Origin of the sequence: Clostridium sp. YIM B02551, assembly GCF_022324735.1 — a bacterium.
Taxonomy (GTDB): Bacteria; Bacillota; Clostridia; order Clostridiales; family Clostridiaceae; genus Clostridium_T; species Clostridium_T paridis.
Map to the genome: position 1 here is coordinate 1 of NZ_JAKGTF010000016.1, position 87,511 is coordinate 87,511.

General features: G+C 30.6%; 82 protein-coding genes and 1 other annotated feature. Of the genes, 61 read left to right on the forward strand and 21 right to left on the reverse strand.

Annotated features, from left to right (window positions below; translation table 11 throughout):
• The first annotated feature begins 273 nt into the window (after nt 1-273).
• Both L1S47_RS17405 and L1S47_RS17410 read left to right on the forward strand, forming a co-directional pair.
• On the forward strand, nt 274-2,757 hold the full coding sequence (locus tag L1S47_RS17405; RefSeq protein ID WP_238885323.1) for an FtsX-like permease family protein: 2,484 nt from the start codon (nt 274-276) through the stop codon (nt 2,755-2,757).
• Nucleotides 2,758-2,769: 12 nt separating this feature from the next.
• Complete coding sequence (locus tag L1S47_RS17410; RefSeq protein WP_238885325.1) at nt 2,770-3,459, forward strand: ABC transporter ATP-binding protein; 690 nt, start codon at nt 2,770-2,772, stop codon at nt 3,457-3,459.
• A 17-nt stretch (nt 3,460-3,476) separates the two neighbouring features.
• Here the strand turns inward: L1S47_RS17410 and L1S47_RS17415 are convergent, their stop codons facing one another.
• Together L1S47_RS17415 and L1S47_RS17420 are read right to left on the reverse strand one after the other, a co-directional pair.
• Nucleotides 3,477-4,388 carry a cation diffusion facilitator family transporter gene (locus L1S47_RS17415; protein ID WP_238885327.1) on the reverse strand — a complete coding sequence of 304 codons (912 nt, stop codon included), beginning with the start codon at nt 4,386-4,388 and terminating at the stop codon, nt 3,477-3,479.
• Between the two features lie 211 nt (nt 4,389-4,599).
• Nucleotides 4,600-5,265, reverse strand: coding sequence for a hypothetical protein (locus L1S47_RS17420; protein WP_238885339.1), 666 nt, complete (start codon nt 5,263-5,265; stop codon nt 4,600-4,602).
• 207 nt (nt 5,266-5,472) lie between these two features.
• Between L1S47_RS17420 and lepB the strand changes: the two genes are divergently transcribed.
• The 6 genes from lepB to L1S47_RS17450 all read left to right on the forward strand — a co-directional run bounded on the left by lepB (nt 5,473) and on the right by L1S47_RS17450 (nt 11,551).
• Nucleotides 5,473-6,036 (forward strand): signal peptidase I, encoded by a 564-nt coding sequence (gene lepB / locus L1S47_RS17425; RefSeq protein ID WP_238885341.1) that lies wholly within the window; start codon nt 5,473-5,475, stop codon nt 6,034-6,036.
• A gap of 161 nt (nt 6,037-6,197) precedes the next feature.
• Nucleotides 6,198-7,052 carry a hypothetical protein gene (locus tag L1S47_RS17430; RefSeq protein ID WP_238885343.1) on the forward strand — a complete coding sequence of 285 codons (855 nt, stop codon included), beginning with the start codon at nt 6,198-6,200 and terminating at the stop codon, nt 7,050-7,052.
• 184 nt (nt 7,053-7,236) lie between these two features.
• A complete protein-coding gene (locus L1S47_RS17435) occupies nt 7,237-7,668 on the forward strand; it encodes a VOC family protein (RefSeq protein ID WP_238885348.1) in 432 nt (143 codons plus the stop codon).
• A gap of 103 nt (nt 7,669-7,771) precedes the next feature.
• A complete protein-coding gene (locus L1S47_RS17440) occupies nt 7,772-7,951 on the forward strand; it encodes a YjfB family protein (RefSeq protein WP_238885350.1) in 180 nt (59 codons plus the stop codon).
• Between the two features lie 347 nt (nt 7,952-8,298).
• Nucleotides 8,299-10,692, forward strand: coding sequence for a diguanylate cyclase (locus L1S47_RS17445; protein ID WP_238885352.1), 2,394 nt, complete (start codon nt 8,299-8,301; stop codon nt 10,690-10,692).
• A 112-nt stretch (nt 10,693-10,804) separates the two neighbouring features.
• On the forward strand, nt 10,805-11,551 hold the full coding sequence (locus L1S47_RS17450; RefSeq protein WP_238885354.1) for a MerR family transcriptional regulator: 747 nt from the start codon (nt 10,805-10,807) through the stop codon (nt 11,549-11,551).
• A 48-nt stretch (nt 11,552-11,599) separates the two neighbouring features.
• On the opposite strand, the gene L1S47_RS17455 is transcribed toward L1S47_RS17450, so the two are convergent.
• A complete protein-coding gene (locus L1S47_RS17455; protein WP_238885356.1) occupies nt 11,600-12,856 on the reverse strand; it encodes a cytochrome P450 in 1,257 nt (418 codons plus the stop codon).
• A gap of 173 nt (nt 12,857-13,029) precedes the next feature.
• Complete coding sequence (asd, locus tag L1S47_RS17460) at nt 13,030-14,106, reverse strand: aspartate-semialdehyde dehydrogenase (protein WP_238885359.1); 1,077 nt, start codon at nt 14,104-14,106, stop codon at nt 13,030-13,032.
• 210 nt (nt 14,107-14,316) lie between these two features.
• Here asd and L1S47_RS17465 point away from each other — a divergent pair, with 210 nt between their 5' ends.
• A complete protein-coding gene (locus tag L1S47_RS17465; RefSeq protein ID WP_238885361.1) occupies nt 14,317-15,198 on the forward strand; it encodes a LysR family transcriptional regulator in 882 nt (293 codons plus the stop codon).
• Nucleotides 15,199-15,221: 23 nt separating this feature from the next.
• Nucleotides 15,222-15,770 carry a phosphohydrolase gene (locus L1S47_RS17470; protein WP_238885363.1) on the forward strand — a complete coding sequence of 183 codons (549 nt, stop codon included), beginning with the start codon at nt 15,222-15,224 and terminating at the stop codon, nt 15,768-15,770.
• 35 nt (nt 15,771-15,805) lie between these two features.
• Here L1S47_RS17470 and L1S47_RS17475 read toward each other — a convergent pair whose 3' ends face one another.
• Together L1S47_RS17475 and L1S47_RS17480 are read right to left on the reverse strand one after the other, a co-directional pair.
• Entirely contained in the window at nt 15,806-16,210 is a 405-nt protein-coding gene (locus L1S47_RS17475) for a VOC family protein (RefSeq protein WP_238885365.1), read from the reverse strand.
• An 89-nt stretch (nt 16,211-16,299) separates the two neighbouring features.
• Nucleotides 16,300-17,505, reverse strand: coding sequence for a glycoside hydrolase family 18 protein (locus tag L1S47_RS17480; protein ID WP_238885367.1), 1,206 nt, complete (start codon nt 17,503-17,505; stop codon nt 16,300-16,302).
• 135 nt (nt 17,506-17,640) lie between these two features.
• Here L1S47_RS17480 and L1S47_RS17485 point away from each other — a divergent pair, with 135 nt between their 5' ends.
• Nucleotides 17,641-18,609: a DUF523 and DUF1722 domain-containing protein gene (locus L1S47_RS17485; protein WP_238885369.1), complete on the forward strand. Its 969-nt coding sequence runs from the start codon at nt 17,641-17,643 to the stop codon at nt 18,607-18,609.
• 386 nt (nt 18,610-18,995) lie between these two features.
• Nucleotides 18,996-23,075 carry a fibronectin type III domain-containing protein gene (locus L1S47_RS17490; RefSeq protein ID WP_238885371.1) on the forward strand — a complete coding sequence of 1,360 codons (4,080 nt, stop codon included), beginning with the start codon at nt 18,996-18,998 and terminating at the stop codon, nt 23,073-23,075.
• Nucleotides 23,076-23,129: 54 nt separating this feature from the next.
• Here L1S47_RS17490 and L1S47_RS17495 read toward each other — a convergent pair whose 3' ends face one another.
• Nucleotides 23,130-23,813 carry a YjjG family noncanonical pyrimidine nucleotidase gene (locus tag L1S47_RS17495; protein ID WP_238885373.1) on the reverse strand — a complete coding sequence of 228 codons (684 nt, stop codon included), beginning with the start codon at nt 23,811-23,813 and terminating at the stop codon, nt 23,130-23,132.
• Between the two features lie 115 nt (nt 23,814-23,928).
• On the opposite strand from L1S47_RS17495, the gene L1S47_RS17500 reads away from it, so the two are divergent.
• The gene (locus tag L1S47_RS17500; RefSeq protein WP_238885375.1) at nt 23,929-24,609 is read left to right on the forward strand and encodes a Crp/Fnr family transcriptional regulator; all 681 of its coding nucleotides are present in this window, start codon (nt 23,929-23,931) and stop codon (nt 24,607-24,609) included.
• Between the two features lie 80 nt (nt 24,610-24,689).
• On the opposite strand, the gene L1S47_RS17505 is transcribed toward L1S47_RS17500, so the two are convergent.
• Nucleotides 24,690-25,082 (reverse strand): (deoxy)nucleoside triphosphate pyrophosphohydrolase, encoded by a 393-nt coding sequence (locus L1S47_RS17505; protein ID WP_238885377.1) that lies wholly within the window; start codon nt 25,080-25,082, stop codon nt 24,690-24,692.
• A 260-nt stretch (nt 25,083-25,342) separates the two neighbouring features.
• Nucleotides 25,343-25,552, forward strand: a binding site (T-box leader).
• Nucleotides 25,553-25,618: 66 nt separating this feature from the next.
• Here L1S47_RS17505 and serS point away from each other — a divergent pair.
• Entirely contained in the window at nt 25,619-26,896 is a 1,278-nt protein-coding gene (serS, locus tag L1S47_RS17510; protein WP_238885379.1) for a serine--tRNA ligase, read from the forward strand.
• Between the two features lie 69 nt (nt 26,897-26,965).
• Here the strand turns inward: serS and L1S47_RS17515 are convergent, their stop codons facing one another.
• The gene (locus L1S47_RS17515; protein ID WP_238885381.1) at nt 26,966-28,723 is read right to left on the reverse strand and encodes a glycoside hydrolase family 64 protein; all 1,758 of its coding nucleotides are present in this window, start codon (nt 28,721-28,723) and stop codon (nt 26,966-26,968) included.
• Between the two features lie 383 nt (nt 28,724-29,106).
• Between L1S47_RS17515 and L1S47_RS17520 the strand changes: the two genes are divergently transcribed.
• Genes L1S47_RS17520 through L1S47_RS17530 form a run of 3 tightly spaced genes read left to right on the forward strand, consistent with a single transcriptional unit; the run spans nt 29,107 to nt 31,634 of the window.
• Nucleotides 29,107-29,817 (forward strand): M15 family metallopeptidase, encoded by a 711-nt coding sequence (locus L1S47_RS17520; protein WP_238885383.1) that lies wholly within the window; start codon nt 29,107-29,109, stop codon nt 29,815-29,817.
• Between the two features lie 28 nt (nt 29,818-29,845).
• Entirely contained in the window at nt 29,846-30,541 is a 696-nt protein-coding gene (locus L1S47_RS17525) for a response regulator transcription factor (RefSeq protein ID WP_202768471.1), read from the forward strand.
• A complete protein-coding gene (locus L1S47_RS17530; protein ID WP_238885388.1) occupies nt 30,531-31,634 on the forward strand; it encodes a cell wall metabolism sensor histidine kinase WalK in 1,104 nt (367 codons plus the stop codon). Before L1S47_RS17525 ends, L1S47_RS17530 begins: the two co-directional genes overlap by 11 nt.
• A 34-nt stretch (nt 31,635-31,668) precedes the next feature.
• Here L1S47_RS17530 and L1S47_RS17535 read toward each other — a convergent pair whose 3' ends face one another.
• Entirely contained in the window at nt 31,669-32,010 is a 342-nt protein-coding gene (locus L1S47_RS17535; protein WP_238885390.1) for a helix-turn-helix domain-containing protein, read from the reverse strand.
• Nucleotides 32,011-32,200: 190 nt separating this feature from the next.
• On the opposite strand from L1S47_RS17535, the gene L1S47_RS17540 reads away from it, so the two are divergent.
• The 3 genes from L1S47_RS17540 to L1S47_RS17550 all read left to right on the forward strand — a co-directional run bounded on the left by L1S47_RS17540 (nt 32,201) and on the right by L1S47_RS17550 (nt 34,482).
• Entirely contained in the window at nt 32,201-32,836 is a 636-nt protein-coding gene (locus L1S47_RS17540) for a flavodoxin family protein (RefSeq protein WP_238885392.1), read from the forward strand.
• An 86-nt stretch (nt 32,837-32,922) separates the two neighbouring features.
• Entirely contained in the window at nt 32,923-33,864 is a 942-nt protein-coding gene (locus tag L1S47_RS17545) for a YafY family protein (protein WP_238885394.1), read from the forward strand.
• Between the two features lie 69 nt (nt 33,865-33,933).
• Complete coding sequence (locus L1S47_RS17550; protein WP_238885396.1) at nt 33,934-34,482, forward strand: GNAT family N-acetyltransferase; 549 nt, start codon at nt 33,934-33,936, stop codon at nt 34,480-34,482.
• A gap of 34 nt (nt 34,483-34,516) precedes the next feature.
• Here the strand turns inward: L1S47_RS17550 and L1S47_RS17555 are convergent, their stop codons facing one another.
• Entirely contained in the window at nt 34,517-35,191 is a 675-nt protein-coding gene (locus L1S47_RS17555; RefSeq protein WP_238885398.1) for an AraC family transcriptional regulator, read from the reverse strand.
• Between the two features lie 178 nt (nt 35,192-35,369).
• Here L1S47_RS17555 and L1S47_RS17560 point away from each other — a divergent pair, with 178 nt between their 5' ends.
• The 4 genes from L1S47_RS17560 (at nt 35,370) to L1S47_RS17575 (ending at nt 40,290) form a co-directional block, all read left to right on the forward strand.
• Nucleotides 35,370-36,584 carry a maltose ABC transporter substrate-binding protein gene (locus L1S47_RS17560; protein WP_238885400.1) on the forward strand — a complete coding sequence of 405 codons (1,215 nt, stop codon included), beginning with the start codon at nt 35,370-35,372 and terminating at the stop codon, nt 36,582-36,584.
• Nucleotides 36,585-36,662: 78 nt separating this feature from the next.
• Entirely contained in the window at nt 36,663-37,610 is a 948-nt protein-coding gene (locus L1S47_RS17565) for a carbohydrate ABC transporter permease (protein WP_238885402.1), read from the forward strand.
• A gap of 2 nt (nt 37,611-37,612) precedes the next feature.
• Nucleotides 37,613-38,509: a sugar ABC transporter permease gene (locus L1S47_RS17570; RefSeq protein WP_202768480.1), complete on the forward strand. Its 897-nt coding sequence runs from the start codon at nt 37,613-37,615 to the stop codon at nt 38,507-38,509.
• Nucleotides 38,510-38,547: 38 nt separating this feature from the next.
• The gene (locus L1S47_RS17575) at nt 38,548-40,290 is read left to right on the forward strand and encodes a glycoside hydrolase family 13 protein (RefSeq protein WP_238885404.1); all 1,743 of its coding nucleotides are present in this window, start codon (nt 38,548-38,550) and stop codon (nt 40,288-40,290) included.
• A 23-nt stretch (nt 40,291-40,313) separates the two neighbouring features.
• Here L1S47_RS17575 and L1S47_RS17580 read toward each other — a convergent pair whose 3' ends face one another.
• From L1S47_RS17580 to thiS, 5 genes are read right to left on the reverse strand one after another with little or no spacing between them, the layout of a single operon-like run.
• Nucleotides 40,314-40,895, reverse strand: coding sequence for a thiamine phosphate synthase (locus L1S47_RS17580; RefSeq protein ID WP_238885406.1), 582 nt, complete (start codon nt 40,893-40,895; stop codon nt 40,314-40,316).
• 9 nt (nt 40,896-40,904) lie between these two features.
• Nucleotides 40,905-42,059, reverse strand: a complete 1,155-nt coding sequence (gene thiH, locus L1S47_RS17585) for a 2-iminoacetate synthase ThiH (RefSeq protein ID WP_238885408.1) — start codon at nt 42,057-42,059, stop codon at nt 40,905-40,907.
• Between the two features lie 2 nt (nt 42,060-42,061).
• Nucleotides 42,062-42,829 carry a thiazole synthase gene (locus tag L1S47_RS17590; protein WP_238885410.1) on the reverse strand — a complete coding sequence of 256 codons (768 nt, stop codon included), beginning with the start codon at nt 42,827-42,829 and terminating at the stop codon, nt 42,062-42,064.
• A gap of 14 nt (nt 42,830-42,843) precedes the next feature.
• On the reverse strand, nt 42,844-43,647 hold the full coding sequence (gene thiF / locus L1S47_RS17595) for a sulfur carrier protein ThiS adenylyltransferase ThiF (RefSeq protein WP_238885412.1): 804 nt from the start codon (nt 43,645-43,647) through the stop codon (nt 42,844-42,846).
• Nucleotides 43,648-43,650: 3 nt separating this feature from the next.
• Nucleotides 43,651-43,845, reverse strand: a complete 195-nt coding sequence (gene thiS, locus L1S47_RS17600) for a sulfur carrier protein ThiS (RefSeq protein ID WP_238885414.1) — start codon at nt 43,843-43,845, stop codon at nt 43,651-43,653.
• 254 nt (nt 43,846-44,099) lie between these two features.
• On the opposite strand from thiS, the gene L1S47_RS17605 reads away from it, so the two are divergent.
• From L1S47_RS17605 to L1S47_RS17645, 9 genes are all read left to right on the forward strand, one after another.
• A complete protein-coding gene (locus tag L1S47_RS17605; protein ID WP_238885416.1) occupies nt 44,100-44,567 on the forward strand; it encodes a hypothetical protein in 468 nt (155 codons plus the stop codon).
• 18 nt (nt 44,568-44,585) lie between these two features.
• Complete coding sequence (locus tag L1S47_RS17610) at nt 44,586-45,053, forward strand: NUDIX domain-containing protein (protein ID WP_238885427.1); 468 nt, start codon at nt 44,586-44,588, stop codon at nt 45,051-45,053.
• Between the two features lie 45 nt (nt 45,054-45,098).
• Complete coding sequence (locus tag L1S47_RS17615) at nt 45,099-45,797, forward strand: epoxyqueuosine reductase (RefSeq protein ID WP_238885430.1); 699 nt, start codon at nt 45,099-45,101, stop codon at nt 45,795-45,797.
• A complete protein-coding gene (locus L1S47_RS17620; RefSeq protein WP_238885432.1) occupies nt 45,787-46,689 on the forward strand; it encodes a lysozyme inhibitor LprI family protein in 903 nt (300 codons plus the stop codon). Before L1S47_RS17615 ends, L1S47_RS17620 begins: the two co-directional genes overlap by 11 nt.
• Before the next feature lie 101 nt (nt 46,690-46,790).
• Entirely contained in the window at nt 46,791-47,324 is a 534-nt protein-coding gene (locus tag L1S47_RS17625) for a hypothetical protein (protein WP_238885434.1), read from the forward strand.
• 19 nt (nt 47,325-47,343) lie between these two features.
• The gene (locus tag L1S47_RS17630) at nt 47,344-47,820 is read left to right on the forward strand and encodes an HAD domain-containing protein (protein ID WP_238885436.1); all 477 of its coding nucleotides are present in this window, start codon (nt 47,344-47,346) and stop codon (nt 47,818-47,820) included.
• A 126-nt stretch (nt 47,821-47,946) separates the two neighbouring features.
• Nucleotides 47,947-48,408, forward strand: coding sequence for a hypothetical protein (locus L1S47_RS17635; protein ID WP_202768496.1), 462 nt, complete (start codon nt 47,947-47,949; stop codon nt 48,406-48,408).
• A 123-nt stretch (nt 48,409-48,531) separates the two neighbouring features.
• The gene (locus L1S47_RS17640; protein WP_238885438.1) at nt 48,532-49,503 is read left to right on the forward strand and encodes a DUF2087 domain-containing protein; all 972 of its coding nucleotides are present in this window, start codon (nt 48,532-48,534) and stop codon (nt 49,501-49,503) included.
• 122 nt (nt 49,504-49,625) lie between these two features.
• Nucleotides 49,626-50,573 (forward strand): serine O-acetyltransferase, encoded by a 948-nt coding sequence (locus L1S47_RS17645; protein ID WP_238885440.1) that lies wholly within the window; start codon nt 49,626-49,628, stop codon nt 50,571-50,573.
• Between the two features lie 318 nt (nt 50,574-50,891).
• On the opposite strand, the gene L1S47_RS17650 is transcribed toward L1S47_RS17645, so the two are convergent.
• A complete protein-coding gene (locus L1S47_RS17650) occupies nt 50,892-51,335 on the reverse strand; it encodes a MerR family transcriptional regulator (protein ID WP_238885442.1) in 444 nt (147 codons plus the stop codon).
• A 128-nt stretch (nt 51,336-51,463) separates the two neighbouring features.
• Here L1S47_RS17650 and L1S47_RS17655 point away from each other — a divergent pair, with 128 nt between their 5' ends.
• The 8 genes from L1S47_RS17655 to L1S47_RS17690 all read left to right on the forward strand — a co-directional run bounded on the left by L1S47_RS17655 (nt 51,464) and on the right by L1S47_RS17690 (nt 59,849).
• Nucleotides 51,464-52,225, forward strand: a complete 762-nt coding sequence (locus L1S47_RS17655; RefSeq protein ID WP_238885444.1) for an SDR family NAD(P)-dependent oxidoreductase — start codon at nt 51,464-51,466, stop codon at nt 52,223-52,225.
• Between the two features lie 169 nt (nt 52,226-52,394).
• On the forward strand, nt 52,395-52,778 hold the full coding sequence (locus L1S47_RS17660) for a VOC family protein (RefSeq protein WP_238885456.1): 384 nt from the start codon (nt 52,395-52,397) through the stop codon (nt 52,776-52,778).
• Between the two features lie 25 nt (nt 52,779-52,803).
• Entirely contained in the window at nt 52,804-53,421 is a 618-nt protein-coding gene (locus L1S47_RS17665; RefSeq protein ID WP_238885468.1) for an MBL fold metallo-hydrolase, read from the forward strand.
• Nucleotides 53,422-53,488: 67 nt separating this feature from the next.
• The gene (locus L1S47_RS17670) at nt 53,489-54,598 is read left to right on the forward strand and encodes an aldo/keto reductase (RefSeq protein ID WP_238885470.1); all 1,110 of its coding nucleotides are present in this window, start codon (nt 53,489-53,491) and stop codon (nt 54,596-54,598) included.
• Between the two features lie 146 nt (nt 54,599-54,744).
• A complete protein-coding gene (locus L1S47_RS17675) occupies nt 54,745-55,251 on the forward strand; it encodes a hypothetical protein (protein ID WP_238885473.1) in 507 nt (168 codons plus the stop codon).
• A gap of 205 nt (nt 55,252-55,456) precedes the next feature.
• Entirely contained in the window at nt 55,457-58,180 is a 2,724-nt protein-coding gene (locus tag L1S47_RS17680; protein WP_238885479.1) for a PAS domain-containing sensor histidine kinase, read from the forward strand.
• 67 nt (nt 58,181-58,247) lie between these two features.
• On the forward strand, nt 58,248-58,718 hold the full coding sequence (locus L1S47_RS17685) for an NUDIX hydrolase (protein ID WP_238885481.1): 471 nt from the start codon (nt 58,248-58,250) through the stop codon (nt 58,716-58,718).
• A 243-nt stretch (nt 58,719-58,961) separates the two neighbouring features.
• A complete protein-coding gene (locus L1S47_RS17690) occupies nt 58,962-59,849 on the forward strand; it encodes a diguanylate cyclase (protein ID WP_238885483.1) in 888 nt (295 codons plus the stop codon).
• Between the two features lie 56 nt (nt 59,850-59,905).
• Here the strand turns inward: L1S47_RS17690 and L1S47_RS17695 are convergent, their stop codons facing one another.
• Nucleotides 59,906-60,802 carry a LysR family transcriptional regulator gene (locus tag L1S47_RS17695; protein WP_238885485.1) on the reverse strand — a complete coding sequence of 299 codons (897 nt, stop codon included), beginning with the start codon at nt 60,800-60,802 and terminating at the stop codon, nt 59,906-59,908.
• Nucleotides 60,803-60,951: 149 nt separating this feature from the next.
• Here L1S47_RS17695 and L1S47_RS17700 point away from each other — a divergent pair, with 149 nt between their 5' ends.
• From L1S47_RS17700 to L1S47_RS17710, 3 genes are all read left to right on the forward strand, one after another.
• Nucleotides 60,952-61,494 (forward strand): flavin reductase family protein, encoded by a 543-nt coding sequence (locus tag L1S47_RS17700; protein ID WP_238885487.1) that lies wholly within the window; start codon nt 60,952-60,954, stop codon nt 61,492-61,494.
• Nucleotides 61,495-61,527: 33 nt separating this feature from the next.
• The gene (locus L1S47_RS17705) at nt 61,528-63,105 is read left to right on the forward strand and encodes a nitrite/sulfite reductase (RefSeq protein WP_238885489.1); all 1,578 of its coding nucleotides are present in this window, start codon (nt 61,528-61,530) and stop codon (nt 63,103-63,105) included.
• A 91-nt stretch (nt 63,106-63,196) separates the two neighbouring features.
• Nucleotides 63,197-63,661 carry an SRPBCC domain-containing protein gene (locus tag L1S47_RS17710; protein WP_238885491.1) on the forward strand — a complete coding sequence of 155 codons (465 nt, stop codon included), beginning with the start codon at nt 63,197-63,199 and terminating at the stop codon, nt 63,659-63,661.
• A gap of 6 nt (nt 63,662-63,667) precedes the next feature.
• Here L1S47_RS17710 and L1S47_RS17715 read toward each other — a convergent pair whose 3' ends face one another.
• On the reverse strand, nt 63,668-64,087 hold the full coding sequence (locus L1S47_RS17715; protein WP_238885497.1) for a GNAT family N-acetyltransferase: 420 nt from the start codon (nt 64,085-64,087) through the stop codon (nt 63,668-63,670).
• 74 nt (nt 64,088-64,161) lie between these two features.
• Nucleotides 64,162-65,496 (reverse strand): ferric reductase-like transmembrane domain-containing protein, encoded by a 1,335-nt coding sequence (locus tag L1S47_RS17720; protein ID WP_238885500.1) that lies wholly within the window; start codon nt 65,494-65,496, stop codon nt 64,162-64,164.
• Between the two features lie 199 nt (nt 65,497-65,695).
• On the opposite strand from L1S47_RS17720, the gene L1S47_RS17725 reads away from it, so the two are divergent.
• The 4 genes from L1S47_RS17725 to L1S47_RS17740 all read left to right on the forward strand — a co-directional run bounded on the left by L1S47_RS17725 (nt 65,696) and on the right by L1S47_RS17740 (nt 68,504).
• The gene (locus L1S47_RS17725; RefSeq protein WP_238885503.1) at nt 65,696-65,899 is read left to right on the forward strand and encodes a YegP family protein; all 204 of its coding nucleotides are present in this window, start codon (nt 65,696-65,698) and stop codon (nt 65,897-65,899) included.
• A 190-nt stretch (nt 65,900-66,089) separates the two neighbouring features.
• Nucleotides 66,090-67,058, forward strand: a complete 969-nt coding sequence (locus L1S47_RS17730) for an SseB family protein (protein ID WP_238885505.1) — start codon at nt 66,090-66,092, stop codon at nt 67,056-67,058.
• Between the two features lie 136 nt (nt 67,059-67,194).
• On the forward strand, nt 67,195-67,824 hold the full coding sequence (locus L1S47_RS17735) for a hypothetical protein (protein WP_238885508.1): 630 nt from the start codon (nt 67,195-67,197) through the stop codon (nt 67,822-67,824).
• Nucleotides 67,825-67,961: 137 nt separating this feature from the next.
• Entirely contained in the window at nt 67,962-68,504 is a 543-nt protein-coding gene (locus tag L1S47_RS17740; RefSeq protein WP_238885510.1) for a hypothetical protein, read from the forward strand.
• A gap of 73 nt (nt 68,505-68,577) precedes the next feature.
• On the opposite strand, the gene L1S47_RS17745 is transcribed toward L1S47_RS17740, so the two are convergent.
• A complete protein-coding gene (locus L1S47_RS17745; protein ID WP_306796803.1) occupies nt 68,578-69,615 on the reverse strand; it encodes a hypothetical protein in 1,038 nt (345 codons plus the stop codon).
• Between the two features lie 182 nt (nt 69,616-69,797).
• Here L1S47_RS17745 and L1S47_RS17750 point away from each other — a divergent pair, with 182 nt between their 5' ends.
• From L1S47_RS17750 to L1S47_RS17810, 13 genes are all read left to right on the forward strand, one after another.
• Entirely contained in the window at nt 69,798-70,637 is an 840-nt protein-coding gene (locus L1S47_RS17750) for an RMD1 family protein (RefSeq protein WP_238885515.1), read from the forward strand.
• Nucleotides 70,638-70,760: 123 nt separating this feature from the next.
• Nucleotides 70,761-71,783, forward strand: coding sequence for a LacI family DNA-binding transcriptional regulator (locus tag L1S47_RS17755; protein WP_238885517.1), 1,023 nt, complete (start codon nt 70,761-70,763; stop codon nt 71,781-71,783).
• A 185-nt stretch (nt 71,784-71,968) separates the two neighbouring features.
• Complete coding sequence (locus L1S47_RS17760) at nt 71,969-73,363, forward strand: ABC transporter substrate-binding protein (protein ID WP_238885520.1); 1,395 nt, start codon at nt 71,969-71,971, stop codon at nt 73,361-73,363.
• Nucleotides 73,364-73,485: 122 nt separating this feature from the next.
• Entirely contained in the window at nt 73,486-74,412 is a 927-nt protein-coding gene (locus L1S47_RS17765) for a carbohydrate ABC transporter permease (protein ID WP_238885522.1), read from the forward strand.
• Between the two features lie 16 nt (nt 74,413-74,428).
• A complete protein-coding gene (locus tag L1S47_RS17770) occupies nt 74,429-75,301 on the forward strand; it encodes a carbohydrate ABC transporter permease (protein ID WP_238885524.1) in 873 nt (290 codons plus the stop codon).
• Nucleotides 75,302-75,335: 34 nt separating this feature from the next.
• Nucleotides 75,336-77,645, forward strand: a complete 2,310-nt coding sequence (locus tag L1S47_RS17775; RefSeq protein WP_238885543.1) for a glycoside hydrolase family 65 protein — start codon at nt 75,336-75,338, stop codon at nt 77,643-77,645.
• A gap of 1 nt (nt 77,646) precedes the next feature.
• Nucleotides 77,647-79,860, forward strand: a complete 2,214-nt coding sequence (locus L1S47_RS17780; RefSeq protein WP_238885546.1) for a glycosyl hydrolase family 65 protein — start codon at nt 77,647-77,649, stop codon at nt 79,858-79,860.
• 368 nt (nt 79,861-80,228) lie between these two features.
• Entirely contained in the window at nt 80,229-81,401 is a 1,173-nt protein-coding gene (locus L1S47_RS17785) for an NADP-dependent malic enzyme (protein ID WP_238885548.1), read from the forward strand.
• A gap of 37 nt (nt 81,402-81,438) precedes the next feature.
• Nucleotides 81,439-82,410 (forward strand): 2-keto-3-deoxygluconate permease, encoded by a 972-nt coding sequence (locus L1S47_RS17790; RefSeq protein ID WP_238885559.1) that lies wholly within the window; start codon nt 81,439-81,441, stop codon nt 82,408-82,410.
• Nucleotides 82,411-82,609: 199 nt separating this feature from the next.
• On the forward strand, nt 82,610-84,214 hold the full coding sequence (locus tag L1S47_RS17795) for a sensor histidine kinase (RefSeq protein WP_238885562.1): 1,605 nt from the start codon (nt 82,610-82,612) through the stop codon (nt 84,212-84,214).
• On the forward strand, nt 84,211-84,885 hold the full coding sequence (locus L1S47_RS17800; RefSeq protein WP_238885565.1) for a response regulator: 675 nt from the start codon (nt 84,211-84,213) through the stop codon (nt 84,883-84,885). Before L1S47_RS17795 ends, L1S47_RS17800 begins: the two co-directional genes overlap by 4 nt.
• Nucleotides 84,886-85,018: 133 nt before the next feature.
• Complete coding sequence (locus tag L1S47_RS17805) at nt 85,019-85,426, forward strand: MarR family transcriptional regulator (protein ID WP_238885567.1); 408 nt, start codon at nt 85,019-85,021, stop codon at nt 85,424-85,426.
• A gap of 98 nt (nt 85,427-85,524) precedes the next feature.
• The gene (locus tag L1S47_RS17810) at nt 85,525-87,417 is read left to right on the forward strand and encodes an FUSC family protein (RefSeq protein WP_238885569.1); all 1,893 of its coding nucleotides are present in this window, start codon (nt 85,525-85,527) and stop codon (nt 87,415-87,417) included.
• The last annotated feature ends 94 nt before the right edge of the window (nt 87,418-87,511 follow it).

The following is an 87,511-nucleotide window of genomic DNA, read 5'->3' on the forward strand; positions in this document are numbered from 1 at the left end:
ACTATTCTATATATATTATTACCTATTTTGCTATTAAATATCCATTTTCAACATTGATTTAAAACATAGCCATTTATTAAAATGCTTGTTCAAATAAGGCTTGACTATTAAAGGGTTAGAGCCAACTTGGGACAAGCATTTCTGTAAAAAAGTTGTTAACCGTCCCCTAAAACTTAACGAATTCTTAAGTTTTTATAATATAAAACTTAAGTGTGATTAAAGCATAGGAAATTATGGTAATATTAGGTTTATAAGATAAAAGGAGGATTTGTAATGAGAATATTCTTAAAGTATGTACTAAAAAGCATGTTTGAGAAAAAAGCTAGATTTTTTCTTCTCTTAATAGCTATCTTGCTTAGTACAGGACTGTTTGTAGGAAGTATGGGAGCAGTAGATTCAGCAATTGACAGTATAGCGAAACCTCAACTGGAACAACTAGAAAATAAAGAAGTTTATATATCATCTAAAAATGGAGATATTGCATTTAACTTAGAGGGAATTAATAAAGAGGGAATTAAAGATTTAGTTCCAGAGATGGATTATAATGCAATATATGATACAGATGACATGCAATCAATTAAACTAACAGGAAGAGAAAATGAATACATTAATATAGATTCCTTAATAGAGGGAAAAGATTTAAAGGATTTTAAAGATGAAAAATGTATTATTTCAAAAAGGGTTAGTGACAAGTTTAATTTAAAGCTTGGAGATAAACTGAATATAGTATTAAAAGGAGAAAAGGTTAAACTTGAAGTAGCAGCCATTGCTTCAAATGAAGGAGCTTTTTATATGGATACAAAGGATAACTTTGAAGTTATAGTTCCTTATAAATATCTATCGGAAAAGCTTAATCAACCAGGAAAATATAATAGTGTATTTGCAAGTAAAACAGAAGGCACCATTAAAGATACAGTAGAAAAGTTTAATGATGCAAATAGCAAATTTGTAGCAAAAGAGCTTTATGATGAAGAGGCTGTAAAAAGTCAATCATCTCAATTAAACAGCATGCTCTACATGATGCTAGCAATTGTTGTGTTTATGAGTTCTATTATTATATATAGTTCATTTAAATTAACAGTAACTGAGAGGATGCCCGTGATAGGGACATTCCTAAGTCAAGGGGCGACTAGGGGAGTAATAAGAAGAATACTTTATTTAGAAAGCATATGTTATGGAGTTATTGGAGGAATTATAGGAGATGCTTTAGGGGTAGGTATATTATATATAATTAACTATTTTATATCCCCACTAAAGGATTATGGAATTATTGAAAAACCAAATATAAATCCAATGTATTTAGTAGCTGGACTAGCGTTTTCATTGATTCTATCAATATTATCTGCAGTAGTTCCAATAATAAAAACCAATAAACTTCAAGTTAAAGAAGTAATACTAAATACTTCTAATAATTCTGAAGAAATAGGTATAGGTAAATTTATTATAGGATGCATATTATTAGCAGTTGTTATAGCTATCAATTCTATAAAATCTAAATGGGTACTTAATATAAGTCCAATATTAATAATTTTGGCAACAGCAGCAGTTATGCTTATTTTCCCTAAAATTATTGATTTCATATCAAAGAATATATTTAAAAGAATAAAAGATGTTTTTAGTATCAATGCATTATCACTGAACAATATGAGAACATCAAAGGTTTTACTTGGAAATGTTAATTTGCTTATAATAGCAATAATCTCTATAGTAGTTATAAATTCTTTGAGTGTAAGTATAAAAAATGTTGTTAGTGAAGCTTATGAAAAAACAAAGTATGACTTAGAAATAAGCGTACCTGAGGATGGCATTGGAAATACAAAAGAGGAAATTGAAAATATTCTTAAAAAGCAATCAGGAGTTAAGGGAGATTCAATACAACAGCAATGTTATGCCAATGGGAAAATAGATAATAATAATTTTACGGTTATAGGAATGGAGCCTGATAAGTATCTTGATTATGATAAATATGTAGCCTGGGATAAAAAAGAATATGCTGATATATATAATGAATTTAAAAATGGAGCATTAAATGGAGTAATACTATCAGAGAAAGTTGCAGAAAAATCAAAGTTAAAAGCAGGAGATACCTTTAAAATGCAGCTTAGAAATGATACAAAAGAATATAAGGTTGTAGGTGTAATAGATGGTAAACTTTATTTTAACGGAGTATTTATACTTATTAACTTTAATGGATTGCCTAAAGAATATATAACAGGGTCTCCTGTAGAGCTATTCGTAAATACATCAAATGATCCAGCGAAAGTAAAAGAAGATATTAATAAGAGCATTAAACAACTAGGTGGAAATGTATTAACTTTTGAAGAAACAAGGGATAAAAATATAGAAGCAAATAAACAACTTATGGATATATTAAGTATTTTCTCCTTCATGGCAGTAGTAATTGGAGCATTTGGAGTACTTAATAATATAGGGATAAGTTTTATTCAAAGAAAGAAGGACTTAGCGGTATTAAGTTCAGTAGGAATGAGCAAATTCCAGAGGGCTAAAATGCTATTGATTGAGTCTATACTTACGGTAGTATGGTCAATAATTATAGTAATTCCATTTTCATATTTGGCTATTTCTATAACAACAAAAATTACTAAGTTAATAGGATTTGATATGGAAGTTTACTTTAATATATCCTTTGTACCAATTGCTTTTGGGGTATCATTACTACTTGTATTAATAGCTACGATACCAGTTCTATTTAAGAGTAAAAAGCTCTCAATAATTGAAGAATTAAAGTACGAATAGGAGGAAAAAATCATGAATGCAATAGAAGTAATTAATTTAAATAAAAATTTTAAAGTAGGTAAAGAAGAAATAAGTGTATTAAAGAATTTGGATTTCTCAGTTAGTACAGGCGAATTTTTATCTATAATGGGGCCTTCTGGCTGTGGAAAATCAACATTGTTATATTTACTTGGAGGATTAGATAAACCTACTAGTGGAATAGTAAATGTGAATGGAAAAGATTTAAGTAAATTAAGTGAAAAGCAAAAAAGTATTATGAAGAGAAGGGAGTTAGGTTTTGTATTTCAATTTTATAATTTAGTACCTAACTTGTCTGTAGAAGATAATATATTACTTCCAATAATCTTAGATGGAGGTAAAATAAAAGATTACGATAAGAAGCTTAAAGATATATTAGATAGAATAGAGATGACTCATAAAAGAAAAGTTACTCCAAGAGAATTATCAGGAGGACAGCAGCAAAGAGTTGCTATTGCAAGAGCACTAGTGTTTGAACCGGATATAATTTTGGCAGATGAACCTATTGGAAACTTAGATTCTAAAACTGGAACAGAGATAATGAAGCTTTTCCAAAATATAAATAAAGATTTAGGGAAAACAATAATTCAAGTTACTCACTCAGAAGATGCAGCACTATATGGCACATCAATACTTAAATTAAAAGATGGGGAAATTCAAATAAAGGAAGAAGTTGCATCATAATAAGACAAACCGCCATATCATTTGATAGGGCGGTTTGTCTTTTCACATAAGTCATAATTGCCGCATTGATTATTACATGACTCTAGATGTATCATTACTTCAGTATTTCTTAATTTATTCTCTAAATCATCCTCTATATTATCACATATATTATGAGCATTTTTTACTGACATATTTTCAGGAACAACTAAGTGTAAATCAATATATTTGGTGCTTCCTGATTTTCGAGTCCTAAGATTGTGAAAGTTACAATATACAGAATTATAATTATCTATAGTGTCCTCAATGATAATAAGTTCATCATCTGATAATCTGGCATCTAATAATGGACTAAAAGCATTTTTTAAAAGCTCAAATGCTTCTTTTAAAATAAATAAAGCAACTATAATTGCAACTAAAGGATCTAAGAAATTTAATTTAGTTATCCATATTAATAATAGTCCGATTCCCACCCCTAAAGCAGTGTAAACATCAGTTTTTAGATGAAGTGCATCTGCTTCTAAGGCAACTGAATCCTCTTCCTTAGCTATTTTATATAATTTTTTAGAAACAATGAAGTTTACTCCAGCAGAAATAAACATAACTATAAATCCCAAAGCAAAAGATTTAACTTCTTTACTAGGATGAGTAATTTTATTAACAGATTCTATTATTATCCAAATTGAAGCAGCAAAAATAAGCAAAGCTTCTATCACTCCGGAAATATTTTCGAATTTTCCATGGCCATAAGGATGATTTTTATCTGCAGGTCGACTTGATAGTCTAACTGAGAAGAAGGCAATTATAGAAGCAGCTAAATCCATCGTTGAATGAATTGCCTCAGAGATTATACTTACAGAGCCGGAAAAAATCCCCACTATTAATTTCAAAAATATTAGAACGGAGTTAGAAAGAATTGATAGTCTAGCAACCTTTGTCTTTCTATTCATATATATACCCTCCCATAAATTGTATTATCATTTGATAACAATGTATAAATAATATAATAAGGCTACAATCTTGTAAAGTCAATAAAAATCAGCTTCGAAACATATTATCAATTGATAATGAAAGCTGATTTTATAAAGCCGCATTACTTTCATAAATAGGGAAATAAAAAAAGCGTATTTAGATATAAATACACTTTTAAAAATTTAAATATTATATTTGGATATTTTTCAGGTTATTTCTTCTATTATCTAAAGGATTAAGATTTATATGGTAAACTTTTTCACCATCACCAGGATTCATAAGTAATTTATCTAAATGTATTCTTCCGTTAGGAGTGTTAGCGATAACAATAATATCACCATGAGTTTTATACTCCACCCAGCTATATTCATCAGTTATAACATTTTTTAAATCTGTTTTAGATATCAAAGCTTTTGAAGAAATCCTACCATTTTTATCTTCTAGAATTATTGCAACTGTATTTTCGTCGATAATTTCATAATCATTTTTAGCATTTCTTTCAACTATTTCTAGGTTAGATCTTCTATTATCTAAAGTATCACCATTAATATGTCTGATTGGAGCTTTAGTATTAACATCTAAGATAACACTTTGAAGACTTTGTTTTAATGGTTTAGATTTCTTGTTAATTTTAGTTGAACTTATGTTTTGTACTAAATAACTATTAAAATCTTTATGCCATTCAGCAAACCAAGTACCTATACTGATAACTTTTTCAATATCCTTAGCATCTATTTTAGAAATGAGTTCCGTACCGTTCTTTTTTAATACTGTAATTAGTGCAATGTCACCTTTAATTTCATATTTATTTCCTATGTTATTGTTATTTGTATTTATATAAAACACCTCTTTCATAATTGAACTTAGAAAACAAGTATAACAGAGTAGAGGATAAAATAATACTGATTATGAAAATAATAAATAGCAAAGTGAATATACTGCCAATAGTAAATAAAATTCATTTCTTATACTTTCTTTTCTAGGTAGATACTGGTAAAATAAAACTTAATTAATAATATTAAATAAAAATATTTCTATAATAAATATTGGGGAGTGTATTAAGTGATAAATAATGACAGTATAGATTCAAAAGTTGAGAAAGAAAAAAGTTCAGCAGCTGATACTGTAAAAGAATACATAAAAGTTATAATAGCAGCCATAATACTATCTTTTATAATTTCAATTTTTGTTAAACCTGCTCAAGTAGTTGGAGATTCAATGAATAGTAACTTGCATAATAACGATATGCTTTTATTAAATAAGATTGCGTATAAATCACATTCACCAAATTATAAAGATATTGTGGTTATAAGAGCGAATATTAATGATGCAGAATATATTGTAAAGAGAGTAATAGGTACACCTGGAGATAAGATACAAATTAAAGATAATCAGATATACGTTAATGGTAAAATATTAGATGAAAAATATATAAAAGAACCTATGACAAATAACATGGATATGGATATAGAAGTACCGGAGGGAAAGATATTTGTTATGGGTGACAATAGAAACAATAGTTTAGATAGTAGAGATCCCAGTGTAGGATTGGTTGACTATAAAGAAGCTGTTGTTGGAAAAGTAATGTTTAGAATGTATCCTTTCAAAGGAATTCCTAAATACTAGAAGTTGAAGCTATCTTAGAATATTATTTTAGGATAGCTTTTTTATCTTAATATTTTGGGGACGGTTAACAATTAATTATAAAAATGCGTGTACTATTAGACCACCTTTGGACAAGCAATATAGCGAAAAGTTGTTAACTGTCCCCTGAAAAAGGAGGCAAAATGAGATTGGATAAACAAGTTAAGAAACTAATTATATACATATTAAGTTTGGTATTACTGAATTTTATTTTCGTAACCTGGAATAAGTATGATCAAAATAGATTAATTGAAAAGCAAGCAGCAGAGGCAAAACTATATCATGAAAAAGTGATGAGATTCGAAGCAACGATTGACAGAGATTCCTATGATTTTGTTGATGATAAGAATAAAAAAGATCCATACTTTTTTAAAGAAATGGACAAGGATTTTATAGCTAATAGTGAAAAGATAGATATAAATAAAGATACTAAGGTTAGATTCTCAGAGTATATTTTAACAGCAAAAGCCCAGTATTTTCATATATCGATTAACGGTAGAGAAGGGTGGATAAAAGACAATTTACTTAATGATAATGAAAGTGTAAGTTATTTACAAAAGTTCATTAAAGAAAATAATAAAGTAACTGTCTTTCCTTTTAATTCAGGAGATTATGCGCTAATATCTGATGATACAGAACAATATATAGTTAATTTCAATAACAAGGCAATTACTTGGCAAAGGGGAAGCTACTATGAGGTTCCAAAGGTTGACATAAATTCAGATACATTAAAATGTGGAGGAGATTTAAGTTCCAATACGTATGAATTTAGTAAGGAAGGCGAATTAATAAAGACCAGTAAATATGGAGTTTCTATTATTAATATTATTATTGCATTTCTAAATGTTACATTAATAATTCTTATACTAAATTCTATTAGGAGACTTTTAATAAGAGGAGCTGTGAGCAAGGTATTAGTTAATATTATATTTTTTATAATAGTTGTAGTTATAGTAATAATTTCATTGCTTCTATTTGGCCTATTTCTTGCGACTTAAAATAGGGGACGGTTAACAATTAATTATTCAAATGTTTGTACAATAAATGAATTTTAGGACAAGCATTATTACAAAAGGTTGTTAACCGTCCCCTAATACGTTCCAAATTATAAGCATAATAAAATAGCCAAAGAAAATAATAACTATTGAATCACAAACCAGAGAAAGGGAGGAATTTTAATTTATGGGTACAAAAATATTTGTTAATTTGCCTGTTAAGGATTTAAAAAAATCAGTAGATTTCTTTACAAAGCTTGGGTTTACATTCAATCATCAATTTACTGATGAGAATGCTGCATGTATGATTATTAATGAGGATATTTTTGCAATGCTGCTTGTAGATGAGTTCTTTAAAAATTTTACACAAAAAGAAATAACAGATACAACTAAAAGTACTGAAGTTATCTTAGGATTGTCAGCAGAAAGTAAGGCAATGGTGGATGTTATTGTTGATAAGGCTATAAATATGGGGGGGAAGTTTTCGAAAGAAGCAGTGGATTTTGGACACATGTATCAAAGAAGCTTTCAAGACTTAGATGGTCACCTTTGGGAAATCATATATATGGATCCTGAGGCTATAAAGAAAGATGAGGAATTGGCTTCATTAGTTCAATAAATGAAATTATATGACAAGTTATACTTGGGATATTATGTAGCATTATCTAAAATGTTGTGATAGTATAAATTTATAAATAAACTTATTGAAAAGAGGATGTACTATGGATATTGCAAGCACTTCAATGACATTAAGTCAGTATAATTTAGGAAATGCGGTTGACATTAGTTTGATGAAACTTCAGATGAATACACAAAGTCAAATGGTTGAAGGACTTAATAAAATAATGGAAGTATCAGCTATTGATCCTAACTTAGGAAAAGTTATAGATGTTAGAGTTTAAATAATACATAAATAAAGTCTCATATTTAGCAATTAAGCTAAATATGAGACTTTATTTTTATTAATTTTTAGAGCATTAAACTTTAAAGTGTAATTTTTAATGGAAGTATTACCTGTATTTTCTGACATAAAATTATAAAAGCAAGGTGATAAGCCTTTTTGGAAAAATAATATTACATTATAGATATTAAGAAAAATTAAGTTGCATTTAAAAATATTGTAGAAAAAAATCGAAAGTGCTATAATCTAAGAGACAAAATATATACAAAGTTGTGTAAAGCAAATGTTTAAAAATGTTTACTATAGATGAAACTCCATTAATCAAAATATATATTGGAGGAAAGATAAGTGTTGAGTAATAGAATTTGGGACAAGTTTAGAATGCTAATAGTTTTTGTAGTAGTTCTAACAATTATTTTAACATCACTTTTAATGGAAAGTGAAATAAAGAGAATTACTCAGAATGTTTCAAAAGAATATGCACGATTACATACAAATGAACTGGTTGCACATGTTCAGGAAAAACTATCTAGAGATATAGCATTAGCTCAAAAAGCATCAAATTCAGTTGAACTTATTAAGTGGATGGAAAATGAAGATAATATTAAAGATAAAGAAATTGCTTATAATGAACTTAGGGAATTTAGTGATGTATTTCAGGACTCTAATTCTTTTATAGTCTTAAATAAATCAAAACAAATGTATTATGTAGATAATAAAACCACATTCGATAAGTTCAATTCAATAGGAAGGCTCGATGAAAATAACATATTTGATAAATGGTATTTTCAGTATATATCTTCAAACAGGAAATATTCATTATTTACTACAAATAATAGGTTTTTGGAATCTAAAGATATATGGATTAGTGTAAAAGTTCTGGATGGAGATAAATTATTAGGAATTGTGGGTTGCACAATAAACTTAGAAAAATTCTTAAAAGAGACATTAATTCAACATCAAGATAATGAATCAAAAACATTAATTATTAATGAGAATGGATTAATAGAAATGAATTCTGATAGTAGTAATTCTCAGATGAAAGATGAAGACTCAAATTTGAAAACTCCAAGATATGCTTATGATTTAAGTAGTGACCCTGAATTTAAGCAAAAAGTAGAGGAATATCTTAAATCTCCAGAAGAACCTATAATTATACACTTGAATGATAAGGAATATCAATATGCAGCCATAGCTCCAGTTAGTAATAGTAATTGGCGAGTGGTAACATTCTTTAATTCAAAAAATTTATATTCACCATCTAAATTAATAGGGATTATTGGCCTAGTCTTTCTTATAATGATGGCCATGGTTTTGATTATAAGCTACTTGGTAAAGAAAGTATTTATGATTCCTTTTGGAAAACTAAAGGAGAGTATAGAATTAAAGGAAATCACACAAGATCAGAATATATATGGGCTTAATAGAAAGGATGAGTTTGGAGAACTTGCCAAGTCAATCCAATCCATGACCGATAGATTTATTAGCTCTACACCAATAGGAGTATTCTTGCTAGATAAAGGGGGAAATTTCCTATACGGAAATCCATATTTCTATACTCAATTTGCATGCAAATCTAAAGATGATTTTGAAAAATTCATATGTAATAGACAAGATGTAATATTTAGAAATAATGATTCATTTGAATATTTTAGGAATGTAATAAAGAATGAATTTGAACTGCCTATTGTAGATTTAGAATTAGTTAATAGCAAGGGTGAATCTTTTTGGGCAGAGCTAAGATTGACAAAAGTTCCATATCAAATTGATGATTGGCAATATGAAGGGATATTACTAAATATTCAGGAGAAAAAAGATTACGAAGAAGAACTATTTAGTTTAGCCACAAGAGATAAGTTAACAGGTTTATTTAATAGACATTATTTAGACAAGGTTTTGTCTGAGGAAATTTCTATAAGTGACAAATTTAATAGGTCAATCTCCTTAATAATTTTTGATATTGATCACTTTAAAAAGGTAAATGATACATGGGGACATATTAAAGGAGATGAAGTTTTAGTAAGTGTAGCCAATATAGCTGAACAAAATATAAGAAAATCAGATATACTCTTTAGATGGGGAGGAGAAGAATTTGCGATATTAATGCCTTGCACAAACATAATTGATGCTGGGAATGTTGCAGAAAAGATCCGTCAAAAGATTGAAGCAGAGCATATTGAAGAGGTAGGCGTAGTTACTGCAAGTTTTGGTGTTTCTGAAAGAAAACAATATGAACCTTTCTCAGTCTGGTTTAAGAGAGTTGATGAAGCTTTATTTGAGGCAAAAGAGAAGGGAAGAAACCAAATAGTATTAGATGATATAGAAAGTGAAAATTTCAATCGTTTCTTAGAACTTCGTTGGAGCGATGAATTTAATTGTGGAGAAAACATAATAGACAAGCAACATCAGAAAATATTCTCTTTATCAAATAAATTATTAATGTATTCAAATAAAGAAGAAATTTCAGATGATGCAGTCCAAGTATTTCAAGAGATATTAGAGCATATGAAAGAGCATTTCTTATATGAAGAAAAAGTAGTTGAAAACTCTAATTACTCAAGAGAAGAGCTAAATAAACATAAAGAAAGTCACAAAAGCATTATAAATAAGCTGGAAATATGGAATAGAGATTTAAAAAAAGCTAATATAAATATTTCTGAAATCTTTGTATTATTTATAGGAGAAGTAATAGTAGAGCATATATTTAAAGAAGATAAAAAATTCTTTGAGAGTTTAAAGTAACAGTATATACTAAAATAAGAGACAGCCTGAATTAAGGCTGTTTTTTATTTTATAAAAAAGTATTGACACTTACCTTAGGTAAGGGATTAGTATTATAAACGAGGTGATAATATTGCAATATTATACTGTAAAAGAAATAGCAGATTTGACAGGAGTCACAATAAAAACTTTATATCATTATCATAAAATTGGATTGCTAGTACCATGTAATATCACAGAATCAGGTTACAGGATATATGGAATAGAAGAATTAGAACGACTTCAGCAAATCTTGTTTTATCGCGAATTAGATTTCTCACTTAATGATATAAAAAAGGCTCTTGAAAATGAAACTAGTAGAATTGATTGCTTAACTAAACAACATGAAATGCTTAAAGCGCGCAGGCAAAGAATGGATAGTTTAATAAGTACAATTGAACAGTCAATTATTTTCACAAAGAAAGGAGAAAGTATGGAAAAATCAGATATGTTTAAAGGTTTTAATGAGGTAGAATGGGTTAAAGCTCTAAAAGAACAAAATGAGTATCTTAATCACAAGTATGGGTATGATATGCTTAAGGAGCAAGAAATAGAGGTTGAAAAAATGAATAGAAGTGCATTAGAAGCACAAGCATTTACTAAATTTATGATAGACGCATTAAGAAGTGGAATAAAGGCAAGTGATGAAAAAGTTCAAAAAGCATTAGAAGATCATATTGTATTTATAAACGACAATTCAATAGATATGGATGCGAAGAAGTATTTAAACACTTCAAAATTTATGCTAGAAGATGATTTCCATAGAAATATGTTAGAAAATCAGCAAATAGGATTAGCTTATTATCAATATGCAGCAGCTGAGTTGTATGCAGAAAAATAACTTAAATTATAAGAGTTGTTTGTTATTGAAGGCAAACAACTCTTATCTTTATCTTCTTTTTATGTTGTACATAACAAATCCACTTTCAGGTAATGTAGGAATTCTAGATAAGTTATAGCTTAAGTTTTGGCTAGGGACTTGGTAATCAATTTTGCTAATTAAAAAATTCAAAAATGTTTTCATTACTTCAACAGTAATACCTTCACCTGGACAACGGTGGCTGATGGAAGGATCACCGCCTCCTTGAGGCATGAAATTAAATAAATCTACTTTAAAATTTCTAAATCTATTTGGATTAAATTTATTTGGACTATTCCAAATTCTAGGGTCATGGTTATTGCCATAGATATCAAGTAAAACAAGGTTTCCTTGTTTAAACTCATATTCATTCCAAATAAAATCTTTTTTAACTCTTGCACCAACAAAAGGAGTGAAAGGATAATAACGTCTAACTTCTTGTGTAAACATTTGAAGATAATCCTCATCCCCAGAATGTAAGCATTCTCTACATTCAATATAATCATGTAAAGCTAAGGCTGCAAAGGTAATGTAGGTCGAAATTGCTACAATTGGGCGGAGTACATTAATTAACTCAACTGAAGCCATATGAGGATCTAGTTCATTCCCTTCCAAATCTTTATGAAAAGCCATGGCATGAAGCGCTGAATTTTCTCTAACATTTAGATTGCCAGAACGAACATCTTTTATAATATCTTTTATCCAAGTTTCAGCTCTTTCTCTTGAACCTTTCCCAATCCAATAACGGGGACCAATAGATCCAAAGCCTTCAACCATAGCGTTAAAATCATTTGCACGTTCTCTTATTTCAGTTTCACCTATTGGAACCCCAGACCATTCACAAGCAGCTTCGCATAATATATATTTTGCTTCATCGAAAAGGACTACTTTATCAGACGTTTCCCACCTAGGTATAGAAGCTTCAAGTTTATTCCTCACAAGACTTGCCAATTCATTTTGACGTTCAGTAGTCATTAATGACATAAATACACTTTTTCTATGTGAATGTGCTTCACCATCCATTGTTTGAATAGCATTCTCTCCAAAGAGAGTTTTTTGAATTCTTTTAGGAGCTGCACCATTTCGTTGAAACTTTTCAGCATTATAAAATAATTTTGCATATTCTTCACCACTAATACAGATTACTTTTTCTCCAAATAAATGAGTTTCAAAGATATCTGATTGATGTTCTTGAGTTCTATTTTTAATAAAAAGATATCCTTCTCTAGAAAGAGCAATAGTATTATCTAATGTCTTGTCTTTAGGAATTTGTGTGATTGTTTGCATAGCTATATTCACTCCTTTTTATCTTAAGTAAGGATTTTTATCTAACCTATTACATATAATACTTTTCCCCAGGGGAGAAAGTATTTATTCACATATAATTGGAACCTTAAAAGAATAAAAAGAAAGACGTTTTGTCTGACATAAATAAACAAACAAAGCGTCTTTATGAAAAATTATAGATAACCTTCAGATTTTAATAATTCTGCAATGAGGACAGCACCTCCAGCGGCACCTCTTAGGGTATTGTGAGATAGGCAAACAAATTTATAATCATATAGTTTGTCTTCTCGAAGTCTTCCAATAGTTATTCCCATTCCATTCTCAAAATTTCTATCTAGCTTTGTCTGAGGTCTATTATCATCCTCAAAATAATGAAGAAATTTCTTTGGCGCACTTGGAAGGTCCTTTACTGATGAGGGTATCTTAAAATTATTCCACAAATTAATGATCTCTTCTTTTGGTGGCTTTTTATCAAAACTTACAAATACAGCAGCTAAGTGACCATCAGTTACAGGAACTCTTATACATTGGGTAGTTATTATAGGCTTATTAGTATTAACTATTTTACCATCTTCAACCTTTCCCCAGATTTTTAAAGGTTCATTTTCACTTTTTTCTTCCTCACCAGCGATATATGGGATAACATTATCTATCATTTCTGGCCATTCATCAAAGTTTTTTCCTGAACCAGATATAGCTTGGTAAGTGGTTGCAAGTATAGTATTTGGTTTGTATTCTAATAGTGCACTTATAGCAGGAACATAACTTTGTATTGAGCAATTAGGCTTAACAGCTATAAATCCTTTTTTAGTTCCAAGTCTCTTTTTCTGAGTATCTATTACATCAAGGTGATGTCCATTTATTTCTGGAATAAGCATAGGCACATCATCGACATATCTGTTAGCGGAATTGCATGATATAACAGGTATTTCATGTTTTGCATAATTTTCTTCTAACATTTTAGTTTCTTTCTTATTAAGAGATACGGCACAGAAAACAAAATCAACTTCTTTTGAAATGGCATCTATTTCAGCGCTGTCTTTTATTCTAATATCCTTTATATTCTCAGGAATATGTGATGACATTTTCCATCTGTTTTTTACTGCATCACTATAGGTTAACCCAGCTGATTTTTTACTTGCAGCTATAACTTTAACCTCAAACCAAGGATGATTATCTAAAAGGCATATAAGTCTTTGTCCAACCATACCAGTTCCGCCAATTAAACCAACTTTTAATTTATTACTCATAGTTTCTACCCCCATTAATTAGTCATTCGAAGATATAATATGAATATATTTAGAATTATCTAAAAGAGTAGTAGTATATCTCCCTACTTATATGGTATCATTGGGACAAGCATTAGTAAAATTGAAAGTTTTGATTAAAATGTTCAATTTTTTTGATGGAAAGCATAGAATACAATATTAGTATTAATTTATAAAAGGAGAGAGTGGTAAATGGATTTAAAACAACTAAAAAGTTTTGTTACTATATGTAAACTTCAAAGTTTTACTGGAGCAGCAGATGAATTAGGATATGCTCAATCGACTATTACTACTCAAATAAAATTACTTGAAAATGAATTAGAAGTTAAACTATTTGAAAGAATAGGAAAGAATATTTCACTAACACATCAAGGGAAAAAACTATTACCTTATGCAAAGCAGATGCTAAAGATGTCAGCAGAAATAAAAGATGTTATTACTAATGATTCAGTGCCAAGTGGAGTACTAACTATAGGAGCAGCAGAGTCTCTTTGTGTGCTAAGGCTTCCGGAAATATTAAAGAAATATAGAAGTCTTTATCCAAAGGTTGAAATATCATTAAAGTTTGGAAGTTGTTCTGAATTTAGACATTTTTTAAGGGATAATATAATAGATGTAGCATTTTCTCTTGGAACCAAAATTGAAGGAAGTGATTTTGTTACTGAAATAGTTTCTAGTGAGGAAATGTTATTATTAACAGCACCAGGTCACAAACTAATAAATAAAAAAAATGTGTACCCTAAGGATATTGAAAATGAACAACTCATATTAACAGAAGTTGGGTGCAGTTATAGGGCTGTATTTGAAAATATGCTAGGGAGTTATAATATAAAACCTAACCTAATTTTGGAAACAGGAAGTGTTCAAGCAATTAAACAATTTACAATGAGCGGGCTTGGAATAAGTCTACTTCCTAGAGTTGCAGTGGAGGAGGAGTTAGCCCAAGGAAGACTAGTGAAATTAAATTGGGCAATTAATGATTTTGGTATAGTATCTCAAGTAATCTATCACAAAGATAAATGGGTTTCACCAGCCTTAAAAGCATTTCTAGAGTTATCTAAAGAAATGCTATAAAATATATTACAAGGAGAAAACATATGCAGGATTATATATTAACTTATTCAAAAACTAAATTTTATCCGTTGGATCCAATAGAAGATGATATAAAAATCATAGATATTGCTCATGCACTGTCTATGTTATCAAGGGCAAACGGTCATTTTATACATTTTTACTCAGTAGCACAGCATTCAATAAATTGTTATAAAGAAGCAAAGTTTCGTGGATATTCAGAGAGAGTTCAACTTGGGTGTTTATTGCATGATGCAAGTGAAAGTTATATTTCTGATTTAACTAGACCTGTTAAGAAAAACTTGCCTGGATATTTTAAAATTGAAGAGAAATTACAAGGAATAATATATAAGAAATTTGGAGTAGATGACTTTTCAAAAGAAGAAATAGAGAAGATAACAGATATTGATGATGCAATGCTATATTATGAATTTCTCGAACTCATGGATGAAAAATTATTTTCAAAAGAACCTTATCTAACTATAAAGCATGATTTTTCCCAGAGAGATTTTAACTCTGTAGAGAATGAATTTATAAATGCTTTTAATAAGTTAAGTGAAGGAGGGATCTCTTAGCTATATTATGGCAAGAGAAACCTCCTTTTTAAATATTATTTTAGTACAAGCTGCCAGGTCAACCCAAACTTATCAGTTACCCAAGCTACGCTCATTAAAGCAAGTACCGGTTCAGGTCCCATAAGGACTTTTCCACCTCGGGAAAGACTTTTAAAAAGTGAATTAAATTCCACCTCGTCAACGCAATCTATATATAATGACGTAGCCCATGTGAAATCTGGATGATAAGATTTATCTACATCCATTGCCATAAATCTCTGACCTTTAATTTGAAAAGATCCATGAAGAACGCTACCTTCTTCGCCTTTCATATTTTCGACCACTCTTGCAAGCTCTAAAATTTTAGAATCAGGAAATATAGAAACATAGAAATTCATTGCCTCATCTGCATTACCTCCAAAAGTAAGGAATGGGATAATTGGGAAATTCGTATCACTCATTTTAATTTCTCCTTTAGGATTAATTTAATATAAAAGTAGTATTCCCCAATTGAGTAGTTTTCTAAATATTCATGAGAACTAGTTGTATCTCATTGATTTAAGGTATCATTTATTATCGATATCATGGGAAAGTCATTAATTACATCTCCAGAAATATCCCAGACAAAAATCCCTCCATAATTATTATAGATAACATAATCGCATTTAATTTTTAGAGATTTTTCATCTTCATATGAAAACATTATTCTGCTTATATCATTGTATAAATAGGGGACCATGGAATAGGGATCTCTATATTTCAGAAAACCAGTTACAGATTCTATTTTTCTAAGTTCATAGTATGGAAATTTACCATTAGGAGCTTTGGGATTATCCCATGTTCCAATGGCGGGTCCAGTAGCTGGAGCAAATAGTCCAGGATGACTACCGTCAATATTTAATACTCCTTTCCAACCAATTGAATAGAGAGGAACCCCAAGGTTTAGTTTATATGAAGGAACTTTATAGATATCTCTATAAGTTTTCATTGCAGCATCTGAATTATATCTATTTCTAATATCAATTGGATAAATTGGTGATGGATCATTCGGATTTGGATAAAGTGGTGAATGGTGATTAGTTACCTTTTCTTTTGTAGTATGAAAATTATAGGCCATGACATTTAAGAAATCTAAATACTTATTGTATTCTTCGGGCTCTTGATAAAATAATAAATCATATTCAGCGGGAACAGCTGATGTAAGAAGTTTTGTAGACATGTTATTTAAATTAAAGGCCTCACGTATTTCTTTTAAAAGCAAGGTGTAATTTATCTTATCTTCAGGTCCACCTGGACATCCTTTATCATCTGGTATTTTAGGATTAGGTTTTCTATCTATTCCAGGGAATTCCCAATCAATATCTATCCCATCAATAAAAGGGTATCTCTTTAGAAAATCAATAAGGCTATTAATAAAAACACATCTATTTTTTGAGTTTAGTGACATGGAATGAAAGTTATGACCTCTAGTCCAGCCACCCACTGAAATCAAAACTTTTACGTTGGGGTAAAGATTTTTATAGTACTTATATTCTCCAAAGTGTCCTTTTAGGCCATTAGAATGAGGAAAAGATTTGTGAAAATCCAAATAGCTGTCTATACTTTTTAACATATTTTTATTATCTACTTCAAAGAAGGCATGACAAATAGTTGTAACTTTATCCCAAGGAATTTGACCTACCTGTATATAATTGTGAATAGCTTGTGTTGCACCCCAACTTGGGAAATATATTAATATATTTTTATTAGTAATCATTATTTATCCTTTAAATTACTTTGATATATAAATATTCCATTAGAATAGTTTTCATGTCACATAAGAATCCCCCTAACATAAGGTTAATTAAAATATTATAATAATGATTAGTATTTTTAATATAGGAGGAAGCTTATGGAGGATTGTAATAAACCACAATTAGTAGTAAGCAGATGTTTAGGATTCAGTAAATGTCGCTATAATGGGCAGGGTTATAATGATAAATTTGTAGATAAGCTTAAGGATTACGTTAATTATATTACTGTATGTCCAGAAGTCGAAATTGGACTTGGAGTGCCTAGAGAATCCTTGAGATTGATAAAGGAGAAGGATGAAGTTGAACTTTTCCAACCTACAACTGAAAAAGTATTCACTGAAGCTATGGAGACTTATTCATCAAAATTTTTAGATTCAATTAAAGATATTGATGGCTTTATACTTAAAGGTAAATCTCCATCATGCGGAATAAAAGACGTAAAAATATATTTAGGAAAAGTGAAAGCGGTAGGTACAATAAAGGGAGCTGGAATATTTGCTGCAAAAGCTATGGATAAATATCCTTATCTAGCCATTGAAGAAGAGGGAAGACTAAAAAATTTAAAAATAAGGGAACACTTTTTAACTAAAGTATATATAATGTTTGAGTTTCGTAAAGTTATGGAAAGGGGATTAATTGGGGAATTAATTGACTTTCATGACCATAATAAATTTCTTTTTATGGCATATAACCAAAAAGAACAAAAGATCATGGGAAAAATTCTAGAAAAACAAGAAAATAAAAATATAGAAAAAATAATGAATGAATATAGAGAACATCTTGGATTGACTTTTGCAAGATTACCCAGGTATACAAGTTACATAAGCACCTTAATGAAAATATTTGGACACTTTTCTGATAGAATTACCTTAAAGGAAAAAGAATTTATCTTAAGTACTTTTGATAAATACCGAGAGGGGAAGATACATTTAAGCGTGCTTGTCAACCTTATTAGATCATATGTTATAAAATATGAAGAAGACTATCTAATAAATCAAAGCATTTGGACTCCTTACCCAGAAGGGTTACTTGATATAAGCGACTCTGGAAAAGAAGGGAGTTTATAAAATATTCACGCTTCATTAAGAGTTATAAGAAAAAAGATTCTTAGAAAATATAGAAAACATGCTTCATGTATGCATTTAGATGATGAAAGTTTTGTAGAAAAATCCAATGAAATGGAATTTGATGTGGTTAACATAATGAATCGGGCATTTATATAAGAAATAATCAAAAGGGCGTTTTTGCTTGGGTAATAAGCAAAACGTCTTTTTTTTAGTGTAATAAAGTGTCATATAAAATTACGAAGAATTAAGGAATAATGTAGTTTAAAGGATGTAAATAGAAGATTTTTTTTATTGACATAAACATAAAAAGAAATATAACATTGTTATTGAGTAATTTACATTATATGTAAAAACTACAAAATAATAGAAGGGGGAAGGATAGAGGAATGTTTAAAAAAGTTTTTTCAACACTGTTAGCGGTTAGCGTATTTGTAATGAGTTTCCCAAGTGTAGCTTTTGCTGCAGATGAAAATGGTTATAAACCAAATGATCAATATTCTTATATTGTGTCTGCAAAAACAGGAAAAGCTGTTCAAGTTTCTGGAAGTAGTGCAGATCCAGTTACAGCGAATGCGGATATTCAAGATATGAATGGTAATAACCTAACTGCTAAAGCTCTATTCAAAATGTTAAAATCTAATACTAATTCAAACTTAGTAAGTTTTTCATCGGTGGGTAACCAATGGAATATGCTTAAATCAGAGGCAGTAAGTGGACTAGACGTTATAACCAATAGCAATCCAAAGAAAACTGCAGTTGATGGATGGGAGTCATTTACGTTAGAAAAACAATCTGATGGAAGTTTTACTATGAAAGACGGTCATTTTAGTAGATTTGTCTCCGTAAATGATGAAGGAAAATTAGTAACTACAGAATCTACAGCAGTTACTGATGCAGAAAAATTCTTCATAGTAGAACCAACTTATCCACCAGAAGAAGATCAAGTAGCTACAGATATTTATGTTGAACATGTTGCTACACACAATATCGTTACAGTTGACGGGGTAGCAGGCAACCCTATTGATGTAAAAACTCCAATGCCTAGTGATAGATCAAATGTTCCGGCAAATGGCATATTTAAATTAGGATATGGTTCTTTCCAGAACAATGCTACTGTTAACTTCAAATCTAACAACAACACATTATGGACTGGAAGTAATAGTTTTGTAAGGCAAGTAGGAAATATGACAATTGGAGGATGGGAATCTGTTCAAGCTGTACCTCAAGGGGATGGCACTGTTGCATTTAAACAAACAGAAGGATGGAAATATATCACTGTTATAGATGGAAAAATGGCTCCAGGAAATTTAACTAGTGCAACTACAGACAACGAAAAATTCATTATTCACACAACATCAACTCCTAAAAAAGTAAGCAAGATTACTATGTCTAAAATCGAAGGTAATTCTGTAACACTTTCATGGAGTGCATTAGAAGGCACTATTTTTAGTGGATATGAAGTTTGGAGATCAGAAACTCAAGGAGGTCCATATACAAAGGTAGGTAACGAAACAGCACAAACAACTTATACGGATACAGGACTTCAATTTAACACTAAATACTATTATGTAGTTCGTACAGTTAATGGACAAAATCCTTATGCACAAAGCTCAGAGTTTTCTGTAACTACACTTGCTGGAAGTCGCCCAAGTACACCACCATCAGGTCTTGATATAGCTCAAGACAAAGACAATAATATTAAGTTAACTTGGAATGCAGACCCAAGTGTAAGCAAATTTGAAATTTATCGTGCAGGCGGAAAGTTTGGTAATTATGAAAAAATAGGAGATACTACAGAAGCAAGTTTTACAGACACAAATCCTAATGCTTCTAAGTATGAAAACTATTATAAGATAGCTTCAGTTAATGAATATGGTACAAGTGATTATTCAAATATCACTTCATTGGAAACTAAGAAGTTTGGAAATAACATGATTTTCTATAACGCTAAATATGATGATATGAATGCAATAGGGCAAGAAGTAAATGCAATTCATGATAATACAACATTCCAAGGTCAATTCATTCCTAATCGTTACGGTTTATATTTTAAGCCAGGAAACTATAATGATGCAGGGCTATTAAATATCGGATTCTACACTCAAATAGCTGGACTTGGAAAAACACCATTAGATACTAAAATTCAGAATTTATCTACTCCAGCATGTTTACCAAGTAATAATGCAACACAAACATTCTGGCGTAGTGCTGAAAACTTTACTGTATCAGCTGATGTTAAACCTGATGACAAAATGCCTTGGGCAGTTTCACAGGCAGCACCACTTAGAAGAATGAATGTTGAACGTACCACACAATTTGACTGGAACTATGGATGGGCAAGCGGCGGCTTTGTTGCAGATAGTGCATTCTCAAAGAATGTTGGCTCATACACTCAACAACAATGGTACACTAGAAATAGTGATTTAACTGGAGGTTGGTATGGAGTAAACTGGAATGGAGTATTCCAAGGGGATGTAAGTGCTCCAGATAGTAACTGGGACAAGAATCCAGGAAATCCATATACAACTATTGACAAGACTCCAATCGTTAGAGAAAAACCATTCCTATATTTAGGTGATGACGGAGAATACAAGGTATTTGTACCTGATCTTAAAAAAGACAGTTCAGGAGTTTCTTGGTCAAAAGACAATATGGGAAGTGGACAATCATTAGATATTAGTAAGTTCTATGTAGCTAAAGAAGGCGTAGATACAGCAGCTACACTAAATGCTGCTTTAGAAGAAGGAAAAAATCTATTCTTTACACCTGGTATCTATGAATTAACAGAACCACTTCATGTAAAGAATGCAAACACAATCATTCTAGGAACTGGACTTGCAACTCTTGTACCTAAAAATGATAAGGCAGCAATGCTTGTTGATGATCAGTCAGGTGTAATTGTTGCTGGACTTTTATTTGATGCATATTATAGCTCAACAAATATGCTTCAAGTTGGTCAAAAAGGTAGCAATAAAGATCATAGTGATAATCCAATATCATTATCAGATTTATTCTTCCGTATAGGAGGATTTAAAGAGAATAATGTTAATGTTGATACAACAGTTGAAATCAACAGTAATGATGTAATAGGTGATCACTTCTGGGTATGGAGAGCAGACCATGGTGCAGGAGTTGCTTGGGATAAGAATACTGCTAGGAATGGCTTAGTTGTAAATGGTAATAATGCTACAATGTACGGGATGTTTGTTGAACACTTTAATGAATACCAAACAGTATGGAATGGTGAAAATGGTCGTCTATACTTCTATCAATCAGAAACACCATATGATCCACAATCCCAAGAAGGGTGGATGAGTCACGATGGTACTGTTAAAGGATACGCTTCATATAAGGTATCTAATAAGGTTAATAACCACTTAGCTGTTGGATTAGGTGTATATGATGTATTCATTAATACTAATGGTGCAAGCATCTTTATGGATAATGCAATAGAAGTTCCAAATAAAGAAAATGTAACTATTCAAGATGCATGTATAGTTGAATTAGGAGCTGCAGATGGTCCTCTTGTTGGGGTTAACAGTATAGTAAATGGAACTGGTAATGCAACAAGCACTGGTAAAGGCGGAAAAGGCTATGCAAAAGAAAATCTTCTTGAATACAAAAATGGTATTGCAACACTATTAAATATAAGTGGTGAAACTCCAGTAAAATATACTAAACAAGGGACAGAACCTGCAAACTCTGCAGAAGACTGGAGATTCTATATTCCAACATTAGTTAATAAAGCAGATGCTTTAAATAAAAAAGACTATACTCCAGAAAGTTGGTCAGTATTAGTACAGGCTTTAAATAATATTAAAGCTCTTCTAAATGATAATAAAGCAACTGCAACAACTCTTGGAAATGCTTATAATGCACTTGATAAAGCTATCAAAGCTTTACAAACAAAAGCACCTGTTGATAAATCTGTATTAGAAAAGTTATATAATGATAATAAAGATAAGTCACAAGGAAATTATACAGATAGTAGCTGGAAGGCATTCCAAGATGCATTGGCTAATGTAAAGACAGTTCTAGATAGTGATGAGGCTGAACAAACTAATGTAGATGCTGCATTAAAAACACTACAAGATGCAATAACTAATCTAGCTCAAGTACAAGTAGTAACTGTAGATAAATCTGCATTAGAAAAATTATATAATGACAATAAAGATAAGACACAAGGAAAGTATACTGATAGCAGCTGGAAGGCATTCCAGGATGCATTAACAAGTGCAAAAACAGTTATTGACAATAAAGATGCTAAGCAGGCAGAAGTAGATACTGCATTAAAGGTTCTACAAGATGCTATAGCTAACTTAAAGGAAAAAACAATAGAAGATACAGCTGTATCAGATCTTCCTAAGACAGGTTCTCCAATTGATGCTTCAATCTTATTATTAATAGGTGCAATAGCAACAGTAGGTGGAGTAACTTTAAGAAGAAAGAAAGCTTCACAAGAATAACAACTAAAGGATGCTATGTTTGCCTTAGGTGACAAACATAGCATCCTCTTTGTTTTAAAGTATTTTCCTTAGATCCATTAAAGTAGTAATTTCATAAGTAGGCTTAATATCAGATTGATTTTTAGTATTAGAAGGATTAAACCAACAGGTATCAACCCCAAAGTTTAGTCCACCCCTTATATCAGAAGTTAAACTATCACCAATCATAATTACTTTGCTTTTATCAAAATGCTGTATATAATTTAAAGCAACCTGAAATATCTTAGCGTCTGGTTTTGAAGCCTTCACTTCTTCGGAGATTACTATGTGCTCAAAATATTTGGCTAGAGATGATTTTCTAATTCTTTTATCTTGAACATCAGTAAGCCCGTTAGTAACCATAACTAGTTTATAATTTTTGTGAAGTTCTTCTACAAGAGTAGTACTTTCCTCATATAAATGGGATTCATTAGCTAAGTTTTTTACATAAGCAGCTGCAAATTCATGTGAATCAAACTTAATCCCTATTTTATCTGATAATCTTTTAAATCTTTCTATCTTTAATTTTTCTTGAGTAATTTTTCCCTTTTCGAAATCATTCCATAATGCCTTATTAATTTCTTTATATACTTTTAAATGATAATCTTCATCATAGCTTATATCAAACTGAATCATCGTATTTTTAAAAGCATTGTTTTCAGATTTTTTAAAATCAAATAAAGTATCATCTGCATCAAATAATATAACTTCGTATTTCATAGTATCCTCCATTTAAATTGTTTCTATAATTATACCATGCTTTACATGTTGTAATTCATAAGTTACCATATTTATATAAAGTATAATAGGACATGTGTCCTATTTTGGAGGAGTTATGAAGAGAATTTATGATAGAAACCTTATAGATAAGTATTTTGATAAATATGATATAGAAAAGTTGTTTGATGAAAATATAATTAATTATGCCGAACTTCATTTTTACGAAAATGGGGAATTGATTTTAGAAGCAGAAGAGAAACTTGATTATTACTATTTACTTGTGGAAGGAAAGGTTAAGATATCGTATTTATTTGAGAATGGAAAATCTATGTTTTTAAAGTTCTATAGTCCATTTAAAACCATTGGTGATATAGAATTATTAAAAAATATTCCTATACGCTGTGATGTAGAAGCCATATCAGAAGCTCACTTAATAGTAATCCCATCAAAGATACTTCAAGATGAGTATTATAATAATTTGAATTTTTTGCATCATCTAATTAATTCCTTAAGCGAAAAGTTAGATGCAACTATCAATAATAGCTCATATAACTTTATATATACTCTTATAAATAGGTTAGCAAGCTACTTGGTTGAATACATAGATAATAATGAATATATAATTTTAAACTCATCATTTAAGGAAATAGCTCAATTTTTAGGTACTACCTATAGACACTTAAGTAGAACCTTTAATGAACTTGAAGAAAAAGAAATTATAAGATGTGATGATAAGAAAATATTTATATTAGATGAAGTTAGGTTAAGAGATTTATCTAAAAATTTATATAAGTAGATAATATTAGGTATTAAGATAAAGCATCACTTTTGAAAAACCAGAGATGCTTTATCTTTTTAATTTACGGATTTATATTGTTATTGAACTGCTAGTAAATCAACCGTAGGAATATTTGCATTAATCCATTTTAATGAAGGTAAATATTCTTTATTTAACCATAGAAGCTTAGAATGTTCTTTTGAAATTGGAATTCCAGATACTAATTTACATTTAACAGTAACTAAAGTCATCATAAAATCCTGATAATCCTGAGTGTTATATTTAACAACATTTATAAATTCAATGGAGCAGTTTAATTGCTCCTTTATTTCTCTTTCTACTGCTTCCTTATATCCTTCACCTTTTTCTAGCTTTCCAGAAGGAAACTCCCAGTGGTTAGGAAGAGACATTTTAGGAGATCTAAGTGCACAAAGTATTTCTTTATTTTCATTTTCAATAATTGCTCCAATAACTGTTATTATCTTTTTCATGTAATTCACCTCTATATGTATTGTAAAATGAAATCTAAAAAGTAAATCTTTTTATTCTATGTAAAAATTTCAACTACTAACAATGTTTTTTATACTATTTATAATATCGACTATATTTTAATAAAATTTATTATAAGGTGAACTTTAAATATAGGCAATGAATATTTAAAGTATTTTATAATTTATTTATGGTTAAAAAAACTAAAGTTAGTTTATACTTGAAATTAAGTATAAAAAAATATATAATTAAGCATAATGATATATAAGCAGCGATGATAAAAACTACGATTTATAAATTTCTTAAGAGAGCCGATGGTTGGTGTGAATCGGTGAAAGGTTAAGTCTTTCCACTTTTGGAGCTGTCGATGATGAATCGAAAGGTTAGTACCCTTTATCCTACTTTGTTGAGTGGCTGGCTATAATTTTATCCAGCAATTTGGGTGGCAACGCGGATTATCTCCGTCCCATTATTATATGGGATGGAGTTTTTTTATTCTTATTTAGTAATTATTATATATTTATTTAGGAGGAAGAATATGTTAGATTTAAAATTTGTAAGAGAGAATCCAGAGATAGTAAAACAAAATATAAAGAATAAGTTCCAAGAGAGTAAACTTGGATTAGTTGATGAAGTAATTGCTTTAGATATCGAACTTAGAAATGCAAAGCAAGAAGCAGAGGCTTTAAGAGCTGATAGAAACAAGATTTCTAAGCAAATTGGTGGATTAATGGCACAAGGTAAGAGAGAGGAAGCAGAAGAACTTAAGAAAAAGGTTAATGCAGAATCTGAACACTTAGCTGAACTAGCAACAAAGGAAAGTGAATTAGATAAAAAAGTTAAAGAGATTATGATGGTAATACCAAACATAATTGACCCAAGTGTTCCAATAGGAAAAGATGATAGTGAAAATGTAGAATTGGAAAAGTTTGGTGAGCCAAAGGTGCCAGAGTTTGAAATTCCATACCACACTGAAATTATGGAGAAACTTAGTGGAATAGACTTAGACAGTGCAAGAAAGGTTGCTGGAAGTGGATTCTATTACTTAATGGGTAATATAGCAAGACTTCATTCAGCAGTAATTTCTTACGCAAGAGACTTTATGATAGATAGAGGATTCACATATTGTATACCACCTTTCATGATAAGAAGTGAAGTTGTAACTGGTGTTATGAGCTTTGCTGAAATGGATGCAATGATGTATAAGATTGAAGGAGAAGATTTATATTTAATCGGTACTAGTGAGCATTCAATGATCGGTAAATATATAGACACAATATTACCAGAAAGTTCATTACCTCATACTTTAACTAGTTATTCTCCTTGTTTTAGAAAAGAAAAAGGGGCTCATGGTATAGAAGAAAGAGGAGTATATAGAATTCACCAATTTGAAAAACAAGAAATGATTGTCGTATGTAAACCAGAAGATAGCATGAAATGGTATGATAAACTATGGAAGGATACAGTAGATTTATTCCGTTCTTTGGATATACCAGTTAGAACTTTAGAATGTTGTTCAGGTGACTTAGCAGATTTAAAAGTTAAATCTGTTGACGTAGAAGCTTGGTCTCCAAGACAAAAGAAATATTTTGAAGTAGGAAGCTGTTCAAACTTAGGGGATGCACAAGCACGTAGATTAAAAATCCGTGTAGATGGTGAAAACGGTAAGTACTTCGCTCACACATTAAATAATACAGTAGTTGCACCACCAAGAATGCTTATAGCTTTCTTAGAAAATAACTTAAATGAAGATGGATCTATAAATATTCCAGTTGCATTACAACCATACATGGGTGGTATGACTGTAATAAAATAATAAAGTTATAAGAATAAAGAAGGACATTTTGTTTGTCTTAAATGACAAACAAAATGTCCATTTATTTTATTACCAGCCTACATTAATTATTGCATATTTAGGATCAGTTACTTGGAGTGTACTACTAAAATCAAAAGCATCATCATAGCAGAAACCATATGCTCTGTTTTCATAAGAGTGTTGATGCCAGAATGCTGCATAGTAATTTGCAGGTGCAGCTTGATAGAAGTAGCTTGAGTTATTCCAATGTGCAGGATCAAGCATTACATGTCTATTAAATGCTGCACAAATTTGAGTCTTAATTGCTTTTTCGTCGTCATTTCCACCATCTAATATACCATTACCTAACAATACTTCCTGAGTAGTAGGTTTTCCATGGATATATAGATTATATGCTCCGCCATTTTTATTAAATACAAAATCGCTACCTACCACATGACCACTGTAAGTTCCACGGTCACAATTAAAGGTTAGTTCATGAGTTGTATAGTAGTTATAAACATCATTTATATAGTTATCAAAATAGTGAGAATTAGCTTTTGATGCAGCAAATGTACCAAGTCCAGATGCAGGAGCATAAATTCTATCAGATTGAACTAGTGACTTAAATTCATTTGGTACAGAATTCTGGAAAGCACTCATAAGCTCTGCCCTTGTTCCAATATCACCATTTGTTCTATTATATCCACTCTGACCAACTAATTGTATATTATATGGGAAGCAGAATTGATCAACTCTTGTATTATTGATCCAGAAACCATTGCTAGTCCATGCAAATTCAGACCATTCGAACATTATACCTTTATTTGGGTCTGATGTGTTTGCTAGGTTAGGCCCCGCATATCCAATTAATCCGTCAGCAGCTTGATTAATTCTTATATAAAGAGGCTCACCATAGCTTATATACATTCTTGCACCTATCATCTTAGGAACAAATGCGTAATTTCGATCACTCGCTTTGGTGAAGTAATTTGTGTAGTTAAAAGTACCATCTGGAGTAGTTTTAGTTAAGTGACCAGCTGCATCATTATCACTTAGTGACATAGGAATAAGATTTCCATTTAGATCAACATGAACAAATTGTTTAGTTACAGGGTCTTGTCCTACAATTGCCCAGTAAATCTGATTATCAGAATATTTGCCATTGGTATTATTCTTAACTTGCAAAGTTACATATCCAGATTTTTGTGGCGGTTCAGTAGAAGAGGAACCTGTGTAAATCTTAACAGAGGTCATTTTATCATTTGCATCAGTTCCAATCCAATCAGAACTTGAGGTATAGGTCCATTTTGTTCCTGTAAAGTTATCTCCATCATATACGTCAACAGTCCATCCACTTGGTACCTTTAAAGAAGACATCCAATTGTCAGGAATCCCAGCTGAATTTAATTGAGAAAGTGTGTAATTACCTAATCCTAATGTTTTTGAGGCACCGCCATAATATATATCTTGGTAGAAGGTAACTCCAGTAGTTGGATTTGTAGATGAGCCAACAGTATAACTATACCAGCTTGTATCATAAGCAGGAGTGCCATTGTTATAAGTGAAAGAGTAATCGATGATATTACTAGATGTCACTGTTACAGTTTGCTCATACCTTGAAGCACTGCTATTATAAGTCATTCTAAGATTTTGTTGATCTCCTGAATTAACTTTATAATGAACATCAACCCAGGAAGTATTTACAGCAGATTTAAACCATATAGTAGCAGTAGAACCTGAGACATCTACACCATAAGTATAGTCAGCTGCATGAACATTAATTTTAAACATGGTTGTACAAAGAAATACAAAAACTAAACATAGTCTTAAAGCTTTTTTAAACATTACATACCCTCCTAAAATTTTCATGAAATTTGAGAAATAAATTTACATTTCACAAACTAGGTAAATCCCACGTAATTCATACCAATTCCTCCTACTAAAATCAAATTTCTACACCGTTGATTTAAGCAGATAAAGTTGAGAATGAAATTAAATGATAAATTTTAGTAATGTTATGTAGTTTAAAATATTTTACCATTATATATATAATTTTTCCATAAACTTCAAGAATATTATGACAATTATGAAGAAGTTTTTTATTAATTGACCATTTGATTATTTTAAACTTAAGGTTTTGTAAGAATTTCTTATAAGTGACGTAAAGTCTCTCTTCTACAATGAATTCATAAGATAATATTTGAGTTTTCAGGAAGAGGAGCAAGGGTATGAAAAAAATATTTAAAAGATTTATAGCATTTGTAATTATAATTTGTGGATTTTGGTACATGTTTGATCATATAGCATCAAAGTCTAAAGGAGAAGAGGTAAAGGAAAGTGTATTAAATTTTAGTAAAGAAAATAAGTCAGAGACTATAGAAAATAATGATGGAGATGATAAACTAGTATTAGTTAATGAGGAACATGAACTAAATAAAAACTTTAAACCTAAGGATTTAACTATACCCAATATAACATTTGTTCACGGAACAAGTAATGAGGAAAGGCACGTTTCTGATATTATTAAAGAGCCACTGGAAGGATTATTTGATGCAGCAAAAAAAGATGGCATAACCCTTCTAGGTAATTCAGGATATAGATCTTATAAATCACAAGAAAATACATATAACAACAGAGTGAAAACACAAGGAGAAAATATTGCAGACTCATATGTAGCAAGACCAGGGTCTAGTGAGCATCAAACAGGATTATGTATAGATGTAACAAATCAGAAGCAAAGTTTTGTAAAGGGAACAAAAGAAGCAGAATGGCTTGATAAGAATTGTTATAAGTTTGGATTTATAATAAGATATCCTTATGGAAAGAAATATATAACAGGTATTGAATATGAACCTTGGCATATTAGATATGTTGGGAAAGATGCAGCTAAATATATTCATGATAATGGGATTACATTAGAAGAATATTTAGAAAAATAATTATACATTATCGAAGTTGGAGGGTAAAATGAATAACAATATTCTTGTGGTAGATGATGAAAAAGAAATAAGAGATTTATTAGAAATAAATCTTACAAATGAAGGTCTTAATGTATTTAAAGCAAGTAATGGTATAGAAGCTTTAGAAATTTTAGTTAGAGAAAAAATAGACTTACTAGTTTTAGATATAATGATGCCTGGAATGGATGGGCTAGAGGTATGCAAACGTGTTAGAGAAAAATATAATATGCCAATTTTAATGTTAAGTGCGAAGGCAGAAGATATGGACAGAATTCAAGGAATTATGACTGGAGCTGATGATTATGTTTGTAAGCCATTTAATCATTTAGAGCTAATTGTTAGAGTAAGAGCACTACTTAGAAGAGCATATTTCTTTAACGCTAAAATGCAGACAGAAGAGGACATAATTAGAATTGAATCAATGATTATAGATAAGAGCAAACATAAGGTAACAAATGAAGAGGGTGAAGAAATATCATTAACTGCAAGAGAATTTGAAATCCTATATCTTTTAGCTACTAATAGAGGAAGAGTATTTAGTGCAGAAGAGATTTTTGAAAAGGTATGGAAAGAAAAATACTTTCAATCTAATAATACAGTAATGGTACATATGAGTAGATTAAGAGATAAGTTAGAGAATCACATGGAAGGAAACAAGGTAATTCACACTGTATGGGGAGTTGGATATAAAATTGAAAAATAATAGAATATATAAACATTATTTTTTATCCTTAGCTGATATTGGGATATCGGCATTAATAACATATATTATATACGGAATAACTAGAAAAATAGTAATTATATCGTATAATAATGTAACAAATCAAAGTAGCTTTAACATTTGGGACATTTGGGCATATCTTAGATATATCTTATTTAGAGAAAATACTAAAATATTTTTAGGTATAATTGTATTTGCAGTAACTTATTTTCTTATTACCTATAGAAAGAATAGGAGCTTAGCAGCTATTATCGATGAAACAGAAATAATGGCAAATGGGGACTTAGATAGGCTAATAAAAGTTAATTCAAGTGGTGATTTTAAAGGATTAGTAAATAATATTAATAGCATATCAAAGCAATTAAAGGAAATAACAATAGAAGAAAGAAAAGCCCAGCAGACTAAAAGTGATTTAATAACAAATGTATCACATGATTTAAGAACTCCATTAACATCAATAATTGGATACTTAGAAATTATTGATAGTGATAAATATAAGGATGAATTAAAACTTAGATACTATGCTAACATTGCCTATGAGAAAGCAAAAGGACTAAATTTACTTATAAATGATTTATTCGAACTTACTAAAATGCAAAACAATACTATTAATTTAGAAAAAGAAGAAATAAATTTAGTAGAGTTACTAGGACAGGTAGTTGCATATTTTGAATATCAATTTAAAAATACAAAGATGCAATCAAGAGTTAGGTTTTCAGAAGATAGGTTAATAGTAGATGCTGATTCAGGAAAATTAGTTAGAGCTATTGAAAATTTACTTACAAATGCAATTAAGTATGGAAAAGATGGGTTATATGTTGATGTTGTTACAAAATTAGAAGAGGGTATGGCAGTGGTTCAGGTGATTAACTACGGGCAAGCAATATCTCCAATTGATTTACCATATATATTTGATAGATTCTATAGAGTAGAAAAATCAAGAAATAGCAAAATAGGGGGCTCAGGCTTAGGTCTTGCTATAACAAAAAACATAATTGAATTACATGGGGGAACTATAACAGCTTATAGTGATAATGAAAAGACTATATTTGAAGTTAAGTTACCATTAATATAATTTTTAGAAAGACGTTTTATTAAATAAAACGTCTTTATTCACATTTATTATCTAATTCGGGATAATACTTTATTGACCAACCTTCAATTTCTTTAATTATACTTGTTAAATCTTTTCCTTTGGTTGTAAGGAAATATTCAACCTTAGGTGGGATTTCAGCATAAACTTCCTTGTCTATTAGTCCATCATTTTCAAGTTCTTTAAGTTTTTCATTTAATACCTTTTGGCTTATTCCATTAGTTATTCTTTGAAGTTCTAAGAATCTTCTAGGTCCATTATATAGATGGCATAGTAAAACTGCCTTCCATTTACCTCTAATTAAATCCATAGCAAAATCTAATAAACATATATATTCTCTACCGTTAAATTCTATCATTTAAGTACCATCCTTTAGATTGATTAATGTAAAACGTAAAAATATTTTCAATTTAATAATATAAGATAATGATAAATAACACAATAAATCTTACCAAAAAGTAAGAGACTAACTAAAAAGTGCGTACTTGTGGGTTAGTATATGGAGTCATATAATGAGCACATGAACAAAAATATTGGAGGTATATATTATGAAAGTTGTTGCATTTAATGGAAGCCCAAGAGAAAATGGAAATACTTTTGAGGCAATAAAAGCTGTTGCAAAAGAATTAGAAAAGGAAAATATAGAGGTAGAGATTGTCCATGTAGGAAATAAAGTAATACGTGGATGTCTAGCTTGTGGTGGATGCGTAAGAAATATGAATGAGAAATGCGTAGTTCAAAATGACCAAGTTAATGAGTGGATTCAAAAAATGAAGGAAGCTGATGGAATAATTATAGGATCACCTACACATTATTCAGCAATAGCAGGAACTATGAAATCTTTCTTAGATCGTGCATTTTATGTAACATCAGTTAATAATGGTATGCTTAGACATAAAGTAGGAGCAAGTGTTGTTGCAGTAAGAAGATCTGGAGGAGTTCCAGTATTTAATCAATTAAATAACTATCTTAACTACTCAGAAATGTTAATGCCTTCATCAAACTATTGGAATGTAGTACATGGTACAGCACCAGGAGAAGCTACTCAAGATGAAGAAGGAATGCAAATCATGAGAGTATTAGGAAAGAATATGGCATTACTATTAAAGCTTTCTGAAGCAGGAAAAGATACATTAGAGAAGAGTAAAAGAGAAGATAAAGTATTTACAAACTTTATAAGATAAGCAAGAGGTAAAAGGGTGTTTTGTATGCGTTAATATGCGGACAAAACGTCCTTTTGTTCACTTATGGTATAATTTAGATAAATGTTATGAGAAAGAGTGAAGAAATGAAGATTGATAGATTACTTGGAATTATCATATATTTATTAAATCATAATACTGTAAGTGCAGCTATATTAGCAAAAAAATTCGAAGTTTCTACTAGAACAATACAACGTGATATTGAAAGTTTAAGCTTAGCTGGAATCCCTATTATTTCGCTGCATGGAGTAAATGGAGGATATTCAATTGAGGAGAGTTTTAGACTAGAAAAACAAGTAGCAAGTTCAGAAGATTATCTATATATTGCTACAGCATTAGAAGGTCTAAATTCAGCCTATAGAAATAATAAACTTGAAGAGACATTAGAAAAATTACTAAGTATATCTAAGAGAAATGCAGAAATTAAACCCCAAGTAAAGCTAGACCTAAGTACATCTCGAGAAGGTAACTATATTGATGAATACGTGAATATAATTGGACATGCTATAAAAGAAGAACACATTATAGAATTTGAATATACAAATTCATATGGTGACCAGTCTTTAAAAATAATAGAACCACTAGTAATAATGTTTAAATGGTATGCTTGGTACATGTTTGGATATGATAGAGATAAAAAAGATTATAGGTTATATAAGTTAGTGAGAATGAGAAATCTCAAAGAATTAAAAGGTTTCTTTTCTATAAAGCATGAAAATATAAATGAATTATTAGAGGAGTATGAAAAGACGGATAACAGAAGTTATATAGATGTAAAACTACTCTGTAAAAAAGAAATACGTGTTTCAATTGAGGAATATTTTCCAAAGGGAAATATTGAAGAACTTGAAAATAAGGATTTTATATTAGGCTTTAAAATTCCAAGTAATGAAATAGGGTGGAAGGGAATACTTCTAAGTTATGGTAATAAAATTAAGATACTTGAGCCACAAGAACTAAGAGATGAGTTTATAACAAAAGCAAAAGAAATTATTGGAGTTTATGAATAATATACGCCATATAGTTGTCGTATATCCCCTTTTATAATTTAAGCATAGTAAATAAAAAGGAGGAGTTTTATGAGTTATTCAATTTATGAAAAATGTCCAGTATACGAAAGTGATAAGTTTATCTATAGAATGGTGGAGGAGAAGGATGCTCAAGATTTATTAGAATGTTATTCGGATCCTAAGGCGTTTAAACTATTTAATAGTGACAATTGTACAAGTGATTTTTTTTATAAAACTTTAGAACAAATGGAAGAATGCATTAAGTTTTGGCTTGACCAATATAAAGATAAATACTATGTACGTTTTTCCATTGTAGATAAGCAGAACCATAAAGCTATAGGAACTATTGAATTCTATGATAGGAAAGTATCCTATAAAGATATTTCTAAAGTTGGAGTATTAAGACTGGATCTTGCTTCAAAATATGAAAAAGAACAATTTATTTCAGAGATAATAGATATAGTTATTAATAATTTATGTGAGGTTTATGAATTAGAACATATTATAACTAAAGCCATTCCAGATGCTAAGGAAAGAATTTTAGCATTAATTAATAAGAAGTTTGAAAGATTAGAAAATAAAGCTATTTTGCCATATGATGACTATTATATAAGGTAAAATAAGTAAGAGGGAATTTTTTAATTTCCCTCTTTTATTTTAATGAAGAAGAATTTCTATATTCTAATGGAGTCATGCCTACAATAGCTTTAAAGGTCTTTGAAAAATTTCCTTGGTCGCAAAAGCAAAGTAGTGTGGATATTTCTAATACGCTTTTATCAGTAGTTACTAATAAAACCTTGGCACGATCTATCTTCACCTGTTTAAAGTATTTCATAATAGTTATGCCAATATTTTTTTTAAAGGTATTAGAGATATATCCAACTGATAGTTTTAAATCAGAAGCTATATTTTCTAAGGTAACCTTGTCCTCTATGTGATAATAAAGGTATCCAATTATCTTATTTATTACTAGATTATCTTTAAGTTCTAGGTAATTTATTAATATATCAAAGTAAGAATTAATCATATCTAGTTCTATCTTTTGCAAAGCAGATAGTTTTGAGTTCTCTTGTATTTGTTTATAGAATTTATTATATAAAGTATGCAAATATTGTTTTGAAGTACCATTGGTAATAACTTCTCTTGCAAAAAGTACATTCCAAATTAAAAGATCATTTCGCTTAGTTACAGGAGATATATTTTCTAAAATCTCATTTTTATGCTTATCAAAGGTTAAATTAATTAGCTTCTCTCTGTCTTTATTTTCAATTAAAAATACTGCATCATTATTAAAAAAATACTCATCCGATTCGTATGCATCATACATAAAAACTATTCCCCTCTAAATTGTTATCAATTTAATTATATAGTAAAAATAAATAACATACAAAAAAGACCAAAAATATTAATTATAAACAAATTAGGTAACTTCAAATAAGTATAATAAAATCATAAAGATTGCAATCGTTATCGTTAAGTTATAGTCATAAATTTGGAGGGATATAATGAATAAAAAAGTAAAGTTTATTGCAGGCATGTTAACAGTTGTTATGGGAACTAGTTTGTTTTATGGTTGTGGACAAGCATCTACTAAAACAAGCGATGAAAAAGAAATAGTTGTCTGGTCAAATTTAATGGATAATGAAGTGGCTAAAGTAGATGAAATTGCGCAAAAGTGGGCAAAGGAAAATAATAAAAAAGTTAAGGTAGTTAAAGATGATTCTGGATATCAAGAATTCTTGACAGCTGCAAACTCTTCAAAAGGTCCAGATATGCTATTTGGACTTGCACATAACAATTTAGGTACCTTTCAAAAAGCTGGTTTATTAGAAGAAGTTCCAAGTGACTTAGTTAATAGAGACGATTATGTAGGAAAGAACATATGGGATGCAGTTTCCTATGATGGAAAAGCATATGGAGTTCCTATATCCATGGAAACCTATGCACTATTTTATAACAAGGATAAGGTAAAAACAGTACCAAAAACAATGGAGGAACTAATTACAGAGGCGAAGGCATATGGGCAAAGTGGTTTTCAATTTCCTATAAATGATTTTTATTATACAGCTGCCTTTATGCAAACAGAAGGAGGCTATGTATTTGGTGGTGGAAATGGAAAACTTGATGTAACTAACTTAGGTTTTGACAATGAGGGAGCTATAAAGGCATATCAATTCCTTCAAGACTTAGTTCAAAAAGACAAATTTATGCCAGCAGATATTACTCAAGATATCGCAAATAATTCCTTTAAGTCAGGAGACGCAATTTTTTATATTGGTGGACCATGGGATGTTGCAGGGTTTAAAGATGCAGGGGTTAATTTTGGAGTAACAGCAATTCCAACACTTGATGGAAAAAATATAAAGTCTTTTTTGGGAGTTCAAGCAGCCTTTGTTAGTAGTAAATCAAATAACAAAGATGATTCTTGGTCATTAATGAAATACTTAATTAAAAATAGTGGAGAAGATTTATATACAACAGGTAATAGAATACCAGTACTAAAATCAGAATTAGATAAAGAGACAGTAAAGAATAATGAATATACCCAAGGATTTATAGCACAAACAGCATATGCAGTACCAATGCCAAATGTATCTGAAACACAAGCAATATGGGATCCAGTTAAGAATATACAAAGAATTTTAGGTGGAGAAGATCCAAAGGTTGTTGCAAAAGATATTCAAAAGGCAGTTAAAGATGCAGTAGAAGTAAGTAAGTAAGCATAAATAGATATTTCCCAAGGGTATGCTGGTTAATTAAATTAGTGTACCCTAAAAAATACTTATAAGGGGGTATATATGAAGAACTTAAAAGCAAAGAAAAATAGAAAAGCATATATATATCTAACACCAGCACTTATTAGCATTACAGTATTAAGTATACTTCCAATGTTATATACAATCTTCATAGCTTTTACAAATTATTCTCTTAAAAATCAAAATTATGGATATGGAACAGCGGCAGGTTGGAAGATAGTTGGACTTTATCAATTTCAGCAGATATTAACTGGAGCACTTAAATCGCAGTTCTTTCCACTGCTATTATGGACATTAATCTTTACGGCCATATCCACTTTTGGATGCTATTTCATTGGTCTAATTTTTGCAATGTGTTTAAGTGATAAAAATATGAAGGAATCCTTTATATATAAGGGATTATTAGTTATTCCTTGGGCACTACCAGGAGCAATCACAATAGTCTCATTTAGAGGATTATTTAATAGTCAATATGGATTAATTAATCTCATGCTACAGCAGCTGCATTTAATAAAAGAACCAATAATGTGGTTAACAACGCCTTTTGCAGCAAGACTTGCAGTTATACTTATTAATCTTTGGATTGGTTTTCCCTACATGATGAATGTTTGTATGGGGGCTATTTCTGCAATACCTGATACCCATTACGAGGCAGCAGATTTAGATGGAGCAACTGGGTTTCAAAAATTCACAAAGATTACGTTACCTTCACTAGCTAAGACTTCTTATCCTTTATTAATTTCAAACTTTGCCTTTAATTTTAATAACTTTAATTCGGCATATTTATTAACTGATGGAGGCCCATCAAAGGCAGGATCATCCTTTGCTGGATGGACAGATATTCTTGGGTCTGCAACATATAAGATGTCAACCTTACAAGGAAATTTTGCATTAGGTGCAGCAATGTCTATATTACTATTTTTAATTATAGGAACACTTTCAATTATCAATATGAATATTTCAGGACAGTTTAAGGAGAGTGAGGGATAGTTATGGAAGTGAAAATAGAGCAGAATGTAAAGAAAGTAAGTTCAAAAAAGATCACATATAAACATAAAATGAATAAGGGTGAAAGAGCCGCTTTATGGGGAAAGAGAATTTTTTTATGGATATCAATTTTAATTATAATATTTCCTGTTTTTGCAATAGTAACAGCTTCTTTATCTCCTGGTACAAGCTTTATGCAAAAATCCTTAATTCCTAAAGAAATAAGCCTGGTAAATTATAAGGTTGTATTGTCAGCAAAAGATGGATTTTTAAAATGGATGTTAAATACAACTTTTGTAGCATTAGCTGTATCAACCATTCAACTTATTATGACAATGCCAGCTGCCTATGCATTTTCAAAGATGAGATTTACGGGAAGAAAAAATGGACTTATGACTCTATTAATTCTTCAGATGTTTCCATCAAGCATGGCAGTTCCAGCAATACTTGCAATTGCCTACAAAGTACCATTTGGTATGGATAATCTATGGTTTTTAGTCTTGGTATTATGTGCAGGTAGTGCTTATAATATATGGCTTATGAAAGGGTTTATTGATGGACTTCCACAGGCTTTAGACGAAGCTGCAATGGTAGATGGAGCTACTACATGGCAGGTGTTTACAAAGATAATATTGCCTTTAAGCAAGCCTATGGCAGTAGTTATATTTTTCTTCTCATTCATTTGTGTCTTTGGAGAGTTTGTTTTTTCAGCAGCCTTAATTAAGGAAAAATCATTAAAGCTATTGGTTCCAGGATTAAAGAGTCTTATGGTGGATAAAGTAACTAATTGGCCACAATATGCAGCAGCTTCTATATTAATTTCAATTCCTTTAGCAATAGTTTTTGTATGTATTCAAAAGTTTATTACAAGAGGACTTGTAGCAGGTTCAATAAAGGAATAGATGAAATAATTATCATAGAAAAGTAGGAGGAATATACATTGAATAAACATGCGATTTATCATATAACAGATACACCATATGCATATGGGAAGAATTTAAACACATTAAGAGTTGTTCTAAGAACTGCAAATGGTGATATAAAAGACTGCATTTTATGCTATAAGGATAGATATGATTGGGAAGATGAATTTTTAACAGAGAGAATGCAAATAGATAGAACTACAGAATTGTTTGATTATTATAAAGCAGATATATCTGTAGAAAGAAATAGATATAGATACTTTTTTAAGTTAGTTGATAAGGAAAATAATATTTATTATTTAGATGAAAGAGGTCTAAGGGATTATAAAATACCAAAGGATGAAGCGACAGCTTTTCAATATCCTTATATAGCGGAAGGGGATTTGTATAAAGAAGTAAGTTGGCTTCAAGAATCTGTAGTTTATCAAATCTTTGTAGATAGATTTTTTAATGGAAATAAAGACAATGATCCAAAGAATACATTAAAGTGGGGAACTTCTGTAACCCCTAAATCAATGTTTGGGGGGGATATAAAGGGTATTATAAGCAAATTGGATTACTTAAAAGATTTAGGGGTGGATTTAATATATTTAACTCCAATATTTAAATCTTCCTCCAATCATAAATATGATGTAAATGATTATTATAATATTGATCCTCAATTTGGAACCCTTGAAGAGGGAAAAGCACTGGTTAGAGAATGTCATAAAAGAGGAATAAGGATAGTTTTTGATTGTGTTTTTAATCATTCTGGAGACGACTTTTTTGCATTTAAGGATGTACTTAAAAATGGTGAAAAATCAAAATATAAGGATTGGTATTTTATAGATAGCTATCCTGTAGATCAAAAGAAGGTTAATTATTATTCCTTTTCAAACCATATTAAGTCAATGCCTAAGTTAAATACCAGTAATAAAGAAGTAAAGGAGTACTTACTTAAGGTAGGGGAGTTTTGGGTAAAAGAAGTAGGAATAGATGGTTGGAGACTGGATGTATGTGATGAAGTAGATCATAGTTTTTGGAGAAGCTTTAAGGAGAGGGTTAAGGAATGTAAGAATGACAGCATAATTATTGGAGAGATAATGCATGAGGCAACATCCTTCTTAAAGGGTGATCAAATGGATGGAATAATGAATTATCCTTTTAAAGGAGCTTTGATTGATTTCTTTGCAAAAAGATCTATAACAGTAGAACAGTTTAATGAGATACTAGGGCTAAATAGCACCATATATATGGAGGGAATTACAAGACAACTGTGGAATCTAATTGGAAGTCATGATACTCAAAGATTTTTAACCGAATGTGAAAATAATATTGAGAGAATGAAGCTAGCAATTGGATTTCAATTTAGCTATATAGGTGTTCCATATATTTATTACGGTGATGAAATAGGACTTACTGGAGGAGAAGACCCGGAATCAAGAAAATGTATGATTTGGGAAAAGGATAAACAAAACCTTGAATTATTTAATTGGTATAAGAGTTTAATTAAAATAAGAAAAAATAATTTATCCATAGTTTATGGGGATTATAAAGTATTATATTGCAAAGATAATGTATTGATATTTGAAAGAAACTTTAATGAAGAAAAGATAATAGTAGCTATTAATAATAACTATAAGAAATATTATGTTAACCTTGGTTTAGATATAATGGCTAAAGATTTATTAAAAGATGGAGTAGTGGACTTAAGTAAAACGCTAATTTTAGATTCAATGGAATTTAAGATATGGAAAAAGGAGGGTATGTTTGCTAACTAAGCAAACGTACCCTTTATTTTAATTTATGAAAATCTCTTAACAAAATTAATTGGATCTGTGCATGTCATAGCTTCACTCATAACACATACACCTGTAGCCCCAGTATTTTTAACAGCTTCTAACTTATCATCAGTTATTCCACCTATTGCAAAAACAGGAATGCTAACTGCATTACACACTTCTTCTAAAAATGTGAGTCCTCTTTCAGGAACTCCCTTTTTACAATTTGTAGGGAATATATGACCTGCAATTAAGTAAGTGGCACCTAATTCTTGAGCTTCCCGTACTTCCTCTACAGAATGTATAGAAGCTCCTATGTTACTAAATTTAGAAAGCTTATCTTTATATAATCTTAAGTTACTCATAGATAGTTGAATACTAGGAATATTAAGCTTTAAGGCCACATCTATATTTTGATTTATAATAAGAGAAACTTGATTAATTTCACAAATCTCTTTCACTTTTATTGCCAATGCCTCATATTCAAATAGGGTTAAGTCTTTTTCTCTTAACATAATTCCATAGGGGTTTCCTTTTGCTAAGAGATTTATTCTGTTTAAGAAGTCATCTTTACAAAGTTTTTTATTAGTTACACAAATTAGCATAATCTCCACCTAAACTCTTATATAATCTGTATAAACAGGTTGTAAGCCTTTAGTAAGAATCATTTCATGAACTTCATTTACACTTCTGGGATCAGAGATTTCAAACTGCTCATCGCCTTTTTCTTCTTCACTATGACCGCCAACACCAACCTTAACTCCAGCAGATATTTTTGTAGCTGCAAGTCCAATAACATTATCACGGAAACCAGCTCTTTCCCTTGTAGAAATTGTAATACCTGCAAAAGGCATAAATAATCTATAAGCAAGCATAACTTGTAGAAGTTGCTTTTCGTGAACGTCATTTGGGTTATTATCTGCATTATTTATATAAGGCCTTAATCTAGGAGTAGAGAAGGAAACTTCTGCATGAGGATATTTTTGCTGTATAAAATAAGCATGTAACCCTGCTGCAAAGGCATCTTTTCTAAAATCATCAAGTCCAAGTAATGCTCCGAAGGAAACACCACGCATACCCCCAAGTATTGCACGTTCTTGAGCATTAAAGCGATATGGGAAAATTCTCTTTGGCCCTCTTAAATGAACCTGTTCATATTTATCAGTATTATAGGTTTCTTGATAAACAGAAACAAAATCCGCCCCACATTCATGTAAAAAAGCATATTCATCAGAATTTAATGGATATATTTCAATACCAACTGTAGAGAAGTATTTAGAAGCTAATTTTACTGCTTCACCAATGTAATCAACTCCTGACATATGTCTAGATTCACCAGTTAAAAGGAGAATTTCTTGTAAACCAGTAAGAGCTATTTCCTTAAGTTCAGCCTCTATTTCTTCTAAGGAAAGCATTCCACGGTGAATTTTATTCATGCAGTTAAAACCACAGTAAACACAATGGTTCTCACAATAGTTAGCAATATATAATGGAGTAAAAAGACAAACAGAGTTACCAAAATGCTTTTTAGTTTCCTCCATTGATTTTCTTGCCATAGCTTCAAGTAATGGCAAGGCAGCAGGAGAGAGTATTGCGCCATAATCTTCAATTGAAAGAGTATCCTTTGCTAGAGCTTTTCTTACGTCAATTTCTGTATAGTTTTCATGTTTATATTCATTTACTAGCTTTAATACCTTGTCCATAATTTCGGAATCAGTGACTTCCATGTCATCTAAATACTTCATATGATCTACTTTTATAGCTTCCATAATTAATCCTCCAAAAATCCTGTTAGAGGACTTGATGCTTCGCCTTTAAGATCTAGAACTCTTCCGAGACCAGCTAGATACGCTTCACGACCAGCCTCAACAGCTTGCTTAAATGCCTTTGCCATGAGAGTAACATCTTTTGCAGATGAAATTGCTGTATTACACATAACAGCTGAAGCCCCCATTTCCATAGCTTCACATGCTTGTGATGGACGGCCAATACCAGCATCTACGATTATAGGTAAGTCAATTTCATTAATTAATATCTGAATAAATTCTTTAGTACAAAGACCTTTATTACTTCCAATTGGAGAGCCTAAAGGCATTACTGCTGCTGCACCTGCATTTACAAGGGATCTTGCCACATTTAAGTCTGGATACATATATGGCATTACAACAAATCCTTCCTTTGCAAGTATTTCAGTAGCTTTTATTGTTTCATAGTTATCTGGTAATAAATATTTTGAATCATGTATTACTTCAACTTTAACAAAATTACCACATCCAATTTCTCTAGCAAGACGTGCTATTCTAACAGCCTCCTCAGCATTTCTAGCGCCTGAAGTGTTAGGTAACAGCGTAATACCTTTAGGAATGTAATCTAGAATATTTTCTTCTCCACCAACATTTGCACGACGAAGTGCTAAAGTTATCATTTCAGCGCCACCGCTTTCTATAGCAGCTTTTATTAATTCAAGTGAAAATTTACCTGAACCTAATATAAATCTTGATTGAAATTTATGTCCCCCAATTATTAACTTATCACTCATTTTATCTGTCCTTCCTATATTTCTTCGATTCCAACTAATAATCTAAGTATCATATTTGCTTGATGACCAGCACATATTTGTACTCTTGGTGCCATAAGTCCACTTCCTATTCCAGAACCATTTTCTAAATCCCCACAAACATATAAATTTTTCATAGGTCTTGTGGTTTTTATTAAATTAGAACTTTCGTATCCAGCCATACCAGAAGCAGCAACTATTTTAGCCTTAGGTAATTCACTAAGTCCAACATTAACAAGAATTGCTTTTGCATCTGGTTTATCAAAAGCCTCACAGATAACATCATAGCCACTGAAAAGTTCAACAACATTATCTTCAGTTACTCTAGTAGTTACGGTTTCAACTTTGATAAATGGATTGATTTCTTCAATTTGCTTTTTTAGGGCAAGTGTTTTAGGTAGTCCTAAGTGGCTTATGTTATAGCATTGACGGTTAAGATTGCTTGGCTCAACAATATCAAAATCCACTAATAATAGATGCCCAACACCTATTCTTGCAAGCATAATTGATATATTAGAACCTAGTCCACCGAGGCCTGCTATAGCAACCTTACCTTGCTTTAGTTTCTTATGAACATGAGGAGTATGTCTTGCCATCATCATGCTTTCAAGTTCTTCTTCCTTTGGCATAGTGCCTTTACGGATTATAGTTAAAATATCATCTTCAGATATATTATTATCCTTGTCTATTTGAAATCCATTTAGGATTATAATGTCACTTTCATCTCCAAATTGATTTCTCACTTCAAAGGCTGTATCTAAATTTACTTCAGTTTCTTTTCCATTTAAGGTTATCTTCACTTATCAGCCACCTCCTACAAATCTTACAACTTCTATAGTATCTTCATCGTAAAGCATAGTGTCTTTGTATGCAGCTTTAGGCACAATATCACCATTGCGTTCAACAGCAATTTTAGTTACGTCATAGTTTTGTTCACTTAAAAAATCTAATAAACTTATACTGCTTTGTAAAGAAATTAAAGCCCCATTTACTTTCATTTTTTCACTTCCTTTCCAAATTTGCCCGAAAAAAAAGCACAAAAATGAGACTTACACCCTTTCGGTGGTGTACCCCATTTTGTGCTCTTTTTGTTGATAAAATTATATTATACTAGAATAATTTGGTCAAGTAGAAAAGTAAATTTCTTATTTTCTATCATATTTTAATTTATATATGATAAAGGGTAAAAATCCTAAAAGAAAAGAGATAGTTATGGTATTATTATAATAGTTGGTAATATTTAGGGGGACTTATGAAATATAAGATTGGTTTAGTTAGTATACTGTTATTTACTTTGGCTATAGTAGGCTATGGATGTAGTAGAGTAGAAGCAGAAAAGAAATTGCCCAAAACAGATGAAAGACTTCTTTATATAGGGATAGATAAATATTCAGAAGATGGAAACATGACAATAGGGATAAATGACACTAAAATATTTGAACCTGCAAAAGAGAAAGTAGCTGTAAGTGATATTATTAGAATATTTAATAGAAAAGAGCCTGTAGATGAAAAGTTTGAAAATCCTGCATATAGAATTATATTTTTATATAATTTAGATCCTAAGCAATCTGAATTAAGAGATGAGTTTATAGAAAGTGATAGATTTCAAGTTGTAGATAAAGATGGATATTTAATTCAAAATGAAGAGACAAAGGAAATCTTTATAATTAAGGGAGAAGGATATAAGACGGTATCTAAGTATTTAAAGTTTTTAGAGTGAAATTAGGGAGGAATTAAAATGCAAGGAAATCATATCAGAAATGCTGTAAGAGCAATTATTATAGAAGATAGTAAGATTCTTTTATGTAAATATGAAGATAAAGAGGGCATTTTTTATGCTTGTGTAGGTGGTGGACAAAATACCTTTGAAGATATGCATTCAGCTTTGCGTAGAGAGTGTAAAGAAGAAATAAATAGTGAGATAATTATAGAAAAAATGGTATGTGTAAGAGAGGCCTTTTTTGATAATTATGATAAAGGTGGTATTGTTGAAAGAATACACCAAATAGAATATTTCTTTAAGTGTTCATTAAAGGATATGAAAAATATTTGTATAGGTAATAATCCAGATTTTAATTCACTTGGATTTGAATGGATACCGTTAGAAAAATTAAAAGATCTTCGTATTTTTCCTAGTTTATTTAAAGAATATATACATCCAGATGGTACGTTTAAGGACATAGTTTATTTGGGTTTAAGTAATTGATAAAGTAAAGCTCGTGAATTTAGTTAGTGAGTAGGGGTGTTATATATGTTGCAGGAACTAACTTCAAAATTAAAAACTCTTGGTGCAAGTTTTATAAAGACAGTAGAAATATCTAATCTTTCGCCAAAAGAAAATAGGGGATATAATAAAGCAATTTTAATAGGAGTTGTTCTAAGTACAAGGTATATTTATAAGTTATCTAAAGAAAACATACTAGATTATTCTGAGTTTTCAGATAAGGAAAATAGAGCTGATAACCTTGCAGATTGGACTGAAGAATTTATTATTTCTAAAGGATATAAAGCCTTTTCTCAATCTGAAAGAAATTTACTCCAGCACGATCTTTTTGAGAGAGAAATAAAAACCACGTCCCTTCCACATAAAAAGGTTGCAGTTTTAGCTGGTGCAGGCTGGATTGGGAAAAATAATTTACTAGTTACGAAGGAGTACGGAAGTGCACTATGCATGTGTAGTGTTTTAACGGATGCACCTCTACCTATAGAAAAAACAGAAATAATTATGCCAAAGTGCGGAGATTGCACTATTTGTAAGGACATATGTCCAGCAAAAGTTATACACGGAACAACATGGGAAGCTGGAATAGACAGGGATTTAATTGTTGATGTATACAACTGTGAAACCTGCCTAAAATGTTTATCTCATTGTGCATGGACACAGAAATATATGCTAGCTAAAGGAGAAAAATTAAATAAATTAAGAAGGTTGGAAAGTAATGAAATATAAAAAGATTGTAATTCTTGTATCAATAGTATTGTCACTTAATACATTAGTGGGGTGTTCGAATAACACCCAAAAGACACAAAATACTGAAAATTCAATAAGTAAAGAAGAACAAGATAAAACTACTGATGATGCTAAAACAACCAAAATTGAAGGAAGGAAAGAAGAATTTTTAGGTAGATTGGACTGTATACAAAAGCAGATAAATGATTTGCCAGAAAAGAAACAATATGACCAAGGAGTATCGTCAGTTGGTGGTATATACAGTGCTACAAGTTATTATATGTATGATGAAGCACTGAATGAGATTTATGACTTATTAAAAGGACAATTATCCTCTGATGAAATGAAGAACCTAGAGAAAGAAGAAGTTAAATGGATAACCAATAAAGAAAATAAAGAAAAGGAGCTAGATAAACAGTCTGCGAGCACGATAACACGCTATTCTGTTTTGTGTGAATTAACAAAAAATAGGTGTTATGAACTGGTGAAATACTACATGACAGACTCAAAAATTAGGATAAATGCTAGTAAGCAAGACTACATAAGTAAGCTAGACAATATAGAAAATGAAATACTTTCATCTCAAGAATATAAAAATGCAGCCACTGGTGTAACTCATGATATGTTAGTCTTAGCAGACAAAAAATATAACGAGTGGGATAATGAGCTAAATGAAATTTATAGTATATTAAAACAGCAATTACCTTCTAATGAAATGACAAAATTAAATAAAGAAGAGGTATTATGGATAGCCCAAAAAGAAAATAGAGCTAAAAAATCTAAAGAAGATCAAGGTAATGACAGTCAATTGGGAAACGTAAGCTACCAAGCGTCTTTGGCAGATTGGACTCAACGCAGATGTTATGAATTGGTATATAGATACATGAAATAGTTAAATTTAGAGAGATTTACAGCAAAAAAAATATGAATAAAGGTGGTGAGTTTTAGTGAGGGTTTGGTAATTGCAATACACTCTCTCACTAAAGATAAAATATGTTAGATTTATTTAAAGCATTTACGACACAAGATGATTTTGTATATGAGGGAGCTTTTATAGCCAAGGTTAAATATAAGCAGTTCAGGGCAGAGTCAGATAAAGAAATTTACAAAAATGAAGTTGTTAAAGGTAATAGTAAACTATGTATATTAAACTGCAATGGATACATTAATGATGAAATTGCAGAAACATTAACAGTTTACTTAATGATGAATGTAAAGGTTAAGGAAGAAACTAAAAAAGAAACTATTCAAGATGTAGGCACATTATGGAGAACTTTTTCAAAAGAAGAAATTGCAGAGTTTAGCTATAGAACTGGGGACACCAATTCTATTCATCTAACAGATAATCCAGTAGTACAAGGATTATTCCTACTTAAAGAGCTTTGCAGCACTACTAAGGCAAGTGAAATAGAAGTAAAATATGTAAGTCCTGTTTATGGTTGTAATCCAGTATATTTGAAACATGAAGGAAATGTAATTAAAGGGTTTAGTGATGGAAAATTGTGCTTTGAAGCAACAATAGGTTAAGATTTTGGGGGGACAATTTATGAAGGTTATATTCCTTGATATAGACGGTGTTCTTAATTCTGAAGAATTTTTTTTAAATAACAAGAATCAAGTGATTGATAAAAATTGCGTAAGTATTTTAAAAAATATCGTTGATACAACAGGAGCTGTTATCGTTATGTCCTCTGGTTGGAAATTATGGTTTGATGACGATATGATGCCACAGGATGATTATTCAAAGAGCTTATATGAAATTTTATGTGAGTTTGACATAAAGTTATTTGGGAAAACACCTGATTTTAGCAATGAAGAAATAATAACCAGAAAAACCTTTAGTCATGTAAAGGCAAAGGAAATTAAGGTATGGCTAAATGAACATGAAGATATTGATAAGTATGTTGTGATAGATGATTTAGACATGAAGGATGAAGAAATAAATACTCATCTAGTAAGGATAAATGGGAAAACAGGTATTACAGAAGAGTATGCTAAGGCTGTTATAGATATGATTAAATAAATATGAGTTAAGGGAGCTTTATTTAAAGCTCCCTTATTTGTATAAAAAAGTGAAATAAAAAATTTTCATTTGGGGAAATATATTTACAAAAGTAAAAGAAAGAAATAGTAAATGGAGGTATAAAAGATGGTTGTCTTAGATGAAGCTACAAGACTAAACTATAATATATCATCAGATTTTAATAGTTCAAATGGAAATACAGGAACCTTAACCTTTAATATAAGTCTTCCTTGTGAAAGAACAATTTTTTGCAATGAAATTATAATAGCAATACCAAAAGGTTCAATAAGTGAAAATGATAGTTTTAATCCTTCTGTAGATACAGATAAATGGGGCTGTTCTGTTGGTGAATTAACTAAAGGTGAAGAACTTGGATTACATAATAGTTCACAGTTTATACCAATTAAATTCAAATGTCAAAAAGACTGTGACCAAGAATTCAAAACACCTTTTACTTTTAAAATTGGAGTTAATAATATAGCAAAAAAGAGTGGTAGAATAGAAGAGTTTTATATAATTGAATGCTCAAAAGACTCTGTAGCTGGAATGTATAACAAAAGTGATAGGTGCATTAGCATAAATATATAGAATTAATATTTTGTAAACAGGGGACGTTTTATTTGTCATATGGCAGATAAACGTCCCTATTATAATTGACGTAATTATAATAAAATGTTATCATGTCTATGAAAAACATAGATGAGGTGTAAAATGAATGAGTTTGTGCGTAATGCATCTATAGATGATTTTAAAAGAGGATATGTTTGGAATAGTAAAAATGGAGAATTTATTTGTCTTATATGCGGAGAAGGAATTGGTAATAGTGATGAAAGTGTAAATAGCCATATTATTGAGCATGGAAGTCAAATTGAAAGACTTTTATCACTGGAAAAGAAATATACTGGACTAACTGATATTCAAAAAGAACTCTTGCAGATGATTTCTAATAAGTATAGTGATAAAGAAATTTCAGTTAATCTGGCTTGCACAGAATCAACAGTGAGAAATATGAGATTTGCCTTAAGAGAACGTGCTAGACAAGCAAGAGCATTTTTAGCAATTATGGATTTAGTTGAAGAAGATAGACCAGCTACAATACAACCTAAACTTAGAAATTTCCCAGCGAAAGAAGAGAAAAGAAAAGCTTTATTACCTAGATTTGCTGATCTATTTGAACCTAATAAGGAATACACAGAACTTGAAGTTAAGAAAATTATTAAACCAATTTATGAAGATGACGCAATTATAAGGCGCTATTTAGTTGATTATGGATACTTAATTAGAAATAAAGATGGAAGTAGATATTATAAAAAAAGTGAGGAAATTAATATGAAAGATGTAAGCAGAAAAGAGTTAATTAATAAATATAAAGAGCAGGAAGTAGAGCAAGGGATAATTCAAATTTATAACAAGGAAACTGGATATTCATTTGTAGATATATCGAAGAATCTTTATAAGCCTTTTGAAGCTTCGAAGTTTCAATTAAACCTTGGAATATTTAAATGTAAGGAGCTACAAGGCGATTGGAGAGTTTATGGAGAAAATGCTTTTGAATTTAAAGTTATAGAGAAGCTTAAACCTAGAGAAGGGGCGACAGATAAAGAAAACCTATCAGATCTAAAAGAATTATTAAAGATGTGGATTGAAAGTCAAGGTGAGGCTTTGAAATTATACCCTAGGTAATAAGGATATCCAGAGGATAATATGATATGATGGTGGTAAATTTACACCACTTAAAGTATAATATAAAAAATGACAAAAGTAGGGCTAGAAATTAATCGCCTTATTATAAAAGGATGGGGAAAATGAATAAGGATTGCGAAAAGAATTTAATTAATTTAATCTCAGAAATTGCAACGAGCTATAGACAAAATACTGTTTTTTCAGTTTATGAGTCTGCTAATCTCCCAAATAGAAGTGAGATAATTGAAATATTGCAGGAACTAAGACAGTTAATTTTTCCTGGTTTCTTTCAAAGCAAAAGACTTACAGATAGTACTATAGAATACTATATTGGAGATCTTTTAATAAGTATTCAAGAAAAATTGCATAAACAAGTTAAATTAGCTTTACAGTATAAGCATAAAAGTGATTATGGAAAAGATGAGGAATTAATAGAAGAAAAAACTAATAAAGTATGTATGACATTTATAAAATCAATACCTAAGATTCAAGAATATATAGTAACAGATGTTCAAGCAGCTTATGACGGAGATCCAGCAGCAGGAGATTTAGAACAAGTTATATTCTCTTATCCAGGGGTATTTGCTATAAGTATATATAGAATAGCTCATGAGCTAGATAAATTGGCAGTGCCATACATTCCAAGAATCATGACAGAGTATGCTCACGGAAAAACAGGAATTGATATTAATGCAGGAGCTGAAATAGGAAAGTACTTCTTTATAGATCATGGTACAGGAGTAGTTATAGGTCAAACTTGTGTTATTGGGGAGTATGTAAAGATATATCAAGGTGTAACCTTAGGAGCTTTATCAACTAGAGGTGGTCAAGCGCTAGAAGGCGTAAGAAGACATCCTACCATTGAAGATAATGTAACTATTTACTCAGGAGCTACTATTTTAGGAGGAGAAACTATAATAGGCAAGAACTCAGTAATTGGGGGTAATGCCTTTATTACACAATCTGTCCCAGCAGACACTAGAGTAAGTGTAAAAAATCCTGAACTAAAATTCAGAAACAGTAAACCAGAAGAACTAAAACAAGAATTTATATTTGACTGGGTAATCTAGAGTTTTACGAAAACTTAACTTAAGCATGTTAGAAAATTGCGGCATCTGGCGATTTTCTTGCATGCTTAAGTTTTAGTTGGAGTTAAACTCTAGAGGAGCTTGTTTAAGTAAGCAGATCTTTTCTGGCATGCCTAAGTTTTTAGTTGAAGTTAAGTTCTAGAAGAACTTTAATATGTAAATATAATCATTTTCAAGATTAAAAATTGCGGGTTCAAGCGATTTTCTGGCATGCCTAAGTTTTTAGTTGAAGTTAAGCCCTATAAGAATGTTACTAAAAGAAAGACATCTCATTTACCATAAAGGCAAACAAGATGTCTTTTATAGATCTAATACCATTGTTTCAGGTAAATTATTCTCACGTTTTTCAGCACAAGCTTGTCTTCTCTGATCATTAATAATTTCTACGGCGTTAGGGGCTTCATACATTTCAATTTTAAAGTCAACCACCTTTAGCATTTCAGTGAGAGAATTTATTTGATTTACAATTTCTTTTCGATGTTCAACAAGTAAATTTTTTCGCGATTCTATATTATTAGCACTTTCCATACATAATTCAATATACTTTTTAATTTCTTTAATCTGCATTCCTGAATTCTTAAGACAACAAATTACTCTAAATAAACCTAAGTCTGATTCAGTAAACTCTCTATGACCGGATTTGTTTTTTGAGACAAATGGCAGAAGTCCTTCCTTGTCATAAAAACGAATTGTGTATATAGAAAGTCCCAATATTTCTGATACATCTTTTATAGAATAGGTCATTTTAATAATCTCCTTAAAATATATTTAAAAAACCTTGACCTCGATATAACTCTAGGTATTAGTATGAGTATAAATCATAAGAAATTAATATTCAAGTGATTAATAAATATCTAAAGGAGAGATCTTTAATGAACAAAACCAGTAAAATTGCGTTAGTTACAGGTGGAAGCCGCGGAATTGGTAGAGATTCTGCAATATCCTTATCAAAAAAAGGAGTAGATGTAATTATCACTTATAATACTCAAAAGGAAAAGGCAGATGAGGTTGTGAAAGAAATTGAAGCAGATGGAGGTAAAGCTGCAGCTATTCAGCTTGATGTTAGTGATGTATCTTACTTTGATTCCTTTATAACTAATTTATCAAAGGTTTTAAAAGTGAAATGGAATCAGGAGCAATTTGATTTTTTAATTAATAATGCTGGCATTTCAAACCATACTCCTTTTTTAAAAGTTACAGAAGAAGAGTTTGACAAAATATTTAATACTCATTTTAAAGGAGTTTTCTTTTTGACACAGAAACTAATCCCGCTTATCGCTGATAAAGGTGTAATATTGAACACTTCAACAATGTTAACTCATGTTTCATCTCCAGGCTCTGGACTTTATGCATCTGCAAAAGGTGCGATAGAAGTTTTCACTAGATATTTAGCTAAAGAATTTGGAGCAAGAGGTATAAGAGCGAATACTGTAGCACCGGGAGCTGTTAACACAGAATTTAGTGGGGATACTTATGCTAAAAATCCAGGTTTGAAAGATATGATTGCGTCTCAGACTGCATTAGGTAGAATGGGAGAAGCTTCTGATATTGGAGGAATCGTTGCCAGTCTATGTACAGATGAAATGGGATGGATTACTGGTCAACGTATTGAAGCATCTGGTACAGTACTATAAATAAAAATTATACCTTAACATTTAAATACTTAATACCAGAAGTTAGTTCTTTTGAACACACTTCTGGTATTTTTATTAGGTAGTTTCCTAAAAGTGCGTACTTGTTATAAGATACCTTAATTTATATAATTAAAATGAATCTTAAAAATTATAGAAGAGGAGTGGTATTATGGCAGTTAAAATGCTACACACATGCATAAGAGTAAAGGATTTAGAAAAATCACTAAAATTTTATAGAGATGCACTTGGATTAGTTGAAACAGTAAGAAAAGACTTTCCTAATAATAAATTTACTTTAGTATATCTTTCAAATGAAGAAGGAGGATATGAAATAGAGTTAACTTATAACTATGATCAAGAGGTGCCTTATGAAATTGGTAATGGTTTTAGTCATACAGCAATTGGGGTAGATGACTTAGAAGGTGAAAGAGAAAAACACAAAGCATTAGGCTATGAAGTTACAGATTTAAAAGGACTTCCAGGAAACCGCCCAAATTATTATTTTGTAACTGACCCAGATGGATATAAGGTAGAAGTTATAAGAAATAAATAATATTTCTCATAGATGAGGTGAGTTTATGAATAAATTAGTACTTCATGGAGAAGAGGATGTTAATTGTTATTTTATAGAATATAACAATAAGTGTTATATAGTGGACCCAGGTTATGAAAAAGAAAGAATAATTAAATACGTAGAAGATAATAACTTAGAGGTACTTGGAATATTACTAACCCATGGGCATGCAGATCATATCAGTGCAATGGATTGTTTTAATGTCCCAGTATATGTTTATAAGGATGAATATCAGAACTTATTAAATAACTACAATAAGGTATTTGAAATCTATGGAAGGAAAATGAGTTATTCTTTAGAGAAAATTAATTTAATTCAAATTGGTGAATCCAAGATTTTTAAAATTGATGATAAGGAAATTCATGTAATCCATACACCAGGACACACAGTTGGAGGTGTATGCTATAAATTTGGGGAAGATTTATATACTGGAGACACTCTTTTTAAAGGAAGAGTCGGTAAGTGGATATTTCCAACAGGTAATCTTGCTTCCATGAAAAAATCTATAATTAAATTAATAGAAACTCAAGATGAAAATGTTAGGGTAAATCCTGGACATTTTGATAGTAGTACTATTGGAGAAGAAAAGAATTCTAATCCATTTTATTTAGAGTGGAAATAGAGTTAAGAAACATTTCCTTTTTAGGTGAGAAAGGGAAGGTTACAAAGGGGGAAATGGAGGAGTAATTATGAAGAAATTAGGTTTTGGAGGTATGAGATTACCTCGTTTAGTTGAAAATGATCCCAAGTCTATTGATCAAGCTCAAGTAAATGAAATGGCAGATCATTTTATTAACCAAGGATTTACTTATTTTGACACAGCTTATCCATATCATCAGGGATTAAGTGAAGGAGCATTTAAAAAGGCTGTAGTAGATAGATATCCTAGAGAAGCCTTCTTACTAGCAGATAAAATGCCTACTTTCAGTGTATTTAAGACTGAAGATTATGAAAGATTTTTTAAGGAGCAATTAGAAAGATGTGGAGTAGAATATTTTGATTATTATTTGCTTCATAATCTAGGAGAAAAGAATTACGCAAGTTCAGTAAAGCTTGGTGGCTTTGAGTTTATGAAAAAGTTAAAGGAAGAAGGAAAAGCTAAACACATAGGTTTCTCTTTTCACGATAAAGCAGAGTTACTAGATGAAATTCTTACAAAACATCCAGAAATGGAGTTTGTCCAATTACAATTAAACTATATTGATTGGGAAAGTGAAAGTATTCAATCAAGAAAGTGCTATGAAGTTGCAAGAAAGCATAACAAGCCAGTTATAGTTATGGAGCCAATAAAAGGAGGAGGACTTGCAAATCCCCCAGAAAAAGCTCAAGAATTATTTAAAGCATATAATAAGGAAATGTCTTTTGCCTCTTGGGCAATTAGATATGTTGCTTCATTAGAAGGCGTAATGATGGTATTAAGCGGCATGAATAGTATTGACCAATTAAAAGACAATACTGCATATATGTCAGACTTTAAGCCTCTAAATGGAGAAGAAAAACAAATCATCTTAAAAGTTGTAGATATAATAAATGAATCAATTGCAATTCCATGTACTAATTGTCAGTACTGTGTAGATGATTGTCCGAAGAAAATAAACATACCTGCATATTTTTCAGTATATAATTCCTATCACTTATATGGAGATATAAATTTCCCAGCAATGCATTATGATCGTCAATCTCATGGAAGAGGCAAGGCTTCAGAATGTATTGAATGTAAGGCATGTGAAAGACATTGTCCACAACACATTTTAATAACTGAAAAGCTAAAATTAGTAGCTGGAGCATTTGAAAAATAACTATTTCGTAATAACCTCATGATATATTTTATCGTGAGGTTATTTTTATGCCATTATGTTGAAAATTTTGGATAATGGTACTTGAAAGTAATATAATAGAATAAAGATATGTAAATTAATTGAGTATGTATATATGGAGGGATAGCATGAAAAGAAATGTAATTCCAATAATAAGCTTGATTTTGATTGCAACGATTATTTTTACTATATACAACGGAAAAAATAAACTGAAGATACCTACAATTGAAAATATAAGTAGCATGAAGGTTATTGGGTCAGGGGTAGGGGCTAGCCAAAAGGTAGAACAGACCTTTGATTTAAGTAAAAAAGAGCACTTGGATATGGCAAATAATATATTAGATTGGCTAAAATCTGGTGAAATAATAGAGAATACTAAGGTAGGCGTTAATAACAAAGGAGAAGAACCAACATATTTAATAATAGAATCAAAAGATGGAACAAAGATTCAGATAGAAGCTGCAACTTCTGATATAGAAACTAAAGTGGAAAATGGAGTTGAATATGAAAAACAGAATGCAAGTGGGAAAGTAAATTTATATTTAAGAAATTCAAAAAAGCCTATAAGGGAGTTATCACCTAGTTTGAATTCTTTTTTGAATAATGGATGGAAGAATTTTTTTAATTATAATTAAATTTTTATGGACTCTAAAGTTATAAGTACGTTTTGTTTGGAATTACAAATGAACGTACTATTTTTCTACAAGAAATTAGATATTAAAAATTCTTGGTGTAAAAGTTAAAGTAAATAAAAAATAGAAAAAAATGGAACATTGTGATAATATATCATTGTATGTTTTAAAACATATCATAATAGTTCGTAGTCTTGGGGGTACAATTATGCATGCTAATAATTCCTTAAATAGTTTAAAAGAAGTTCCTTATATATTAGTAAAAAACCAAATAGTAACAAAGGTAAGTAGTGAATTTACCAATATAACTGAATATACCTTTGAGGAGCTATTAAATAAAAATATATCAGATGTATTAATAACTCTTAAGGTTGGACCAGATATAAATATTAATAACATAAATGATAAGGAAGAGTATTTTTTGTTCTCAAAATCACTTGAAGTAAGATTTGTTAATATTAAAGTAATAGATGTAAAAGATGAGAGGATATATATCTTTTTAAAAAGAACTAATTTTAATGCTAAACTTAAATTTCCTTTTATTAATACATTATGCTCAGATAATTTTTATGGAGTTGGAATATTCAGCGTGCCTGATGGAACACTTATAAAAGCTAATTCAAGGTATATTAGTATCTTTGACGCGCCATATAATATTAAAGAAAATTGTGTAGGAAAAAATGTATATGAATTTTTAACTGGATTTAAGGGAAGTTCTTTAGAAGAAGTATGGAGGAATGTACTTGATACTGGAAAATCAAATAATTATGAAGAGATTATGTATGAAGGGCTAAATAGGGGAACTACCTACTGGAAGCTATACCTAATACCAATTCTTGAAAATAGTGAAATTAAATATTGTGTGGTAATGTCATTAGATATAACGGAGCAGGTTCTTTCTAGAAAAAAAATTCAGGAGCAAGCGAAAATAATTAAAAAGCAAAAAGAACAATTAGAAGAAATTATTCAGGGAATAGATGATGCTATTTTTATTTATGATTCTGATAAAATGCCTTACTTGGTTAATAATTCAGCAAAGAGTTACTTTCCAGGTTATGAGGTTAATGATTTTGGTATAGCATATATGGAATATAAGTATTATGACGTAGATGGCAAAGAAATATCTATTAAAGACAATATACTTTCTGAAATTTTAAATAATAAAGTAATTCTTAATGAAATGATAACGATGAAGAATAATGAAATTACAAGACATCTTAGTATTAATGGAAGACCAATTTATAATATAAATGGAGACATAATATTAGTTGTAATTTATAGTAGAGATATCACTAAGGATGTAGAAGCAAAAAGAATAATCGAGCAGCAAAATAAAAGACTTGAGGCAATTATAGAAAGTGTAGGAGATATTTTAACTTTAATTGATGTAGATGGAAACTTAATAAAACAAAGTAAGCTTATTACAAATCGATTTACGGACCTAAAGAAAGCAAGGGAAGCTTATGAGCAAGCAGATTATTTTGATTTTGAAGGAAATAAATTGAGGTTAGAAGATATATGCGTGAGTAGAGTGCTTAAAGGAGAGAAGGTTAAAAATCAAAAGGTCAAGGTAATAAAAAATAGTAGTGAGTTATATACAATAACAAATGGTATTCCAGTAATTAATTCAAAAGGAAATGTAGAATTGGGTGTATTTACAACTATTGATATAACTGAACTTATGGTGCAGGAAAAGAAGATTAAGTTACAGAAGGAACTTCTTGAAGATATTATGGAAAATATGCATGAAATGATGATAGTTTTCAATAAAGAAGGAAATGTTTTGTTTTCATATAAAAAAACAAGAAGTGAAAATTTAAATATATTTGAAAGAATAAGAAACTTTTTTAATTTAACAACACTTTATAGCATGGATGGAAAAGTAATCACCTTTGAGGAATCACCATTAGTTAGAGTAATGCGAGGTGAAAAAGTTAAAGATGAAATAGCGTATTTCAATTGCTGCGGAAAGACTTATTATACCACCTATGGTGCAAAAGGTGTTTACGATGAAAATGGAGATTTTCTTTATGGAATTTTCTATAGACGAGACATGACTGAGTTTGTTGAAAATCAAAATAAATTAAGAGTAATGCAGGAAAAATTACTTGTAGCGGAGATGGAGAAAAACCAAAGCTTAACAAAAGCATTAGAGATGAAGGATGAATTTCTATCCTTGGTATCTCATGAATTTAGAACTCCGCTTAATGTTATTAGTACAGCTATACAAGCTATGAATTTAATTTGTGGAGAGGAATTATCAGAAAAAAGTAAAGAATATTTAGGAATGATTAGACAAAATACATTTAGGCAGCTTAGACTTGTTAATAATCTTTTAGATATAACCAGAGTAAATGCAGGGCATATTAAAATTAATAAAAAGAATATAGATATAGTTTTTCTTACTAAAGCAATTACAGAATCAGTATGTGAATATGCTTTTCAAAAAGGAGTTAAAGTAACATTTATCACTTCATTTAAAAAGAAAGTTGTAGCAATTGATGATGAAAAATATGAAAGAATAATTTTAAATCTATTATCTAATTCCATAAAATTTACATGTAAGGGTCAGTCAATTGTTGTTAGTATAGGCTATCATAGGGGAAGTGTTCGTATAGAGGTTAAGGATAATGGCATAGGGATTCCAGAAGATAAGGTGGAAACTATATTTGAAAGGTTTGGACAAGTTGATAGCTCCTTATCAAGACAAGCAGAGGGGACAGGTATAGGATTATCATTAGTTAAGAAGTTTGTAGAAGCCTTAGGAGGAAGTATATCAGTTAAAAGTAAAGTAGGCGAAGGCAGTACATTTACTGTATTAATACCTGATGAAATAGTTAGTGAAGAGGATAAAGAGAAACAATTAGAAGATCTACTAGATAATAGGCTTATTCAATCAACCCATGTTGAATTTTCTGATATTTATATATAAGGTAGAGGATTATGAGTAGAAGTATATTTTTAGGCGTTTGCAGAAATATATTATGGAGGAACTAGCTATGATTAATTTTAAGATGGAAGAGGGTATATTTAATTTTAGAGTAGCAGGTATTTTATTTAATAAGAATAAAGTACTTGTACATAGACTAATTAATGATGATTTTTATGCTTTTCCAGGCGGTAGATTGGAAATGTTTGAAAGCACTGAAAATACTATAATTAGAGAAATGAACGAAGAATTGGGTATTGAAGTTAGCATAAACAGACTATTATGGGTTAGTGAAAATTTTTTCGATCATAAGGGGGACAAATACCATGAGGTTTGTTTTTATTACTTGATTGAATGTAAAGATGTTAATCTTTTAAATAAGCAAGATTTATTTTACGTAGATGAAGGGGAAAATCAATTTGAGTTTAGATGGATAGACGTAAAAAATATGTATAAAGAGAGAGTATACCCTACATTTATAAGGGATAGGATTGAGGATCTTCCAAATACAATTGAAAGAATCATTGATTCTGATAATTAAATATTATATTTTATAATGTTTCTTATTTATTGATAGCTAGATCAAATAAAAACTATGGCAATCAATGCGCTATATCACACAAAAAATTAGGTGCTAAAAACTACTATATATGCTATAATTTTTACATGGTATAAATCTTAAAAAAAGGAAAATGCAAGTTCTTTTAATAGTAAATTGCTAGTTAATTTACTAAAGATGAAAAGGTTTTATGAAGGATACTATTGGGAAAAGGGGAGAGTTACTATGAATGAAAAAATACTAGTTGTAGACGATTCACATTTTAATGTGAGGATTTTATCAGATATTTTAGAAGCTGAAAATTTCACAGTATTTTCTGCAAATAATGGTTTTCCCGTACTTGAAATGGCTCATACACTTCAACCTGATGTTATCTTGCTTGATATAATGATGCCAGGTATAGATGGTTTTGAAGTTTGTAAAATATTAAAGAGTGAATATGAGGTTAGAGATATTCCTGTAATTATGGTTACAGCAAGAACAGATGGTAAGGATATTAAGAAGGCGCTGGAGATTGGAGCTTTTGACTATATAAAGAAACCTTTTGATGAGATAGAAGTAATAGCTAGAATTCAATCTGCCCTTAGGTTAAAGGAATTACAAGATAGATTAAAATCACTTGCAATGAAGGATGGATTAACAGGACTATATAATCATGCTGTGCTTGTAGAATTACTTGAAAAGGAAGTATCAAAGCAAAGAAGAAGTAAAGGCAATCTTTCCTTTGTTATGTTAGATATAGATTATTTTAAAAAAATCAATGATACATATGGGCATATGGCAGGAGATAGAATTTTAAAAGATCTCTCCAATATATTAACAGCATCAGTACGTAAAGGTGACATAGTTGGTAGATATGGTGGAGAAGAATTTAGTATAGTGCTGCCAGGGGCAATTAGAGATGATGCCTATAATTTATGTGAGAGAATTAGAAGAAGTGTTGATGAACATGAGTTTAGTATTGGAGATCAATATGTAAAGATAACCATTAGTATGGGGGTTTTCGCTCATGATTTTGATGATAATAGCTATGAAACTGAAATAATACAAAAAGCTGATGAATTACTTTATAGGGCAAAAAAGAATGGACGAAATAGAGTAGAAGTTATGTAAATAACATATTTATAAAAGTGTCAATCTAATAAGATTGACACTTTTTTGTTGAGTATTTATTGAGAAATGCTGCCTCCAGTAGTTTTTATAGCTTCTATAAATACGTTCATGGAAGGAGTTAACCATTTGTTTTTATGATATAAAATTTGTGTCATCATATTAAAATGACACCCAACTAAATCCAGTTTTACTAAGTTACCTTGCTTTAATTCATTTTCTACCGCCATTACAGGGAGTAAGGTAATTCCTAGATTGTTTGCAACAAAAGTTTTAATGGTTTCAATACTTCCAACTTCTAAGGATATATGAGGTTTCAAATTTTGGACATAAAACATTGATTCAAAAACACCTCTATAACTACACCCTTTTTCAGTTAGAATTAATGACTCATTAGCAATATCCTTTAAAGTAAGCTTTTTTCTAGCAGCAAACTTATTCGCAGGAGAAGCCAAAATAGCCATAGGTTCATTATAAGACATACAAGTAATTAAATCAGAATCTATAATTGGCTCGCCTAATGTAAATATGAAGTCAACGACATTGTTTTTAAGCATATCATGCAGATCTGAACAAGTACCAAGTTTTATTATCACCTCTACCTCAGGATATTTTATATTATAATCTTGAAGTAATTTTGGAAGTTTAACTGTGCAAAGAGATTCAACAACGCCGATTTTTAAAGTTCCCATAGGAACATTAACGTCACTTATTGCTTCTTTAGCTTCATTTGCCAGCGTAATTATTTTTTCAGCATAATTTAGAAAAACTAATCCTCTAGAAGTCAATTTCATATTTCGTCCTATTCTTTCAAATAGCTTTATACCGAGTTCTTTCTCTAAAAGTTGTATTTGAGATGTTATAGTTGATTGAGCATATCCAAGATCTTCTGCAGCTTTTAAAAAGCTATCTGAATGTGCAATCTTCACAAATGTTTTTAATTGTCTAAGTTCCATACAAAGATACCTCACATTTTAAAACTTCAATAAATTTGAAGTGTAAGTTCAAATAATTCAATTTTACTAAACTATACTCTTATGCTAATATAAGAACTACAAAAGTTCAAGAAGTTTATTTGTAAAATAGATTTAAGGAGGATTATATAATGGAAAAGATAAGTGTCAACTATCCAAAGATGTATTATGGATTTCCTGTAATTCTTATAAGTTTTTATGATAAAAATGGAGTTCCAAACGTAACAACACTTTCATCATCATACACACTTAAAGATATGGTAGTCCTTGGATTTAGCAGCAAAGGATATGCAATAAATCAAATTAAAGAGGTTAAAGATTTTGTAATTAACATACCAGATACATCACTTGTGAAGGATGTTAATTTCTGTGGAAGAAATTCTGGTTTTGAAGTTAATAAATTTGAATCAAGTAATTTAACACCAGTAAAATCTAAGGTGGTAAATGCTCCAATCATTGATGAATGTCCTATTGCAATAGAATGCACTTTAACAGATGTAATAGAAAGAGATTACTATGATGGAGTGACTAATATTTTAGCAAATATAAAGGGCAGAGCCATAGCAAAGGACTACTTGGATGAAGAAGGACAATTAAAGCTTATGAAAGTCGATAATCTTATTTATATAGCAGATGGTGTAAACCGCGGATATAGATATATGAAAAGTGAATAATGAACATTTAAGTAAATAGATAGGGGGCTATCAATGTCGTACAATACAACTTGGTCTAATGATCCGAATATAAATGAAGTAGAAGAAATAAAGCTTGAAAAGGATGGCTTAGATGTAATAGAAACAATTATTGAGAAGTATTCTAAAGAAGGGTATAATGCTATAACCCCGGAAGACATGAATAGGTTTAAGTGGGCTGGAGTTTACGAACAGAAACCTAGAAATGGATACTTTATGATAAGAGTGCGTATTAATTCTGGAATTATTACTGTAAATCAAGCAACTGTTTTAGCAGAAATTGCAAGAATATATGGACGTGGAATAGCAAATGTAACAACAAGAGGGGCTATACAATTTCACTGGATTAAGGTAGAAGATTTACCAGATATTTTTGCGAAGCTTAAGGCTTGTGGACTTAGTTCTTATGAAGCCTGTGGAGATTGTCCAAGGACTATAGTAGGAAATCCTCTAGCAGGTATAGATAAATATGAACTTATGGATACAACGGGAATAGTAGAAGAAGTTAATAACTTGTTTTTGCTTAATAAAGATTTTTCCAATCTACCTAGAAAATTTAAAGTATCTATCTCTTCAAGCACAAATAATGCTGCACATGCTCAAATAAATGATATTTCATTTACACCAGCAACAAAAAATATCGATGAAGCAGAAGTAGTAGGCTTTCATGTGTGGGTTGGAGGAGGTCTTTCAGCTATGCCTCATCTTGCACAGAAACTTAATATTTTTGTTAAGCCAGAGGAAGTCAAGAGAATTACTGAAGGAGTATGTACTATATTTAGAGATTATGGCTACAGAGAAAAACGTACACGAGCTCGTTTGAAATTCTTAGTGGCTGATTGGGGCGTAGAAAAGTTCCAGGCAAAACTAGAAGAAATTGTTGGCCATCTGGAATCACAAGGAGAGGATAAGCTAGAAGCTTGGAATTCTTCATATTATTTTGGAGTACATCCGCAAAAGCAGGAAGGAAAAAGTTATATAGGAATTAATTTGCCTCTAGGTGAAATTTATTTTCATGAACTTTTACAACTTGTAGAGATTTCAGAGAAATATGGAGATCAAAAGCTTAGAACCACATTGTCTCAAAATATTATCATTTCAGGTATTTGCAATGAAGATATTGAAGCTGTACTTAAAAAAGATATATTTAAAAATCTATCTCCTGAACCAAATACATTTATAGGACATACTGTAGCATGTACAGGTAAAGAATACTGTAATTTAGCCCTAGTTGAAACTAAAGAATTAGCGAGAAAAGTTACAACTTATCTTGATTTAAAGATAAAATTAGATACTCCAATCCGTATTCACTTTACTGGATGTCCCAACTCATGTGGACAAAAGCATATAGCAGATATCAGTCTACAAGGAGCAATAATAAAAACAGAGAAAGGTAATGAAGATGCTTTCACAGTTTGGTTAGGTGGGACACTTAATGGAGAAGGGAAATTTGCACAAAATCTTAATCGTCGTGTAAAAGCAACCGAAGTACATGAAGTTTTAGAAAAAATAATACTATTTTTTAAGGAAAATAAATTTAAGCATGAAAACTTTAATGACTTTGTAGATAGAGTAGGAATAAGTGCATTTTAAGTTATAGTGAGCATTTGTTTGCAGTAGCAAACAAATGCTCTTTTTCATGATATAATTTACATAATAATATGCATAGTAAGGAGTGATTTTAATGGAACAAAAAGTAGTTTCAATTCCTGATATACCATCAAGACCATATAATCTTTCGGTAGAAAGGGAAATGCCTTTTGAAGCTAGTATGTTGTATAAAGCTTGGACCGAGGAATTTGACCTTTGGTTTGCAGCAACAGGGTCAGTTATTATGGAAGGAAAAGTAAACTCAGTATTTTTCTTTGAGACAGAATTTCAAGGAATTCGTCATCCTCATTATGGAAGGTTTATAGCACTTGAAATCAATAGATTAGTAGAACTTACATGGGTCACTGGGGATGGTGGAACTAGGGGAGCAGAAACTATAGTAACTGTAGAATTATGTGAAACTAATAAGGGAACTTTATTAAAATTAACTCACAAAGGATTTCCAGATGAAGAATCAAGAAATGGACACGAAACAGCTTGGCCAATGATTCTAGAACAGTTAGAAAATAGATTAATTGAACGTGCAAATTTGAAATAACAGGTGTTATTTCAAATTCCATTCAAATATACATTTTTGTCTTTCACCTTTTTGGTACATCTCATTATATGAAGGTAGGTCTACGATTTCTTTAAGACTAAGACCTGCCTTTTCACAAGTTCTTATTAATTTATTCATTCCATGTGAAGTAGCAACTTGCTTAATAATCGCACATGCTTTTGAGGCATAACCATTACCTCTATAGTCTTCATATATTTCATACCCTATGTTTCCACCATAATATGAATTTTCATTATTACCGATACGAAGATCTATTTTACCAATGCTATATTTTGAGTTGTGGAGAGTAATTATATATTTATAAGTAGGAACATAACCTTTCTCCTCATTAGCAGGAATTTTGTTTTCTATAATTAAGTCAATTTCACCATCAGTTAAGTAATCAAAATTTTTAAATTCAAACATGATATCCACTTCCATTTAAAGTATTTAACAATATTATAAAGGACATACCTACATAAGGTAAGTCCTTTATAATATTATTTAAATTGAAAATATTCAAAATGAAAATCTTTTACTTTAAACATGCCTTTCTCTAAGTCCTTTGAAGCTTTTAACCTCATAGCCTTTGGACCGCAGAAAAACACATCGTATTCTTTATCTTTAGATAGAAATTCTTCAAAGTCTTTAGTCTCTAAAAAACCAGTTTTTGAACTATCAAATAAATGTATATGAAGATTATCTAAAGGTCGCATACTTTTAAGCTCATGTACATATGGAGCATCTTGTTCGTTATTATAGGCAAAGAAAAAATCAATATCATAATCTTCAGGTATATCAGATTGCCAGAAACTCCTAAAAGGAGTTACACCTATTCCACCAGCAATCCATATTTGATTTTTTGAACCCAAAGTATAATTAAACAATCCATGTGGACCAGCTAATGCTATAATATCACCAGTCTTCAAGTTATTTTTTAGTCTATCAGTATGATCGCCTAAAACCTTAATAGCAAATTTAACTTCTCCAGCTTTTTCATAGGAGCTCATGGAAAATGGGTGAGAGGGGAACCCTTTTCCCTTTCCTAGCGCCTTTAAGAAGGCAAACTGGCCTGGCTTATAATGCATGTATTTTCCGCTTGAGGAGCCTGTAATCTCAATGGTGTTTTTTGCTATTTCTTTAATGCTGATTACGTTATATTTATATTTGAAGGCAGTAAATTCATATAAAAATATACTGTATAGGGCAGATAGAATTCCGATAACATTAATTAGATTCATCCATACACTATAAGCACTTGATGAGAAAGTTGGATATTCAGAATCCAAATAATAATGTATAGTTCCAAAAACATAAGGGATGAGCATTAATGCATGTAGAACTTTCCATTTTTGATATTCAAGCTTATAAGTTATTAGAAAAAATATAACAAAGGCTGTGAAAATATATAAACTTAAGCTTCCAAGTTCCTTTCCTGAAAGATGAAAACCTAAAAAACTAGATCCACCCTCTTTTGAAAAACCACCTGGAAGTCTAACCCCCTTCATTCCTTTAAACTCAGAGGGACCTTCTCCACCAGAAAAATTACGAACCTTTAAGGTAAGGTCATGTGCCCATATTAAAATAATTGTTAAAATACTCAGATACTTATGATAAATATAGGATTTATCTAACCCATTAAAAAGCTTATCAATAAGGCTGTGTCTAGTGCTAATATAGTTAATCCAAGCCAAAGTCACCAGGGCTATAGAAGCTAAAAGTTGAGAATATCCTCTAAAAGAAATTCTAGAATTACCTGACGCTTCAAGATACCAAAATATATAAGTTAAAATAAAGGTAATTAAAATAATTACTATTCCAAAAATTTTTTTCATTATAAATCCCCTTTGCATTAGTAGTATTAATATTAGTTATTATCAAAGGTATTAGGTTTTATGTATTAATGAAAATAATGCCAGTTTGTGATATAATGATATACTGTATGAAAACAGTAAAATAATAAAATATTGAAGACTAGAAATTCATATATTATAATAAGTTTGTTAAATGTATTTAATTATGGGAGGGTTAATTATGTTTTTTTCATCTTCAGCAAAGAGCAAACCAAAATTTGAAGTAAACAAAAATAGTGATGGTCAATATTACTTTCAGTTAATAGCGGCTAATGGAAAAATTATTGCGACTAGTGAAAAGTTTGCTACGAAGGAAAATTGTATGCAGGGTATTGAATTAGTAAAAAGTAGCGCAACTTCTGCAGATATTGTGGATTGGACATAATATTGTGAAAGTAAATATATATGCATAGTGGAATAATTATTTATTATTAAACATAAGGGCTTTGCAGCATATGCAAAGTCTTTATGTTTAAGGGTGCATTAGACTCAAATATTGAAGAAATTATATATAGTAGTATATAATAAAAAGATATAGAGAATTATTTACTAAATAAAATAGGGGATGAGAATTAATGACAGAAGAAAGAAAAGATGAGCTAGGCGGTTCATTTTTATTAAAGAATGAAGTATCTTTAGATGGGTTAAATAAGCTAGAAATACAAGAAATTATATTTTTAGTTCATTCTGCAAAGCATCTAAAAGCAAATAAGGTTTATGAAGATATAAATTTTGATGAGAAAATTAAAGTTTTCCTAGATGTATTAAAGGAAAAAATAAAATCAGCTGAGGAATTTTATGTAGCTTATGATAAAAGTACTAACTATCCATACATAGATAATGAAGAAAGAGTGTGGATGTTTTCAAAAGAGAAGTATGCTAATAATGCCAAAGATTACTTCATGCAGCAATTATTAATGCTAGATATTAGAAAACTAACTGGAGAAGATGTATTATTAGCATTTGCAAGACTACATACTCTAGGAATTGACAGGATTTTAATTGATAACGGAGAATATAATATTGAAATTAATAGAGATGGAATAGTGCCACCACCAGATTGGACAGATGTTCCAGAAATAAATATTCCTGTGACTAATCCTATGTTACAACGCTCAATGGTTAAATTCTTTCAATTATTATATTCAAAACAGAATTTTGAAGGCAGAAATCAAGTTGTTAGTGCCTTAGAAAGTGAAATGATAAACCAAGTAGTTAATGCAAAATATCTACTTCCAATAAAGGTAATTGAAAATACACCATCAATTGCAGAGTCTAATAATGTTAAGGTCTTAAAGGAAGGGACTACTATTCAAATTGCAAATATAGTGGATGAAAATAATATTGCATGGTTACCTGTCTTTACTGATTGGATAGAATTTAATAAAGTATATAATGAAAATGAATGGCAAAGCAATATTACAACCTATGATGATTTGCTTGCATTGTCTGAGAAGATGCAGGGAATAGTTATAAATTGTAAAGGAGTTAGTCTAAGTATTAATGATATAAATAAAAAGAAGATAGAAGAATTTAGAAAATAGAAAAAATAAGTTGCAAAAGAAAGTCAATTTTGGCTTTCTTTTTTTAAAATACAAATGTTGGTATAATAACAATATATTTATATAAGTAATAAATGACTGAGTAAGATTATTTTCTACAAATTAAGGAGTAATGATAATGTATGAATTTCAAGCCAGAAGCTTTATATTTGAGATCGTAGTTAAATTAATTTTCGGAGGAATATTAGCACTTATACCTCTTGTTAATGAGTTTAAACATAGAAAGATGAAAAAGCGTATAAGAAAAGGTAAAAAAAGAGGTAATGAATATGAAATATTTGGAGTAAATATTAGTTTATTTAGTATAGTATGGGCTGTCCTTTTATTCGGAATTACTTTTTTCTTAATGAGGTCATACTTTTTTGATATTCCATCTCTTGCAAAAGGAGATTTAAGATTTGTTAAAGGAACAGTTATTGATGTTAAGAACAAAAGTAAAGATATTCATGATTATGTTAACGTAGATGGACAAGTAGTTAGTTTCTTTTTGACAGGAGATGTTGAAAAAGGTGATGAAGTTAAGATTGGATACCTTAAGCATACATCAAGAGCAATTTATTGTACTAAGGCCGTAAATGGGAATAACTCGGAATATGAGGAAGTTGGATTTCCATTAAAGGATGTAGAGCTATTTGTAGAAACTGTAGCTATATTTTTGGGAGCAGTGTTGTTTATTTTCTTTTTTCTTAAAGCTAAAGACAAGTTTAGGAAAGGTAAAAAAGAGAAGAGTAAAGATAAAAAAAGATAAATTGTTTAAGAAAGTCAGGTTTGACTTTCTTTTTTATTTTAAAACAGAACATATTATATATTTCCATAATATTATAAAGTGAGCATAATTATAATTAATTAACTCAAGGTATCAGTATGTATAAGGGGGAGAATACAATGGCAGATGTGCAGAGATATTTGTATATTACAGTAGTAGCAGAAACGCCTAGATTAGCCAGAGTAGCTCGTGTTAATGAGCTAATAAGATATATAATTACAGTAACTAATATGTCAAGTGCTAGAGTAAGAAATGTAAATCTAATATGCACCTTTGGTAGAATGGTAGCTTGGAATCAAGAAAATTCAACACCAGGCTGGGAACCCCAAGTCGGTTTATTAGAAGCACCTATTGATATACTAGGAATGTATTATCCAGCAGGAGATATCTTCCCATGGGCATCACAAACATTTATAATAGCAGCTCAACCAGTGGATGTTGGTAGACTTTCAAATACAGTAGAAGCTAGAGGAGAAGTAGACGTACCTGAAAGTCCAGTGCCAGTAGAGGTAACGAGCGTACCAGAAATAGCAGATGTTGATTTAGTAGACGATTCAACTCCAGATGCTGTAATGAGAGTCTACAATGAAAACCCAGGAACTATATCGGTAAATTATAGTCTTTGGAAGAGCAAAGTTCTTAAACAAAAAAGAACTCTATAGACTAAAGGAAGTATTAAATAATTAAGAAGACATCTTGTTTATCATAAAAGGTAAATCAGATGTCTTCATTTTCTTATAGATTTTCTTCCATAGTATATAAATAATGCTCAATTGAGTATCTCTTCCAGTCCCAAGAATGAGTACTTAAGCTTGATATAATTTCTTGGCAACCAGGGCAGTTTTGATGATGCTTATAAGTATATCTAAGCCAATAAAGTGATTTAGTTACAGATGGCTTAATATGCTTAATAAACTCATCGTAATTAGGCAATCTACCTCTATAGCCTAAATAACTATTTATGTGCCAAGAATAAAATATAAAACCTGCACTTGGTATCCTACTTCCCCCTTTTGATATAGTAGAATCTTTTCGAATTCCAACATAATCGCCAAAAGCATCAAATCCTAAATGTGCATAATCATATAATAATGAATTATTAGCCTCAGTAATTACATATCCATCAATCATTTTGTTAAATATGATATTGGGATTAATTGCAGATCTTATTATTACAGAGGTAAATCCTATAGCTTCTTTTAATTTATTTATTTGAGCTATGGGAGTTTTTAATTTGTGAGAATTATGCATGTCATTTTTAATATCAAGGATTAAGATATCATTTGGTTTTATAACTTTTTTTATATCCAAGAGAATGTTTTGGAGATCCTTTGAATTAAATATTCGAAAGCAAATGGTCTTAAAGCTTTTTCTAAGCTCCTTACAATCATTTATAAAGGTATGCGCTACATAAGTGACTTTGGGATCATAAGAAAGAGTAGGAATAATATTATTATTTATGGCAAGAGTTTTATAATAATGAATTTTTAGTGATGGATTTAGTTTAAATTTACTTAAAAACAACTTTACATTTTCTCTTGTTCCTTTGTTTACATTCATATAAATAGGTATATCAACAAGTATAGGGTGGTTAAGTCTCGAAAGGTCATTTAAATAAGTATCTTGAAAGGTTCCAGTTCTTTTTTGAGCAGCTCTCTCATTTACCAGCTCTAAAAGAGGCAGTGTCTTATTTGAAAGCTTTACATTCATGAGTGCCTTTCTTTCTTCTCTTATGTATCGCAATACGGGTACATACTTCAATCTCATATTCATTCCCAAGTATATTATTATATTAAAATGAATATGAGATTGAAGTTCAATTTATAATACATTTCTCTGTACATATTATTTGAAATTTGAATAAAGAAATATATAAACAAAAATAAAAAGTAATGAATTGATTCATAATAATATAAAGTTTCAGTAAAAACCTTTTATAAAAAGGAGTATTAATTATGACTAAATTTCATTTTACTTCAAGAGCTATTTGCAGTGAATTTAATATCTCAAAAATAAGCAGTTATTATAATATAATCAAAAAAATTAAATGGGAAGAACCTTTGGTTTTAAAAGAGAAACATTTATCTAGTTTTAATAATTCAGAAAATAAAATAGTTTATATTTATTATTTTGGATCTATTGTGTTTGTGAATTTTACAGAAAAAGAAATAGATGAATTTATAGAAAATATAAATAACATTCCTGGTAGTATAAAGAGCATGAATAAGGATATGAAATACGATTGTATAGAAGAATATGATATAGTTTCAGATAAAAGTAAAGAAGCTGAAATGGGCTTTGAGATATACAGTACTAAAGACATAGAAAATTATCATTTAGATATGACGGCACTTGTTTTGGCTAAATCAGTTGCTCTAGAAACAATAGAAAACAGAGTATCTGTGGTTTTAGATGAAGTTGAAAAAATAATACTGTCTCTTAAAAAAGGTAAAGTAAATATAACAGGAAAAAAGTCAGCATCTATAATAGGGAGGGTTTTATCCTTTAAGCATACAACTATATCTTACATAATGTTACTTGATAAACCTGATATTACATGGAAAAATCAAAATGCTGAGATTTTCTTTAATGATATTGCAGATCTTTTTGAATTAGATGAGAGATATAAGGTTTTAAATGCAAAGATACAATCTTTATTAGATACAATTGAAATCTTTGCAGATTTAAGCCATACAAGGACTTCTACAATCTTAGAAATAATAGTAATACTATTAATTTTAATTGAGGTAATATTTGCATTTGAAGGTCCCATTAAGGAATTATTTTCAAAATGATTAAATAATAGCTATTGTTAAAAATTAGGAAATGGGTGTATATTATATATAATGCATTAATATCGGATTATAAGGTTTTATGAAGATAATTATTTATAGATACCATGAATCAGGGGGGAATATATGCCTACATTGAAAGATATAGCTAAAGAAGCAAATGTTAGTGTCACTACTGTGTCCAATGTTATACATGGGAATTATAAGCGTGTTGCACAAGAAACTGTTGATAAGATAAAAATGATTATTGATAAAAATAATTATGTACCTAACATGACAGCAAGATCTTTAGTAAATAAATTATCAAAAATCATTGGAGTAATTAATCATGTAGTGCCAGGAAAAGGCGGAAACTTTATTTCAGATCCATTTCATAGCGTTGTAATTGATGGAATAGAAGAAAAGCTTAGAGAAAAAGGTTATTATTTAATGGTACGCATAGTATACAGCCATGAAGACTTATTTTCCTTGCTTCGCAACTGGAATATAGATGGTCTAATTTTGATTGGTTTGTTCCAAGACGAATTTTTTGAAAAACTAGAGAATGCAAATGTACCTTTTGTTCTTATAGATAGTTATGTAGATAATCCAAAGGTGCTAAATATCGGAATAGATGACTGCAAAGGTGGATACTTGGCTACAAAATATTTAATAGATAAGGGGCATAGTTCTATAGTTTTTGCATCGCCTATAATTAAGCGAAATGGAGTTGTAGAGGAACGTTTTTTGGGATATAAGATGGCACTTAAAGAAGGAGGTATTTCTTTTAACTCTAAAAATATTTACCAACAGGAGATTGTTGCTTCAGAAGGTATAGAACTAGGACATAAATTAAGTAAACGTAATGATGTAACTGCAATTTTTGCTACTGCAGATATACTAGCAGCAGGAATTATATCTGGACTCAATGAACAAGGGAAACGTGTACCAGATGACTTTTCTGTAATCGGTTTTGATGATTTATATATTAGTTCAATTACAGCACCTAGACTTACAACAATTCATCAAGATCCACAAGAAAAAGGAAAGGTTGCTGCAGAATCTCTTATAAAAGTTATTGAAGGAGAAGAAATTGAAAATAATAATTTGATTTTACCTGTGTCATTAGTAGAAAGATATAGCGTAAAGGATATAAATAATACAAAATGAGCATAATTTATAAAGAAATCGACAAATAGAGCTAAGTACAGATTTTAAGTACTTAGCTTTATTTGTAGCATTTTACATTAAATGGTCTTAGAGTAATATATTGACAATGGGTATGTAAACCTTTATACTGAGATTAAGTTGAACGTTAAACCTAATTAATTATAAATTATCAAGGGGGAGAATAAATGAGAAAGAACCTTCAAAAAATTATTGCTATTGGACTTATGTTATCAGTAGTTGGAATTACCGGATGCGCTAAGAGCAAGCCAACATCTACAGATTCTAAAGGCCAAGTTACAGTTAAGCTTGGTATATGGCCACAGGATGGATTAACTGATCAAATTGAACAGCATAAAAAATGGGCAGCACAAATCTTAGAAAGTGATAATGTAAAAATTGAACCAGCATATTATAAATATGCGGTAGATAGCTTTGTTTCCATGGCAACAGCAGGGAATGCTCCAACTATATTTGATACATGGTATACTGAGCCACAAAAACTTATAGACAATGGATTTGTTAGAGACATAACCCCACAACTAAAGGAACTTGGCTGGGATACAAAAATGAACCCAGATGTAATGAAATTGCTTTCTAAAGACGGTAAGATATATGGCTTACCACGTGATGGTTATGCTGAAGGATTAATGATTAATGCAAAGCTATTTAAAGATGCAGGTTTAGCAGATGCAAATGGAAAACCTATATATCCAAAAACTTGGGATGAACTTGCACAGGATGCAAAAATCATAAAAGAAAAGACTGGACATGCAGGTATAGATATTTTAGCTAAAGATGCTGCTGGCGGCTGGCTTTTCACAAATATAGCTTGGGATTTTGGAGCTCAATTTGAAGTTCAAAAAGATGGTAAATGGACTGCACAGCTTAATTCAAAAGAAGCTATAGCAGCAATGCAATATGTAAAAGACTTAAAGTGGAAATATGATGTTTTAACTGCAGATCCAACTAATGAAGATTGGGCATCAGGTTATAAAGCTATCGCTACTGAAGATGCTGCAATGTATATAGCATCACCTGACTCTGCTGATCAATTAGCACTAAATAAAATGGACATTAAAAACCTTTCAATGGCGCCATTACCAGCAGGACCAGATGGAAAACAATATGCATTAAGTGGAGGAACTCCATATATGTTTGCTGCAAATGCTACTGATGACCAAGTAAAGGCAGCACTTAAGTATCTTGTACTTATGGGAAAAGCACCTGTAACTACAGATGATTCTATAAAAGGTTTAGAAGCAGATGCACAGGCTAGAGTTGCAAAAGGAGTGCCTATACTACCATCATTCCCAGCATGGACAGATCCTGATTATCTAAAAGCTCAAGCAGATGCTCAAAAGAAATACTTAAATGTTGATATGTCTTTATACAATGATTATTATGATTGGATAAAGAAACCAGGTGTATTACACCTTGAAGAACCTGTAGCTACTCAAGATCTATACAAAGAATTAACTAACGTACTTCAAGCTGTTCTTACTGATAAAAATGCTGATGTTTCTCAATTATTAAATAAAGCAAATACCAACTTCCAAACTGTTTTAGATAACACTAAATAGAGAATAACAATAATTATTTAAATGAGATTATAGCATGTTCTTTGCAATTGCAGAATCCTTTGTTTAGTTGCAGGGGACATGCATAATTTTATGAAAAAATAAAGTGCAGAAGGGGGACTCCGATGCTTCAAGTAAAAGGAAAGCCAAAAGTAAATAAAATAAATAAAAAAAATAAAACTAATATTTTTATAAAAAAGAATATATCTGGATGGCTAATAATGATTCCTGCAATTATTTTATTTATATTCTTTGTGTGGGAGCCTTTAATAGAGAACATAAGACTTTCGTTCTATAGTGCTAGAGGAATTACTACTGTAGATTTCGTTGGTTTGCAAAATTATAGGGATGTTTTCAAAGATCCAGCATTTATTCCGGCTATAAAAAACACAATGGCCTATACCATTTGGTCATTAGTTTTAGGATTTTTAGTACCAATCGTTATGGCTATTTTAATAAATGAGATGGTTTATGCTAAGGGGCTTTTTAGAATAGGAACATATTTCCCAAATGTAGTTCCAGGCCTTGCGACAGTAATGATGTGGGGATTTATTTTTAGACCAGGTGAAACTGGAATTCTAAATATAATTTTGCATCAGTTTGGAGTGGAACCTCAAGTTTGGTTAAATGATCCGAAACTCACTATTCCACTAATAGTAATAACTATGACTTGGAGGAGTGCGGGGGCCACAGCCTTAATATATTTAGCATGCCTTCAAGGTATTAATCATGAATTATATGAGGCTGCAATTATTGATGGTGCAAGCATATGGAATAGAATAGTTCATGTAACTATTCCAAATATGAAAAATTTAGGACGAACACTTTTAATACTTCAGGTTGTAGCAGTTTTCCAAGTTCTATACGAACCAATGGTAATGAAGAATGGTGGACCTAATAATGCATCTATATCAATTATGGAATTAGTTTATAACTTAGCATTTGGTAAATTTGATTTTCCAAAGGCAGCAGCTATTAGTGTAATGATGAGTATATTCTTGATAACAGTAACTGTAATTTATAATAAATTTGTTAAAGCAGAGGATATGTAGAAAGGAGTGAGCTATTTTGTCTAAAATTTCACTTAAAGAAAATGGCATTATTACTAAATCAGATTTAAAAAGGCCAAAAGTAAAAGTTCTTTATTTTATAATGTTTATTATTTGTTTAATTATCGTTATATTATCTGCAGCTCCTCCAATTTGGCTTTTCCTTCAAAGTTTTAAAGATATTCAGGAATTTACTTTAACCACATCTATATTGCCTAAATCCTTTGATTTTAGCAAGTTTACACAGACATGGAAAGAGCTTAAGTTCTATAAGTATTATATTAATTCTTTTATTTCAATCGGAGGTTCTATCATATGTGCAATAGTATTCAATGGACTCTTGGCATATGCAATTTCAATTCTTAAACCTAAAGGAAGTAAGATCATTTATACACTTGTAGTTTCAAGCTTGATGATTCCTGCAACCACAAGTATAGTTCCGCTATTTGTAAATATTACAAAAATACATCTTAATGGATCTTTCATTCCACTTTGGCTTTCTGCTGGAGCAAGTGCTTTTTATGTGGTTTTATTCAAGGAGTTTTTTGACGCACTTCCTAAATCTGTTATTGAAGCTGCAAGGATAGATGGCTGCAGCGACCTAGGTATTTTCTTTAGAATAATAATGCCATTAAGTAAGCCAATTACAACAGTAATAGCTATGTATGCACTGAATGCTGCTTGGTCAGACTTTTTACTACCTAGTCTTCTGCTAAATAATACTGGACTTGAAACTGTTATGGTTAGATTATTCCAATTTAAAGATGCCACAGGATCACAAGTTGATGTTCTTAGAGCTATTGTGTTCGCAATAATTCCTCCAGTTATATTGTTTACTATTTTCCAAAAACGAATTATAGAAGCAAGTAATTTTTCTGGAACAAAGGGATAAAATAAAAATTTAAATTAAGTGGGGGTATGTAGCAATGGCGAAGTTTGCAGATATATATTATAAAATTGATCCTTGGAAGATTATTGAGGAAGGCTTTGACGAAGAAAGAAATATGGTATCAGAATCAATTTTTTCCCTAGGAAATGAATACATGGGAGTTAGAGGCTATTTTGAAGAAGGCTCTACCTGTGAGAAGCTTCTCGGCAGTTATTTTAATGGAGTATATGAATATTCCACTGATGTAAATAGGTCAGGATATAAGGGAATTATTGATCACACACATTTTATGGTGAACTCGGTAGATTGGCTTTATACTAGGATATTAGTCGATGGTGAAAGATTAGATTTAAAAGTATCACAGTATGAAAAATTTTTAAGAATATTAGATCTTAAAGATGGAACCTTAAGCAGAGAATTTATATGGAATACTAAAAGTGGTAAAAGAGTAAAGGTTAAGTTTTTAAGATTCTTAAATATGAATAAATCACAGGAAGGATTTCAAAGGATTACTTTTGAACCAATAAATTTCTCAGGAAATATTGAAGTAATAATGGCATTAGATTTTGGCATTATTCATGAAAGCAAGGGTAAGTGTTTCTGGAATGTTATTAAAAAAGAGGCTTTAGATAAAAGTGCAGCAATAATTGGACAAACGCTAACTTCAAATCAAAAGGTTTTTTCAGGTTTTACCTTTAAATCAGACAGTATTATAGGTAAGAGTGTTTATGAAGATGAAAAGACTATTGGATATAAGCTTAATATTAGTCTAAAGCAGGGTGAAATAAGTAGTGTAGATAAGTTAGTATCTAACATTGTGCTTAAAGATTCATCCATGGATAATGAAGAACTTTGGAATATAGGAATTAATTCAGTTAGGGAGCAAGAGGGTAAAGATATAGATTATGCCCTTGAAGAAAGTAAAGCTTATTGGAATAACATATGGAATAGATTTGATATTCAAATAGATGGTGATGAGAAGAATCAGCAAGGTATACGTTTTTGTATTTTCCAAATGACTCAAACCTATAGCGGCCAAAATCCTACAAATAATATAGGGGCTAAAGGCTTAACTGGTGAGGCGTATAACGGACATGCCTTCTGGGATACAGAAACTTGCTGCTTCCCTTTTTATCTTTTTAATAATTTAAAGGCAGCTAAAAATTTATTAGAGTTTAGATACTCTAAACTAGGAGAAGCAAAAAAACGTGCTAAGATGTTAGACTGTGCGGGAGCTTGTTATCCTATAGCAACCTTAAATGGAGAAGAAGCTTGCGATTTATGGCAGCATGCAAGCTTGCAGTTCCAACCTAGCACAGGAGTTGCATATGCAATTTGGCATTACGTACACTTAAGTGATGATAAAGAATTTTTATTTAATCACGGGGCTGAAATGTTAGTTGAAATAAGCAGATTTTTAAAGACTAGAGGAGCCTGGGGAGGATTAAATAGTAAATTTGGAATATATGCAGTAATGGGACCAGATGAATTTCATATGATGGTTAATAATAATAGTTATACAAATTATATGGCTAAGAAGACTTTTGACTATACCTTAGAAGTATTAGCTGAAATGAAAGAAAAAAGTTTAGATTTGTTTAAGAAGCTACAAAAGAAAATAGACTTTTCTGAAGAAGAGCTTATGGATATTAAGAAATGCTCAGATAATATGAATATACTTTATGATGAAAAAACTAAAATATATGAGCAGCATGAAGGATATTTTGAATTACCTCATATTGATGTAAATTCTATACCGGTTGAGGAATTTCCACTTTATAATAATTGGTCTTATGACAGAATATATCGCAGCGATATGATAAAGCAGGCCGATGTTTTAATGTTTTTATTCTTATATAATCAAGAGTTTAGTTTTGAATGTAAAAAAGCTAACTACGAATATTATGAACCTAGAACAATACATGAGTCTTCACTTTCTCCATCCATTCACTCAATATTAGCCTCTGAACTTCAAAAGCATGAAGAGGCATTTAAATTCTTTGGGTTTGCAACAAGAATGGATCTTGATAACTATAATAGAAATACTAAGGAAGGTATACACACAACTAGTTTAGCTGGAGCTTGGCTGAATATTGTTTATGGCTTTGGTGGTATGAGAAGTGATGGAGAAGTTCTTAAGTTCAACCCATCCATTCCAAAGGCATGGAACAGCTATTCATTTAGAGTAGTCTATAAGTCAGCAGTACTTTCTGTTAATGTAAGTAAAGAAGAGTTAACTATTAAAGTTATAAATGATAAGTCAGTAGAAATAGAAGTATATAATGAAAAATATTCTATAGATTCAGTAGGTATTACACTAAGAATTCCAGAAGGTTGGAGGGAGTAATATGGCTTGGGATGTAAAAGAAGAGAGGTTTAATAAAGAGAATATAGTTAATAACGGAAATAAATTTATTACTGGAAATGGGTATATGGGATTCCGTGGAACCTTGGAGGAGTACACAAAAAATGAACTAGTTGCCTGTAATATCTCAGGTTTATATGATAGGCAAGGGGATAAGTGGCGTGAGCCTATTAATGCTCCTAATGGAATATTTACAACTTTGTTTGTAAGTGGTAAAGAATATTCAGTGCTTAAGGAAGAACCCACAGAACATGCACAAATTCTTGATATTAAAGAAGGAATCCATAGAAGAAATACAGAGTGGAATAGGGAAGAAGGAAAGGTTAGTATCAAATCTGAACGTTTCATAAGTCTTTCTAATGTTCATTTAATCTGCCTTAAATACACTGTTTTATCAGAAGAGTCTTGTGAAATAGAGATTAATACAGGTATTGATGGAGATGTATGGGATATAAATGGCCCTCATTTAGAAAATTATAAACTTGAAAATGATGCTGAATATATAAAAGTATCTACCTTAACTCAAGAATTAAAAGTCCCTGTTGTGGTAGCAGAAATCTGTAAAAGAAATTTTGAAGCAGAGGAGACTATATTAAAAATTGATAAAAGTATTCTTAGAAATATAAAGTTTAAGGCCGAATCAGGAGTAGAATATACAATTTATAAATATGTATCTGTTTGTACTGGAAATGATGATGTCTTAAATATAGAAGCTGATTGCTTAGATACATCTATTAAGGCTGCTGAGGATGGATATGATAAAAATTATTGTGATCATGTAACAAAGTGGAATGAAAGATGGGAAGTTTCTGATGTAATAATTGAAGGTAATGAGGATGATCAATTAGCACTTCGTTATAGCATATATCAACTTCATATTATAGCGCCTGTGCATTCAAATAAATTATCAATCCCAGCAAGAGGGCTTTCAGGACAAACCTATAAAGGTGCTATTTTCTGGGATACAGAAATGTTCATGCTTCCATTTTTCCTTCATACATCACCAGAAGTCGCTATTAATTTAGTTAATTATAGAATTAGAACCCTAAAAGGAGCTAGAGAAAAAGCTAATTATTACGGTTTTAAAGGTGCATTTTATGCATGGGAAAGCCAAGAAGATGGACAAGACGCATGTAGTGATTTTAATGTAACAGATGTATTTACTGGACGTCCTGTTAAGACATATTTTAAGGACAAACAGGTTCATATAAGTGCTGCAGTGTCTCATGCAATATGGGAAACTTATAAATTTACTGGAGATTACAACTTACTTTTAAATGGAGGAGCAGAAGTAATTCTTGAATGTGCAAGATTCTATTATTCCTATGCGTACTTCAAAGAAGATAAGGATAGGTATGAAATCTTGGATGTTATTGGACCAGATGAATACCATGAAAGAGTAAATAATAATGCATACACAAGTAAGATGGTTTATAATACTTTAGATATTGCACTTAAAACCTTAGAAATATTACAGGATAAATATCCTGAGGAATGTTTAAAACTTCTATCTAAAATTAAATTTAGTAAGGAAGAAATTTTAAATCTTATTAAGTTTAAAGAAAAGCTTTATGTGCCAATGCCAGATGAAAAAACTTTAGTGATAGAGCAGTTTAGTGGTTATAATCAACTAGAAGATTGCACTCTAGAGGAAGTAAAAAGTAGACTTCTAGATCCAAAAGAATACTGGGGTGGAGGTCATGGAGTAGCATCTACTACTAAGATTATTAAGCAAGCAGATGTTGTACTTATGCTAAATCTATTCAAGAATGAATATTCTGAAGAAGTTAAAAAGGCAAATTGGGAGTACTATGAGCCAAGGACAGAACATGGCTCAAGCTTAAGTCCTTGTATATATGCATTGCTTTCTTGTGATATAGGAAATGCAGAATGGGCATATCCATTTTTCGTGAAAACTTCAAATGTAGATTTAACAGGAGAGTCTAAGCAGTTTGCAGGTTCAATATATATAGGGGGTACGCATCCAGCTGCAAATGGAGGAGCTTGGATGTCTGCAATTCTAGGTTTTGGAGGGCTTAAGATTCAAGAGGGTAAAATAACTATTGAGCCTAAGCTACCTAACAGCTGGAATAGACTTGCATTTAAAGTAATCCTAAGAGGAGAGAAGTATTTTATAGATATAAATAGGGATAGTAATACTGGCGATTCAAAAGTAAGCATACTAAAAACCTCTTAATATAAGAAAAGTGTTTCATTATTATATGGAGCACTTTTTTCTTTTAACATAAACTTCTTTTTTACATAACATACGGTTAACTAATTAGAACTAAAATTATAATATAAAGGGTAGTGCTAATATAAGGCTTATTCACCTCTACCATAAAAAAACTCTGCAACACTTAATGTGTTGTGGAGTTTTTTTATTGCAGTTACTAGGTATACAAAAGCAGTGGAATCGGTGTTAAAAATATAACAAAGTGTTTTTAATGACCATAATATGTTTTAAAAGTTTAAAATATTTTAAGTTATATCTCTTGATGTTAATATCTACTTGTAGCAAACGGTTACAAAGAAAATATTAAGATTGAGGGGAAGGTATTATAGATGAATTATTTTGAAGAAAGTTTAAAATTACATGAAGAGAATATAGGAAAAATAGAAGTAGTATCAAAAATGAAAGTAGAAACAAGAGAAGACTTATGCCTAGCATATACTCCTGGCGTAGCTGAACCTTGTAGAAAAATTCATGAGAATGAAGAAAACGTGTACAAGTATACAGCTAAGGGAAATTTAGTTGCAGTAGTAACAGATGGAACAGCAGTATTAGGTTTAGGAGATATAGGGCCTAAAGCAGGACTACCTGTTATGGAAGGAAAGGCAATTTTATTTAAAGAATTTGCAGGGGTTGATGCATTTCCAATATGTTTAGATACAAAGAATGTTGATGAAATAGTGAAAACTGTAAAGCTAATAGCACCAGGCTTTGGAGGAATTAATCTTGAGGATATTGGAGCTCCAAGATGTTTTGAAGTTGAAGAAAGATTAAAGAAAGAACTTGATATACCAGTATTTCACGATGATCAACATGGAACTGCAATAGTTGTTCTAGCTGGTATAATAAATGCCTTAAAAGTAGTTAATAAGAAGATTGAGGATGTAAAGGTAGTTGTAAATGGTGCAGGAGCAGCAGGAACTTCAATAGCTAAACTATTACTTTCTACTGGGGTAAAAAACTTAATTGCCTGTGATAAGGTTGGTATTCTTTACAGAGGAATAGAGAATGTGGATGATGCAAAGAAGGAACTTGCAAAGATAACAAATCCAGATAATATTCAAGGAAGCTTAAAAGATGCTTTAGTAGGTGCAGATGTATTTATAGGAGTTTCAGCTCCAGGAATTGTAACTGAAGAAATGGTACAAGCAATGAATAAGGATGCTATTTTATTTGCAATGGCTAACCCAACACCAGAGATAATGCCTGATTTAGCAAAAGCAGCTGGAGCAAAAGTTATTGGAACTGGAAGATCAGATTTCCCAAACCAAGTTAATAATGTGCTTGCTTTCCCAGGAATATTTAGAGGGGCATTAGATGTTAGGGCAAAGGAAATAAACGAAGAAATGAAAATAGCAGCTGCTTATGCAATAGCTAACTATATAAAAGATGAAGACTTAAATGAAAATAATGTAATTCCAAGTGCTTTAGATAAAAATGTAGCTATAAAAGTTGCGGAAGCAATTGCAAAAGCTGCAAAAGAAAGTGGAGTAGCAAGAATTTAGTGAATTCAAAAAAGATGAAATTTTAGGAGGTAATGTTATGCAAATTCCAATTAAGAAAACCCTTGATAAAATTCCTGGCGGTATGATGGTTGTTCCACTTTTCCTAGGAGTATTAGTAAATACATTTTTCCCACAGTTTTTAAAGATAGGTGGTTTTACAACTGCATTATTTAGTTCAAGCGCATCTTCACCAATATTGGCTTGCTTTATGTTTTTAATCGGTTCACAAATTCACTTTAAATTAGCACCAAAGGCATTAAAAAAAGGTGCACTTTTAATAACAGGAAAGTTTATAGTAGGTGCAGGTATTGGTATATTTGTAGGTAAAGTTTTTGGCCCTGCTGGAGTATTAGGCTTATCACCACTTGCAATCCTTGCAGCATTAACAAATTGTAATGGCGGACTATATGCATCTCTTGCTTCTCAATATGGTGACGAAACAGATGTAGGAGCTTACGCTTTACTATCGTTAAAAGATGGCCCATTCTTTACATTAGTTGCACTAGGAGCATCAGGACTTGCTCAAATTCCTTTCCAAGCACTTTTAGCTGTATTAATTCCAATAGTAATTGGTATGATTTTAGGAAATATTGATGGTGATATGAGAGCTTTCCTTGGAAGCAGTAAATTATTATTAATCCCATTTTTCTCATTCCCATTAGGCGCAGGAATGAATCTTGAAACAATTGTAAAAGCAGGAGGTCCTGGTATAATACTTGGAGTTATAGCTGCATTTACTGGAATAGGAGCTTATGTTTTACTAAAACTATTTAAAGAAGAACCTATAATAGGATTAGCAACAGGATCAACTGCAGGAAATGCAGTAGCTACACCAGCAGCAGTTGCAGCAGCAGATCCAACTTTAGCAGCTATAGCAACAATTGCTACAGCACAAGTTGCAGCAGCATGTGTAGTATCAGCTATCGTTTGTCCATTCATTGTTTCATTTGTCTTTAAACGTTTAAGAAATAGTAAAGCAAAAAAATTACAAAATGAAGTTGTTGCATAAATAAGTTAATAGTTAAAGGATAATACGTAGAAATTAATTATACACGGAAAAGTGGAAGACAATGATGAAAGAAGTGCATTATAATAGGATGTAGAAAATAATCCATTGTAATACTTCTGTCAGAATTCATGAACTTCTATACTTCCGTGTATTTTGGCTGTAAATTTGATGTCTCAATATTAAGGTTAGGGTGATGAATATGAAAAAAACGATGAAGCTGCAAACTAAGCTTACATTATTAATTATTTCAGTGGTTTTTATTCCTATAGCTATAATAATTTTCTTTGTAGCTTCATGGATGACTGGAAATATTGAAAGCAAGGCTAGAACTAATATTATGAATGTAGCTAAGATGGTAGCAAATTCAAAGGAAATAATAGATGAAGTTAAAGTTAAGGATCCAAATAGAAAAATTGGACCCTATATAGATATGCAGCTTAAGAATTTAGATCAGATTGAATATATAATAGTAGCTGATAAAGACGAGATTAGATATTCTCACCCAAACCCTGATATGATAGGTAAAAAGTTTGTGGGAGGAGATGAATATGGAGTAGTTTATAAGGGTGAAACATATATTTCTGAGGCTACCGGAACCTTGGGAAAAGCTTTGAGGGCTTTTACGCCTATATACGATTCTGAAAGTAAAAAGGAAATAGGTTTTGTTTCAGTAGGTACTCTTACTCAAAGCATTGAAACTGCAAAACGTAAAGCAATTATATATATAATGTTAATTGGTTTCGGTGCACTTGCTGTAGGAATAATAGGCGCATTCTTATTAGCCAATAATATTAAGAATATTTTAATGGGGCTAGAGCCTGAGGAGATAACAAAGCTTTATAACGAGAAGATGGGAATTTTATATGCTATTCACGAAGGGTTAATAGCTGTTGATAACATAGGTAGAATTACACTTATAAATGATTCAGCCTTAAAGATATTAAACTTTGAAGGGAAGATTAATAAAAATGAAATTATAGGTATGAATGTAGAAGAGGTTATTCCAAATACCCGTATGCTTAATGTAATAGAAACCGGTGAAACGGAATTTGAGAAAGAGCAGACGATAAATAATACAATAATAATGACTAATAGAATTCCTATAATGAAAAAAGGGAAGATAATAGGAGCAATTGCAAGCTTTAGGGACAAAACAGAAGTAACAAGAATGGCTGAAGAACTTACAGGTGTAAAAAAATTGGCTTGGTCATTAAGAGCTCAAAATCATGAATTCATGAATAAGCTTCATACCATTGCAGGACTAATTCAGCTTGAAGAGTATGAGGAAGTATTAGAGTTCATATCGGATATATCCAAGGTAAGAACCAACATAAGCAACATTTTAACAGAGAATATTAAGGAACCAGCATTGTCAGCTCTACTTTTATCGAAGTATAATAAAGCTGAAGAGAGTAGAGTTAAGTTAAAGATAGACGAAAATTCAAAACTAACTAAGCTACCAGAGAAAATGACTTCTGAGGAGATAGTATCACTTTTAGGAAACTTAATAGAAAATTCCTTAGATGAAGTAAAGAATGATGGGACTGGATTAATATATATCAAAATAATTGAAGATGAACACTTTTTAAATATAAATGTAAAAGATAATGGCGGTGGAATTCCATTAGAAGTTAGAGAAAAAATATACGAGCAAGGGTATTCTACAAAAGAAGGACAGCGTGGAAATGGAATGTATATTGTAAAGGAAATAATTGAAAGGTATGACGGCACCATAAGCTTAGAAGGTGATGAAGGCGTAAGCTGGGAGATTATAATACCTATGCATAAGGAGGGGAAAGCTTGATTCAAGTAATGATTGTTGAAGATGATCCTATGGTTAGAGAAATAAATTCTAAGTTTTTAAAAAGAGTAGAGGGATTTATCTTATATAAAGCTGTTTCTAATCTTGATGATGCTAAAAAATTTATATCTGTTAAAAAGCCAGATTTAATATTACTTGACGTATATCTTCCTAAAGAAAATGGTATAGATTTCTTGAAGTGGATAAGGGCACAAGAACTTGAGATAGATATAATATTAATAACTGCAGATAAAACCATTGAAAGAGTGCAGGAAGCTTTTAGATATGGAGTTGTAGACTATCTTATAAAGCCTTTTAGCTTTGAAAGATTTAAAGAATCACTTGCTCAATTTAAGGGAAGATACTATGAATTTAAGAAAAATGATGAAATAGAACAGGAAGAATTAGATAAATTAATCGCTAGTTCTAATACATCTCATAATGAAGATGATTATGCAAAAGGACTTAATAAATACACCTATAGAAGTATTTGGGAAGAAATTGAGAAAAGTAGTTATGAGGATTTTACAGCGGAGGGCCTAGCTGAAAAGTTAGGAATAGCAAGAGTAACAGTAAGAAGATATCTTGATTATATGGAAAAAGAAAATAAAGTAGAAAAACTTGTGGAATACGGAAAGGTGGGTAGACCCCAACATAAATATCATAGAATTTAACAGAACCTCGACAATACTTAGATGTGTTGCCGAGGTTTTTATAATTATTTTGAAAACTTGATTAACATTAATTTATACGATATAATTACCTAGGTAATTATTACTTAGGTAACTAATTGGAGGATGAAACAAAATGAATTTATTTGGTCATAAAGCAAATCAATTAGCTCGAAGTTTTACTAAGAAATTAAATGAAAAAATTTCTCCCCTTGGCTTATATTCTTCACAATGGGCCATTATTTTATATTTATATGAAAATAACCAGTGTACACAAATTGGGCTAAGTCAATATCTTTGCGTAGAAGCTCCAACAATCACTAGAACATTAGCTAGGATGGAAGAACTGGGATGGGTAATTCGAGAAGAAGGAAAAGATAAACGTGAAAGACTTATAAAGTTAACAGAAAAAGCCTATGAAATGTATCCAAAGTGGAAGAAAGCTTCAGACTCTATAGAAATAGAAGCTATAAAAGATATAGATAAAGATGAACTAGAGATTTTTAACAATATTTTAGAAAAGATGTTAAAGAACTTAGATTAGCTAATATATTAATATAGATTTCATGGCAGATACTAATTTGAGACATTTTAATTTTAATATTTAAACATAAGAAAAAATATAGTAAATAAGGAGCAAGCATGAAAAATATAATAAAACAAGCCTTTAAAATCAATAAAAATCCGTTTCCATGGCAAAAAGCAATAAGTGCAGCTATATGTGCTGGGGCTCCTGTAATAATTGGTCTATTGTTAGGTGAGCTGCATTTGGGACTAATGGCAGGACTAGGGAGTTTTTCATATCTATATGTTTTTAATCAACCCTATGCTCAACGTGCAAAAAGAATATTCTTTGTGGCAATTGGAATCAGTTTATCAGTTGGATTAGGCACCATAACAGCACCATATCCATTACTTGTTGTTTTAGTAGTTGGACTTATTGGTGCAACAGTAACCTTTATATTTGGTGTACTTAGAATACAAGGTCCAGCAGGAATATTTTTTGTACTATGCTTCGCAATGGCAACGGGGATGCCAGTTGATCCATCAGCAGCATCCATACGTACTTTAATAGTATTAATGAGTGGTCTTTTTGCATGGATAATAAGTATGGTAGGATGGTTTTTTAATCCACATGGACCTGAAATAAGAGCCGTGAAAGAGGTTTATTTAACTTTAGCAGCATTTAGTGACGCTATTGATAGTAAAGGTATTAATAATTTACTAAATCGTACTGTTACTGCCTTAAAGGAATCAGAAGAAACACTTTTAACTGGTTATATTTCATGGAAAAATTCATTCTTCTTTAATAGATTAGTTCTTTTAAATGAACAAGCTAATAAGTTATTCTTAGAAATGCTTGAATTACATTACAATAGAAATACTAAGCTACCAAAGGAATTTGGTGAAATGATAAGAAACTTATCTATGGGAATTGAATTAAAGGATGGAGAGAAGGTTAAGATAGCTCCACCCCCTCAGGAATTAGAACAGGAATATAGTAATTTTTTAGAGATAATTTATGATGCTGAGGCCATAATCAATATACCATTAACGTATATTGGACATGGAATCAAAATTTCAAAACCTTCATTAAAAATGAAATTTATTAAAGCCTTTGATAAAGATTCAATAGTATTTATTTACGCAGTTAGATATGGAATAGTTCTTTCATTATCAGCCTTGATAGCACATTGTTTTCAATTTTCTAGACCTTATTGGATTACATTATCATGTGCTTCTGTAATGTCGGGAGCAACTATAATGGCTACCTTTCATAGAGCAATTCAGCGTTCCATTGGTACTATTATTGGATTGATGATAGCTATTATTATATTAAGTTTACAGCCACAAGGTTATATGATAGTTATAATCAATATGTGTTTAACAGCAATTACAGAACTTTTTATTGTTAAAAATTATGCTGTAGCAGCATTGTTTATCACGCCAAATGCTTTGCTTATAGCAGAAAGTTCAACTCAAATTCATAACTTTACTTATTTTGCATCAGCACGTATTATGGATGTGATAATTGGGTCTATGATTGGATTAATTGGTACTTACCTTATTGGGCATCATTCAGCATCTAGTCGATTACGCAATTTAATGGTGAAATTAATACGTAGTCAGTCTAGAATGTTAGTTAGATTGACAACTAACAAAGACGGAAATAATAATGAAAATACAAACTGGATAAAAGAAAAAATGAATATTAATCTTGTGAACTTTCAGATGGCATATAATACTGCTTTAGGTGAAATACCAAATGATGAAAAGATGCTTGAAATGATGTGGCCAGCCTTTTTTTCCTTAGATCGTACTAGTTATTTACTTAACCAAAGTTATAAAGCAAAGGGATATATAAATTTATCAGATGAAGAGTTAGCACAATTATTGCTTGTATTTGAAACTATGGCAACAGCTATTGAGCAAAAACAATTGGTGCAGCCTAAAAAAATACATGCAATGGATGAAATATCGAAAATTTGCGATGAAATCAATATACTTCAGGAGTCCCTAAGTATAAAATATTAATCTTAAAAAGCACTATTTTCTTTTGATCTGACCCCAAAAAGTTAGACAATTTTAACTAAACAGCTATTGAGGATTGAATTCTGTATTGTACAGG

Coding starts and splice junctions, on each gene's coding strand:
- L1S47_RS17405 (WP_238885323.1), top strand. CDS start 274: ATGAGAATATTCTTAAAGTATGTACTAAAAAGCATGTTTGAGAAAAAA.
- L1S47_RS17410 (WP_238885325.1), top strand. CDS start 2,770: ATGAATGCAATAGAAGTAATTAATTTAAATAAAAATTTTAAAGTAGGT.
- L1S47_RS17415 (WP_238885327.1), bottom strand. CDS start 4,388: ATGAATAGAAAGACAAAGGTTGCTAGACTATCAATTCTTTCTAACTCC.
- L1S47_RS17420 (WP_238885339.1), bottom strand. CDS start 5,265: ATGAAAGAGGTGTTTTATATAAATACAAATAACAATAACATAGGAAAT.
- L1S47_RS17430 (WP_238885343.1), top strand. CDS start 6,198: ATGAGATTGGATAAACAAGTTAAGAAACTAATTATATACATATTAAGT.
- L1S47_RS17435 (WP_238885348.1), top strand. CDS start 7,237: ATGGGTACAAAAATATTTGTTAATTTGCCTGTTAAGGATTTAAAAAAA.
- L1S47_RS17440 (WP_238885350.1), top strand. CDS start 7,772: ATGGATATTGCAAGCACTTCAATGACATTAAGTCAGTATAATTTAGGA.
- L1S47_RS17455 (WP_238885356.1), bottom strand. CDS start 12,856: ATGCAAACAATCACACAAATTCCTAAAGACAAGACATTAGATAATACT.
- asd (WP_238885359.1), bottom strand. CDS start 14,106: ATGAGTAATAAATTAAAAGTTGGTTTAATTGGCGGAACTGGTATGGTT.
- L1S47_RS17465 (WP_238885361.1), top strand. CDS start 14,317: ATGGATTTAAAACAACTAAAAAGTTTTGTTACTATATGTAAACTTCAA.
- L1S47_RS17470 (WP_238885363.1), top strand. CDS start 15,222: ATGCAGGATTATATATTAACTTATTCAAAAACTAAATTTTATCCGTTG.
- L1S47_RS17475 (WP_238885365.1), bottom strand. CDS start 16,210: ATGAGTGATACGAATTTCCCAATTATCCCATTCCTTACTTTTGGAGGT.
- L1S47_RS17480 (WP_238885367.1), bottom strand. CDS start 17,505: ATGATTACTAATAAAAATATATTAATATATTTCCCAAGTTGGGGTGCA.
- L1S47_RS17485 (WP_238885369.1), top strand. CDS start 17,641: ATGGAGGATTGTAATAAACCACAATTAGTAGTAAGCAGATGTTTAGGA.
- L1S47_RS17490 (WP_238885371.1), top strand. CDS start 18,996: ATGTTTAAAAAAGTTTTTTCAACACTGTTAGCGGTTAGCGTATTTGTA.
- L1S47_RS17495 (WP_238885373.1), bottom strand. CDS start 23,813: ATGAAATACGAAGTTATATTATTTGATGCAGATGATACTTTATTTGAT.
- L1S47_RS17500 (WP_238885375.1), top strand. CDS start 23,929: ATGAAGAGAATTTATGATAGAAACCTTATAGATAAGTATTTTGATAAA.
- L1S47_RS17505 (WP_238885377.1), bottom strand. CDS start 25,082: ATGAAAAAGATAATAACAGTTATTGGAGCAATTATTGAAAATGAAAAT.
- serS (WP_238885379.1), top strand. CDS start 25,619: ATGTTAGATTTAAAATTTGTAAGAGAGAATCCAGAGATAGTAAAACAA.
- L1S47_RS17515 (WP_238885381.1), bottom strand. CDS start 28,723: ATGTTTAAAAAAGCTTTAAGACTATGTTTAGTTTTTGTATTTCTTTGT.
- L1S47_RS17520 (WP_238885383.1), top strand. CDS start 29,107: ATGAAAAAAATATTTAAAAGATTTATAGCATTTGTAATTATAATTTGT.
- L1S47_RS17525 (WP_202768471.1), top strand. CDS start 29,846: ATGAATAACAATATTCTTGTGGTAGATGATGAAAAAGAAATAAGAGAT.
- L1S47_RS17535 (WP_238885390.1), bottom strand. CDS start 32,010: ATGATAGAATTTAACGGTAGAGAATATATATGTTTATTAGATTTTGCT.
- L1S47_RS17540 (WP_238885392.1), top strand. CDS start 32,201: ATGAAAGTTGTTGCATTTAATGGAAGCCCAAGAGAAAATGGAAATACT.
- L1S47_RS17545 (WP_238885394.1), top strand. CDS start 32,923: ATGAGAAAGAGTGAAGAAATGAAGATTGATAGATTACTTGGAATTATC.
- L1S47_RS17550 (WP_238885396.1), top strand. CDS start 33,934: ATGAGTTATTCAATTTATGAAAAATGTCCAGTATACGAAAGTGATAAG.
- L1S47_RS17555 (WP_238885398.1), bottom strand. CDS start 35,191: ATGTATGATGCATACGAATCGGATGAGTATTTTTTTAATAATGATGCA.
- L1S47_RS17560 (WP_238885400.1), top strand. CDS start 35,370: ATGAATAAAAAAGTAAAGTTTATTGCAGGCATGTTAACAGTTGTTATG.
- L1S47_RS17565 (WP_238885402.1), top strand. CDS start 36,663: ATGAAGAACTTAAAAGCAAAGAAAAATAGAAAAGCATATATATATCTA.
- L1S47_RS17570 (WP_202768480.1), top strand. CDS start 37,613: ATGGAAGTGAAAATAGAGCAGAATGTAAAGAAAGTAAGTTCAAAAAAG.
- L1S47_RS17580 (WP_238885406.1), bottom strand. CDS start 40,895: ATGCTAATTTGTGTAACTAATAAAAAACTTTGTAAAGATGACTTCTTA.
- thiH (WP_238885408.1), bottom strand. CDS start 42,059: ATGGAAGCTATAAAAGTAGATCATATGAAGTATTTAGATGACATGGAA.
- L1S47_RS17590 (WP_238885410.1), bottom strand. CDS start 42,829: ATGAGTGATAAGTTAATAATTGGGGGACATAAATTTCAATCAAGATTT.
- thiS (WP_238885414.1), bottom strand. CDS start 43,845: ATGAAAGTAAATGGGGCTTTAATTTCTTTACAAAGCAGTATAAGTTTA.
- L1S47_RS17605 (WP_238885416.1), top strand. CDS start 44,100: ATGAAATATAAGATTGGTTTAGTTAGTATACTGTTATTTACTTTGGCT.
- L1S47_RS17610 (WP_238885427.1), top strand. CDS start 44,586: ATGCAAGGAAATCATATCAGAAATGCTGTAAGAGCAATTATTATAGAA.
- L1S47_RS17615 (WP_238885430.1), top strand. CDS start 45,099: ATGTTGCAGGAACTAACTTCAAAATTAAAAACTCTTGGTGCAAGTTTT.
- L1S47_RS17620 (WP_238885432.1), top strand. CDS start 45,787: ATGAAATATAAAAAGATTGTAATTCTTGTATCAATAGTATTGTCACTT.
- L1S47_RS17625 (WP_238885434.1), top strand. CDS start 46,791: ATGTTAGATTTATTTAAAGCATTTACGACACAAGATGATTTTGTATAT.
- L1S47_RS17630 (WP_238885436.1), top strand. CDS start 47,344: ATGAAGGTTATATTCCTTGATATAGACGGTGTTCTTAATTCTGAAGAA.
- L1S47_RS17635 (WP_202768496.1), top strand. CDS start 47,947: ATGGTTGTCTTAGATGAAGCTACAAGACTAAACTATAATATATCATCA.
- L1S47_RS17640 (WP_238885438.1), top strand. CDS start 48,532: ATGAATGAGTTTGTGCGTAATGCATCTATAGATGATTTTAAAAGAGGA.
- L1S47_RS17645 (WP_238885440.1), top strand. CDS start 49,626: ATGAATAAGGATTGCGAAAAGAATTTAATTAATTTAATCTCAGAAATT.
- L1S47_RS17650 (WP_238885442.1), bottom strand. CDS start 51,335: ATGACCTATTCTATAAAAGATGTATCAGAAATATTGGGACTTTCTATA.
- L1S47_RS17655 (WP_238885444.1), top strand. CDS start 51,464: ATGAACAAAACCAGTAAAATTGCGTTAGTTACAGGTGGAAGCCGCGGA.
- L1S47_RS17660 (WP_238885456.1), top strand. CDS start 52,395: ATGGCAGTTAAAATGCTACACACATGCATAAGAGTAAAGGATTTAGAA.
- L1S47_RS17665 (WP_238885468.1), top strand. CDS start 52,804: ATGAATAAATTAGTACTTCATGGAGAAGAGGATGTTAATTGTTATTTT.
- L1S47_RS17670 (WP_238885470.1), top strand. CDS start 53,489: ATGAAGAAATTAGGTTTTGGAGGTATGAGATTACCTCGTTTAGTTGAA.
- L1S47_RS17675 (WP_238885473.1), top strand. CDS start 54,745: ATGAAAAGAAATGTAATTCCAATAATAAGCTTGATTTTGATTGCAACG.
- L1S47_RS17680 (WP_238885479.1), top strand. CDS start 55,457: ATGCATGCTAATAATTCCTTAAATAGTTTAAAAGAAGTTCCTTATATA.
- L1S47_RS17685 (WP_238885481.1), top strand. CDS start 58,248: ATGATTAATTTTAAGATGGAAGAGGGTATATTTAATTTTAGAGTAGCA.
- L1S47_RS17690 (WP_238885483.1), top strand. CDS start 58,962: ATGAATGAAAAAATACTAGTTGTAGACGATTCACATTTTAATGTGAGG.
- L1S47_RS17695 (WP_238885485.1), bottom strand. CDS start 60,802: ATGGAACTTAGACAATTAAAAACATTTGTGAAGATTGCACATTCAGAT.
- L1S47_RS17700 (WP_238885487.1), top strand. CDS start 60,952: ATGGAAAAGATAAGTGTCAACTATCCAAAGATGTATTATGGATTTCCT.
- L1S47_RS17705 (WP_238885489.1), top strand. CDS start 61,528: ATGTCGTACAATACAACTTGGTCTAATGATCCGAATATAAATGAAGTA.
- L1S47_RS17710 (WP_238885491.1), top strand. CDS start 63,197: ATGGAACAAAAAGTAGTTTCAATTCCTGATATACCATCAAGACCATAT.
- L1S47_RS17715 (WP_238885497.1), bottom strand. CDS start 64,087: ATGTTTGAATTTAAAAATTTTGATTACTTAACTGATGGTGAAATTGAC.
- L1S47_RS17720 (WP_238885500.1), bottom strand. CDS start 65,496: ATGAAAAAAATTTTTGGAATAGTAATTATTTTAATTACCTTTATTTTA.
- L1S47_RS17725 (WP_238885503.1), top strand. CDS start 65,696: ATGTTTTTTTCATCTTCAGCAAAGAGCAAACCAAAATTTGAAGTAAAC.
- L1S47_RS17730 (WP_238885505.1), top strand. CDS start 66,090: ATGACAGAAGAAAGAAAAGATGAGCTAGGCGGTTCATTTTTATTAAAG.
- L1S47_RS17735 (WP_238885508.1), top strand. CDS start 67,195: ATGTATGAATTTCAAGCCAGAAGCTTTATATTTGAGATCGTAGTTAAA.
- L1S47_RS17740 (WP_238885510.1), top strand. CDS start 67,962: ATGGCAGATGTGCAGAGATATTTGTATATTACAGTAGTAGCAGAAACG.
- L1S47_RS17745 (WP_306796803.1), bottom strand. CDS start 69,615: ATGAATATGAGATTGAAGTATGTACCCGTATTGCGATACATAAGAGAA.
- L1S47_RS17750 (WP_238885515.1), top strand. CDS start 69,798: ATGACTAAATTTCATTTTACTTCAAGAGCTATTTGCAGTGAATTTAAT.
- L1S47_RS17755 (WP_238885517.1), top strand. CDS start 70,761: ATGCCTACATTGAAAGATATAGCTAAAGAAGCAAATGTTAGTGTCACT.
- L1S47_RS17760 (WP_238885520.1), top strand. CDS start 71,969: ATGAGAAAGAACCTTCAAAAAATTATTGCTATTGGACTTATGTTATCA.
- L1S47_RS17765 (WP_238885522.1), top strand. CDS start 73,486: ATGCTTCAAGTAAAAGGAAAGCCAAAAGTAAATAAAATAAATAAAAAA.
- L1S47_RS17775 (WP_238885543.1), top strand. CDS start 75,336: ATGGCGAAGTTTGCAGATATATATTATAAAATTGATCCTTGGAAGATT.
- L1S47_RS17780 (WP_238885546.1), top strand. CDS start 77,647: ATGGCTTGGGATGTAAAAGAAGAGAGGTTTAATAAAGAGAATATAGTT.
- L1S47_RS17785 (WP_238885548.1), top strand. CDS start 80,229: ATGAATTATTTTGAAGAAAGTTTAAAATTACATGAAGAGAATATAGGA.
- L1S47_RS17790 (WP_238885559.1), top strand. CDS start 81,439: ATGCAAATTCCAATTAAGAAAACCCTTGATAAAATTCCTGGCGGTATG.
- L1S47_RS17795 (WP_238885562.1), top strand. CDS start 82,610: ATGAAAAAAACGATGAAGCTGCAAACTAAGCTTACATTATTAATTATT.
- L1S47_RS17805 (WP_238885567.1), top strand. CDS start 85,019: ATGAATTTATTTGGTCATAAAGCAAATCAATTAGCTCGAAGTTTTACT.
- L1S47_RS17810 (WP_238885569.1), top strand. CDS start 85,525: ATGAAAAATATAATAAAACAAGCCTTTAAAATCAATAAAAATCCGTTT.